Raw genomic sequence first — 115,343 nt, 5'->3', positions numbered from 1 at the left:
ATGTCCAGCTGCTTTACAAGGACACCGGCCTGCCGAGAAAAACCGTCACGGTGGATGATTACAAGATGAATCTCAAAGAAGGACTGTTCGTCACGATGCTCAACAACCGGCTCAATGAGCTGACCAATTCGCCTACGCCGCCGTTCACTTATGGCTTTTCTTACCATGGAGGGACTTTCGCGAGGACAAAAGAAGCCTTCCAGTCGATGGCCATGATGCAGGAAGACCAGCAGCTCTCGGCTTTGAATGTGCTGGTGACCGAAAATGCGCGTGCGAAAAAATTCGGATTTACGCAAGGTGAGCTCGACAGGGCAAAATCAGAATTTTTAGCGCGCTATGAATCCGCATTCAACGACCGCGATAAATCGGAATCACAGAATTTCATCGGGGAGTACCAGGCCTATTATCTCGAAGGCAGTCCGGCGCCGGGCATTGAATGGGAATACAATGCCGTACAGAAAATCCTCCCGCAGATCAGCCTTTCCGATGTGAGTACGTTCCTCAATGACTACATCAGGGACGACAATAGGGTAGTGGTCATCACCGGTCCCGAAAAGGAAGGGCTCAAAAAAGCTACGGAAAAAGAGGTGCTCGCTGCACTCAACGTGAATGAAAGTGACCTCAAGCCTTACGAGGATACGGCCATTGCGGAGGGCTTGTTGCGGCATCCTGTAAAAGCGGGCAGCGTTGTAAAAAAAGAATCCGATCCGAAGATTGGATCGACGACCCTGTATCTTTCAAACGGGGCCAAAGTCATATACAAGAAAACGGATTTCAAGAATGATGAGATTGTCATGGAAGGCATCAGCTGGGGCGGTTCAAACCTCTATTCGGATGACGACTACAAAAAGACACAATTCGCTGACGGCGCTTTGATGGAAGCCGGTTTTTCCGGACTGAAACTCAACGACATCAACAAATTCATGTCCGGGAAGATTGCCAATGTATATCCTTACGTCAGCAATATCACAGAAAACATCAGCGGTAACGCCACGCCGAAGGATTTCGAATACATGTTTGAAATGATCCATGCGTATTTTACCGACCTCAATATGGATAAGGACGCCTTCGAAGGATACAAACAAAAGCAATCGGCGTTTTTTAAAAACCTCACCTCACAGCCATCGGTGTATTTCCAGAAAGAACTGTATTCGTTCCTGATGAAGGACAACCCGAGGTTTGCCGGAATATTTCCTGATGACAACGCCTGGAAGATGACCGATTACGAACTGGCGTATAAGAAATTCAGGGAGCGTTTTGCCGATGCCGGTGACTTCGAATTTTATTTCGTGGGCAATATAGACGATCAGGCAATAGCCGATTATTCAGCGAAGTACCTTGCGTCGTTGCCGTCGACAGGGCGGAAGGATCAGGTCGTGGATCCGGGTTACAGGCTCGTGAAGGGTGACCTGAAAAAGGTCATTAACAAAGGGGCTGACCCGAAAAGTACCGTAACGATTATGTATTACGGAGATGCCGCTTATTCTCCCAAAGAAGCGCTGGCGCTCGAGGCACTGGGCGAGGTGCTCACCATCAAATTGATTGAGCAACTCAGGGAAAATGAAAGCGGTGTGTACGGAATCAGCGCGCGTGGATACATGAACAAAATGCCCCACGGCAGTTTCGGCTTCAACATCGGATTCCCCTGCGGACCTGAAAATACCGATAAGCTGGTTGCTTCCGCACTGAAGGAACTCCAGAAAATCATTGACAATGGGCCTGAAGCAAAAGATCTTGAAAAGTACAAGGAGGCCGAATTGCTCGATTACAAGAAGAACATCAGGGAAAACAGCTATTGGCTTGAAAATTTCACCGATGCTTACGTAAATTCCTCAAATCCCGCCGATGTGCTCGGTAAAGAAGATAAGATTAAGGCGATTACGGGCAAAGACCTTCAGGATGTGGCCAGGAAATATCTCACCAAGGATAAAGTAATCGGGATTTTGATGCCGGAGAAAAGTTAGGTTTCCGTATGAGGGAACCAGACCATATGTCAACGTCCTGTTGACAATAATGTAAAAAGCCTGATGCTGTTGCGTCAGGCTTTTTTATTTGGATTTTGAAATAACCCTGGCGGCGAATTACTTGAAACAAACCGGGATAATTTCTCCCGGGGCCAGGCAATACTGCACCACAAGTTCCGCGGGCAGTTTTTTCGTGTAATCTTCTTCAATCACCTGAAAACCGATGCTGCGCAGTTTGTCGAAATAATCCCGGCCATACACGCGGACGTGGTCGTATTGGCCGAAAATTTTTGCGCGCTCCTTCGGGTCGGTAATCGTGTCGTCTGTAAAAGTATGCTCGCGTGATAAATCCTGCGGGATCTGGAAAATCCCCATGCCGCCAGGCTTCAGCACCCGGTACAATTCCTGCATCGCTTTGGTGTCATCGGGGATGTGCTCCAGGACATGGTTGCAAAGGATCACATCATATTGGTTGTCCGCGAACGGCAGATTACAGATGTCGGCCTTTACATCAGCCAGCGGGGAATATAAATCTGTCGTGGTGTAATCGAGGTTTTTCCGGTTTCGGAATAATGTATAGAAAGCCTGTTCGGGTGCAAAATGCAGCACTTTTTTCGGCGCCGTGAAAAAATCGGTTTCATTGTTGAGGTACAGCCACAGCAGGCGATGTCTCTCGAGCGAAAGCGTACTTGGTGATAGTACGTTGTTGCGCTGCGTACCGTAGCCGTATGGCAGAAACATGGAAAAGCTTTTCCCATCAATCGGGTCGGTGAATTTTTTGCCTTTCAGCAGCCAGGCCAATACGGGGCGTGCCAGATAACTCAGCCGGATCAGTAAAGGCCGCGGGACCGTATTGAGCAGCAGCTTAAAGATTTTTTTCATCAGATGGCCAATGGCATTTTGCGAAACTCATTTTCTTCATCAGAGGCAATCCCCAGCGCTTTGTAAATGTAAGCGAATGTCGAAAGCAACTCGGGTTTTCCGTCAACCAGTGCCACATTGTGCTCGAAATGCGCGCTCGGTTTCTTATCCGCGGTTACAATTGTCCATCCGTCCTTGAGCGTCTTGATATTGCGCGTTCCCATATTGATCATCGGCTCAATAGCGATGGTCATGCCTTCGACGAAAAGCTTGCCACGGCCGCGTTTGCCATAATTCGGCACTTCGGGATCTTCGTGCATTTTTTCGCCCAATCCGTGCCCGACAAGTTCGCGCACCACGCCGTAGCCGTGCGATTCGGTATATTTCTGGATGGCGCTGCCAATGTCTTCAACGCGGTTTCCGGCGCGGAATTCCCTGATCCCAATGTACAGCGATGCCTTGGTCACTTCGAGCAGTTTTTGGGTTTTCGGGTCGATGTCACCGATGGCGAAGGTATAGGCATGATCGCCATAGAATTTGTTTTTCAGCACCCCGCAATCCACCGATACGATATCGCCTTCCTCAATAGGGCGGTTCGTAGGGAGTCCGTGGACAACCTGTTCGTTAACGCTCGTAAGCAGTGTCGAAGGGCAGCCGTAAAGACCCAGGAAACCAGGTACGGCCTGGTGGTCACGGATGAATTGTTCCGCCATTTTATCCAGTTCGAGCGTGGTGATGCCCGGCCTGATTTCGGTAGCTATCATTCCCAGTGTTTTGGAAACGAGCAGTGCACTTTCGCGCATCAGCTCAATTTCTTCCGGTGTCTTAGGTATAATCATGATGGTATTTTCAGGTGGCAAAAGTACGCTTTTAGTTGGAAAGTAGCAAAGTGCCTCAACGCCAAACTTTTTACTCCAAAACCGGAATTTGGACCTCCTAACGTTTCAGTGAAAAGTGACCCAGAAATTCCTTTGCCTGTCCGCCGACAGTGTAGTTGATGCGGAACCAATAGTCGTCAGCCGGCACAGGCCTGCCGTTGTAGGTGCCGTCCCATCCGGTTTCATTCGCCGTGAGTTCAGTGATCAGCTTCCCGAAACGGTCATAGACAAACACATTGGACTGGTCCAGTGCCAGCCGTCCGCCAATGTTCCAGTAGTCATTGTACCCATCGCCGTTCGGTGTGAAAAAACGAGGGTAATCGGCGACGACGACCATAGTGCTGAGCTCCCCACAGCCATATTGATTGCGGACGCGCAGATTGTAAATGCCTTCTTTGACGTCCGTAAAAACATTGCTCTGCTGCCAGGGCGTATTGTCAAGGCTGTATTCAAAATCATCAGACGGTGGCGTAACTACTGCCGTAATCGTATTGTCAGTATCAAAAGCCACGAGCTCGGCTGGATTGCCCTTGAGCGAAAATGGCACGAGTGAATTCCTGACGGTAAAGTTAGCTACCGTCTGGCAAAGCGTCGGATAGGCCAGATCGGTGATCCTGACAGAATAATCGCCTTCATGCTCTGTCGTGAAAACGGGGCCATTGGCACCGATGATCTCATTGCCTGCTTGGGCATCAAAACCGTTAAACCATATGAAATCGTAATTGCCCTGCGATAAACCAGAGTCGATGAGCGCGGGATTCACGACATTACCATCGATGTCGATACAGACGTAGTAAAATTGCCTTACCTTGTGGAATGGGCTGTGACGAACATATATTTCCTGCTCCAGTATACGGTAACAGTAAATTCCAGTCTCGCTGTCATTATTCAAAGTACTGTTGATGCGTACGTAAATCACCTGATGTGCTTTTTCTGTATTTTTAAAAGCCTGCGGATTTGGAATGTTGTAATCATTATTAGCTTCGGCATCATCCAAATTGATGTAATACCTGAAGCTGATGCCGGAAGGCGTATTGCCGGCCATTTGCTCCTCATGTTGTGTTAGGTCGAAGACGGTATAGCCACTATCGTCGCAATATTGGATTGCCTCAGGGTTTACTGCACTGCCGGGGAGCTGCCTTACTTCCAGGGTCAGCGATGTGGTTACAGGGCAGGAGCTATTCTGCGGGTCGACAACGCGAACCAGAATAGTACGGCTGCCTGAGGTGTAAGCATTGGGATTGGGAATACCAATCCCGTTATCCATATCGTTTTGTGACTCATAAAATGTAACCGAATAGGCGGAATTAGAATTTGTAATCTGCGAATTCCTGGCGGTCAGGTTAAACACCGCATCGGGATTTCCACAGCCTCTAATCGGGTCAGGAGGCGTAATGACGGGACTTGTAATTGCGATGGCTTCATCGGTGTAAACTTCCAGATTATCAATTACGACAGCGGGGTCTGTGCTGTCATAGGCACTCATTTCCACCCTGTAGGTTCCGCTTTGGGATATGTTCAGTATGTTGGAATTCGATGGGGACGCCGTTACTGTACTGACAACAACATTGTCTTTGTACCACTTATAATTAAACCGCAGGTCTGCCGCGTTACCAGGAAAATCATCGGACTCGACAGTTGCAACCAAATTCCTGGTGTCGGGTGTGCAAAAACTGATTTGCTCAATATCGTTTCCCATATCATCCTGTATATCCACCGCCGACAAAAATCCGCAGTCCGAGCTTCCTGTCCCGCCGGTTTGCGTAATCGTAATCTCGCCCGGTACATTTGAATAATTATCAACCAGCAATACGTACAACTGTCCGGCCACGGCGTTGGGGAGCGTAACCTGTTCGATGGCCGCCGCTGACCAGCTGCAATCGATTTCCCTCAATTGGTTCAATTGGCCGCAAATACTGTTCAGGTTAGGAAACGGACCCCAAAGCACGAAATCGACATCCGTTCCATTGCCGTTATTGCTGACCTGGCTGATTTTCAGCTGGATGCTTCCGGACGTTTTGATTTTCATAAAAAACCAGGTGGGTCCCTGCAGCGGCTCGCCGATGCAGCTCGTATCGAAATTTTCGGCGCTGGTGTTGTTTACCGAATTGGTAAACGGTATGCTCGTGGCGCAGGATTGGTATTGCTGGAAATTGGCTTGCAGTTCCGCACAGGACGAAGCGCCGCCCTGAGCAAAAATCCATACCGAACATAATAAAAAGGCAGGCATTATCGCCCGGAGTAATATTTTCATTATTGCAAATAATATTTAAACAGCAAATCCGGCAGTTTTCCTACATTACAAAAGCGAATGTCTTGTCATCGCTTCGGGTTTCCCGATGCCCATGAGCTCAAGTATGGTGGGTGCAATATCGCCCAGAATGCCGCTGTTGATGTGTTTCAGTTCCGGATCCACAAGGATGATCGGCACGGGATTGGTCGTGTGCGCTGTATTCGGACTCCCATCAGGATTGATCATCGTTTCGCAATTGCCGTGATCGGCGATGACAATGGTGGTGTAATTGTTTTTCAAGGCAGCCGTTACGACTTTTTCCACACATTGATCCACCACTTCGCACGCCCTGATTGCGGCTTCCATCACGCCAGTATGCCCTACCATGTCGCCATTGGCAAAGTTCAGGCACACAAAGTCAACTTCGCCTTTATCGAGTTCAGGCACCAGGGCATCTGCGAGCTCAAAAGCGCTCATCTCAGGCTGCAGGTCATAGGTCGCGACTTTAGGGGAGTTCCTTAAAATTCTGGTTTCGCCTTCAAATGGCGCCTCCTGGCCGCCGGAGAAGAAAAACGTCACGTGCGGATATTTTTCGGTTTCGGCTATCCTGATTTGCTTTTTGTTGTTTTTTTCCAAAACTTCCCCAAGGGTTTCGGTAATATTGTCCTTGTCGAAAATCCTGTAAATGTTATGAAACGTATCATCATAATTGGTCATCGTCACATAATACAGGTTCATCTTGTGCATGTTTTCCTCAGGATGGTCCTTTTGTGAAAGTACTTCCGTGAGTTGCCTTCCGCGGTCGGTCCTGAAGTTGAAGAAAATCACCACATCACCTTCCTTGATTGTGACGAGCGGCTCATCATGGTCATTGGTCATGACAATCGGCGGAAGGAATTCATCTGTGATGTTTTTCGCATAATTTTCAGCGATGCTTTTCACGGCATCCTGCGAATGCGTGCCTTCGGCATGGACCAATAAATCATACGCCTGTTTCACCCGTTCCCAGCGCTTGTCACGATCCATGGCATAGTAGCGCCCAATCACGGAGGCCAGCTTTACCGATGTGCCTTTTACATGGTTCACAATGTCGCCGATAAAACCCGTGCCCGATTTTGGGTCCACGTCGCGCCCATCGGTAAACGCATGAATAAAAACCTTCTCCAGTCCGTAATCATGCGCCGCGTCAATCAGCCCTTTCAAATGGTTGATGTGTGAATGGACGCCGCCGTCGGAAACCAGTCCCAGCAAATGCACATCCTTATCATATTCCTTTGCATAATGGAACGCGTCGGCGACAGCCTTTTCCTTGTTGAACGTCTTATTTTCGACGGCAAGGTTAATTTTCACAAGATCCTGGTAGATGATTCTTCCGGCACCCAGGTTCATGTGTCCGACTTCCGAATTTCCCATTTGCCCGTCAGGGAGCCCTACGTTGAGTCCGTCCGTCCGCAATTCGGCCGTCGGGTAAGTTGCAAGCAGGTTTTTTATGAAGGGAATTTTTGCGTTATCGGGGGCGGAAACTTTAGGGTCCGGGGATTTTCCCCAGCCGTCCAGGATCATCAGAATGACTTTCTTGTTCATCGAAAAGGATTTTTGCAAAGATAATTGAATTCCAAGCCCTGCAGGTTAATAAAAACCAAAAACCGGCATGCTTTATCTTAAAACCACTTCCTCGCGCTGTTGTAATCGATGTAGTAGCGGAAGCTCACCGAAAAGATGTTGTTGAGGCTGTTGTCAAACAGGTTTTTGAGGTTTTCGCCGATTCCCCGCCGGATGTCGTTGCGGTAATCCAGGGCGTTGTTCCGGTATAGGATAGAAATCTGGCTGGCCGGCGCAAACCACCAGGCATACGAAAGGTCAAAATTCCATACATTAAAATTCTCATCGAGCACCGAAACCAGTGTCGCAGGCGACAGGTGCCCATCATTCTGCAATACAAAAAAATCATGGTTGTCTGAAAAGGACCAGTAATATCTTGCCGTCAGGTTAATGGTCATTTTATTGTTCAGCGCTAATTTCCCTGACAACTCATTGGTGATTGTTTTGATGTTCCTTTCCGCATAATAAATGTTCGTGGGGTCGTGTCCTACGTAGCCGCGGTCGTTCATCGATCGGACGTAATTAAACCCGTAAATCAGCAGAATCTTGTCGTTGATGCGGTATCTCGGGCTGAAAAAGAAACCATAGTCGCGGCGGCCTTTCTCATCATACCACTTTACAGACGGATTGAAATCAATGGCAAGGGTATTGTTATAATTTGAAGAAAATACGAAAAGCGTCGTGATGCTGCGCGGGATATAGGAATACCTTCCCGAAATGCGAGGCTGATAAAAATCAAAGCTTTCCAAAGGATTTGCCTGGAAAAGCAGACGGTAATAATCATTGCGGCGCGTGTTGCCTTCCGCTGAAAAATTGATGAAATTATCCTGCAACTTTCCGGTCGTGTTTTCAAGTTCGAGACTCGATTTCACGTCAGTCCGGAAAGTATTGAAAACCTTGGTAGGATTGAGGATGCGGTAACTGAAGTCGGCATATATATTGTGGTAATCGCTTTGGAACGCGATGCCGAGGTCGTTGATGTCATAATCTGCCGAAAGGTATTTCCCGAAAATCGTATAACGGTATTTGCCGCTGGTCTTTTCAAAATTCAGCGAGGTCTTGAAGCCGTCAGTTTGGCTCGCTGAGTAAATCGTGCTGTATTTGAAATCGCCTGACAAGTTGTACGAATTCTCTTTTGTGTTAAGATCGAAAAGCAGGCCGGCAACATTGGCATCGCGGTAGTGCCCTTCCCTCAGCGTGTTCGTATTGACAAGCGTCACCGAAGAGTTTTGGTTGAACCGCTGGTCAAGCACCAGCACATTGTAGTTTGTAAGCGGCTCGACCACACCCTCGCGTTTTTCACCCGTAGCCGTGTTTTGTACCGTGGCGTAGGTGCGCTCGGTTACCGCGTTCAGTACGCCAATCCCAAGCCCTTTTTTTGTCCGCCCCGACACTTTTACAGCATTCAGCAAATTGACCGTTGCCGGCGCATTGGCAATCGTTTCATTGACGGGATCAAAGTCTTCGGGCTGAAACCGGGGTGCGCCGCCGATGCGTCTCGAATATAAAAGCGCTCCCTTATTGAAGAGGTCGGTGCCTTCGGTAAAAAATGGGCGGTTTTCGGAAAATTGCTGCTCAAACGGACTCAGGTTCAGTATGACATTGTCGAAGCGCGTCTGACCGAAATCGGGTATCAGGATCGCATCCAGCGTGAATGAATCGTTGATGCCATATTTGATGTCCATTCCGGCTTTGAATTTATTGGCCGATCCGGATTCGTTGTTTTCATAATAATAAGAAGAGTAAGGGATGAAGAACAGCCTCGTGGAGGTCTTGACGTTTTCAATGCCCTCCAGGACGCCGTTCTGGTTGCGCGTCGAGCGGATCTCAGAATCAATCGGGCTCCACGTATAATGCTGCCGGTCGCGGCGGATGCTGCGGTAAAAATTCAATCCCCACGTCTGGACCTTCTCCTTCGAAAATCGAAGCGCCGCATAAGGTATTTTCATTTCCACAGTCCAACCAAAATCGGTGATCAGTACCTTGCTGTCCCAAATGCCGTCCCACGAAAAATCCTGGTTGAAATTGTCCGGCGACACGGCGCCGTCTTCTGTAGCCAGCCGGTCGAGCTGCACGCCCGAAGCGGTCACAAAAAACTGGAAATCCTGCTGGCCGTCATTGAACCCGTTGATGAAAACCCCAAAAATATCTGCTGTCCCCACGTTGTCACGCTGCGTAATCTCTTTCCGGATCTTTGAAGGGTCGTCGTCATGCATCGTCGCGGCGATGTAAACGGCGTCATTGTCGTAAAGTATACGGACTTCAGTATTCTTTGCGCTGTCAATCGGCTTGCCATTATCAGGCTGGAACATCACGAAATCACCGGCCAATGGGGCGGTCGTCCAGGCGGCCTCCGTAAATTTGCCGTCTACGGTTATTTTCTCGGACGTGTTCCTGGCTACGAGGATTTTTTTCTGAGCAAAAACATTTACGCCTGTGAGTAGCAACAGCGACAGGAATACTTGGTGAATTTTGCTCATAGGGGTTGATTGTGAGGCAAAAGTAAAAATTTAAAGTAAATTTCCTCGCATCCATACAATAATAAAAAGGCAGCAGCGTTTTGTAATTCCTACCCGATATTTCGCAAAAGTTAAAATTTGCCCATTATTTTGGCAGTCAGCCTTCGGTGCGTTACTTTTGCGGTCCCAAAGACGAAGTATTAACTTAAACATTTTCAATGGTATACAGAATATCGGCAGTCATTATTTTCGTTCTGACCAGCTTTTCCCCAATCGAAAAAACAGCAGTTAAAAAAGTTTCAGCAATCGCCACCGTCCCAGCCGCAACGGCATTTGAGACTGAAGCGTCAACGGTGTACAACAGCCTGAATGCAAACCATTTCGCGCTTCCTGATATCACAAGCTTCGCCCAGGGGCTTCAGGCCTTTTATGAATTAAAAGCATCAGGCGCATTGAAGAAAGATATCCTCACGCTGATTGATTTCAGCAAATCATCCAATACCAAACGTCTTTGGGTCATCGACATGGCAACCAATACCGTGCTGTACCAATCGTTGGTGGCGCATGGCAGGAACTCAGGCGACGAATTTGCAAACAGCTTTTCCAATGCGTCGGAATCGTATAAAAGCAGCCTCGGACTTTACGTTACCGGCGAGATTTACAACGGCAAGCACGGTGCCTCGCTCAAGCTGGATGGCATGGAAAAAGGCGTCAACAGCGCCGCACGTGCGCGGGGCGTCGTGATGCATGCAGCCGATTATGTATCGGAATCGTTCATCAGGAACAACCACCGCCTCGGGAGAAGCCAGGGTTGTCCGGCGCTGCCCGCTGAGCTCACACACGATATTATTGAGACGATTAAGAACAAGTCGTGCCTCTACATTTACCATCCGTCGCATACTGCAGCCACTACGGCAAAGGTGATGGCATCATAAAATGGCTTTAAACATCATATAATGCGGCCCGACGTTCCCGATCTCAAACGCCGGGCCGTTCTTTTGATAGCCTGCTTTTTCGTAAAATCCCACTGCAGTGGTGCGTGCGTTAAACCAGACGACGGTGCCGCCTTCGGTTTTGACAAACGCTTCCGCACCCGATAACAGTGCCGCGCCAAAACCCTTCATTTGATGTGTCGTCCGCACAGCCATGCCGCGAAGCTGGAACGCTTTCCCCGTCCCAAAAACAGGGTTCCCATGGTCAAGCACGGTCACGATTCCCGCCAGCATGCCGTTGTCGAACAACCCAAGGTGTACCGTTGTGGGCAATTCGTCTCCGTCGAAACGGCAGCTTTCAGGCGGTTGGCCCTTTCGCAGCACTTCCTGCCGCACTATATAGGTTTCTTCAGCGGTAATCTGCCTGATCGTATTCATTTATGGTTAAGGTAACATTTTAAGGATAAATCGTTTATCACGGGATTGCTGATTTTCCGAATTTTTTTTCATAAAAAAACTTGCAACTGAAAAAACTAATTACTTATATTTGCACCGTTATTGCGGAAGTAGCTCAGTTGGTAGAGCTCCAGCCTTCCAAGCTGGTTGTCGCGAGTTCGAGCCTCGTCTTCCGCTCCAAAAGCCTTAAACTTTTTAGTTTGGGGCTTTTTTTATTTTTAACGGGTTTATTTTGGCGTTGCCTGCGGCCCGCGTTTTCCGCTGCAATCTTTTCAGGATTTCCTGCACTGCGTTCCGGTGATCCTTAAAAGGATTTCCGCTCCAACCGCTAACGCAGTACCGCATCCGATGGTTAGCGCACAAATCCTAAATCGCAACCCGTTTCGAGTTCCACAGCGTCCAGTCCCTGGCGGAAAAGCCGCGCCGATAATTCACCTTTCAACGTAATCCGCTCCCCTTTGACCTCAATCCAGCTGCCTTCACGCAGGCCCAAAACCGGTACCGCGTTAAAAGCATGAAATTCCTTAATCCTTGTTTCACGCGTTTCGCCCATATGTTTTGACTGTCCGTCTGCATCGATATAATGCGGATTCAGGTTGAACGGGATCATTCCCAATGTCCTGAAGCTTGGCGGGTAAACGATCGGCATATCGTTCGTGGTCTGCATAGTCAGGCCGGTGATGTTGCTCCCCGCGCTGCTCCCCAGGTATGGCGTGCCGTTTGTCAGCGCCTCGGCAAGTGGCTCCATCACACCGTATCGGTACAGTTCCGAAACCAGCAGGAACGTGTTGCCGCCTCCAGTAAATACGGCCTCTGCGTTTTTGATGGATTCTGCGGGATTTTCAAATGTATGCAGTCCAACGACTTCCTTCCCGATGCGGGCAAACGTCTGCGCCACTTTTTCAGTGTACTCGTCATGGGTGATGCCGCCCGGTCGCGCATACGGTATGAAAACGATCATTTGGCAGTGGGCAAAATGCGTCTCCAGTTCAGGCATAATATACTCAAGGTAGCCACTGCCGTGCAGGGTGGATGTGCTTGCAATAATCAGGTTTTTCATAGTCTTGGTTTTGGTAAAGATAAAAAGCTTTGTAATAAAAAGAAAGATTTCCGTAAGTCGGTTTGACTGCTAATTAACAGAATTTTACGAATCCGTTGGCAATTAATTGGGAAGGGATTGAAATATTTTTACCCCGAAATTTTCCAGCTGCCGCCCGTTATCATGCAAAAATCTCTTTTTATTTTTTCTGCTTTTTCATGATTGCGCTCGCACACGCGCAGCAGAATCCGGTTAAGAATATTAAGGGCAGGGTGGCGATCGATTTTTCGGATCCGGCCCATATCAACGTAATCAATGTCAGGACGGAAAGGTTTGCCGTTACGGACGGCGACGGGTATTTTACGATCCAGGCAGCAGAAAATGATACGCTGATGTTTTCGGCAATAAACATCAAACCATTCCGGATGGCGATAGCCTGTGAGGATATGGAGAACGAAACAATGTACGTGAAGCTGCAGTCAGTAGTCACCCAACTCAACGAGGTCGTCATTATGAATTATCCAGGGATCAATGCGGTATCACTTGGAATCATTCCGGCCGGACAAAAGAAATACACACCGGCCGAACGCCGCCTGAAAACTGCAACGGGCGCCGATGCGCAAATCGGTCTGGACACGAAGTTTTCAATCGATCCGCTGCTCAACGCGATTTCCGGACGCACTGCGGTGCTCAGAAAAGCTTTGGAAACCGAGAAAAAAGAAAATTGGCTGCAACGCATACAGTATCTGTATGATGACAATTTTTTATTGCAAAAACTGAAAATCCCATTCGATTATATTAAGGGATTCCAATATTTCCTCGTCGAAAATCAGCGTTTTCTGAATACATTAGCATCGAAGAATACATCAATGTCTGATTTTATCGTGGGTGAGCTTGCGACAGAATTTATCAAAAACATTGCCAATGAAAAAAAATAATACTTTTTTGCTCCTGTGTTTTCTAATTTCCGGCTTGCTTTCTGCCCAGGAAGAAAAGTTGATTTCAGGCGCCATCATTGTGAAAGACGGCAGTCCGAGGGAAATCCATATCCTCAACCTTGTCAACGAGAAAGAGTCGGTCACGGGCGACGACGGTACATTTTCGATTTTGGCAAAAACCGACGACGTTTTGCTCATTTCCGGAAATCATGTCGACCTGCAGCGGAAGGTTATTGAAAAGCAGGACTACGATTCAGGTAAAATTACCATTCAGACTACAGCGAAGGCGACGCAGCTCGATGAGGTGGAAATCATCAGGTTCGACGCAGTGAGCCTGGGGATCCTGTCCAAGAAACCCAAACAATATACGCCTGCCGAGCGCAAGATTTATACGGCAAACAGCACGGCAATCGACGCGCTGATCAATCTGATTTCAGGCCGCACAAAGCAACTCAGGGCAAATGCCAGGATCGAACAGAAGGAAATGCTGCTTGAAAAACTCGACGGGCTGTTCCCTGACTCCTTTTATGAGGAGAATCTTGGAATTTCTAAAGACAGGATCAAGGGATTTCACTATTATATAGTGGAAAACAAGAAATTCGTTGACACATTGAGGCTTAAGGACAAATTGCTGGCGACTTTCATGATGGTCGGATTGGCCAGGGAATACAACGGGCTCCCGAATGACAAAAAATAAGCTACTGTTATACGGCTGCCTTCTTTTGCTGCAGTTGGCTTTTTCGCAGCAGCGTGTGCTTGAAGGCAGGATTTTCGTGGCTGATGGCGTGCCGTCCGGCGTGCATATCGTCAATGTCGCCAATGAGCAGGAAGTGGTCAGCGACAGTGATGGCCATTTTTCAATCGCTGCCGATATCGACGACGTACTGGTGCTGAGTGCGGAACAGCTCGAATTCCAGCGAACAATCGTCGACAAGGACCAGTATTATAAAGGCAGGATCGATATTACGATGATCTCCAAAGTCACACAGCTCGAGGAGGTGGAAGTTGTAAACCACAATAACATTAATGCAGTCAGCCTAAGGATTCTTAATAGGCCCGCAAAAACCTACACCCCTGCGGAACGGCGACTTCGGACGGCAGGAGTTTTCAAACCGATCCAGCTGCTGGGGATCATCGCCGGCGGTATGGAGCTTGACCCGATCATCAATGCCATCAACGGTAAAGCGAAGCGTCTTAAAAAGGAAGTACTGCTCGAGAAAAAGGAAATGCTGCTGTCAAAAGTCAATGCGCGCTACACCGACGATTATTTCAAAACCGAATTGAAAATCGCTTCAGAATACGTAACGGGCTTTAAATACTACCTCGTTGAGGATGCTGACTTTGCGGAAACTTTTGAGAACGGGAACCCCGAGCGCATCGGAATTGAGATGGCCCGGAAAGCGACTGACTTTAACGCGGCGGTCAGCAAAGAAAAGAAATAGTATCTTTGGGACATGAAGAAGGCCGCCACGTATCTGCTTATTTTCGTTGTCCTGTCGGGATTTTCCGCACATAAATTCTACGTTTCAATCTACCAGGTTCATGTAGCTGCAGAGAAGAAACGAATTGAGATCACTGCACGCATTTTTATGGATGACCTGAACAATGCCGTGGGAAAACACTTCAATAAGAAAACCCATATCGGAGAGAAAAACGAAGTGCCCGATGATGTTGAACTGCTCAGGAAATACCTTGCCGAAAAGTTCGTTGTCAGGGTCAACGGCCAGAAGAAAGCCCTGACGTACCTGAGCAAAGAGCTGGAGGCGAATGTCGTGATTTGCTATTTCAGGATTGCGGACGTAACAAAAGCCAATCAAATCGACATATACAACGCCGCGCTGATGGAGCTCAACGATACCCAGCAAAACATCATCCAATACAGTAATGGAGATGAAAAGCAAAGCCTGCTGCTGACGGCGGGTAATGCCTCAGGCGTTTTTAAATAAAATACAGATTCAAATGAAGAATACCGGATTTACGCTCTCCCTGCTTTTTTTTATTGGCCATGCGCTCTATTCGCAGGACAAGCCCAAAAACGCTGTGGGCCACGAAGATGGAAGCAAGTTCCGTCAAATGTACGATGTGCTGGCGACACCTAATGCCTACCGCACGGCATCCGGGGCACCCGGACCTGAATATTATCAGCAACAGGCGGATTACAGGATCAGCGTCGAACTTGACGATAAAAAGCAACAACTGTTCGGAACAGAAACCATCACCTATACCAATAACGCTAGGGAAGCGCTGGATTACCTGTGGGTGCAGCTGGATCAGAACCAGCACGCGAAAACGTCGCAGTCCCCATTGGCTGAAAGCCAGAATCCTGACAACGCCATCAGCGTAAATGGGTTTTCGAAAAAATACCTTCAGGAATCATTCGATGGCGGATTTAAAATCGATTATGTACATGATGTGTCCGGAAAATCCCTTCCTTACACCATCAACGCGACAATGATGCGAGTTGATTTGCCCAAACCGCTGAAACATGGAGAAAAGTTTTCGTTTTCGGTGAAGTGGTGGTATAATATCAATAATTATATGGTCGTTGGTGGCCGATCAGGCTATGAGCATTTTGCCAAAGACGGAAATAATCTTTATGTATTGGCGCAATTCTACCCGCGCATGGCCGTATACAATGACGTGGAAGGCTGGCAGAATATGCAGTTCTGGGGTGGAGGCGAATTTGCGTTGCCCTTTGGCAACTTCGAAGTAGACATCACCGTGCCCGCCGACCACATTATGGAAGCTACGGGTGTACTTCAGAACAGGGCCGAAGTCTTTACCGCCGAACAGCTCAAGCGTTACCAATTGGCCGAAAAATCGTTTGACAAACCGGTAGTGGTCGTCACCCAGGCCGAAGCCACGGCGAAAGAGCCCAACTTTGCCACCGCCAAAAAAACATGGAAATTCAAAGCAGAGAATGTCCGTGATTTTGGGATTGCCACGTCGAGGAAACTGATTTACGATGCTATGGCGGTGAAAATCGGGGAGAAAACCGTGATGGCCATTTCGGTGTATCCCAAAGAGGGCAATCCGTTGTGGGAACAATACTCGACGCGGGCCGTGGCACACACCCTAAAAAGTTACTCGAAATACACGTTTGACTATCCTTATCCGAAAGCCGTTTCGGTAAATGCGCAGGATCAGGGCATGGAATACCCGATGATTTGCTGGAATTTTGGGCGCCCCGAAGAAGACGGCACCTATTCTGACGGCGTGAAGTATGGGATGCTGGGCGTCGTGATCCATGAGGTCGGGCACAACTTCTTCCCGATGATTGTCAATTCCGATGAGCGGCAGTGGACCTGGATGGACGAGGGCCTGAACACTTTTATGGAATACCTCGCGGAGCAATCGTTCGACCCGAATTTTCCGTCACGACGCGGACCCGCCAGGTTGATTGTGCCCTACATGAGCGGTGACCAGTCCGGGCTGGTGCCGATTATGACCAATTCGGAAAGCATCAGGCAATTCGGAAACAATGCATACGGAAAGCCTGCAGCGGGCCTGAATATACTTCGCGAAACAATCATGGGCCACGAACTTTTCGATTTTGCCTTTCGCACGTATGCAAACCGATGGAAATTCAAGCACCCGACGCCGGAGGATTTTTTCCGGACGATGGAAGACGCTTCCGCCGTCGACCTGGACTGGTTTTTCAGGGGATGGTTTTACACCACGGACTATAATGACATCGGTATAAAAGAGGTAAAACGGTATTTCGTGACCGAACAAATGCCAAAGGGTTTCCAGGAAGCCAAACCGGAGTTCAGTGCCCGCAAGCCAAAATCCGCTCCGGGTCCGAAAGTCTACATGGTTGCTGAGGGCAGCGAGGATTTCAGGCCCGAGCTCAACAAGGCGTTCGACTACAGGGACGCGAAAACATTGACAGCGTTTATCGACGCCAATTTTTCTGCTGAGGAAAAGGCAAAGCTCGCCGATCCAAAATATTTCTATCATGTCACCTTCGAGAAACCGGGCGGACTGGTCATGCCGATTATCGTTGAGATGACTTTTGACGACGGCACTACAGAGATACAGACCTTTCCTGCGCAGATCTGGAGGATGAACGATAAGGAAGTTTCCAGAATGTTCGCTACAGGAAAACCCGTAAGAAAATTTACCATCGATCCAAAGCTTGAAACCGCAGATACCGACCTGTCAAACAACACCTGGCCCAAGGAAACCGTCAAATCCAAGTTTGATTAAACAGTTAGCCGTTTCGGCGAGACCGGAAGTTTTGCAATTCGGCAAGCGTATTGCCTATCTTCCGAATTCTTTAACTTAATGACATCATATTCTTTTGTATTTTTGCAGTATAATTTTTTAACTGAAAGGCTATGTTTGGAATAGGCGGCGGCGAAATGTTCTTCATTATCTTTATTGCACTGATGTTATTCGGTACCGATAAACTCCCGGAAATCGCGCGCGGTCTGGGCAAAGGTATAGCGCAGGTAAAAAACGCGACCAACGATATCAAGAATGAGATCAGGAAAGGCGCGGAAGATCATGGGTTCGACCATAAAAGCATCACCAAAGAAGTGAATGATGTAAAGCAGGGATTCAACAAGATGGTCGAAGGGCACACCCCGGAATCGCCGCTGAATATGAACGATGTGACTTCGGACATCACCGCTGAAATCAACAAAGCCAAGGAAGCGATTGACGATATCGCGGGATCCGGTTCGATCAAAAGATCATAGGCATGCTCGACGAAATCCTGTCGCTGGACCGCCGGCTCTTCATTTACCTCAATGGATTTGGCTCCGAAAAATGGGACGGTTTTTTCTTATTCCTGACCGATCAGTTAAACTGGACGCCTTTCTTCCTGTTCCTCTTTTATCTTATTTTTAAAAAAGTCGGCGCGAAAAACACGTTAATTATCATGGGCTTTGTCGCCTTGCTGATCCTTATCACTGACCAGACGACCAATTTCTTCAAATACGAGTTTCGCCGCCTGCGACCCAGCAGTGACCCGCAACTCAATACACTCATCTATTACGTCAAGGGAAAAACCAGCAAGACCTTCAGTTTTTTCTCGGGCCACGCCGCCAATTCAATGGCAGCAGCGGTGTTTATCTATACCATCCTGAAAAAGCATTACCGTATGATGGGGCTGATTTTCTTATGGCCGCTGGTTTTTGCTTATACCCGCATTTACCTGGGGTTGCACTATCCACTCGATATTTTATGCGGATACCTTTGCGGCCTTATCACCAGCACGCTCGTACTGAGGCTGTATTTTTGGGCAAAGGGGAAGTATTTTTCGTTGGATTAAGAGTGAAGTCAGTTTGTAATGGAAGGTCGTCCATCATTAATGGCAAACTTACAATACCCGACTTACCGTAAGGCCGTCTCTTATCGGGAGTAACACCGTCTCCACGCGCGGATCGTCCCGCAGCAATGCATTGTATTCCAGCAGGACTTTAGTGCTGAGGTCGTTCGGCTGCAGCTCCTGGACCACCTTGCCGCTCCACAGCACATTATCGGAAAGGATGAGGCCGCCCTGGTTCATTTTCGGCAGGATCATATGATAATAATTGAGGTAGTTTTCTTTATCGGCATCGATGAAAACGAGGTCGAATGTTGCGTCGATTTCAGGAATGATATCCAAGGCTGCCCCCAGATGCTGCACTATCCGGTTTCCCCATGCCGAAGCATCAAAATACCTGCGCTGAAAATCCACCAGTTCTTCCTTGATGTCAATCGTATGCACGACCCCGTCCTGCTGCAATCCCTCGCAAAGGCACAGCGTAGCGTATCCGGTATAGGTGCCGACTTCGAGTATCGATTTTGGCCGGGCCAGCTTCGAAAGCATACTGAGCACACGTCCCTGGAAATGCCCGCTGAGCATCCGGGGCAGCAAGACTTTCTGATAGGTTTCCTTATGAAGCCTTGCCAGCAGTTCAGGCTCTTTCTCTGAATGCTGTTCAATGTAATCTTCAAGGTCGTCGGATAGGAAATGCATGTTGTTTTTTTGCAAAAATAGGAAAAGTTTAAAGACCGCCTGACCGAAAAGGGGGCAGAGTTTCCGGCTGCCGGATTCCAAACTAAACCCTTATCTTTGCACTATGGAAACCGAAAAAAAAGACATTCGTGCGTTAACCAAAGCCCAGCTTCGCGACTTTTTTACTGCCCATGGTGATCAGGCTTTTCGCGGCAACCAGGTATACGAATGGCTTTGGAGTAAAGGCGCGCACAGTTTTGACGACATGACCAATGTCGCAAAGGCGACGCGTGAAATGCTCGACAAGCACTTTGTGATCAACCACATCATGGTCGATCAGATGCAGCGCAGCGAAGATGGTACGGTAAAGAATGCAGTGCGGCTGCACGACGGTCTTGTGGTGGAATCAGTGCTGATCCCTACCGAGACCAGGACGACGGCCTGTGTGTCGAGCCAGGTGGGATGCAGTCTTGACTGCAATTTCTGCGCAACGGCCAGGCTGAAAAGGATGCGGAATTTAGGGCCTGACGAAATTTATGACCAGGTCGTCGCCATCGACAGGGAGAGCAGGCTGTACCATAACCATCCGTTGTCGAATATTGTCTTCATGGGCATGGGAGAGCCGCTGATGAATTACAACAACGTGATGACAGCCATTGAAAAAATCACATCGCCGGAAGGATTAGGCATGTCTCCCAAACGCATCACGGTCTCCACCTCAGGTGTTTCAAAAATGATCCGAAAGCTTGCTGACGATGGCGTGAAATTCAAGCTGGCGGTGTCACTTCATTCTGCGATTGAGGAGACCCGAAACCGAATTATGCCATTTACAAAAAATTTCCCGCTGACCGAACTGCGCGAATCTTTGGAATACTGGTATCTGAAAACAAAAAGCCGGGTGACCTACGAATACGTGGTCTGGGAAGGCATCAACGACGACAGGAAATCCATTGACGCGCTGGTAAGGTTCTGCAGGCACGTGCCGTGCAAAGTCAACCTGATCGAATACAACCCAATCGATGACGGCGAATTCCAACAGGCTTCCGAAGCAAGTATCAATGCGTATATCCATGCGCTTGAATCCGCGGACATTGTTGTGAAAGTGCGGCGCAGCCGTGGTAAGGATATTGATGCTGCGTGTGGACAACTGGCCAATAAATCTTAGGGCGTCCTGGTTTTTTGGCTCAATCGTTGTCGGTAGTCATCAATCTTCCGGGTAAGCGCTTTTATGCCTTTGCTCGAACCCCCATGTTACGAAATGCCGATTTTTGGATTGCATACGTGCGTTAGGGATGGCAGCGGCATCCTTTTGCGGTGCGCAGCAAAGCAAAAGATACAGCGTACAGCCCGACGGCGGCAACGGAAGCGCGGTTTAAGAAAAATCACGCCTGCCGCCGGAACGCCCAATTAATTTTTATCTTTGACACTGTGAAAACCACCGAGCAAATAAAGCAGCCGATCAAGGCTGAAATGGAACTTTTCGAAAGGAAATTCCACGATGCCATGGCCTCAAAGGTCGCGCTGCTGAACCGCATCACGTACTACATCGTGAACCGAAAGGGCAAGCAGATGCGCCCGATGTTTGTGTTTCTTACCGCCAAGATGGTTTCCGGAGGGGTAGTCAATGAGCGGACGTACCGCGGCGCCTCAGTGATTGAACTCATCCATACCGCGACGCTGGTGCATGATGATGTGGTGGACGACAGCAACCGCCGGCGCGGATTTTTCTCGATTAATGCGCTTTGGAAAAACAAGATTGCCGTGCTGGTGGGCGATTACCTGCTGTCGAAGGGCCTGTTATTGTCAATCGATAACGGCGATTTTGACCTGCTGCGGATTATTTCGGTCGCTGTGCGTGAGATGAGCGAAGGCGAGCTGCTGCAGATCGAAAAGGCGCGGCGGCTTGACATCACCGAGGACGTGTATTATGAGATCATCCGCCAGAAAACCGCAACGCTGATTGCAGCCTGCTGTGCGTTGGGCGCGCAGTCGGTCATCGATGATGCCGAAAGGGTGGAGGACATGCGTTATTTTGGCGAGCTCATCGGGATGGCATTCCAGATCAAAGACGACTTGTTTGATTACACTGAGGAAGCGATTGGCAAACCGACGGGCATCGACATTAAGGAACAGAAAATGACCCTGCCGCTGATCCATGTCCTCAACCATTGTTCGGCAAAAGAGAAGTCGTGGTTAATTAATTCCATAAAGAACCACAATAAGGATAAGCAACGGGTGAAGGAAGTCATTGCGTTTGTCAAAGCAAAAAACGGCCTGGCTTACGCTGAATCGAAGATGGAAGAATTCCGTTTGCACGCCCTGCAACTGATTTCAAAATACCCGCAATCGCCTTATAAGGACGCATTGGAATTGATGGTGAATTACGTGATTGAGCGGAAAAAATAGCCAGCAGCCCGATATTTTCAAGATGGCAAAACCGTTTTTCGGAATCCATTCGACCTTACATTTTATTTTTTTAAAGTTTTTTTTTGGTGTGAAAGCCTTTGTTTATTGGGTTTTGGGGATGTGCTTTGCAAATCATCAGATTTTTTTGCTGACCTGATGCAACCCTTTTCCAACCCTTCCCGTCTATGCCAATAGAAATCTGATTATACGAACCTGACCGTTAATGAAAGTCATCAGTCTACATCAAGAAGAACAGGATACAATCCGCCTGGCAGTCGAGAATAACCGGCACGCACAACAGCAGATTTACAACAAACATGCTTCAAAGATGTTGAGCGTATGCCGACAGTACATTAAGGACCTGCACCAGGCGGAAGACGTGATGATTACGGCGTTTATGAAAGTCTTTGCCAATCTGGATAAGTTTGAGCACAAAGGGAGTTTTGAAGGTTGGATACGCCGGATTATGGTCAATGAAAGCATTTCATTCCTCAGGGCGCAGAAGAAAGTCAGTTTTCTCGAGGACACGTATTACAAGGAAGATGCCTTCAATAACATAGAAAGTCATTTTAACGTAGAAGACATACAGGCGTTGATTGACGGCCTTCCCGACGGTTACCGCATGATCTTCAACCTTTATGCGATTGAAGGATACAAACACCAGGAGATTGCGCAGGCGCTCGGAATTACAGAGGGCACGTCTAAATCCCAGTTGTCGCACGCCCGCAGGATGTTGCAGCAGCAGATTAACAAACTAAAGAATTATCAAAATGGCACAGCATAAATTAGAGGACGATTTCAGGCAAAAGCTGAATCAAAGGGAGATTACCCCCTCGGCAAACGCATGGGACAGGCTGGATGCCATGCTCACCGTTGCAGAAAAACCAAAGCGCAATTACGGCTGGCTTTATATCGCCGCATCGGTATTGGGTTTTTTGTTCATTGGGATTGCATTCTTTTCCCAGACAGAAGAAATGACCGATGTGAGTAAGGACGATCCGGTTACGATACAGCAAAACGACGTTGTAAACGATACGCTCAAAAATACACACACGGACAACATCGGTAACAAACAAATCATCACCGAAACCGTTGCGGAAACGGCAAACCGCGATCATGCTCCAGGAAAAGACCAGCCGCCAGGAATCAATCATCAAAAAAACCAATCATCAATCAAAAATCCAATAACAAACGAAGCGCTTCCCGTTATTGAAAATCAAACCCAACTTGCCGAAAGGCAAAATCACCCTCAGCCGGCCATCAATCAAACGCCGTCCGAAACCAAAAAGGGGATTGAAGTCAATGTTGACGAACTATTGGCATCAGTAACCAAAGCCCGGAAACCTTCGGCAGCAGATCCGGCGGTGACCGTCAATGCGAACAGCCTGCTTTCACAGGTCGATGGCGAAATCACGCTGACGTTCCGTGAGCGCGTCATCAGGTCTGCCAACAAGAATTACCAAAACGTAAAAGTCGCTTTGGCAAACCGGAACAAGGAATAATCATCAATTTAATTTAAAACCATCAATCATGAGAAATCTTACCATTTACTTAGCGGGATTCCTGTGCCTGTTCTTCAGCAGGATGAGCGCCCAGCAAACCTTTGAGGACAAGGCAAAAAGCATCGCTGCCAAAATCGAAAACATTACAAAAGAAGAAAAAATGATGCTTCGGGACGAAGTCGAACTCGTCAACCAGGATTTGGAAAAAGGCACCATTACGGCTGCGCAGGCCGATGAACGGAAACTCAAGCTCGCAGAAGTGCGCGCCAGGAATATCGAAACGCGCGTCGCTGCCGCAGAATCCGAACTTAAAGCCCTGGTGCAGGATAAGGTCGACGGAAAAATTGCCGAACGCGACACCGCAAACAACGGCTATCGGGTAGATTTATATTTTCCCGGATTCAAGATCAGGGACAGCCGCAAGCCGTATGTTCCGGGTGAGCTGCGGACAACCTCACAGTTTGTATTCGCCTTTGGGGTGAACAATCTGGCTACAGACGGTGCGATTGCAGGATCGGATTACCGCTATTGGGGTTCGCATTTTTACGAATGGGGGCTGTCATGGAATACGCGTATCGCCAAAAACAGCAACCTGCTGCACGCCAAGTACGGATTGTCATTAATGTACAACAACCTGCGACCAACGGACAACAGAATGTTTGTCGACAACGGCTCGCAAACCGACCTGGAAACCAATCCGGTGAAAATGGAGGATTCCCGTTTCAGGAACGTCAACCTGGTGGTGCCGTTGCACCTTGAGTTTGATTTTACGCGCCCGACTGTCAAAGACGGCAAGACACTGTACAAAACCCATGAAAGTTTCCGGCTTGGGCTTGGTGGATACGCCGGGGTAAACCTGAAATCGAAGCAAATTATCAAATATGATATCGCCGGATACGATTCGAAAGAAGTGACCAAAGGCAGCTTCAACGTCAACGATTTTATCTATGGATTGAGCGCCTATGTTGGTTACGGAGAGGTCAGCCTGTATGCAAAATACGACCTGAACCCGTTGTTCAAGGACAATGCCGTGAAACAGAACAATGTGTCCTTAGGGGTGCGTTTCGACCTGAATTAATTTTGTTTAAGTGAGTTAGATAGTAGAAGGCGCTTCGAGAGGGGCGCTTTTTATTTTGCGCTTTATCCTGCTGAATGCTGCGTCTTCTGCCACTGGGCTGGGTGTCAGAATGATGTCGATTCCATCAGGACTGCGGGTACGATCCTGGTTTATGAGCTAAAAACTTTAAAGTTTGAACCTTAAACTTTGTAACTTTGGTGCCTGATGATTTCCAAAAATACCATAGAGACCGTTTTTGAAACCGCCCGTGTTGAGGAGGTCATTGGCGATTTTGTCCAGCTGAAACGAGCAGGTAGCAATTTCAAGGGGCTAAGTCCTTTTTCAGACGAGCGTTCGCCGTCCTTTATGGTTTCGCCGGTCAAGCAGATCTGGAAGGATTTTAGTTCGGGTAAAGGCGGAAATGTCGTGGCATTTCTCATGGAGCACGAACATTTTACCTATCCTGAAGCCATTCGCTACCTGGCTAAAAAATACAATATCGAAATTGAGGAAACTGAACAAAGCCAGGAAGACAAGGCCATCGCAGACGTACGTGAAAGCATGTTCCTAGTCTCAGAATTTGCAAAGAACTATTTCCACGATGTGCTCCTGAATACCGAAGAAGGCAAAGCTATCGGATATTCTTATTTTAAGGAACGAGGCTTTTCGGCAGAGACCATTAAGAAATTCAGTCTCGGCTTTTCGCCGGAATCCTGGGATGCCTTTACGAAAGAAGCGCTGGGAAAAGGCTACAAACTGGAATTCCTTGAAAGCACCGGGTTTACCATTGTCAAGGACGACAAGCAGTTCGATCGTTTCCGCGGCCGTGTGATGTTTCCGATTCAAAGCATGTCGGGGCGCACCGTGGGTTTCGGCGGAAGGATTTTAACCAACGATAAGAAAGCCGCCAAATACGTCAACTCGCCGGAAAGCGATATTTACCATAAGAGCAAGGTTTTGTACGGCATCAACCACGCCAAGCAGGCGATTGCCAAACAGAACAACTGTTATCTTGTCGAGGGATACACCGATGTGATCCAGTTTCACCAGGCAGGGATAGAAAATGTCGTGGCCTCTTCAGGGACGGCGCTCACCCCGGACCAGATCCGGCTGATTAACCGGCTTACCAAAAACATCACAGTGCTCTTCGATGGTGATGCGGCAGGGCTGCGGGCTTCCGTGCGCGGCATCGACCTGATACTCGAGGAAGGCATGAACGTAAAGGTATGCACCTTCCCGGAAGGCGAAGATCCGGACAGTTTCGCGCGTAAGACGCCATATGAGAAACTCGTGGCGTACCTTGAGGAAAACTCTCGCGATTTCATTCAGTTCAAGGCGTCACTGCTGATGGATGAGGCGAAAAACGACCCAATCAGGAAAGCCGACCTGATCCGCGACATGGTTACAAGCATTTCAAAAATACCGGACCGCATCCGCCGCGAGATTTATATACAGGAATGTTCACGCATCATGGATATCTCTGAACAGGTGTTGGTGAGTACGCTGGCGCAGATGGTCCAGAAAGACATGGGTGATCTGGCCAAAAAGCAAAAGCAGGAACAACAGGCATTTGAAGTAATCCGGGAGGAACAGCCGCAGGAAATTGCAAAAGTGGATATCCTGTATGGCCTTGAGCGTAAAATTATTGAGATCCTTTTGCTGTATGGCAATACCGAAGATGAGTTTGAAGACGTGTTGCTCAGGACCAACGAAGAAGGAGAGGTGGAATATGCTACTGAGAAGCAGACTTATAAAGTACACCGGCGGATTTTCTTAAGCCTGCAGGAAGACGAGGTGGAATTGGCCAACGAATTGTTCAGGGGCATTTACAACGATCTTATTGCTTATTTTCAACAACACGAAACGTTTAATACCGAACATTACCTGATGCAGCTTCCGGCTGAATTTGCTCAGGAAGTTACCGATATCCTGATGGAAGATGAGAAAATAACCTTACACAATTGGGAAGCGCAGAATATCATCGTCAAGCAAAAAAATCACTCCATCGCCCAGTACGTTTCTGAAACAATCCTGACGATGCGGTGGTATCTCGTCGACAGGATTATCGAAGAGCTCAAAGCCACGATTTCACAGGAACCCGACGCCGACAATACCGAAGTGCTGTCTACCGCCATGGACTACTACAAACTCGTGAACTTTTTTTCAACGAAGCTGGGCCGCGTGATGTCGCGCTATCATTAAACGATTTCGAGTTTTTTCGCTTTGTTGACCAAATCCACAAGATTCGTCACATTCAGTTTATTGAGCAGCCTGAGTTTGTAGGTACTGATTGTTTTTTCGTTCAGATCGAGCAGTTTTGCAATCTCATTGTTTTTCTTTCCGTCGCTTAGATACCGCAGTACTTCCACTTCACGCGATGACAATTTGCGGTACAGTCTTTCACTTTTGTTCTGTTTGGATATCGCAAGCAATTTCTTTCGGACATCGTCGCTGAAAATTATTTCCCCCTGGTTTACTTTGAGAATGGCGTGTTCGAGCACTTCAAGTTCGCTGGTCTTGTGTACGTAAGCCGAAACGCCGGCCTTTATCGCATTAGGCGTATAGGTTTGCTCCGAAAGGTTGCTGTAAATGAGGATCTTGACGGCCTGGTGCTCGCGCTTGAGCGATTTGATGAAATTCATGCTGGTCAGTCCATTAAGTTCCAGGTCGAGTACCAGGATATCCGGCTTGTCATTCCCGAGGACATTTCCCAATTCGTTGAAGTTGTTATAATGGCCTACAATATTGATTTTGTCGTGGCCTTTAAAAAAGGATTCTATGCCAAAATGGACTACAGGCTGATTATCAGCGATACCAACTTTTATCATAATCGTAGTGTTTATATATTCTTTTCCAGATGTTTTTATTTTAAGACTCAGCGGTCTTTCAATTCTTTTGGAACCACACACACGGGTATCGGTTCCATTTTATGCCTATTGTTGCGGTGCAGCCTTTGGTAAATGCCGAAAACTTCCTGCTCACGCCCTGAAAAATCCGATGCGCTTTTACCATGTTCTGCTGCTTCCATGGCCCACTCCAATTCGTCGTACGATGCACCTATCTGTTGCTCATCCGTTCGGTCGTCGCCGAATAAGCCATCGGTAGGGGCGGCGGTCAGTATCGATTCGGGCACCTGTAAAAAACGGCCCAGTTCATAGACTTCTGATTTGACCAGGTCGGCTATCGGACTCAAATCAACGCCGCCATCGCCATACTTGGTGAAAAACCCGACCCCGAAATCCTCAACTTTATTTCCCGTTCCGGCCACCAAAAGCCCATAAATGCCTGCGTAATAATACAACGTCGTCATCCTGAAGCGCGCCCGCGTGTTGGCCAGTGACAAATTCAGGCTGGCTTCGTTACTGTCTGACGTAACCTTCGTTTTAAACATTTCAAAAACTTCGGTCAGGTCTGCCACCGTGCTTTCCACGTTAGGGAAGCGCCGCTTCAATTGCGATATATGCTCCCTGGCACGACTTACATGGCTTTCCGCCTGATGTATCGGCATTTCGACACACAATACGCGTTTGCCCGTCTGCGCGCAAAGCGTTGAGGTTACGGCTGAGTCGATCCCTCCTGAAATCCCCACAACAAACCCGCCCACTTTTGCGTTATCGGCGTAAGCCGTAAGCCAATCAACAATAAATTCGTTCACTTTGCCGGCCGCGGCCGCTGTCATTTTTTGCATAGTATTTGGATAATTTTAAAAAACTGAAATGTATATTTGCACCTCGGATCACTTATCCTTACACCACACAATGGCAGGATAAAATTCGCCTAAAATTAACAAAACAATTTATTCTTTAAGTCAGAAAAGTTGTAATATTTGAAGCTTGATGCCGCTGTTTGCTGAGGCTGCGGCTGCCAGAATCCATCACCTTATGAAAACAATTTCCAGGTTACTTATAGTGTGTTTAGCGGTGTCTCTGTACTCGTGCGAAAAAAAATCAGAGGTCGAGAAAAAGGTGGCCGAAATTCAATTGCAGCCCCTGAAGGTTGAACGCTTTGACAAAGCTTTTTTCGAAACCAAACCTGCTGACCTTCCCAGGCTGAAACGGCAATTCCCCTCTTTTTTTCCGCCGAATGTCAGCGATGCGCAATACATCGAAAAGATGACGCATCCGCAATGGCGTGAACTTTATAATGAAGTGGAAAAAAAATACGGCGATTTCAGCGCGCAGACCCATGAGATAGAAGAAGTTTTAAAACACATCAAATTTTATTATCCGAAAACCAGGACGCCGAAAGTGACTACGATGATTTACGAGGTCGATTACAATACCAAGGTCATTTATGCGGACAGTATTGTGCTGATTTCGCTTGAAATGTACCTGGGCAGGGACCACAGATTCTATGAGGGCATTGACAAATACATCCGGCAGAACTTTGAGCCCAAACAGATGATGCCGGACCTGGTGTCGGCATTCGCCAAAACCAAGGTGCCGCCTCCGACAGAGAAGACGCTGCTGGCCCATATGATATACGGCGGGAAGGAATTGTATATGAAAGACCTTTTAATTCCCGATTACACCGACGCCGATAAAATGGGGTATACCGAAGAACAGCTTAAATGGTCGCAGGCGAACGAAGCCATGATCTGGAGCTACTTTATTGAAGAAAGCTACCTCTACAGTACGGATATCAAACTCCTGAGCCGTTTCATCAACCTGGCGCCGTTCTCGAAATTTTACCTTGAAATCGACAATGAGAGTCCAGGACGGATCGGCAACTGGATCGGCTGGCAGATCGTGCGTTCCTTTATGAAGAACAATCCTGATGTGACGCTGCAGAAAATGCTGATGATGGATGCCACAGAAATATTCAACAAATCAAAATACAAACCTTCCCAAAATGAGTAACATTACCTCTGAAATAAAATTCCTTGTCGAGCTCGACGAAAACCGCGTGCCCGAGAAACTAAGCTGGACCGCGCAGGATGGCGGTGTAGAATCCGAAGAAGCCAAAGCCATGATGCTTTCCATCTGGGACAGCAATGCTCAGGAAACCCTGCGTATCGATTTATGGACCAAGGACATGCCCGTCGATGAGATGAAAGTCTTTTTCCACCAGACGCTCGTGGCTATGGCCGATACGTTCCAGCGCGCTACCGCAGATGATAAGATGACCGATACGATGAAGGATTTCTGTGATTATTTTGCAGAGAAGCTGAATTTGAAGAAATGATCTGTAAGAGTCAGTGATGAAAAGAATTTACATGCTGGTAGTCTTCGGCCTTACAGCATTAGCAATGGGTTGTAGTAGCGATGCTGATCACGGAGGTGTTAGCTGTAATTCCGATATCCCGTTTTTACAGGCGGGAAATGTGGCGCTTTATAAATACATTTTCCAAGGCCGGCAGCGCGGGGACGTGCGTATAACATACGGGCCATGTGACGGACAGGGCTTTTTGGTAAAAACTGAAGAATATTTTGAGGATTTAGGCGGTTTTATGGAGTCTACCGGTTATTATTTTCATCAGGAAGGAGATTTCCTTCTTTCTGATGCCAACGATGGCCTGGCAGGCACGTTTTGGCGTGAATATAAGAAAAATGCAGTGGCTGGCGACCACTGGGAGGAAGATTTGGGCGGCGTGTCCAAAATATATGAAGTGCTTGACGTGAATTCCAGCCTGACTGTGCCTGCAGGAACATTTTTATGTACCGTAATCAAATCCTACAATGGCAATTCACCTGAAAATTATGCCATCATTCATTGGAATGACGAAGTGGGCATAGTAAGGTCGTATACCAATTACATAGATTTGAACCTTGATCTGAAATCATTCAATTGATTTGCTTAAACATCTCGCGGTTGATTCCATCAATGTACTCTAGCAGTTCTTCCCTTCCCCTTCCTTCAGAGGATGAGGTGATAAAGTATGGCGGCATTTCTTCCCAGTTGTTTGCCAACAGTTTTTTCCGGTAATCAGCCACGGCCATGTCTGCCTTGACTTTTCCTATTTTATCGGCTTTGGTAAACACAAGGCACATCGGGATCTCGATTTCACCTATATAAGTAATGAATTCCAGGTCGATTTTCTGTGCCTCATGACGGATGTCAATCAATATGAAAGCACATACGAGCTGTTCGCGCTTTTCAAAATAATCGGTGATGAATTTCTGGAAAATTTCCTTTGTCTTTTTGGAAACACGGGCGTAGCCGTAACCCGGCAAGTCGACAAGAAACCAGTTTTTGTTCACCAGGAAATGGTTGATGAGCTGCGTTTTTCCCGGCCTTCCAGACGTTTTTGCCAGGTTTTTGTTGTTGGTAAGCATATTGATCAACGACGACTTTCCCACATTCGAACGCCCAATAAAGGCATATTCGGGTAACATGTCCTTCGGGCATTTCGCGACATCTGAATTGCTGATGACAAATTCTGCAGTGTTGATTTTCATAGGCTTCGTATTAAAAACAAACCGCCATCTTTCGGACCGCGGTTGTGTATTTGATGTTAAAAATGGTGGACTTTCAGCCAGTCGTGCATCAGTCGGTTAAATTCATCGGGATGTTCCATCATCGCGGCATGCCCGCATCGGTCAATCCAGTATAATGCCGAATTCGGGAGCAGCCTGTTGAATTCTTCGGCCACATCCGGCGGCGTCACTTTGTCGTCCTTTCCCCAGATTATGCAAGTAGGGACATGCATTTTAGGCAAATCCTTGGCCATATTGTGTCGTATGGCACTTTTGGCAATCGTGAGCGTCTTAATCAGCTTGATGCGGTCGTTGGCCATCGTATAAACCTCCTCGATAATCTCAGGAGTGGCTATTTTCGGATCATAAAAAACTTCTTCTGCCTTTTTCTTGATGTAATCACGGTCGCCGCGCCTCGGGTAGCTGTCGCCCATAGCACTTTCATACAACCCTGAACTGCCGGTGATGACCAGCGCTGTCATTTTTTCGGGATACATTTTGGTGTGGTACAGCGCAATGTGTCCACCCAGGGAATTACCCAAAAGAATGACGCGGTCAAAGCCTTTGTGCGTGATGAAATCCTTCACATATTTTGCAAACGCCTTCACATTGGTCTTTAGGATACTTTGGGTGTAAATCGGGAGCTCAGGGATGACTACTTTGTAGCCATGTTGCGGGAAGTATTGCGCCACACCATCGAAATTGCTGAGTCCGCCCATTAGGCCATGGAGGATAATGATTGGCGTGCCTTCGCCGGCTTCGTAATACTTGTATCTTCCTTCTTGCTTAAGGTCAGTGCTCATTATGGTCGGGCTTTTGGCGTTCACGCAAATATAAGATTTTATGGGTAAAAATCAGGTCGCAACCGGTTTATTTGCTTGGCGCCTGTTTTTCATTTAACCGATTAAATTTCAGCAGCTTCCGGAAAGGCAGAAAGATTTTCTGACAAATAAGATCACGTTTTTCGCGTCAAAATCGGGTTTTCGTAACCGCAGTCTACGGTTTGCTGTGTTATAAAATGCCGCTTGTCCGCCGGAACACAAAAATTGCCATTTCGCGCTGTAAGCGATTTTCGTTGATAAATAGGGAAACTTATCAACAAAGTGGGAGGTTTAGGTAAAAAGTGGGAAATAATTATTTATTTTTGCTTTGAATCAACTTAAAGTGTAACTCGTTGAATACCATTATCGGAACATACGAATGTAAAGCGGACGGAAAAGGAAGGCTGTTGTTGCCTGCTCCTTTGAAGAAACAGCTTTCAGCTTCATTACAGGACGGCTTTGTCCTGAAGCGTTCCGTGTTCGACAAGTGCCTTGAGTTGTGGCCCATGGCTGAATGGAACCTGATGATGGCTAAAATCAACAAGCTCAACCGTTTCAACAAGAAGAACAACGACTTTATCCGCAAGTTTATGGCGGGTGTCAAGGTGGTTGAGATTGATGAAGTCGGACGGCTTTTGGTGGCCAAAGACCTGGCTGCTTACAGCAGTATCGTAAAAGACGTGGTGTTTTCCTCTAAAGTGAACATCGTAGAGATCTGGGATAAGAATTTGTACGAGCAATCAATTGCCGGAGGAGACGACGATTTTGCTGATCTGGCAGAAGAAGTAATGGGCGATGTAAATGACGATGACCATGGAATATCATAACCCTGTGTTGCTGGCCGAGACCGTCGACGGGCTCAACATCCATCCGGATGGAATTTATGTTGACGTGACGTTCGGTGGTGGCGGGCATTCCGCTGAAATACTGCGCAGGCTGGGCCCGAACGGGAAGCTCTTTGCTTTCGACCAGGACGAGGATGCTTTGGGCAACGCCCTGGAAGACGACCGTTTTACGCTGATCAACGAGAATTTTAAATTCCTTAAGCGATACCTGAGGTTTTACAATGTGACCAAAGTCGATGGGATTCTGGCTGATTTGGGCGTTTCCTCGCACCAGTTTGACGTGGCTGAACGCGGTTTTTCAACCCGTTTCGATGCCGAACTCGATATGAGGATGAGCCGGAAAAATGACCTGAATGCCTTTCGTGTCGTCAATGAATATGATGAAGCCAATCTCAGGCGGGTCTTCCTCGATTATGGCGAGTTGAAAAATGCACCTGCCATAGCAAGGGTAATTATCGAAGCGCGTGAAAAAGCACCGATCAAGAATACCGAGCAGTTGAAGCTGGTCTTAAGCCGGTTCCTTCCGCAACATAAAAGCCATAAAATCCTGGCGCAAATGTACCAGGCGGTACGCATTGAGGTGAACCGCGAGATGGAGGTCCTGAAGGAATTCCTGGAACAATCCCTCGAGATTTTAAAGCCGCAGGGAAGGCTAAGCGTGATTTCTTACCATTCGCTTGAAGACCGTTTGGTGAAAAGATTCATGAAAAACGGCATGTTTGAAGGTGAGCCGGAACGCGACATGTTCGGGAATTTTTCGGTACCGTTTAAACTCATTGGTAAACTTGTGGTGCCAACCGAGGCCGAAATCAGGATAAACAACCGCGCGCGCAGTGCGAAATTAAGGATTGCTGAAAAACGCTGACCATGAAAAAAGGGATTTACAGCATATTGAAAGCCAGGTTCCTGGTGAATGAAGATGCCAATAAAAACTGGCGCTTCATCGTGTTTATCATCCTGATTGTGCTGGCGATGATCGCCAATACCAATCGCTATGAGCAGAAGGTTTTCAAAATCACGGAACTGACCAATGAAGTGAAAGAACTTCGCTCTGAATTCGTCGACCGCCGGTCAGAACTGATGAAGCTCCGCATGGAATCCACCGTTTCGGAAAAAATGGCCGCAAAAGCGATTTTTCCGTCGTCGGTGCCGCCCGTAAAAATAAAAGTGAAACAGGAAAAAGAAAAAGGTTTTTGGGATAAATTATGGCAATAGAAGAGAAACATATTTCTTACCGCATCTATCTCGTTGGGTTTGCCCTGTTCGTGATGGCATGCGCTATTGTCGTGAAACTGACCAACATCCAGTGGGTTGAAGGCGACCATTATAAGAAACTGGCCAAGGAGCGGACAGTCAAGAATTTTGTGATTCCCGCAAACAAAGGCAATCTGTATTCTGCTGACGGCAGCCTGTTGGCCACCTCCATCCCCAACTACAAGATACGCTTTGATGCCGTAGCGCCGAAGACCGAGGATTTCAGGAAGAATGTCGTTGCGCTGGCTGACTCGCTGCATGTGCTGCTGGGCAAACCCGCAAGCTTCTACCTTTCTGCGCTGAAGCGCGCGCGGGCCAATAAGGACCGTTACTTTCTGGTAGCCAGAAATTTAAGTTATACCCAATACGTTGCAATCAAAGGGTTTCCGCTGTTTAATCTCGGCGCTTATAAAGGCGGCATCATCATCGAGCAGCAAACCGTGCGTGAGCATCCGATCGGCTTGATTGCCGAGCGTACCATTGGTTACGAAAGGATCAGGCCTGACGGCTCGCCCGACGGCAAAGGGATTGAATGGGCTTACCGCCAGTACCTGAATGGGAAAGATGGGAAAATCCTAAAGCAGAAAATCGCAAAAGGGCAGTGGAAGCCACTACGAGACAATAACGAGGTTGAACCCCGGGATGGCTACGATGTGATTTCGACTATTGACGTATACATCCAGGATATTGCGCACCACGCGTTGCTCAAGCAGCTCCAGGATTACGACGCAGACCACGGCTGTGTCGTCGTGATGGAAACCAGGACCGGAGAGATCCGCGCGATTGCGAATCTGGGTAAAGGCAACGATGGCACCTATTATGAAACGCAGAATTATGCTGTCGCAGAGTCCCACGAACCCGGTTCCACATTCAAATTACTGGACCTGATTGCATTGATTGACGACAAAAAGATCGATACGAGCGCTGTTTTTGACAAACACGACGGCCTGATCCAATATTGGGGACATGATGTCGAGGATTCGCATCGTACGTCAGGTAAAGTCTCACTTGCCAGAGGCTTCGAAGTGTCATCTAACACTGTAATGGTGCAGGCGGTCTATAACAATTACAAAAACAATCCGCAGGAGTTTGTAGACAGGATCAACAGCTATGGGTTGAACAAGCCTTTGGGCCTGCCTTTCCAGGGTGAAGGGCGTCCTTACATTCCACAGCCTCAGGAAAAACGGTGGTCAAAATTGTCGCTGCCGTGGATGGCTTTCGGATATGGTGTGTCGGTAACGCCATTGCAAACATTGTCACTCTACAACGCCGTCGCAAACAATGGGGAAATGATCAAGCCGATTTTCGTAAAGGAAATCCGGGAGTGGAACAGAACCATAAAAAAATACGACAAAGTGGTCATCAACCCTAAAATCTGTTCCGATGAAACGCTTTCAAAAGTCCGCGAAGTCCTGAAAAATGTCGTGAAACGCGGAACGGGTAAAAACCTGTACTCAAAAGATTTTTCGATGGCGGGAAAAACCGGTACTGCGCAGGTAGATTATGCCAGGAATGGCGGCGCAGACAAATATTATGCATCATCATTTGTAGGGTATTTCCCTGCCGATGCGCCGAAATATTCCTGTATTGTCGTCGTGCATAAGCCAAGTACAGTGAACAATAATTATTACGGTGCTGATGTTGCCGGCCCTGTTTTCAAGAGGATCGCACAGAAAATTTTTACCGATTCGCCATCGATGAATGAAATCAGGACGTTGAAGAAAAAAATCGCCGTCCAGGAGAAAAGCTATAACAATTACGATGCCAAAGCCCAGAATAACCCCGATAAAATGCCGAATGTAAAAGGAATGGCCGGAATGGACGCCGTGGCATTATTGGAAAATATGGGCTTTAAGGTCAAAGCCATCGGTGTTGGAAAAGTGAAAAAACAATCGCTGCCTGCAGGAGAGCAAAAGGCAAAGTCAAAAACCGTCATACTGGAATTATCGTGAGCACCCTGAAAGACATATTGTACCGTGTTTCCATCGATGCTGTCAAAGGCAGCACCGACGTAGAAATCAATGCAATCGATTTTGATTCGAGGAAAATCGTTGAAAACGATGTTTTTGTGGCCATCCGTGGTTCGGTTTCCGACGGGCATGATTTCATCGAAACGGCCGTGACCCAGGGTGCGGTTGCAGTCGTCTGCGACACTTTTCCCGAAAATATTGCTGCGGGCGTAACGTACATAAAGGTAAAAGATACCAATGCCGCGCTCGCATTCATCGCCGACAATTACTATGACAACCCTTCCCGCAACCTCAAACTGGTTGGTATCACCGGTACAAACGGCAAAACCACCGTAGCTTCCTTACTTTACCAGCTGTTTAAGAAAGCGGGTTATAAGGTCGGACTGATTTCAACTGTCCGGATATTGGTTGACGAAGTGGAATACAAAGCAACGCACACCACACCGGACCCGTTGACGATTAACCGCTACCTCAAGGCGATGAACGAAGTGGGTGTAGAATACTGCTTCATGGAAGTCAGTTCGCACGGCATCCACCAGAAACGCACCGAAGGACTGCATTTTGCGGGAGGCGTATTTACCAATTTGTCACACGACCACTTGGATTATCACGCCACCTTTGCCGAATACCGGGACGTAAAAAAGTCATTTTTCGACCATCTGGACAAATCGGCTTTCGCTTTGTCGAATGTGGACGACCGGAACGGACTGGTGATGCTCCAGAATTCATCGGCAAAGAAGGTGACCTACGCATTGAAATCCTATGCCGATTACAAAGCGCTGATCCTTGAAAACCAACTGTCGGGACTGCTGCTCAAAATCAATGACAATGAGGTTTGGGTGCGGTTGATAGGGACATTTAACGCGTATAATTTATTGGCCATCTATGGAACTGCGGTGGAGCTCGGACTGGAAAGCCTCGAAGTATTAAGGTTGCTTTCCGAACTTGAAAGCGTGTCGGGTAGGTTCCAGTTTATCGTGTCGAACCAAAAAATCACTGCAGTTGTTGACTATGCCCACACGCCCGATGCACTCGAAAACGTGCTCAGGACTATCGCCGACATCCGTACCAAGAACGAGCAGTTGATTACTGTGGTAGGCTGTGGCGGCGACCGCGATAAGACAAAGCGTCCTTTAATGGCAGGCATCGCCGCCTCGTTAAGCGACAAGGTAATCCTGACTTCGGACAATCCCAGGAGTGAAGACCCCGACGCCATCATCGCAGAAATGGAAAAAGGCATCGAGCCGCAATTTTATAAAAAGACGATTTCCATCACCGACAGGAAACAGGCAATCAAAACAGCCTGCCAGCTTGCCCAGGCAAACGACATCATACTCATCGCCGGGAAAGGGCATGAAACGTATCAGGAAATCCGCGGCGTACGCTACGATTTTGACGATATGAAGACGGTTAAGGAATTTTTGGAACAACTCAACAAGTAGCCATATGCTGTACTATTTATTTGATTATCTGCACAAAGAATTGAACGTTCCCGGCACGGGAGTGTTTCAATACATCACTTTCAGGTCGGCATTGGCAATCATCCTGTCGCTGTCGCTTTCGACGATTTTTGGTAAGAAAATCATCAACTTCCTCAGGAACCAGCAGGTTGGCGAAACGGTGAGGGAACTCGGGTTGCAGGGACAAAATGAAAAGGCCGGCACACCTACTATGGGTGGATTGATCATTATCATGGCGACATTGATTCCGGTGTTCCTGTTCACCAAACTCGATAACATTTACATCATCCTTTTGATTGTGACCACCTTATGGATGGGCGTCATCGGGTTTGTAGACGATTACATCAAGATATTCAAAAAGGACAAGCAGGGACTCAAAGGGAAATTTAAGGTAATCGGACAGGTAGGATTGGGTATTATCGTGGGTTCGGTGCTGTATTTCAGTCCCGCAGTTACGATAAGGAATGACAAAAACCTCGAAACCTTTACATACAAGCAATCGCAGGACGTCGTGTCATCGCTGCCGATTGAAGAGAAATCCACTGCGACAACCATCCCGTTCTTCAAGAACAATGAATTTGACTATGCCGAGATCCTTGCGTGGACAGGAGAGGGTTACAAAGAATGGGCCTGGCTGATCTTTATACCGATTGTCATTTTCATCATCACAGCGGTATCAAACGGCGCCAACCTTACTGACGGCATCGACGGACTGGCAGCGGGGACTTCCGCCATATCGGTGATAGCACTCGGGATTTTCACATTCGTGTCGGGAAACATCATTTTTTCAGGCTACCTCAATATCATGTACATCCCGAACTCCGGAGAAATGACCGTGTTCATCGCGTCTTTCGTTGGTGCGCTTGTCGGGTTTCTTTGGTACAATTCTTATCCGGCGACGGTCTTTATGGGTGATACCGGAAGCCTGACCATCGGCGGGATTATCGCGGTTTTGGCGATTTCGGTAAGAAAAGAGTTGCTCGTGCCTTTGCTCTGCGGAATTTTCCTGGTTGAGAATTTTTCGGTAGTGCTCCAGGTCAGTTATTTCAAGTATACGCGCAAACGCTTCGGCGAAGGCCGCAGGATTTTCCTGATGTCGCCGCTGCACCACCATTACCAGAAAAAAGGCTACCATGAAAGCAAGATTGTCACACGCTTCTGGATCGTCGGCATTTTGCTCGCTATTTTATCAATCGTCACGTTAAAACTGCGATAGATGAAAAGACTGGTAATCCTGGGTGGAGGCGAAAGCGGTGTAGGTACTGCCATTTTGGGCAGAAAAAAAGGATACGATGTTTTTGTATCCGATTTTGGAAAGATTAAGGAAAATTATAAGGAAGTTCTTACGATTAATGAGATTGCATGGGAAGATGAAAAGCACACCGAGGCACTCGTCCTCAATGCCGATGTGGTGATGAAAAGCCCCGGCATCCCTGAAAAGGCACCTATAGTGAAGAAGCTCGTCGAGAAAGGTGTTCCGGTCATTTCCGAAATTGAGTTTGCGGCCCCCTTTACTGATGCCACGATCATAGGGATCACGGGCAGTAACGGCAAAACGACCACGACGATGCTCACCCATCATCTGCTCAAGTCGGGCGGACTGAATGTCGGACTCGGAGGCAATATCGGGAAAAGCTTTGCATGGCAGGTGGCCGAGAACCAGTTTGATGTGTATGTGCTTGAACTGAGCAGTTTCCAATTGGACGGCATCATCAGTTTCAGCCCCCACATTGCCGTGATTACAAACATCAGTCCGGACCATCTCGATCGGTACAATTACAATTATGACGATTACATCAGTTCCAAATTCAGGATCACGATGAACCAACAGGAAAGCGATTTCCTGATTTACGACGACGACGACGAGGCCATCTCCGGATGGTTTTCAAAAAATACAATCAAAGCAGTGAAAATACCTTTTTCAATTTCAAAGCCAATAACAAACGGAGCATCCCTAAACGACAAGACAATGAAAATCAACATCAAGAAAGAAGAATTTACAATGGACACGAACTACCTCGCACTCGAAGGCAAACACAACCTTAAAAATGCGATGGCAGCGGCCTCAGTGGCCCAACTGATGAAAATCCGCAAGGAAACCATCAGGGAAAGCCTGTCCAATTTCCAGGGTGTCGAACACCGCCTTGAAAAGGTGCTTAAGATCCAGAATGTTCAATACATCAACGATTCAAAAGCCACAAACGTAAATGCGACATTTTTTGCGCTCGACAGCATGACCATGCCTACGGTGTGGATTGTCGGAGGTGTTGACAAAGGGAACGATTATGCCGAATTGATGCCGCTCGTGCGTGAAAAAGTCAAAGCGATTGTCTGCCTTGGCGTCGATAATAAGAAAATCATCGATGCTTTCGGAAATGTTGTCGACATGATGGTTGAAGTCGATTCGATGGTGGATGCCGTGCGTACCTCACAGCGCCTCGCTGAAAAAGGCGACGCCGTATTGCTGTCACCGGCCTGCGCCAGTTTTGACCTCTTCGACAATTATGAAGACCGTGGAAGACAGTTCAAACAAGCCGTGCAGAATTTGTAACTGCGACCGGCTTTCGGCCATGAGCCGTTAGCTTGTATGCGAGACATAATAACTGAAGTAATCATAGCTCGACGCGAAACGCTGACAGCGCAAATGCAATGAAATGTTCAAACTAATCAACAGCTTAAAAGGAGACAAAGGCATCTGGTCATTCGTGGCCCTGCTCGCGTTATTTTCTTTTATGCCGGTGTTTAGTGCGAGCAGCAACCTGGCCTACATGAACCACGGGTCAGGCAACACTTTGGGTTATTTGCTGAAACATGCCATACACATCCTTTTCGGGTTCTTTATCCTGTACAATGTCCAGAAGGTGCCATATCATTATTTCAGGGGTATTTCCCGGATTTTGCTTCCGTTGGTCTGGGCGTTGCTCGCCTATACCTTATTCTTTGGTGTCGAGCAGGGCAGTGCCACACGCTGGATACAGGTGCCGTTTGTCGGGATTTCATTCCAGACCTCGGCACTGGCTTTTATTGTCCTGATGATTTTCGTCGCCCGGTATTTGTCCAAAATGCAGAATGAGGAAATCACCTTCAAATCGTCATTAATCGATTTGTGGCTGCCCGTCGGGTTTACGCTGGCATTGATCCTGCCGAATAACTTTTCCACAGCAGCGCTGATTTTTTCAATGGTGCTGATGCTCACGTTCATTGGAAATTATCCGATGAAATACATCGTGTCGGTCGTTGGAATCGGCGTGGCCATGTTTGCGTTGTTCATCATCGTCGCCAAAGTAGCCGAAAAAACCAATCCGGACAATACGCCCAAAATCTTTGCCAGGGTGAAAACCTGGGAAAACCGTGTGGGTACTTTCTTTAAGGAAAAGGACAAATCGCAATACGAAGTCTCTGACGACGATTACCAGATCGAAAAAGCCAAAACCGCCATCGCTACGGGTGGTTTCTATGGGCTGGGCCCGGGGAAGAGTGTGCAGAAGAATTTCCTTCCGCAGTCCTCTTCGGATTTTATCTTCGCGATTATCGTCGAAGAATACGGACTTATAGGAGGTCTGGGCGTGCTCGCATTATATCTTCTGCTGTTTTTCCGGTTTATCGTTGCCGCGCACAAAGCCAATACGCCCTTCGGGAAATTCCTCGTCGTAGGGCTCGGGTTCCCGATTATTTTCCAGGCATTGATCAACATGGGTGTTGCAGTGCAATTGCTTCCCGTAACCGGGCAGACTTTACCGTTGGTAAGTAGCGGCGGAAGTTCAATCTGGATGACCTGTATCGCTATCGGCATCATCATCAGCGTCACCAAGAAAGAAGAAGAGATCGCTGAGGAACAGCAGGAAAAGGAACGCCGCAACATCGCGTTGCAAAAACTCATCGACAGGCAATTGCAGGAAGACGATGAAGAGGAGGACAATCTTCCTGAAAATCACGCGGCATTTGACGAGAACGATTATTCCATCACCGATTCGGCCCTCCCGATGAAACCCGTGATGCAAAAATAACATGAGACAACTCAAATTCATATTAAGCGGCGGCGGCACTGGCGGACACATTTATCCGGCCATCGCCATTGCCAATGAATTGAGGCAGCGTTTCCCCGATTGTGAAATCCTGTTTGTAGGTGCGAAGGACAAAATGGAAATGCAGAAGGTCCCGCAGGCGGGTTATCCGATCAAAGGACTTTGGATCGCAGGGATCCAGCGCAGGCTGACGCTCGACAATTCCCTTTTTCCGTTAAAATTAATTGACAGCCTTTTAAAATCACGGACAATAATTAAGGATTTCAAACCGGACGTCGTCATAGGAACAGGCGGTTTTGCAAGCGGTCCATTGTTGAGGGTTGCGGGAATCGCTAAAATCCCTACCGTCATTCAGGAACAGAATTCGTTTCCGGGAATTACCAACAGGTGGCTGAGCGCCAAAGCCAATAAGATTTGTGTGGCCTATGAAAATCTGGAACGCTTCTTTCCCAAAGACAAAATCATATTTACCGGAAATCCGGTACGTCAGGACCTTTTAGGCATTGACGGATTGCGTGAGGAAGCCATCCGGCATTTCAACCTGTCGCCGGATAAGAAAACGATCCTCGTTCTTGGCGGCAGCCTTGGGTCGGCACGAATCAATCAATTAATCGCAAAGGAACTGCTCAATTTTGCATCGCAAAACGTTCAGGTAATCTGGCAATGCGGTAAGTTTTACTATGAGCAGTACAGGCATTTCGGCGAAAAGGACGATGTGCAGGTAATGGCGTTCATCGACCGGATGGATCTGGTTTATGCTGCCGCAGATGTCGTGATTTCGCGTTCAGGCGCGTCATCGGTTTCAGAGTTGTGCATTGTCGGCAAGCCGGTGATTTTCATCCCGTCGCCCAATGTCGCAGAAGACCATCAGACGAAAAACGCCAGGTCCATCGTTGATCAGGAGGCTGCGCTGATGATTCGTGAAGCCGAACTTGATACGCAGTTCACCAACCTGTTTAACAGCCTTTTGTCGGACGAAAACAAGCAGTCAGTATTGTCGGAAAAAATTAAAAAACTGGCTAAAGTAAATGCCACAAAAGATATAGTAAACGAAATTATTAAGCTAATCCCGGCCTCTGCCATGCAGTCGCTCAGCAACAATCCCTCATGAACCTGAACCAGATACATAACGTGTATTTTATAGGCATCGGCGGTATCGGCATGAGCGCGTTGGCGCGCTATTTCCAGACCTTGGGGAAAAACGTGCAGGGCTACGATAAGACACCGTCTACGTTAACCGGCGAGTTGATCGAGAGCGGCATCAGCATCCATTTTGATGATGACATCAGCCGCATTCCGGAAGATTTTAATGCCGAAAATACGCTTGTGGTGATTACACCTGCAGTTCCGGCGTCACATTCTGAATGGAACTACTTCCTTGAAAAAGGCTATCATGTAAAAAAGCGTGCCGAAGTTTTAGGCATCATCACCAAAGACACCTTTTGTTTTGCCGTTGCCGGGACCCATGGTAAGACCACGACATCGAGTATCCTGGGGCATATACTGTACGAAAGCGGTGCTGACGTGACCTCGTTCCTCGGCGGTATCGTCGAGAATTACAATTCCAATCTGATCGGCAATGGCAAAACCGTTACCGTCGTAGAAGCAGACGAGTTTGACCGGTCGTTCCTTCACCTGCATCCTGATCTGGCCTGCATCACTTCGATGGATGCGGACCATCTCGACATTTACGGGGACAGTTCAGCCATTGAAGCGTCGTTTACGGAATTTTCGGAAAAAATAAGTGGAAGAGAAAACCTGTTTATTGCTAAAGGCCTGCCTCTTAACGGAATGTCTGTGGCCATCGACTCCGAATCCGATTACAAGGCCTACAACATCCGGATAGAAAACAGCAGCTACATTTTTGACGTGCAGACGCCCTCGGAAACCATAGAAAATATAGCGTTCGGCTTGCCCGGACGGCACAACCTGATGAATGCGGTAATGGCTTTGGCAATGGCCAGGAAATTCGGTACCCCAACCGTGTCCATTGTCAAAGCATTATCCTCATTCCGTGGCGTCAAAAGGCGGTTTTCATACCAGATTAAAACGGATCGGCTCGTGTACATTGATGATTATGCGCACCATCCTACTGAAATCGACGCCGTGTTCCAGGCGGTTTCGGAACTGTACCCGGGCAAAAAAGTCCTTGCCGTATTTCAGCCGCACCTGTTCAGCCGGACAAAAGATTTCATCGACGGATTTGCCGAAAGCCTTTCCAGATTCGGGCAGGTCATCCTGTTGGACATTTATCCGGCACGGGAACTTCCGATGGAAGGCGTGAATTCCGGTTGGCTGTTGTCAAGAATGAGCAATCCCGAAAGTAAATTGGTATCAAAGGACGAGCTCATCCCAGAGATCCTGGCGTCCGGCGCGGAGGTCATCGTGACCATAGGCGCGGGCGACATCGGTGAAATGGTCGAATCCATAAAAATGGCATTGCATGAAAAAGCTTAACTGGAAAAACATCTGGATTAACGTGCGACTGGCGCTGATTTGCGTGGGGCTGGCGGCATTGTATTCATTTACACTCAAAAGGAATGAGGGACGCAGGTTAAAGACGTCTGTCGTTGAGTTTGCAGCGGCTGACAATCTTTTCATTACCCGCGAGATGGTTAATAAATTGTTAATAGAAAATAAAACGTCCGCGCAAACCATACGTAAAGAAAATCTAGATTTGGGTAAGCTGGAAAATGCCATAAATGCCAATGAAATGATTGAAAAGTCGGAGGTTTTTGTGAGCATTGACGGTGTCCTGAAGGCTGTTGTGGAACAAAAGACCCCTATTGCAAGGGTGGTCGGCGAAACGGATTCTTTTTATCTTGACAATCAAGGAAATAAGATGCCGCTGTCTACGATCCATGCTGCGAGGGTTCCGCTTGTTTCGGGTGTGGTAAACGAAAGCAACAGCAAAGACCTGTGCAAAGTTTTTCGACTGATCCATAACGATGATTTTTTGAAAAAGAACATCATCGGGATTGAGGTTTTGCCTAATGGCGGCCTGCTGATGTCGAACAGGAATTTCGATTACCGCATTGATTTCGGGAAGCCCGTCAATGCGCAACGGAAATTCAGCAATTACAAGGCTTTCTTTCAAAAAGCGATAAAGGACAGTTTACTAAATAAATACAGGTTCATCAACCTTAAGTTTACGCAACAGGTAGTGTGCACTAAATAACAGATTATGGAAAAAGAGAATATCGCCGTTGGTTTAGATATCGGGACAACCAAGATTGTCGCGATGATTGGCAGGAAAAACGAGTACGGAAAACTCGAAATCCTCGGTGTCGGAAAATCCAAAAGCCTTGGAGTGGCGCGTGGCGTGGTAAACAACATCACCCAGACCATCCAGTCGATCCAGCTTGCCGTGGCTGAAGCCGAAAACAATTCGGGTTACAGCATCAGGGACGTGGTCGTCGGGATTGCCGGACAACACATCCGGAGCATCCAGCACAGCGATTACATCTCGAGGAGCAATCCGGAAGAAGTAATCGGTGACAAGGACATCGACCTGTTAATCAATCAGGTGCACAAACTGGCGATGCTGCCGGGCGAGGAGATCATCCACGTCCTGCCGCAGGAATTCAAGATTGACGGGCAATCGGAAATCAAGGAGCCCATCGGAATGTATGGCGGAAGGCTGGAATCGAGCTTCCACGTTGTTGTAGGCCAGGCCTCTTCGATCCGTAATGTGGGCCGTTGCATCCAGAGTTCCGGAATCGAATTGTCCGGCCTGACACTGGAGCCCTTGGCATCCGCAGACGCCGTGCTCTCGCAGGAGGAGAAAGAAGCTGGGGTGGCCCTGATCGATATCGGAGGTGGAACGACTGATTTAGCAATTTTTAAGGATGGAATCATCCGTCATACTGCGGTCATCCCTTTTGGCGGCAACGTGATTACCGATGACATCAAAGAAGGCTGTTCTATTATCGAAAAGCAGGCCGAGTTGCTCAAGGTGAAGTTCGGGTCAGCATGGCCCGGTGAAAATAAAGACAATGAAATCGTTTCTATTCCCGGCTTACGCGGCAGGGAGCCGAAGGAGATTTCACTGAAAAACCTTTCAAAAATCATCCACGCGCGCGTCGTTGAGATTATTGAGCAGGTATTCTCTGAGATCAAGGCCTACGGACATGAAGACCCACGCAAGAAACTCATCGCGGGAATCGTCCTGACCGGTGGCGGCGCACAGCTGCAGCACATCAAGCAGCTCGTAGAATACATCACAGGGATGGACACGCGTATCGGTTACCCGAACGAGCATCTTGCGGGCAATTCTGATGAGGAAATCTCCAGTCCGTTATACGCCACGGCGGTCGGGTTGGTCATGAACAGCATCCAGAACAACACGCGAAGTGCGGTGCCCGTGGAGAAAGTGGTTGAGGAAGTAAAGCCGATACAGCGGCATATCGAGCCCGAGCCTGTAAAAACGATGCCTGAACCAGAAGAAGTTAAAGAAGTGGTGTTTGCTGATGTGGCCCCTAAAACGGCCAGGGTGCAGGAGTCTACCGAGAACAAAATCAGGAAATCTTTTTTTGATAAGTATGTTGATAAAATCAGGGATTTCTTAGACAACGCTGAATAAATTCAGTGTAATTTGAAATTCGCAAACGGCGGGAGAGAAGCAAAAAAGAAAGACCAGAGAATATAAAAACCAAAAGAATATGACAAGCAACTCAGATTTTGGAAGTATTTCATTTGATTTGCCTAAGAATCAATCAAATGTAATTAAAGTGATCGGCGTGGGCGGAGGTGGAAGCAATGCCATCAACCACATGTTCAGGCAGGGAATAAAAGGTGTAGACTTTATCGTCTGCAACACCGATTCCCAGGCATTACAGAACAGTCCCGTGCCAAACAAAATCCAATTGGGGGTAAACCTCACCGAAGGCCTCGGCGCCGGTGCAAATCCTGAAGTAGGACAGCAATCGGCCATTGAGAGCATTTCCGATATTGAGAAAATGCTTGACGTAAACACCAAAATGGTATTCATTACCGCCGGTATGGGCGGAGGAACCGGAACCGGTGCGGCACCTGTGATTGCGCAACTGGCCCGCGAGCGCGACATCCTCACCGTGGGAATCGTAACCATCCCTTTCCAGTTTGAAGGCAAAGTGCGTCAGGACCAGGCCCTGAACGGGGTGGAAAGACTGCGCAAGCAAGTCGATTCGCTGATTGTCATCAACAATAATAAATTGCGTGAAGTGTACGGAAATCTCGGCTTCAAAGCGGGTTTCTCCAAAGCTGACGAGGTACTGGCCACCGCATCGCGCGGCATCGCGGAAGTCATCACGCACCACTACACACAAAACATCGATTTAAAAGATGCCAAAACCGTGCTGTCAAACAGCGGTACGGCGATTATGGGATCGGCATTGGCTAACGGAGAGAACCGTGCCAAAGACGCCATCGTATCGGCGCTCGACTCCCCGCTTTTAAATGACAATAAGATTACAGGCGCCAAAAACGTATTGTTGCTTATCGTTTCCGGCACCAACGAGATCACGATTGATGAAATCGGTGAGATCAACGACCACATCCAGCACGAGGCCGGATTCAATGCCAACATCATCATGGGTGTCGGTGAGGACGAAAGCCTTGAGGATTCGATTGCGGTGACCATTATCGCAACGGGTTTTAATGTGGAACAGCAAAACGAAATCGTCAATACGGAACCTAAGAAAATCATCCATGCACTCGAAGAAGAGCAGCGGATTACGCACAACCTGACCCCGAAAGTGGTGTCTTCTTTCGAATTTACCGAAGTATCCGCTCCGGCAAACGAGGAAAGGATTGTGCATGACCTGATGGAAGAGGTCGTGGAAGAGCCCGTAATCGAAGAGCCTGTTTTTGAAGTGACGCTTGTCCCTACTACCGAATTCATCAAGAATCTTGACGTGACGTTTGAAATCGTGTCCCCGCCAGCTGCGGTAACCGAGCCTGATTTCTTCTTTACGACCCCTGAGGTCCGCGAAATGACCGTACAGGAGCCAAAGCACGTGGCAAAGGAAGAAGAGCAGATCACTTTCTCATTCGATTTGCCCATTTCGAAACCTGAGCCCGTAGTAGAAAAAGCAGATTCCCGCATTTTTTTCGAGCTGACCGAGGAAACCAAAGACATCAAGGTGAACCAACCTGTGCAGGTGGTGCCTATGACCGAGTTGAATGAAACCGGCGTCGTGCGCTATTCCTTGGAAGAGTACATGGAGATCGAGAATTCGCTGCTCGAATCGAAACCGGTTGCCAAAGTGGCTGAAGAGCCGTCAGAACTGCAATTCACAAAAAAGACGATTGAGCCGTCAGCGGAGTTCCTGCATTTCGAAAACATTTCGCCAACCGAAATGTCTCTCGAGGAAGCCAATAAATTGCGTGCTGACGAAAGAAGGCGCAAACTGAAGGAGTTCAATTATAAGTTCCACACCAATTCTTCGCGTATGGAAGAAATGGAAAGGGAACCGGCATACAAAAGACTCGGCATCGACATCTCGGGTACGCCTGAGACAAACCATAAATCCCGCACTTCGCTGGGAACTGACAGCAATGACGATATACAGTTGCGGTCAAACAACTCGTTCCTTCACGACAACGTGGATTAACTAACTCAAACCAATCTTAAACCCGGAAGTCTCAGATTTTCGGGTTTTTTTATGCAAAACCATTACGGCACGCCTTTGCCATTACAGTAATTTTGTCTAAGTTTGCACAGCAAGATTTGGGGCCATATTCCCGGCTGTACATTGCAATCTTTTTTGTTGGGTCGTACCGATTGACCGGGCGTCATTTTTAAAACAAAAAAGGATTTCCATTGCCATCCGGAGGCCGGACCCCACTAAAAATGACTTTATGAGCTTATCAACAAAAATCATGGACGAGATCAAGACCGCCATGAAAGCCAAAGATACCGTCGCGCTCGAGTCGCTGCGTTCCATCAAATCGGAATTGCTGCTCGCCCAGACCGCTTCAGGTTCCAAAGAAGATATTTCTGAGGAGGAAGAGATAAAGCTGCTGCAGCGCCTTGTGAAAACCCGCAAGGAGAGCGCACGCATCTTCACGGAACAAAACCGTCCTGATCTTGCCGAGCCGGAACTCGCGCAGGTTGCCGTGATTGAGAAGTTCCTTCCGGCGCAGTTGAGCGAAGCTGAAGTGGAAGCGGTCATCTCGAAAATTATAGCCGATACCGGTGCCTCGGGAATCGCGTCGATGGGCAAGGTCATGGGACTGGCTACCGCGCAACTTGGCGGCACAGCAGAAGGTAAGACGATTTCTTCAATCGTTAAGAGACTGCTGGCGTAATAATCGGCGACCTGTAACAGGTTGTCAATCATTAGAAGTTCCAGAGTCCAAAATAGGCTGCGTAGTTCAATGGATAGAATGTCAGATTCCGGTTCTGATGATGGAGGTTCGAGTCCTCTCGCGGTCACTACGGGGTTTTTCCCCACATGACAGAAAGCCCAATCATTTGATTCGGGCTTTTTGCTGTTTTAGGCGATAATGATTTATATTTACAGGGAATCCTTTTAATTATCCCGTATGCAATTCGGAAAGGTAGACCATCCAGAAAACATAGATTTTACGCTTCCCGCCGATGCGACGCAAACGGCAGCAATCCTCAAAAAGCACCAGGACGAGACGCCTTTAGAAGTATACATCGGCTGTGCCAAATGGAACCGGACCGACCTTAAAGGGTTTTACCCACGCGGTACTAAAGATGAACTGGCGTATTATGCAACCCAGTTCAATTCGATCGAACTCAATGCCACTTTCTACCGCATGCCCGATTGGCAACAGGTCGACACCTGGAAGAACAAAACACCTGAAGGCTTTAAATTTTTTCCGAAAATTACCGATGTGATTACGCATTACAGGCGACTGATTGATGTGAAGGCACTCGTTGACGCGTTTGCCAACTCAGTGAGCCACTTTGATGACAAGCTGGGCATGGCATTCCTGCAGTTGCCCGATAACTTCAAGCCAAAGGACATTGACCGGCTGCAGAAAGTGCTGGCTGATTTCCCGAAAGGCGTGCCGCTGGGCGTCGAGGTACGCAATGCCGAATGGTTTAAAGATCCCGTCATTAATGCCTACACCGGGCTGCTCGAACAGCATGATATGGCGAACATTATTGTCGACACTGCGGGACGCCGTGATATGCTTCACATGAGGCTGACGAGTCCGGTGGCTTTTATACGGTATGTCGGGGCAAACCATCCGTCCGATATCGGCAGGCTTGATGAATGGGTGCAACGTATCGTTTCGTGGAAACAGCTCGGACTCAAAAAACTTTATTTCTTCGTGCACCAGAACATTGAACTGGAATCGCCTTTACTCGCCGAACATTTCATCCGGGAAATCAACAAGGCGTTGGATTTATCACTGCATCTGCCGGTGAGGCAGCCCGCACAAAAATCGATGTTTGACTGATGGAGGCGATCTATCTCGTTATTACGATCCTTTTCCTGGTCATCGGCTACGGCTTTTTCCATGGCGTGCTCGAGCCCGCCTTCGTGTTTTTCCTGAACCGGCCTGTATACGTCCATCTGTATCTCAAACCGCTGAAACTGGCGCAAACAGAGCGCTTGATCTTGCATCAGCACAGCCCGTTTTTTAAGAGGCTTCCGCCAAAGCGCCAGGCGTATTTCGAGCACCGCCTCAGGACATTCCTGAACACAGTAGCATTTGAGGGCCGGGAAATCGAAATCAGCGAGGAGATGAAAATCAGGATTGCTTCGGTCTATGTGATGATGACTTTTGGGATGCGAAACTACCTTACCGGCTCATTCGAAAGGATTGTCCTTTATCCCGACTCGTACCAGTCGACCATCACGGGGTACCTCCACGACGGTGAATTCAACCCATCGCACAAGGTTATCGTTTTTTCGTGGGCGGCCTTCGAGCGCGGCTGCTGCGTCGACAATGACAACCTGAACCTGGCGATACACGAATTTGCACATGCCATTTACCTGCATTCACTTCGGAAGCCCAATGAGGCTGAGGCCATGTTTGCGAGCCGTTACCAAAGCATCCGCAACATGATCCGCGATGAAAAACAGCGTCAGGCACTATTCGACAACGGCTATTTCAGGGATTACGGTTACACGAATGAATACGAATTCATTGCCGTGATGCTCGAGCATTTTTTCGAGACGCCTTCCGACTTCAGGAGGCAGTATCCACGCCTTTACAAACAGGTTTCTGAAATGATGAATTACCGCGCCGCTTAATCAAGCAGCCTGCGAAGGTCCGCGATGGTCTGCGTTGGGTTTTCGGACCGGAAGACGAAATTTCCGGCTACCAGTACATCTGCGCCCGCGTCCACGAGTTGTTTCGCGTTTTTATCGGTAACGCCGCCGTCGATTTCAATCAGCGTGGCAGCCCCTTTGCGTGTAATCATTTCCTTGAGCTTGCTGATTTTGGCGTACGTGTTTTCGATAAACGACTGCCCGCCAAAACCCGGATTCACGCTCATCAGGCACACCAGGTCTATATCGTTGATGGTATCTTCGAGCAAATCGATATTTGTATGTGGGTTGACGGCTACGCCGGCTTTCATGCCTTCGGCCCTGATGGCCTGGAGCGTGCGGTGCAGGTGCGTGCAGGCTTCGTAATGTACGGTCAGGTTGTGTGCCCCGAGATCAGCGAAAGTCTTAACGTAACGGTCGGGATCCACAATCATCAGGTGCACGTCGATGGTCTTTCTGGCGTGTTTCACAATGGCATCGAGCACAGGCATCCCAAAGGAAATGTTGGGGACGAAAACACCATCCATTATATCAATATGAAACCAGTCGGCGGTACTGGAATTGATCATTTCGATGTCGCGCTGTAAGTTGGCAAAATCTGCAGCGAGTATCGAAGGGGCGATAAGCGTTTTAGTCATGTTGTCGTTGTGTTGTTGTTTGCTGCAAAAGTAAAATTTTATGTTCGAAAACTTTAAATTTTAGGATTTAAAGTTGATTCAGGCCGGATTTGCGTGAGGGATGGAAGCGTAAAGCCCACAGCGAGGAACGAGCGAGGACTTGCAGCGGACAGCCCGACCCGCAGGGGCACGCACAAAATAAAAAACTCCGGTAATCAGCCGGAGTTTCAATCATCAATCAAAAAACGAACAGTTAATCAGACTGTTGTTGCGGTAAATATTGTTGTTGTGTTTTGAGGGTCGCAAAATACGAATTAAATCTTAAACACAAAAAATAACGTTAAAAAAATCTAAAATTAACCCAGGTACGTTTTCAGGATTTTACTCCTCGACGTGTGCTTAAGCCTGCGGATTGCCTTTTCTTTTATCTGGCGTACGCGCTCGCGGGTCAGGTCAAAAGTCTCGCCGATTTCCTCGAGTGTCATCGGGTGCTGGTCGCCCAGTCCGAAATACAAACGGACTACATCCGCTTCCCTCGGCGTCAAAGTTTCCAGTGAACGCTCAATTTCAGTTCGCAAGGATTCGTGAATCAATTCGCGGTCCGGATTTGGCGATTCACCTGAACGCAATACGTCGTAAAGGTTCGAATCCTCACCTTCCACCAGCGGCGCATCCATTGATAAGTGACGGCCTGAATTCTTCATGCTCTCTTTTACGTCATTTACGGTCATGTCCAGCTCTTTTGCAATTTCTTCTGCCGACGGCGGACGCTCGTTAGACTGTTCCAGCAGCGCATACATCTTATTGATCTTGTTGATCGAGCCGATTTTGTTGAGCGGCAGACGAACGATACGTGATTGTTCAGCCAGGGCTTGTAAAATGGATTGGCGGATCCACCATACAGCGTATGAGATGAATTTAAAACCACGGGTCTCATCAAATCGTTGTGCCGCCTTGATCAGCCCCAGGTTGCCTTCATTAATCAAATCGGGGAGGGTTAAACCCTGGTTTTGGTATTGTTTGGCCACCGATACCACGAAACGAAGGTTGGCTTTCGTAAGCTTCTCCAACGCCCTTTGGTCTCCGGCCTTGATCTTCTGTGCTAATTCTACCTCTTCGTCAGCGGTAATAAGGTCCACTTTTCCAATTTCCTGTAAATACTTGTCGAGCGATGCAGTTTCCCTGTTGGTGACCTGCTTGGTAATTTTGAGCTGTCTCATTTAGAATCCTCCTTTTTATTAAGTGTACTGTTTGTTATACGGATTATCATCGTCAAAAGTTACAAAACGGCTAAATTTAATTTTTATGTACCCGCAGCACGCAATTTAACAGCAGTTTAGTATAATGTATCCAACTCATGCCCGAGACGCTCGGCGTAGTAGTCGATTTTCTTGTAGGCCCTGTTGAAAAAGATTTTCCTGTCGCGTGTACCCGAAAGGTTCAGCGATTTCGAGTTCTTGATTTGGTGGCGGAAATACGCGCCGGCATTCCGGCAGGTCTGCTGATCTTCGGTGATGAAATAGCCGAGCATCGTGTAAGGGACAAACAGCGACAGTTTTTCGGTGTCCGACACAAGTACATTGTTGTTTAAGATCAGCAACTCATTGTAGTACACATGGAAACCGGGATCGTTTTCAGCGGATTTTTGCTCGACGCCGGCCATCAACCCACGCATTTCCTCGTATAATGCCAACGCATTTTTCATTGACAGCAGCCCCGATTCCGAGAAATACAGGATCTGCTGCAGCGTGCTGTTGATTGTCGTATCGTTCCAGATCTCGCTCACCGCAACAGTATCATACACGGCCTTCATGCGCGAACTGTAGGACAGCAGCGGAGCCGGTACGACAAATTTCTCAAACGGTTCCTGCTGCTCTTTGCCGATGAGCAGGTTCATCCACACATACAACTTGAACCTGGACAGCAGCGTCCCCCCGATGGTATAAAACAGCGGTATGTCTTTGGCGGAATAATACAGCGTGGCTCCGGGCTTGTCAAGATATTGGTTCAGGTAGCCTGTTGATTGTTCAAAGTACAACTCCATGTCGCTGAATGTGGTAATCTCTTTCGTCTTTTCAACCAACACCTTGTTGTCTCCTTCAAATACATGGTCCATCGAAATGCGGAAGTGGCGGCACAACGTCACCGCCTCATCCACCGAAAATTTACTTTTGCCCGAAACCCGTCGGTGCGCTGCATCATAACTGATGTTGAGCACCGTGGCCACGACATCGTTGATTGAATCCGACTTCCCCATTTGCTTTCGGATGGCTTTCAATAATTTTTCCTGTTGCTCCATAATTTGCGATAATCACAAATGTAACTCATTTTATTATTTAAATCCACAAATTAGTTTGCGTTAATCACATTAGGTTTGTGCTATGATAAGCAATCAAACCGATTATGAAAACAACTTCGTTCCATCGCCATCGATCGCGCCGCCAAAGGCTTTACCGTATCCTCCGGCGCACCCTTTGTATCGCACTGCTCGGCAGCATCATGTCCTGCAGCATCCAGAACCAGACCGACAAAAGTGATTTTAAAGCCATGCCCGAGGATTTTTCGGCGCGCTTCTACGACAAGCCGGACACGCTCAAATATCATCAGGACAACCGGATTCACACGCGCAGTTTTGTCAAGGACTTTGCCGGTAACGAAAACATCGATTTTTCAAAGCCGATCCGAATTACAATCCACAACACGGCATTGTTCCTTGACTTTGACGACACTTACGGAAAGAAGCATGTCCTTCAATTCTGCGGCCAGCGGCGGCGCAACCGTTTCGTTTTTTACACCAGCACGCTTTACCTCCCCAACGACCGTGAGATCCTCGTCGAGAAACACCAGGTTGGCGAAGGCATGTTCCTGCTACTCGGCGGCGGAAGCAGCTCAAAATCAAATTACCAATTTAAAATCTTACAGGATGAATAAAGTATTGCTGCTGTGCCTCGTGGCTGTCAGGATGACTGCACAGGACACCATTGTGTTCCCCAAAATCGATTTATACAAAAGAAACATCGTCGAGGTGAGCTACGTTAAGCCGTTAGGCTCGTTATCGGACAAGTATGAGGGCGCTGTGAGCACCGGTTTCTACATGCGTACCAAGCTAGCGAGGCGGCAGTTCATCGATTTCGGGGCTGAACTCAGCGGCATCATCAAAGGCCGCGCTGTCGATTATGAGGTGAATGGCGAAAAGATCCGTGTAGCCGGCAGCAGGTCGTCGTTCCTGCTCGGATTGCGGTACACGCGGCTCTGGTACCTGTCTCCGAACCGGCATTTCCAGATTGAAACCAACTCCGGCCTGGGATGGAAGTACCTGCATTACAGCAAGCCCGGAGACGACCGCTATAAGGACATGGATTTTCAGCCGACGCTCAATACCCTGGCCGTAACGCACGGCCTCAAGATTATGTTTCACGGCTTTGGAGTGCATTGCCACTACCATTATGCACCCTATGGACTGTTTGATGCCGGCGCAGAGCGGCATTTCGGCGCCTCGTCCATTAATTTCGGGCTGTCCGGCAGCTGGAATTTTTAACCGGCTTCCCTTGTATGTGCACAGGCTGATCCCGTTGCAGTTCGTATCGCCTCCATTACATTAAAAAACCCCGATCCGGCAAGGCTTCGGGGTTTTTTGGCTGATATAATCCGGCGGTTATTCCACCCAGATCTTAATCGAGGCGGCAGCAGTGCCCGGATTGCTGACCACCAGGAACGTACCTGCAGTCGCGAGGTTTGACGCCAGCCTGGATCGCGTTTGACTGTCGACAGGTATTTTTAACCAATAGCGCAAATTCGCAATCCACTCGATCAACATCCCACCAAAATACTTTATTATCTTTACAATCATGGTAGTAAATCGTCGCCATCAAACGAATCAGCTACACTATTAATCGGTATGAAAACCCTACTGTCCTTTCTCTTTTGCCTCCTACTGTATTTCATGCCCGCGCAGGCCTTCCCGCAATCTGAGTACAGTACACAGCGGCCCGCAGCCAATGATTCGCTGTACATCCGGGCCATTGCGGAGTATACCGTAGCGCTCAGCAAGGAACCACAACGGTCGATAGGTGACAATGTGCAACCCAAAACACTGTACCTCGCGCGCTGCACGTACCTGTTCGATCTGCCGGAAGTAATCAATGGCTACAGGGTTATGGTGCTTTGGCCGTCACAGCATGCCAGGCATCTTAAGGAAAATAATGGCCGGCTAGTCATCCTGGACCTATTGCCGCTGGCATTTGAAAACGGGCAGTTCAGCATCGACATCAAGCAGGCGCAGGCCAATACCTTAACGGCCCTTGACCATCTCGACTGGAACGACGGCGGCCTGGGCGTCACGTCCTTTTTCGATTTTAAAAACGGCAAGATGGTGTTCGACCACGCAAAGGTCACCGGCGCATTCCATAAGAAATAAGCCGAACTGCCGTTATACGTTCCGTATATCCCATACCCTTTGACAAACCCAATATTATGGCCTATAAAAACATCATATTCGATTTTGGCGGTGTCCTTGTAGACTGGAACCCGAGGTACCTTTATCAAGACCATTTCAAGGACCCCGAACAGATGGAGTGGTTCCTTAAGAACATCTGTACTGACGAATGGAACATCGAGCAGGACCGCGGACGCACCCTGTCAGAAGCGACTGCGATGCTGCAACGGCAATTCCCTGAACATCATGATGCTATCGGGCTGTATTATGGGAAATGGGAAACCATGCTGCGCGGCGAGATTCCCGGAACGGTCGCGCTGCTGCACCGGCTCAAGGAAAAGGGGTTCCCTTTGTACGGCCTGACAAACTGGTCCGCCGAGACAATCGGGATCGCCTACCGCCGGTTTGCCTTTTTCGGGCTGTTTGACGGCATCGTCGTCTCAGGTACCGAAAAGCTCATCAAGCCTGACCCGGCGATCTACCGCCTGCTGTTCGAAAGGTATAAACTCAAGGCTGAAGAATGCATTTTTATCGACGACAATATCCACAATGTCAACGCTGCGCGCGGGCTCGGTATCCATGCGATCCATTTTAAGGATCCGGTACAGCTCGAAAATGAGCTCGCCGCGGTTGTCAGTTTGTAGGTCTGCCACAACCGTCATCCGCAATAAAGCAAAGTTCTCCTTGCGGATTTGTCGTGTATTGCCTGATGCGCTTTCGGGAAAGTTTGGATGCCCGATCAATGTAATTGCTTTTGGTCAGCGCAGTAGGGCAGGAACGATGTCACTTCCGGCGGCAATTTTTTTTCCGTAAATCCGTTACCAGACAACCAAACCCATCATATGAAAATCATTACTTCCGTCTTATTGCTCTGCGGATTTTGCGCGCTGGGGCAGCCCACCCCGGGCGATCACGATTTTTACAAGGCGCTCCAGGCCAGCGCAGGCTACAGTTATGTGGGGGCGCAGGACGGCAACCAGGCGTATCATTTTGCCGAGATCGGAGTCAACCGAGCGCGCTACGGCGGCAGGCATGGCGGCGGATTCGAATATGGTATCAGTACCGATGTCGGCCTTAATACCCACAAGCTGGTCGTGGGGCCCAAAGTTGAAGGCATCATGTATTTCCAGCTGCTGGCCGTAGGCGCCGCTTTGGGCGCTTACACCGATTTTGATGCGTTCTCGCCAAGGCTCGTGCCCATTTTCGGCTTGGGGGGACCGAAGTTTCGCCTCACATTCAACCCACACATCAAGTTGCGCAACAAGGATGTGCTGCCGGTTCCGGGTCTTGTGAACCTTACGGTAAACTTCACGCTCGACCGCAAGCCGATGGATAAATAGGTGAGGCATGGGTTTTTCCATTTGTTGCTGCACCGTTACTGCTACAAACCAAAAAACCCGGCTCATCACTGAACCGGGTTTCTTATGAATTAATAATCGTATGGGATTACTCCTGCGGGGTCTGCTGGTTGTCAGCATTGTCGCGGTTGTCATCCCTTCTTTCAGGACGTGGGCCACGGTCGCGGTTCCTGTCATCACGACGGTCGTCCCTTCTCGGGCCGCGGTCGTCACGACGCTCCGGGCGTGGGCCACGGTCTTCGCGAGGGGCATTTTCATCCCTTGGTGGCCTTGGCATCAGGGCTTTCCTTGATACCTTCTCTTTACGCGTCTTAGGATCGATACCGATGTATTTCACCATAAAGACATCGCCCATATTGACTACGTCAGATACGTTTTCAGTACGTGCCCAATCCAGTTCGGATACGTGCAGCAGGACTTCATTGCCCGGCGCCTGGGTATATTCCACCACGGCCCCGAAATCGAGCATCTTGATCACTTTCACCTCGTAGGCCTCACCGACAGTCGGCTTGAACGTCAACGAGTCGATCTTGGCCAATACCGCTGCGATACCTTCCGGACTTGTTCCAAGGATTTCTACAACGCCCTGCTCGTCTACTTCGTTGATCACGATAGTGGTGCCTGTGGCTTTCTGCAGTTCCTGGATCACTTTTCCGCCCGGTCCGATCAGCGCACCGATGTATTGTCCCGGGATGGTCGTCATGATGATCTTCGGAGCAAAACGTTTCACTTCCGGCCTTGGCGTGTCCATCACTTCGGTCAGTTTGCCAAGGATGTGCAAACGGCCATCACGGGCCTGGTTTAGGGCCTGTTCCATGATTTCATAGCGCAGTCCGTCAATCTTGATGTCCATCTGGCAGGCGGTAATACCGTCAGCCGTTCCGGTTACTTTAAAGTCCATGTCACCCAGGTGGTCTTCGTCCCCAAGGATGTCAGACAATACCGCGAAACGCTCGCCGTCGGTAATCAGTCCCATGGCAATACCGGATACCGGTTTGATCATTTGTACACCAGCGTCCATCAGCGCCAAAGTTCCAGCACAAACGGTCGCCATGGACGATGACCCGTTGGATTCCAAAACTTCCGAAACAACGCGGATGGTATATGGGTTTTCAGCAGGGATCATGTTTTTGAGCGCACGCTGCGCCAGGTTTCCGTGTCCTACCTCACGGCGTGAAGTTCCGCGCAGCGGCTTCGCTTCACCGGTAGAGAACGGTGGGAAGTTGTAGTGCAGGTAGAATTTCTCTTCTCCTTGCTCAGAAGGTGAATCAATTTGGTTGGCTTCCCTGGAAGTTCCCAAAGTGACCGTGGCCAGCGCCTGGGTTTCACCCCTGGTAAAGAGTGCAGAGCCGTGTACCCTTGGAAGGTAATCCACTTCGCACCAGATTGGGCGGATTTCTGTAGTTTTCCTTCCGTCAAGGCGCAGTCCTAAATCAAGGATTACGTTACGGACGGCTTCTTTATTGGTTTTGTAAAAATACTTGCTGATCAGATCGCCGTTTTCCAGCTGCTCTTCTTCGGTAAACAGGGTTTTCACCTCTTCCTTGATCTCTGCAAATTTTTCTGAACGCTCGTGCTTGGCTGATCCGACTTTCGCTACTTCGTAGATTTTGTCGTAAGCTGCAGCTTTTACCTTGGCATAGATCGCCTCATCTTCGCGCTCTTCGTCGTAGCTACGGATGTCTTTCTTTCCGAAAGCGGCCTGAAGGCGTTCCTGTGCAGCGATCTGGATCTTGATGGCTTCGTGTGCGAATTTGATCGCATCGATCATTTCCTGCTCTGAAATTTCCTTCATTTCACCTTCCACCATCGCGATAGAATCCTTGGAAGCCCCGATCATCATGTCGATGTCAGACTCTTCGAGTTGCGCACGGCTTGGGTTGATCACGAATTCGCCATTGATTCTTCCCACCCTTACTTCCGAAATCAGTGTTTCGAAAGGAATGTCTGAAAGCGCCAATGCCGCTGAAGCCGCCAGTCCTGCCAATGAGTCGGGCATCACTTCTTCGTCATGTGACATCAATTGGATCATTACCTGCGTTTCAGCATGGTAATCATCCGGGAACAGCGGACGCAATACGCGGTCTACCAACCTCATGGTAAGTACTTCGGCATCGCTTGGCCTGGCTTCCCTTTTGAAAAATCCACCCGGGAAACGTCCCGCAGCAGCGAATTTCTCACGGTAATCCACCGTTAATGGTAAAAAGTCCACGCCCGGACTTGCTTTGCGGGCAGACACTACTGTTCCTAACAGCATGGTGTCTCCCATTCGTACGACTACGGAGCCGTCGGCTTGTTTCGCCAGTTTTCCAGTCTCGATCGAGATGGTCCTGCCATCCCCTAAATCGATAACCTCTTTAGTTACGTTTGGAATCATAAAATTTTAATTCACTTAATTAAACAATGGGTTGCAGTTGTGTTGTTGTGTGTAGTTGTTTAAGAACCCAATGAAAAACCAAACTTTTTTTATCTATCCGGGCCCGCGGCCAGGATATGCTGTATAAGGCGGATGCCTTTTTGTGAAAAAAAAAGAGGCGCGTGGGCACCTCTTCTTTATCGGATTATTTCCTGATATTCAATTCTTTGATGATCTCACGATACCTGTTGATGTCTTTTTTCTTCAGGTAATCCAGCAGGCTCCTTCTTTTACCTACCAGTAACACCAGTGAACGCTCGGTGTTGAAATCGTGGCGATTTTTTTTCAGGTGCTCTGTCAGGTGTGAAATCCTGTGTGTAAACAGGGCAATCTGTCCTTCAGCGCTTCCTGTGTTTGTTGCTGAACCTCCGTGCTTAGCGAAGATTTCTTCTTTAACTTCCTTAGTTAAGTACATGCCAATATTATTTAAATGATTATTATGTATGTATCCATCTTTTGGATACGGGTGCAAAAGTAGTGTTTATTTTTTGAAATCCAAGGGAAAGTTTCAAAAGTTCCCGGTCGCGCGGGTTGCAGGTTCTGGTTAAAGAGATACAAATTGCGCTCTTTGAGCAATTCCTTCAGCATCAGGCAAAGTGCTAAGGTGTTCAGTTACTGACGAAATTATTTTTCAAGTAATTTAGCCACTTCCTGATTTACATATTCGAGGAAACGCTCGTCCGCCTCGGTAAATGCGTCGAGATCTTCGGAGTCAATATCGATCTGCCCTACATTTTCACCATTGACGAATAAAGGGATGACAATTTCCGATTTCACCGTAAAGGAGCAGGCAATGTAGTTGTCCTGCGCGGTGACATCAGGTACTACAAAATTCTGGTTGGACACGGCAACCTGTCCGCAGATGCCTTTGCCGAATGGGATAATCGTATGGTCAGTGGGTTCGCCTGCATAAGGGCCCAGCTTGAGCTCTTCCTTGTCGCCATTGCGGAAATAAAAACCAACCCAGTCGTAATAGTCGACATTGTCGCGCAATAAGTGGCAAACCTGCATCAGTTTGTCTTCGAACAATACATTGGCATGGTGTAAAATATCGGCCACTTTTGGTTTTAACTCCTCGAAGGTCATCTTTTAGTTTTTTACAAAAGTAGTTCATCGCCCCAACTTAATTTTTATAAATTTGTTAAAAATTTTTATGAAATCTTACCTGCAGCAGTATAAGCCGTTTCTGATTTTCCTCGGGAAATTCCTATGCAGTTATTTCCTGATGCTGTTTCTTTATCAACTGTATCTCAACAGTTTCAACGCCGCGATATTCGAGCCCGACGGGGCGACCAGACTCGTGTCGGAAAACACTGTATGGTTTTTGAAGGCCACAGGGCACAACGCTGAAATTTTCCCACATCCGAGGGAGTCTTCCTATAAGCTCTTCCTTGACGGGCACCCCATTGCGCGTATCGTCGAAGGCTGTAATGCGGTAAGCGTGATGATCTTATTTGCAGCTTTTATTGTGGCTTTCAGCGCGAAATTTTTACGCACCTTTATTTACATCCTTGCCGGCATCCTGCTGATCCATGTGCTTAACGTCATCCGCGTTGGGCTGATCTCGGTGGCGATGCAAAAGTACCCTGCATACAAAGGACTGCTGCACGATGTGATTTTTCCACTGTTTATTTATGGTGTGGTGTTCGGACTTTGGGTGCTCTGGATCAACAAATATTCGACTTATGCTAAAAAAAATCCTCGCACATAAGCTGCGTGCCCTGGCGTTCATCGGCCTGGTGTGCCTGATGGCCATGGTCCGGATTTTCGAATCCTCCCTGTTTTACGACCCGTTTCTGGGTTACTTTAAAAGTGAGTTTACGGGTAGGCCGCTGCCGGAATTTGATACGATCAGGCTCACATTCAGCCTGTTTTTCCGATATGTTCTCAATACCGTGATTTCGCTGGGACTGATTTACGTTGCTTTCCGCCAAAAAAGGATGGTGGCATTTTCTGCCTTGCTGTATATCATTTTCTTCCTCCTGCTGATGGTGGCGTTTTTCGTTATCCTGTATGCTTTTGGCAACAACGCCACACTCGAATTATTTTATGTCAGGCGGTTCCTGATCCAGCCTATTTTCGTGATCTTATTTCTCGCAGCATTTTATTACCAGGAACATGCAGCCAAAAAATAACATGAATTTGGGTTTGTTTGCAACGTTTTTAAATATTTTTGCAAAATGAAATTCCAAAAGTCGACATGTCTGATTCTTGCCATGCTGGTGCTGTTTTCGAACGCCGGGCTGGCTTTCAGTCTGCACTTTTGTGAAGGGAAAGTGGCTGCGGTGTCTTCCGTGTTCCACTCCGGGCCGGTTTGTGAAATGGAAAAACAACCCATAAAAAAGACCTGCTGCGCAAAAAAGAAGGCTGAAAAGCACAGGAAATGCTGCTCAGACAAGAAAGTGTCGCTGACGTCAAAATCAGACAATGGCATCTTTAAAAATGTAGCGTTCCAGTTTGAGGCGACTTTCCCGAAACATGAACCCCTTAATCCAACGCAGGAAAAAGCGACCGTTCTCCGCGGTCCTGAAAAAACCATCCGTTACTACTGCGATGCGCATTCGCCGCCGCTGTACCTACTGTATTCCCACTGCATACTTTACGCCTGATTGTAACGTTCGATTCATCGTTTGCGATAGTCATTTACGAACATTAAAATCAATTTATGCAAAAAATATTCAGACTGCTTTTGCTGCTGATTCCCGTTTTTACAATGGCCCAGGAAGCTGATACGCTTCAGGAAGTAAAAATTGAGGTCAGGGACAGGGGCTTAAAAAAATCACAGCGCACGACCGCCAATGTGGTGACGCTTACCGGCAGGGAACTCCTCAAGGCAGCCTGCTGCAACCTTGCAGAGAGTTTCGAGACCAACCCGTCAATTGACGTGAATTTCCCCGATGCACTCACCGGAACCAAACAAATCCGGATGCTCGGACTCACAAGTCCTTACTTAATGATTACCGAAGAGAATATCCCATCGGTACGAGGTGCTTCCCAGGCCTACGGGTTGTCGTTTACGCCAGGCACCTGGGTGGAAAGCATCCAGATCACGAAAGGCGCCGGCTCGGTGGTAAACGGCTACGAGAGTATTTCGGGACAAATCAATACCGAACTGATCAAGCCGCTCGGCGACATCCCGTTTTTTCTGAACGTGTACGGGTCAACCGACAGCCGTTTTGAAGCGAACGTGCATGCCAACAGGAAAATTTCTGACAAGTGGTCGACCAGCCTTTTTGTACATGGGAATACCCGCTTGTCAAAAAACGACATGAATGACGACGGGTTCCTCGACAACCCGATCGGGCAACAGGTTAATGTGCTGAACCGCTGGCAATACAATGACGCGGAAAAGGGCTTGGTCAGTTTTATCAATTTCAGGTTTATGGATGACGCCAAGCAAACCGGCGAAACCGGTTTTGATAAAAGTCGGGACCGCGGTACAACGCGATCCTGGGGTTCCGAGATCAATACGCGCAGGGTCGATTTGTCGGCAAAAGTCGGTTACGTTTTTCCGGACATGCCGTTTCAAAGCATCGGGTTCCAGAATGCGTTCAACACGCACGACCAGCAATCCTACTTCGGGCTGAACCGGTATGATATCCGCCAAGACAGTTATTATTCGAACCTGATCTTCAATTCAATCATCGGAAACACGATGCATAAGTTTGCAGCAGGCCTTAATTTTACCTATGACCGCTACCGCGAATATGTATTGGTTCCCGACATCGACAGCAATTTTAACAGGATTGATAATTCGGTCGGCAGTTTCTTTGAGTACACTTATGACAATACCGACGATTTCAGCATCGTTGCCGGAGCGCGACTGGACAAGCACAACCGTCTCGGTGCCTTTTTTACGCCGCGGATCCACCTGCGTTACAACCCTTGGGAAAAGGGTGTTTTGAGAGTTTCTGCCGGAAGGGGCAAGCGCGCGGCGAATATCTTTGCTGAAAACCAGCAACTTTTTGCCAGCTCAAGGTCGTTTGACATTTTGGATGCCAACGGCAGGATTTATGGGTTGGATCCTGAAATCGCATGGAACTACGGCCTGAGTTTTTCGCAGCAGTTTTTTCTTTTCGGGCATGCTGCCGATGCAGGGTTTGATCTTTTCCGTACGGACTTCAGCAACCAGGCCATCGTCGATTTGTATGGCAGTCCGCAGCGCGTTACTTTTTACGGCGGAACATCCACGGCAAACAGTTTGCAGGTGGAATTCAATTTTGGACTGGCCGAAAACCTGCATTTCAGGACCGCATATAAATTGTATGACATTAAAGCGGACTATCTCTCAGGAGCCGCCGAGCGTCCGTTGCAGGCGAGGCACCGTTTCTTCGGCAATGCGGCCTACGAAACCGGGAAATCAGCGCGGGGCGCGCAATGGAAATTCGATTACACCTACAATTGGATGGGCAAACAGCGCCTTCCTTTTACCGGCACCAATCCCGCTGCAGAACAATTGCCAGATTTTTCGCATGCCTTTTCGCTGATGAATGCGCAGGTGACAAAAGTGTTTTCTCCCGTGTTCGAAGTCTATGCCGGCGCGGAAAACCTGGGAAATTACCGTCAGCAGAAAGCCATTCTGGGAAGTGCGCAGCCGTTTGGCCCGAATTTTGACACCTCCATAGTTTATGCTCCGGTATTCGGCAGGATGCTGTATGCGGGGCTTCGTTTTAAAATCAAATCTTAAATATTACCATTATGAAAAATATCCTTATCGTTTTATCATTCGTGATCGGGCTTGCTGCCAATGCACAGGAAAAGAAAAACAAGAACGCCAAATACAATGTAGAAGTTAACGGGAATTGCGATCAATGCAAAAAACGGATTGAGAAGGCAGCATTCAGCGTACCCGGGGTAAAATCAGCCGCGTGGAACGTAGAAAGTCACCAACTCAGTGTCATCCTGAATGAAGAAAAGGCTTCGATTGCTGATGTGGAGAAAGCGGTGGCTAAGATCGGGCACGATACAGAGACGCAAAAGGCAAGCGACGAAGTGTACGAGAAGCTGCATTCGTGCTGTAAATATGACCGGAAATAACAAATTGCCGTTACCGTTAATAAAACCAAAAAAAGAAACATAAGATTGTGTGTCCGTTAAATAATACGTATTTTCACGCACGCAATTTTTACCTTAAAGACAACCAGCATGACCGATTTTCATTGGAAGAACTTACTGAATCCCGAGTATTATATCAATCTTGAAATCGGGGGCGTGCACGTAGGCTTATGGGTAGTTTTGTTTATCATTTTTGCGGAGACTGGGCTTTTTGCCGGGTTTTTCCTGCCGGGTGACAGTTTGCTTTTCCTGGCCGGGATTTATGCCACGGGTTATTATCAGGATGGGGTATACGTACCCGGACTCGTAGACCAGATGTTCCATCTCGACAGCGCTTTCCTGAACGTTATGGCGCTTTCGACTTTCGTCGCGATTGCAGGGATCTTAGGCAATATCGTCGGATATTGGTTCGGCTCAAAAAGCGGTACCTACCTTTACAACAGGCAGGACAGTTTCTGGTTTAAAAAGAAATACCTGATCCAGTCGAGGGATTTCTTTGAAAAGCACGGAGGCCGCGCCATCATCTTTTCGCGTTTCCTGCCGATTTTCAGGACATTCGCCCCGATTGTTGCCGGGATTGTCGCAATGGACAAAAAGAAATTCATGTTTTACAATGTTGTCAGTTCCTTCCTTTGGTCATTTACGCTGATATTTGCGGGAAATTACCTGTACAAATACCTAAAGGAAAGCTACCAGATCGATCTTAAGGACCACATTGAACTCATCATCATCGGACTGGTCGGTATAACGATTATCCCGGTGATCTACAAATTCGGGAAAAAGACAGTGACCCATTCAGAAGAATAGAGAAAGCCGGCGTTATGCCGGCTTTTTTAATTGACTGTTATCGTCCTGACTTCTGAAATCAGTTTTCCTTCGGGCGTCATGCCTTCGATCAGCAGCTTGACATTTCGTTTTCCTGTCGCGGGTAGCTGCAAAGTAAAGCCCCCGTTATCGTCGGTAATGATATTCGGTATCCAGTGCACTATGCCGAAATTCTCGAATCCTGCGTTCGATTTGTCTGAATAATCGGCATTGGTGAAAGGCCGTATCATCTGGTATCCGTCAATCTTAAAGTCGACAATGTTCGTCTTGGGTTCTTTGCCCGGATATTGGCCAACTTTCTTCCTGTAGATTTTTATTACGCCGATATTGTTGTTTACCGAAGAGACAATCGCTGTCGAACTGATGTAGATTTCGTCAATATCATCCATACGCATGCCGTCGAGTTCGCCAAAATCCATCATACGGAAATTGTCTAGATACACGACGGGTTCATTGCGTTGTCCGTTTATTGTGGTGCGCGACCGACCGTAAATAGCGACATTGTTCAGGTTCCTGACTACATCGAATCCGTGGTTTCGTATAAAATTCAGCACATCGAGTCCATTGTTTTCGGCAGTGATTTTGTAGCCCTTGAGCAAGGCGTTGCCATATCCCATCTGCCGTGTGAGCTTGTATTTGTTATCCACTTTCACTTCGTCAAGGCGGATGACATCCTTTTCATTGAAGTCGGGAAAAATCAGGTCGATTGAATCAAGTTTTGGCACGCATGCCGCTCCCGGACGGTAAGGGAACTTAAAACTGCGGCTGGCGTTGATGACTTTCACGGCCATCTTTGCAGGCAAAGGGTTGCTCAACTCCGGCGGTTTTACGAATGAGACGCTGCCTTGCGCCCCATCGGGAGCTACCAGATTTTTAAAGTAAAATTCGTTGTTGCTGTCAATTGTCGCCATCTCGCGGATCCCGGAAAACAGCGAGAACAACTTCATCATGTATTTATCGATGTTCCCTTGTTTGTGATTCAGGGTGCCTTTGACTGTCAGGCCATAGTCAAACTCGTACGTGCGTGCCGGCGGCCCTGCAGCTATCGCGCTCCAGCTGTATTTGAGTTTCCTTTGGTTTAAAAGCAGCAGGTCAAGCTCATAAAGGCGGGTTTTTGAAGGCTGGTCGAGATAATAGTGCGCGTTTGTTATCTTTTGCGCGAGGTAGGGGTTGATTAACAACGACGCGTACAAATCAGAATGCCCTTTATCTGCGAGCGTATTTTCGGGCAGGACCGAGATGCTCAGGTTGGCATGCGGGTATGGCGAACTGCCCGTAAATTGGTTCAGTTTGCCTGAAGGCGTAAGGTTTGCTGCGGGTGTATCGGCAGGTTTTTTGAACACCAGCCTTTGTGCAAGCATGTTTTTATCGGCGTCAAAGACAGTCACCGTATTTACGCCATCCGAGAGGTTGTCATTCATGAAGATGAGTTTTTGCTCTAACAGGCCGTTATTGAAATCGATGTCGAAAACCACGGCTTTTTCATCTTGGTTTACGCTCAGGAACAGCTTTTTTCCCGGAAGTGAATTGACGTAACCCGGATTGGCGCCGATCGTCACGTAGGTTTTATCGGGCGCCGCATAACTGTTCACATCCAACGTAATGCCTTGTTGCTGGGCAGGCGGAAGCGTGGCACTGACCTGTTGGCCGTTGAGGGTAAAAAATGCTTTGGTGATTGCGGATTCCGGAGTGAAATCAAATTTTCCGTAACCGAATTTATTCAGTGAAATCTTCATGATCTCTTTGCCATTTCCATCGGCGAGATAACCGTCTGTAAGGACAAGGGGCGCGCCGGTACAGTCCGTAACGCTGATTCCTACCACATTCCTGACGCCGAGGATAAGATTTCCACCACCCTGGGGATTGAATTCGATATTGACCTTAGAATAGTCGGGCTTGTCAGAAGGCAGCAGCGGCTTTTCGGTATTGACTACAGTGACCTTATATACCGACGATTCGTCTTCACTGAAATTATTCATCCAGTTCGTAAAAAACTGCAGGAAGTAAGTGCCTGAAGCATATTTTTTGCCCAGGGATATGTTGCCCGAAAAAGCGCCTCCGCTCGCAAAAACAAGCTGCTCATCGACTTTGTTTCCCTGTGAGTCGGTGAGGACGGCAAAGACATTGGTAGTCAGTAAAAAAGGCGTTGCGGTTTTCCGGTTCATGACATAGCCCTTAAACCAGATTTGCTCGTCGGAAAGAAAGACGTCTTTGTCGAGCTGGACGTGGATGGCTTCTCGGTAAAGTCTGAAATATTCTGTGAAACGCGATGAGATTTCTTTCTTTATGGAATCATTTTGGGAAAACGAGAGGAAAGAAGTAAGGCTGATTAATAGTAAGGCTGATTGGCGGATAATTGTCCTCATATGACTTTTTTTAAGTTTATGGAGATAAATTTAAAAGATAAATTGAAATATCCTTCAGATTTGCGAAAAAAAAAGGGCGTCCCAAATCGGGGCGCCCTTATGTATTTAAAATGCGATGATATTACATCATGCCCGGCATTCCGCCGCCCATTGGCATTCCGGCGCCGGCATTTTCTTCTTTGATGTCGACCAATGCACATTCGGTAGTCAGGATCATTCCTGCAACAGAAGCGGCATTTTCGAGCGCGACACGGGTCACTTTCTTAGGGTCGATGATACCGGCTTTGAGCATGTCTACATACTCATCGGTTTTGGCATTGTAGCCGAAATCTCCGGAACCATCCGCGACTTTCGCCACAACAACCGATCCTTCAAGACCTGCATTTTCCACGATAGTCCTCAAAGGCGCTTCCACGGCACGGGACACGATCTGGATTCCGGTCGCTTCATCGGCATTGTCCGCTTTAACATCCTTAAGTACCGCCTTCGCCCTGAGCAACGCCACGCCACCACCGGCAACAATGCCTTCCTCTACGGCGGCACGGGTCGCGTGCAACGCATCGTCAACACGGTCTTTTTTCTCTTTCATTTCCACTTCCGAAGCCGCACCAACGTAAAGAACAGCCACGCCGCCTGCGAGTTTGGCCAGACGTTCCTGCAACTTCTCGCGGTCATAGTCGGATGTGGTGGTTTCCATCTGGATCTTGATTTGGTTTACACGGTTCTTAATGAGCTCCGCATCACCGGCACCGCTTACGATAGTGGTATTGTCCTTGTCAATGCTGACCCTTTTTGCTGTTCCAAGCATATCCAGCGTAGCATTTTCAAGCGTGTAACCTTTCTCTTCAGAAATAACCGTGCCGCCTGTCAGGATCGCGATGTCGTCAAGCATGGCTTTTCTCCTGTCCCCGAATCCCGGTGCCTTTACCGCTGCAATTTTCAGTGCGCCACGGAGTTTGTTCACCACAAGCGTAGATAAGGCTTCCCCGTCAACATCTTCGGCAATGATCAATAAAGGCTTTCCTGATTGTGCCACAGGTTCTAATACCGGCAGCAACTCCTTCAGTGAAGATACTTTTTTATCGTAAAGGAGGATGTATGGGTTTTCCAGTTCGGCTTCCATTTTCTCAGGATTCGTTACAAAGTATGGAGAAAGGTAGCCGCGGTCAAATTGCATGCCTTCCACAACGTCTACATACGTATCGGTTCCTTTGGCCTCTTCGACGGTAATGACGCCTTCTTTTCCTACTTTGGCGAAAGCCGTAGCAATGAGCTCACCGATGATCTCGTCATTATTGGCAGAAATTGACGCGATCTGCTTGATTTTTTCAGAGTCGCTGCCAACCACTTTTGCTTGTTTGGCCAGGTCGCCTACAATCGATTCCACCGCTTTGTCAATGCCTCGTTTCAGATCCATCGGATTGGCACCGGCGGCTACGTTTTTCAAGCCTTCCTTTACAATGGCCTGCGCCAGAACGGTCGCGGTCGTGGTGCCGTCTCCAGCCAGGTCATTGGTTTTTGAAGCCACTTCCTTTACCATTTGTGCGCCCATGTTTTCCAACGGGTCTTTCAATTCAATTTCTTTGGCTACGGTCACACCGTCTTTGGTTACGTTTGGTGCGCCGAATGATTTCCCGATAATGACATTACGTCCTTTAGGGCCCAGTGTCACTTTTACTGCATTAGCCAATGCGTCAACGCCGCGCTTGAGTCCGTCGCGCGCTTCAATGTCGAATTTAATATCTTTTGCCATATTTAATGTTGTTTAGTTTGTTTTAGATGATTGCCAGGATGTCGTCTTCGCGCATGATCAGGTAGTCTTTTCCTTCGAATTTGAGTTCGGTGCCGGCGTATTTCCCGTACAATACCGTGTCGCCAACCTTAACGGTCATAGCGTGTTCCAAAGTACCGTTACCTACGGCGACTACCGTTCCTTTTTGCGGTTTTTCCTTCGCCGTATCCGGAATAAAAATCCCTGAAGCCGTTTGCGTTTCAGCGGCTACAGGCTCGATCAGTACACGATCGGAAAGTGGTTTAATGTTTAAAGCCATAATATTTAAATTTGGTTATTATAATTTGATTGTCCGGGTTTTTGTCATAAACCATGCCAGCGGCAGGCATTCTGACAAAATTTCAGCTAAAAAAAATGCCGGCATGTCGCCGGCATTTCTGTATCATTGTAAAGGTATTTATTTTTTCTCTGTTGCCGGTGCTTCAGCAGGTGCGGCTGCAGGCGTCGCAGCGTCTGTCGGTTTTGCAGGCGTTGCGGCAGGAGCGGCAGGTTTTGCGGCTTCAACAGGTGCGATCGGTGGTGCTGCTACGGTATCATCACTGAATTTCATTCCTGAAAGAAGAATCAGCATTACTAAAATCCCGGCCAGCGTCCAGGTACTTTTATCAAGGAAATCGGTTGTTTTCTGTACACCGCCCAATTGCTGTGATCCACCTAATGATGACGACAGGCCGCCTCCTTTGGGGTTTTGTACCATAATCACGATGATCAATAGGAAACACACTATGGCGATCAGCGCTAAAAAAACTATAATCATATTTTCTGAATTTAATTGTTATTCTGTTGTAAAATCCTGATGTCCGAAATTCGGTCTGCAAATAAACTACTTTTTTCCGGATATTTCAAAATTAAAATTTCATACGCCTGAATCGCCTTATTATATTTCTTCTGCTCAAGATACACCTTGGCAAGGGTCTCGGTCATCAGCGAACCCGTATCTTCAGTGCCACGTGCGGTGGCCAATGTTATAGGCTCGCTGTTACGCACAGGGGCAATTTTCGGATTGGCCTCAATAAACCGGTCGATCAGGGCGAGTTTTTTCTTTTTTTCCTCGTTGTCGTCCTGGGTTATGTGCGGAGTTTCCCGCTCAATCGGCTTGACTGAAGCCAGTTGCAGCCATTCGCTGAAGGAATGTTTTTCGCCGGAAAAGTCCAGTGGCCTGCCGATTTGCAGCTTCTCCTCGACAGTCGGACTGGTTTGGGAGGTTTCGGGTGACGCTTCCTTAATGGAATGTAAGATTGAACGCTCCAACGGATCAATTGCGGCTTCCAATTCCGTTTCCCAGCGCACCCACTCGCTTTCATTGACCGTGATCTCACGGATCATCGCTTCTTTCTCGGCAAAAAACTGCTGCTGCAATGTCTTGAAATCGCCTGAGGTGATAAAGTCGAACAGCACACTGCGGTCAGTCGTGTAGGCTGCCGTTACCTTTAACTGCTGGTTGTACCTGAAGCTGTCCTGGTTGTAAAGTCCCTTGAGGTGTAATGCCCGGGCGCTCTGTAAATATGGAAATTCATGGATGATGCGTTCCAACGCGAACGTATGCCGGTCGTTAACGGCATCGGGTTTGTTCAATATATAGGTGTAGTCGGAAACGTTCATGCTGTGTCAGTTTACCATTTTGCCAATGACGCATTGAAGACGTCCTGGGTGATACGCTCATAGATCGCGTTGACTGCTTCGGTGAGCTGGGCGCCCACCAGTTGCTCTGATCCACCGTAGTCGAAGAAAAACGAAAAAGGTTTTTCAAAGCTTTCATCTTCCTTGTTTTTATTGGTAAACCGCACGTTGACGGTGATGGTGAGCCTGTTTTGCGCCGCACGCTGATCAGCAGTGGCCTGCATCGGCGACACGCGGAAGTCAGTGATTTCGCCTTCATACACGAGGTCGGCACCGGAATTGGTAAGGCTCAGGTTCGTCTGGTTCTGGATTAATTCCTGCAATTGTTGCGTAAAGGTGCGCTCGATACCCGGCTGCACCAGGTCGGCGTTATTCTGGAAGTAATTCACCTGAAAGGTCTTGGCGTCAATCGGCTTGGCGCCGGTAAAGTTGTAGGCACCGCAGCTGCCCGCCATCAAAGCGGTCAACACCAGCACCGTTAGTAGAAGTATTTTTTTCATATGGAAGCAAAGGCCAAAGATATTGAATTTCAGCGGCAATCCTATAAATCAAACTGCTTGATTTTGCGGTAGAGTGTCCTTTCGGAAATGCCCAGCTCATCCGCAGCAGCCTTTCTTTTTCCCTTATTTTTTTCCAACGACTTCTTGATCATCTCAATTTCTTTTTGCTCGAGGCGCAGCGTCTCTTCCTCTTCGACTGTTTCGGCAAACAGGTAATTGTCCTCGCGCTCATTTTTGAAATGTTCCTGCTGCGGCTTGGTAATTACCGGCAGCATGGAAAGGCTGTGTTCCTGCGGCTCATCAAAATCAAAATTGTTTTCACTATTGTCATTGCCGTAAATTTTACGGATCAGGTTCGGATTGGTTTCCTGTACTTTAGAAGTGCCGTTTTTCATCAACTCCATTGTGAGCTTCTTGAGGTCATTCAGGTCGCTTTTCATGTCAAAAAGCACCTTGTACAATATTTCCCTTTCGGTACTGAAATCACTTTCCGGTTTTCCGGCCTTGATGACCGATGGTAGGTTACTGCCTTCCGACGGGAGATACGACTGCAGGATGGATGCTGAAATATCGCGGTTGGTTTCGAGCACCGACACCTGTTCGGCAACGTTGCGCAACTGGCGAATGTTGCCGCTCCAGCGGAATTTCTGCAGCAGGTCGACCGCCCGTTCGTCGAGTTTTAACGGAGGCATCTTATATTTGTGCGCAAAATCCGAGGCGAATTTCCTGAACAGCAAATGGATGTCATCCTTGCGTTCGCGCAGTGCCGGAAGCATGATGTCTACGGTACTCAGCCTGTAATACAGGTCCTCGCGGAATTTTCCCTTTTCGATCGCGTCGAACAAATTCACGTTGGTCGCCGCCACGATGCGCACATTGGTTTTCTGTACCTGTGACGATCCTACCTTGATAAACTCACCATTTTCAAGTACGCGCAGCAAACGGACCTGTGTAGTCAACGGGAGCTCTCCTACTTCATCAAGGAAAATGGTTCCTCCGTTTGCCACTTCAAAATATCCTTCACGGGTTCCTGTTGCTCCGGTAAACGCCCCTTTCTCATGTCCGAACAGTTCGCTGTCAATCGTTCCTTCAGGTATGGCGCCGCAGTTCACCGCGATATATTTACCGTGCTTGCGGTGTGAGAGCGAGTGGATGATTTTCGGGATGCTTTCTTTCCCAACGCCACTTTCACCGATTACGAGAACGGTGATATCAGTAGGCGCCACCTGAATCGCTTTTTCAATTGCGCGGTTCAGTTTTGGGTCGTTACCGATGATTTCAAACTTTTGTTTTATGGCTTGTACGGATTCCATACTATTGGTTTTAATGGTTGCAATTTAGCCGGATTGGATAAAATTTTTCTTACAGTTAAATAGCAAAAGCTTATATTTCTTCCCTTTGGTTCATGTCGCTGTAGCCAATAGCCGTGCCGATCAGCGTGCCGCTCGTACAATCGGTGATGACCACATTTACGAAGTCGCCCATTTTGTAATGCGCCTTTGGAAATACGACCATGATGCTTTGCGAATTTCGTCCTGACCAGTCATTGGGTGATTTTTTGGATTCTTTTTCAATCAGTACTTCGACTGTTTGTCCTAAAAATTCATTGGTACGGAAGGCGCTGTGTTCGCGTTGCAGCGCAACAATCTCCTGGAGGCGGCGCAGTTTCACTTCCTCGGGCACATCGTCTTCCATCTTTCGGCCGGCCAAAGTTCCGGGCCTTTCGGAATAGGCGTACATATAACCGAAACCATATTTCACAGCTTCCATAAGATCTAATGTATCCTGGTGGTCCTGTTCGGTTTCAGTCGGAAAACCTGCAATCATATCCTGGGTAATGCTGCAATCGGGGATAATCCTTTTGATATTGTCAATCAGCGTCAGGTACTCGGCACGCGTGTGCAATCGATTCATTTCCTTCAGGATCCTGTCGCTGCCCGATTGTACCGGCAGGTGGATGTGCTTGCAGATGTTCGGGTATTTTGCGATCACGTGCAAAACGGCCTCATGCATGTCCTGTGGGTTGGAGGTGGAAAAGCGGATGCGCAGTTTCGGGAACGCGACAGCCACCATCTCGAGCAATTGGTCAAAACCTACGGCAGTGGCCTTCTGCATGTCAGAAGCCTTTTCAAAATCCTTTTTCAGTCCGCCGCCATACCATAAGTAGCTGTCGACATTCTGGCCTAATAGTGTGATTTCCTTGTAGCCTTTCTGCCAAAGGTCGGCAATTTCAGACATGATGCTCTGTGGTTCGCGGCTGCGTTCGCGGCCCCTTGTGAAAGGTACTACGCAGAACGTACACATGTTATCGCAGCCTCGTGTGATCGATACGAAAGCGGTGACTCCGTTGCTCATCAGCCTCACCGGTGAGATGTCACCATACGTTTCTTCTTTGGAAAGAATGACGTTTATGGCGTCGTTTCCCGCCTCGACTTCCTTTAATAAATTCGGTAAATCTTTATAAGCATCGGGCCCGACGACGAGGTCGACAATTTTTTCTTCTTCAAGGAACTGGCTTTTGAGCCTTTCGGCCATGCAGCCCAACACGCCGACTTTCATCTTCGGGTTTTGGCGGCGCTTTACGGCATTGTATTTTTCGAGACGTTTGCGTACGGTTTGCTCCGCCTTGTCGCGGATGGAGCAGGTATTGACGAGCACCAGGTCGGCTTCTTCAAGGATCTGCGTGGTATTGAAACCATTTTCCAGAAGGATTGAGGCAACGACTTCGCTGTCCGAAAAATTCATCGCACAGCCGTAGCTTTCGATAAAAAGCTTTTTGGTATTCCCCGACTTTTGTTCCAATACGAGGCTTTCGCCCTGTTTGCTTTCTTCAATAATCTTTTCCATATTCAGTGACACGTTCCTTTTTTGAGGGGCTCAAAGATAGTGGAAATCGATTGAATATGACAACTTGGCAGGCGGAGTTTAACAAATTCTTTATTTTGCAGTAACTCTTCGCGCGGAAGGATTAGCGACTTGGCACCATGACAGCCTGTAACCCAAAAAATAAAGCTAAAAGCAATACTACAAAGATTAAGAAGTACATACTGTTCCTAAAGTTGTGCGTTTTGTTAATCTTGTCGTCCTGCCGCTGGCAGATCATTTCGTAGGTAGCGCAGATTAAAACCAATGACATTACGAAAATGTTCCGGAAAAAATTCGTCAATAGGGATTTTAACTTTCATAATCTGCAACAGCAGATGGGCGAATATGGCCGTCCACATCCCAATTCTGCTGATCTTTCGTAGTGGCTGCTGGGTTTTGGTGATTTCCATAAAATTGTTTTAAGCGTTTTTGGAATTCAAATCTATGCAAATTATCGATAGCTTAAGTGCGGGAAATTACGTGATTATCATAAAAACATACCGTCTAAACCGCATTGCTTTTCTCCCGACTTTTAAGATGATAATATATATAGGTATGACGAGGAATTTCCTACTTACTCTTGTTATTTAAAAAAAACCTATACTTTTGCGAACAACAAAAAGTGGATTATGGCAAAGAATTTAGTGATCGTGGAGTCGCCTGCTAAGGCAAAAACAATAGAGAAATTCCTTGGTGCCGACTTCCAGGTGGAGTCGAGTTACGGCCATATTGCCGATCTTCCTTCCAAAGAAATCGGGGTTGATGTAGAGAACGGCTTCAAGCCTAGGTATGAGGTCTCGCCCGATAAGAAAGCTTTGGTAAGCAAACTCAAAACCCTGTCAAAGAATGCTGAAATGGTCTGGCTCGCTTCCGATGAGGACCGTGAAGGGGAAGCCATTTCGTGGCACCTTGCAGAAGAACTGAAACTCGACAGCAAGAAGACAAAAAGGATCGTTTTTCATGAAATTACCAAGTCGGCCATCCTGAAAGCCATCGACAATCCACGTGAAATAGACTATAATCTTGTCAATGCACAACAGGCACGCCGTGTGTTGGACCGTCTTGTAGGATATGAATTGTCACCGGTGTTGTGGCGTAAAGTCAAAGGCGGATTATCAGCCGGCCGCGTGCAATCTGTAGCGGTTCGTTTGATTGTCGAAAGGGAGCGCGAGATCCAGGACTTTAAATCAGTAGCCACGTATTCTGTCACGGCAGAATTCATCAACGAAGCCGGAAAATCGTTTAAGGCAAAGCTTCCGAAAAACTTTGGTACTAAAAAAGAAGCTGAGGATTTCCTCAATAAGAACGCAGGATCATTATATAAGGTTTCGGACCTGGAAACCAAGCCCACAAGGAAATCGCCCGCGGCACCATTCACCACATCGACTTTGCAGCAGGAAGCTGCCAGGAAATTATACCTTCCGGTAGGCATCACGATGCAGTTGGCGCAAAGGCTGTATGAAGCCGGATTGATCACTTATATGAGGACCGACAGCGTGAACCTTTCGCAGGAAGCCATGGGTGCCGCCAAGGCAGAAATTATCGCTTCGTACGGAGAGCAATTTTCAAAGCCGCGTACGTTTGCAAACAAGAGCAAAGGCGCGCAGGAAGCGCACGAAGCCATTCGCCCGACGGACATGTCAAGGCATACCGTCAATATCGACCGCGATCAGGCAAGGCTTTACGAGCTGATCTGGAAACGGACGCTCGCCTCGCAAATGAGCGACGCGGAACTGGAACGTACCAATGTCAAGATTGAAGCCAACAACCACGGCGAATTGTTTACGGCTACGGGTGAAGTCCTGTTATTCGAAGGCTTTCTCAAGGTGTATCTCGAAGGCCATGATGACGATGAGGAGGAACAGGAGGGAATGCTGCCCGCACTGAAAGTCGGTGAGCGGTTGCAAAACTCCTACATCACTGCAACCGAAAGATATTCAAGACCGGCCGCACGGTATACGGAAGCTTCGCTGGTTAAGAAATTAGAGGAACTTGGTATCGGAAGGCCGTCGACGTACGCCCCGACGATTTCGACGATCATCAATAGGAATTATGTCGAGAAAGGAAACCTTGAAGGGCAGGAACGCGCCTATACACAGCTGACCCTGGCTTCCGGGACAATTTCGGAAAAACAGCTCAGGGAAAATACCGGTTCTGATAAGGGCAAGCTCGTCCCGACTGACATTGGGATGATTGTGACCGACTTTCTGGTCAAGAATTTTGAGAATATTTTAGATTATAATTTTACCGCCAAAGTTGAGCAGGATTTTGACGAAATCGCCGAAGGAAATGTCAATTGGGCGAAAATGATGCAGGAGTTCTACAGCCATTTTCATCCGAATGTGAAGGAAGTCGAAGCCAATGCGGAACGCGAAAGCGGCGAGCGCATCCTGGGCACAGACCCTAAAACGGGCAGGCAGGTGAGCGTGCGGCTTGGGAAATTCGGACCGATGGCGCAAATCGGCGAGCCTGAAGACGATGATAAGTTGTTTGCCAGCCTGCGGGCAGACCAGAACATCGGCAGCATCAGCCTGGAAGAAGCGTTAAACTTGTTTTTGCTTCCAAAGCAACTCGGTACCTATCAGGGAGAGGAAGTGGAAGTGAACAATGGTCGTTTCGGGCCGTACGTGCGATTTGGGAAGGTGTTTATTTCGTTGCCCAAAGGGGAAGATCCGCTCGATGTAACCATGGAGCGCGCACAGGAAATCATCGATGAGAAATCAAAAGCCGATGCACCGATAGCACATTATAAAAATGAACCCGTACAGAAAGGGGTGGGACGTTTCGGACCGTTTATCAAATGGAGCGGGCTGTTCATCAACGTGAGTAAAAAATACAATTTTGACCACCTTTCGCAATCGGATATCGAAACCTTGATTGAGGAAAAACTACAGAAAGACATCGACAAGGTGCTTCAAACCTGGCCAGAAGAGGGAATCGTGATTGAAAAGGCACGCTGGGGACGCTCGGTCATTACCAAAGGAAAAATAAAGATCGAACTGAGCAAGGATGTAGATGCTTCAAAACTGACATTGGTCCAGGTTCAGGAAATGATTGAAAAGAAAACACCTAAAAAGGCAGCGAAAAAAACTGCGACGAAAACCGCAGCGAAAAAACCGGCGGCTAAGAAGGCAGTAGCTAAAAAGAAATAATATATATGGAACTGGATTTTCTGACACCCGTGGATCGTGACGTCATTGATTTCGCCGCTCAATTGTCGTCGCAGCACCTCGGAAGCAAAGTGGCGATGCACACGGAAACTGATTTTCCGGACCTTGATAAAATCAGGGTGGCGATTGTCGGGGTATTGGAAAACCGTGGACAGGCAGCCAGCTTTAATGAGGTAAACCTGATCGGTATCCGTAAGGAATTTTACGGGCTTTTCCCGGGGAACTGGGAAGGATCGATTGCCGATCTGGGGATATACTTCCCGGAAATGCACTCACTGACACGTACTATGCTGTACAGGCAGTCGTCGCTAATCTGGTGAAAAGAAATATTATACCTATAATTATAGGTGGTACGCAGGACCTGACTTATCCGTTGTACAGGGCGTACGATCAGCTGGAGCAGATGGTAAACCTGGTGTCCATCGACAGCCGGTTTGATTTCGGGAAACATGATAGTCCTGTAAGCGCGGATTCCTATCTGACCAAAATATTGATGGAAGAGCCGACGAACCTGTTCAATTTCAGCAACGTCGGGTATCAGACCTACTACAATTCGCAGGAGGAAATCGATTTGATTGAAAAGCTGTTCTTTGAGGCGTATCGGCTCGGCGAAGTGTCGGCCAATATCGCTATAGCCGAACCGGTTTTCCGCGACGCTGATGTCGTAAGCCTAGATTTAACATCCGTAAAGTCTTGTGATTCAGGTAATTTTGTTACTTTTACGCCTAATGGATTCAATGGCAAGGAAGTGTGTTCGCTGGCGCGTTACGCCGGCATCAGCGACAAGGTATCGTCTTTCGGGATTTTTAACCACAATAATTCCATGCAGGAATCTGTTTTGGTAGCCCAGATCATATGGTATTTTATTGAAGGATTTCACTACCGTTCAAACGAATATCCGTTTGGCAGCAAAGACAATTATCTTAAGTATACCGTTCCTACAGAAGATGAGTTCCTGGTATTTTACAAAAGCAATAAAACGGACCGTTGGTGGATTGAAATCCCGTTTGTTTCGACCGGAAATAATAAATTAAAAAGAAACACGTTATTACCGTGTTCCTATAAAGATTACGAAGAAGCGTGCCATCAGGAGCTGCCCGCGAGGTGGTGGAAAGCACAGCGAAAAAATATACTGTAAATCAGATGACTCGCTGTAAAAATGGCGATATTCACCTCTAATTTCACAGATTTTTAAGTTTTTGTTAGCAAAAAAATTGTTTTTTAAAAAAATAATAGATAGGTTTACGCCCTTAAAATTATGAATACATTTTAACCCAAATTTATATGAAGAAGTTCATTGCATTTGCAGCATTATCATCATTACTGTTCAGCTGTGGTTCAAGCGATAAAGGAGAACTTGTTGGAGTGAAAGGAAAGAAATGGCATCCGGAAAAACCTTACGGAATGTCATTGGTTCCGGGAGGCGCTTTTATCATGGGTAAATCAGATGATGATTTGGCTAATATAGGTGATGCTCCGACGAAAACAGTTACAGTACGTTCATTCTACATGGATGAGACGGAAATTACCAATAGCGAGTACCGTCAGTTTGTGGAGTGGGTAAAAGACTCTACAATCAGGGTTCGTCTGGCTATTTTAGCTGATGAAGTGGGTGGTGGAGCGCCTGCTGCCGGTGGCACGGGTGGTAAAAAGAGCGGCAAAGCGGGTGGAAGCATTAATGACTATGCGTTTAACGATGCTGATCCGGCAAAAATGACTCCTTATGACAAGTATATGTATGAAAACTACTACAGTGTAAGCGATGGTGAGGACATGTATGCAGGAAGGAGACTGAACAGGAAAATCAAGCTTCAGACCAACACCGCTAAGTATCCTGATGAGTATTATACTGAAGTAATGGACTCAATGTACATTCCTGTAGCTGAGTCTTATAACGGTTTGAGGACTATTGACGTGTCTAAATTAAAATTCCGCTATTCCTGGATGGATATCCAGGCGGCTGCCAAAGCTAAAAAAGGAAAGAGAAGTAAATTTATCAAAACAGAGCAGGAGCCTATTTATCCTGATACTACAGCGTGGATTAAGGATTTTGCCTATTCGTATAATGAGCCTATGCACAACGATTATTTCTGGCACCAGGCTTACAGTGAATACCCTGTAGTGGGAGTGAGCTGGAAGCAGGCAAAAGCATTCTGTGCATGGAGGACATTGAACAAGAACACTTATATTAAATCCAAAAAGAAACACCATGACCTCGTGAATTCATTCCGTCTTCCTACGGAGGCTGAATGGGAGTATGCTGCACGTGGCGGTCTCGAGTCTGCGACTTATCCATGGGGAGGTCCTTACGCTAAAAGTGACAGGGGATGTTTCCTGGCTAACTTTAAGCCTAACAGAGGTGACTATGCTGCAGATGGTGCATTGTATACCGTAGAAGCGAAATCCTACGATCCGAATGGTTACAATCTTTACAATATGGCCGGTAACGTGTCTGAATGGACGGATTCCTCTTATGATCCGGGAGCTTACGAATATGTGTCTACGATGAACCCGAATGTTCCTGACACTAAAAACCAACGCAAAGTAGTGCGTGGCGGTTCGTGGAAAGATGTTTCTTACTACCTCCAGGTAAGTACGCGTGATTTTGAATATGCTGATACTGCAAGAAGCTACATCGGATTCAGGACTGTACAGGATTACATGGGCCTACAGGTGACAGGTAACGCCCCAAAAAATTAAATTAACCAACTTTATAAACTATTCTAATTAACAAAAAAATTTATTTATTATGGCAATTTTAAGCAAAAAAGCAATGAACTTCGCTTATGGTATGGGAGCGGCGGTAGTAATCGTAGGAGCATTATTCAAAATCATCCACTTTGAACTTGGTCCTTTGACAGGTAACGTGATGCTTACTATTGGTCTTGTAACAGAAGCTCTCATCTTCGCATTATCTGCTTTCGAACCGGTAGATAATGAACTGGATTGGTCATTGGTATATCCTGAATTGGCTGGAGGTCAGGCTAAAGACAAAAAGAAAGAGGAGCCTAAAGATGCTCAGGGAATGTTGTCTCAAAAATTGGACGCTATGCTTAAGGAAGCGAAAGTTGACGGAGCATTAATGGCTAGTCTAGGAAACAGCATCAAGAACTTTGAATCTGCTGCTAAAGGTATTGCACCTGCTGCTGACAGCATTGCCGCAACAAAAAAATATAGCGAGGAGCTTTCTATGGCTGCTGCCCAAATGGAATCATTGAACAGCCTTTATAAAGTGCAGTTGGAGAGTGCTTCAAGAAACGCAGAAGCCAACAAAGAGATTGCTGATAATGCAAGCAAACTGAAAGAACAAATGCAGTCAATGACAGCCAACATTGCGTCTTTGAACAATGTATATGGTGGTATGCTTTCTGCAATGAGCAACAAAGGATAATTAGTTTAAACTAAAAACATTTATTAACGCATAGACTAATTATACAAAAATGGCAGGAGGAAAATTAACCCCTAGACAGAAGATGATTAACCTGATGTATCTGGTTTTCATCGCGATGTTAGCACTGAATATGTCCAAAGAAGTATTGTCTGCTTTTGGATTGATGAACGAAAAATTTGAAGCAGCAAATACTGCATCGAAAGCTACTAACGAACAGATGCTGTCAGCATTGGATCAGAAATCCGCTGACGCAAAAGGTGTTGGAGAGTTTGCGGTGGCCGCTGGGATAGCGCATAAAGTGCAATCCGCCTCTAAGAAATTTTATGATTTTATTGAGACCTGTAAAGCCGAAACTAAAAAAGGCGTAGAGGTTGAAGAAAATGGTAAATTGCCTTACGAACAAATGGACAAAGGTCAAAACCTTGACGAAAGTTGGTTTATAGGTGACAGTTACACTAAAAGGGGTAACGAGGTGATTGCGGCAATCACTACTTACAAAGATGAGATGAAAGCTGCTCTTAGTGATAAGAAGTATTCTGCAATCTTAGCGCAGGTGAATAAGGCTTTTGATATTTCCGATGTTACGAACAAGGAAGGTATAAAAGATAAGTTTTTGAATTATCATTTCAAAGGTTTCCCTGCGATTGCATCTCTTTCTAAATTGTCGGCTTGGCAGAGTGACGTAAAGAAAGCCGAATCAGACGTGTACAGTGCTGCTTTAGGTAAAGCTGCTGTGGAGATTGCGTCTTACAGTCATTATCAGGCTATTGTGGTGTTGGAGAAAAACGCATATTTCCAAGGCGAGAATGTTAAAGGTAAAGTGGTTTTGGGTCGTTATGATGAAACTACAGTGCCTACTTCATTTCAGGGACCAGGAAAATTAGAGAATGGACAAGCTGTTATTTCCTTGACTGCTGGTAACGTTGGAGAACAGAAGATTAACGGTCAGTTTACATTCGTTGAAGGGGGCAAAACGATTCCGTTGAAATTTGAAGGCAACTACGTGGTAGTGCCTCGTCCTAACGAAGCGACTATTTCTGCTGATAAAATGAACGTAGTTTATCGAGGTGTCAAGAACCCAATGACAATTTCTTTTGCAGGTGTGGCCCAAAGCGACGTTAAAGCTTCTGCCCCAGGTCTTAGAGATTTAGGAAAAGGTAAGTATATGATGGAGCCCGGTTCTGGTACAGAAGTTAGAATCAATGTAAATGCTAAGTTGCCCGACGGAAAGACGGTAACTGATGCGAGAGTTTTCAGGATTAAAAACATCCCTGCTCCCCAAGGAGCCATTGGAAAGACGATGGGTATCGTGAAAGGTGCGAAAGGAAGGCTAGAGGCTTCTACTATCACCGCAGAATTGCCTGATTTTGACTTCGAAGTTAAGATTAATGTTGTTCAGTTTAGTATGAAAGTACCTGGTCAGCCTACAGTGGTGGTCAATGGTAACAAACTGAACTCTCAGGCTAAAGCTGCGTTAGCGAGGACGTCGCGTGGTGATCAGGTGACATTCTCTGAAATTAAGACAAAATTGGAGGGTTCAGATATAATCCTGAAACAAACGGCTCCAGTTATTTACGAAATACAATAATAAATTTAGTTCGGCGTTTTTTAGCCAGACAACTTGAATACTGAAACTATGAATTGCAAAAATCTTTTATCAATAGCTATTTTGCTCGCAGGAGGTCTTACTTCTTTCGCCCAATCGAATCTGTTGAATGCAAAGACACCGGATGAAATTGGTAAAAAGACTGAAGCCCAATTGAACTCTGATAACGACAAGCCGCTTCCGTACGGATACGTTCATGACAGGGACGTTATGATGGGTAAGACGGTGATGGAAATTATCGATCTTGATGAAAGAATCAATTTCCCAATGTACTTCCCGATCGATACCAACAATATCGGTAAAGACAGGAGGTCGTTATTTGATGTCATCATCAAGGGGATTAAGTCAGGGAAGATTACTGAGGTGTATGCAGACCCTTACTTCAATACGAAGCGTCCGTTAGGGGATTTGGAAAATACCTTTAAATTCCGTGACACGACCAATGCCGGTAGGGATGAAATCAACAACGATCCTGAAGCTTACAAGGGAAGGCATGTTGAGGCTCAGCCTGAAAAAAGGAACAAGAAAGGAAAGATTATCTCTCCTGCCGTACCTGCACAGGATCTGCCTGCTGCAAAAGTATTGTCTGCTGAATTCATTGATGAAAGGTTCTTGACTTCCCAGGATATCTCTGCTTACAAGATCAAAGGTTACTGGTATTTTGACAAGAGACAAGGTGAGATGAAGTACAGATTGCTTGGAATCTGCCCTGTCGCTCCTGAAGCCAAGGAAGTTGGAAAGGAAGATCCGGATGTAATCGAATTGTTCTGGGTGTATTTCCCTGCGGCAAGAGACGTATTGCATGCGTCGAACGCTTTCAATGATAAGAATTCTGCCATGCCAATTACGTTTGATCACTTGTTGAACTCAAGGCGTTTCAATTCCGTTATTTACGAAGAAGAGAATGTATACGGTGACAGGTTGATTCAGGATTATATGAAAGACAATGCGCAATTGCAGTTGTTGGAGTCGGAAAGACTTAAAGAGAAAATCCGCAATTTCGAACAGGATATGTGGAATTATTAATTCGGTTTATTTTAAACATACAAGAAACTCTTATCTTCGGATAGGAGTTTTTTATTTTTCATTATGGTTGATTATCTAATAGTAGGCGCTGGACTTGCCGGAATAGCCTTCGCTGAAACAGCGCTTCAGAACGGAAGGTCTGTCGTGGTTTTCAATGACCAGTCGCAAAATTCCTCGAAAGTGGCTGGCGGACTCTACAATCCGGTCATTTTAAAGCGTTACAGTAAGCTGCAGGACGCGATGGAGCAGGTGATGTATCTCCAACATTTTTACGGCTGCATTGAGAACCAACTGGGGCTCGGGGGTAAAATCGTTTTTAATCTACCCATGCTTAGAAAGTTCTTTTCGATAGAGGAACAAAACAATTGGTTTGCAGCCTCCGATAAGCCCGGGCTTACGCCATTTCTTTCAACGAGCCTATTTACCAATGCCTTCAACGGTATCACATCCCCGTTCAATTACGGTCAGGTCCTGCACACAGGCTATGTTGATACGCAACTACTAACCAATGCGTATGCAGGTTATCTTGCGGGCCTTAACGCGATGCGGCATGAGACTTTTTCATACGATGGGATGGTTATCAATGAAGACCATGTTATATATCAGGATATAGAAGCAAAGTATGTCGTTTTTGCGGAAGGCTTCGGTATTGGCGTAAACCCGTATTTTAACTACCTCCCTTTGAACGGCACGAAGGGTGAGCTGCTGATCATTAAAGCGCCGGGACTGGACCTTGATGTCATCCTCAATACCAATGTGTTCATCCTGCCTCTAGGCAATCAGCTATTCAAGGTTGGAGCGACTTACAATTGGGATGACAAGACTGCTGTCCCTACTGAGTCCGGACGCGCAGAACTCATCCAGGGTATCGGTGAAATCCTGGACTGCGACTTCGAAGTTGTCGATCACCTTGCGGGCATCCGTCCTACCGTCAGGGACAGGAAGCCGCTGCTGGGAAAGCACCCCACACACCCGAGATTGCATGTCCTGAATGGCCTCGGGACACGCGGTGTCATGCTAGGCCCTTATGTGGCCCTAAAATTATTTGACTATATTGAGCGGGGAGATCCTTTGGATCCCGCAATCGACATCCGACGCTTTTCACCCGTTTAGTCCTGATCGCTCTGTTCTGAAACGAACAGGTTGATGTAAATATTCCGAGACCACCTAAGTACTAATGGCATCAGCAGCGTCAGGCTTACGATGATGCTGATGAACGTTGTGGTTACGTCCGTTTTAAATCCAAAAAAACACACCGCAAAAACGCCCATACCAATCAGCACATTGAGCCCGTAACTCACATACATCGCGCCGTAAAAAAACGATGGCTCTATCATGTACCTCAAACCACAATGGCTGCATTTGTCTTTCATTTTCAGCACTTCGCTTAGATGAAACGGGTTTGGGTTTACATACATGCTGTCCTGATGGCATCTGGGGCAACTTCCTGTTAAAATGCTATTTAGTCTGGATCCTTTTTTTAACATTTGCAAAAAATTTAATTGACTGGCTTCGTTCGGATTTTCTGATGGCGAAGTTACAAATACATTCACAGATACTATCGCGAAATGCTGAATATACACAACCTTTCTGTCTCATTCGGAGGCACCTATTTGTTTGAAGAAGTCACTTTCAGGCTGGGGGCGGGAGACCGCGTCGGTCTAGTTGGTAAAAATGGTGCCGGAAAGTCTACCATGCTCAAAATCCTGGCACGCGATTTCGCACCTGATTCCGGAAGCATTGCCACTGAAAAGGAAGTTAAAATCGGTTTCCTGAGACAGGACATCGATTTCGAGCAGGGCAGGACGGTATTGGAGGAAGCCTATCAGGCTTTCGCCGAAATCAAGGAGGTTGAAAAAAAGCTTGAATCAATTAACCACCAGCTTGTCACCCGCACCGATTATGAAAGCGAAGGCTATTCCCAGATTATAGAGGATTTATCTGATTTAACCCACCGTTTCGAGCTGCTCGGCGGATACAATTATGTGGGTGACACCGAAAAAATCCTGCTTGGACTTGGTTTCAAACGCGAAGAATTTAACAATCCCACTGAAACCTTTTCCGGCGGCTGGCGCATGCGCATTGAGTTGGCCAAACTGCTGCTGCAATCAAATGACATCCTGTTGCTCGATGAGCCTACAAACCACCTTGACATCGAAAGCATCATCTGGCTTGAGAATTTCCTGCGCAGTTTCCCCGGAGTTGTTGTGATCGTGTCGCACGATAAGATGTTTTTGGATAATGTGACCAACAGGACCATTGAGATTTCGCTCGGAAAGGCGTACGATTTTAACAAGCCTTACACCCAATACCTCGAATTGCGCCATGAGATACGCGAGAAGCAACTGGCGACGCAGAAAAACCAACAAAAAAAGATTGAGGAAACCCAAAAACTGATTGAGCGCTTCCGCTACAGTGCGACCAAATCTTCGATGGCGCAATCGCTGATCAAAAAGCTTGATAAGGTCGAAAGGATTGAAGTGGACGAAGACGACAATTCGGTGATGAATATCTCATTTCCGCTTTCAAAAGTACCGGGGAAAGTGGTTGTCGAGGCTGAACACGTCACCAAAAGCTATGGCGATAAAACCATCCTGAAAGACATCTCGCTGCTTGTGGAACGCGGCAGTAAGATCGCTTTCGTTGGGCAGAACGGCCAGGGAAAATCCACGTTTATCAAGGCCATAGTGAATGAGTTCCCTTTCGAGGGCTCGATTAAGCTGGGACACAACGTGCAGGTGGGGTATTTTGCCCAGAATCAGGCTGAATACCTTGACGGCGAAATCACGCTGCTGCAGACGATGGAGAACGCCGCTACCGATTCAAACCGGTCCAAGGTACGCGACATGCTTGGCGCATTCCTTTTCCGCGGTGACGATGTCGAAAAGAAAGTGAAAGTGCTATCGGGCGGTGAGCGCAACCGCCTGGCGTTGTGTAAACTGCTGCTGCAGCCAATCAATGTGCTCGTGATGGATGAGCCCACAAATCACCTTGACATCAAATCCAAGAATGTACTCAAGGCAGCACTTCAGAAGTTTGAAGGGACATTGCTGCTGGTATCCCACGATCGTGATTTCCTTCAGGGCATGTCCAATATCGTGTATGAATTCAAGGACCAAAAAATCCGCGAGTACCTCGGCGACATCAATTTCTTCCTCGAACAGCGCAATATGCAGAACATGCGCGAAGTGGAGAAGAAAGATACGGTGAAAAAAGAGTTACCAAAGGAAATGGCCAAAGTCTCTTACGAAGACCAAAAGAAAAATAAGACGCTGCAAAACCGCCTCAGCAAGATTGAAAGCCACATCAAGGATCTGGAAAATGACATCCAGCGCGATGACAGGGCATTGGCGTCTAATTATGACAAACATGTTGAAGATGCCAATTTCTTTATCGCCTACAATAAAAAGAAGTCTGACCTCGAGAAATTGCTCGACGAATGGGCGCAGGTGCAGGAAGAGATTGACAATGCCTGATGTGATCTGTTTTTACCCTGTCCGAACCGTTACTTCCGCAGCTGCTTTTTTCTTTAACTGATGAGCCCGATCCTCCTGGAATGTTCGATCGCTTCTGCACTGTCGCTGAAATAACACACCGCCACGTTCAGGCTTTCGAGGTTTTTCATCACATCAGTCGCCTTCTGCTTTTTGTGGCTGCCTGTCTGACGGATGTATACCGCCTGAACATTTACAGGGAATATTTTGCAGATTTGCTCATACAAATGGGGATCATCCTGCGAATCGTCACCTAAGAGCGTGTAGCGCAGGTTCGGATAGAATTCGAGTATGTGCTTGATTTTTTCGAACTTGTGGTTGTGGTCCCCGCGGCCCGTGATAAAGAAATCCATCAGGCTTGTCTTGATATCTTTCAATAGCAGCACCGCCCGCGGGAGCTGGTGAAGCTCGGTAAACTGTACAATAAAACGATACAGGTTCCATTCACTGCTCGACACATAAAAAAAAGCGTTCTGTTCCCCTTTATTATTCCTGCCCGAAGAGCTCAGGGCCTGGTAATGTGCCACGACATTGTCAAATATTTTGCGGTCGTTGACGCCGCGGAACAGCAGGATATAGAGTTTCCTGAACATATTACGCGTATGCGAAATCAGGAAGGTGTCATCAATGTCAGAAATAAAACCCAGGTTTCCGTCGTACGGCCTGATGAAACTGCCCTTAGTACGAAGCGCTTCGCCATTGTGGTTTATAGTCACAAAATAATCCATCCATCCATAGCCAAATTCCTTTGTGAGCGGGATACAGAACTTGAAATAACCGTCGTCGAGGGTTTTGGTATGAATCTTAGCGCCGTTGAGCTCGAGATAGACGTCGGCATTTCGCTGTGTCTTGATACGAAACATCCGGATGACCGAGCGGGCGTTCTGAAATTTCCTTTTTTGGAAATCATAATCCTCCTTCGTTGTCGGTTTAAAGACATGTCCCATCACAATCAATTCCTGCTCGTTGGCGTAACCCCGGTATAATTTAAGGACAGGCTTCATTTTTAGCGTTTATTATCAGTTAAATTACTTAATTTTAAAGAAAAAAAGAAACCAAACCGTGAAAAAGAATATCATTTTTGTTGTAAACCCCATTGCAGGCGGTATCGATAAGTCAGAATTGACTTCGGCTGTGCACGATTTTGCCCAAGCCGAAAATTTCAATACGATTACCTACGAGACTACAGGTGACGATGCTGATTTGACAGAAATACAGCGTCTGTACCAGGAACACCAGCCAGAGCGCATCCTGGTAGCCGGCGGCGACGGTACGATAAAGATGGTTGCCGAAGCGGTGGAACACCACGATGTCATACTGGGCATCATCCCTGCAGGTTCGGCAAACGGCCTTTCGACCGACCTGAACCTTCCCGCTGCGATGGCCGACAACCTCGAGATTGCGTTTCACGGCGGCCATATCGACATGGATATGATTTCTATTAACGGGATCCGGAGCCTGCATTTGAGCGACCTCGGGCTCAATGCGCAGCTGGTTAAAAATTACGAGCAGGGCAGTACCCGCGGTATGTTAGGCTATGCCCTGCAGGCGATACAGACACTGAGCGAACAGGAACCACCGTTTGAAGCGAAAATTGTTGCCAATGGCGAAACCATCGAAACCACCGCGCGGATGATTGTGATTGCCAATACCCAGAAGTATGGTACCGGCGTGACGATTAACCCTTCAGGGCTCATGGATGACGGGAAGTTTGAAATCGTGATCCTGAAAAACCTGGACCTGATTGTATTCGGGAAAATCATCACGGGAAACATGCCTTTGGACACGGGCGATGTAGAGATTATTTCCACGAGCGAGGCGGTGATAGAGACCGGCACGAAAGTCAGTTTCCAGATTGACGGGGAATTTTGCGGCATGATGGATAAACTTGACATACACATCTTGCCGGGACAGATGAAAGTAGCGGTTCCTGCTCCGGTTCAGGAGGGTTAAAGCTCCTTAAACGGATGGCGCTGCTGCCATTCAGAGGCGGGCTCGAGCCGCTTAAAAATCCAATCCATGTTGTTGTTGATAAGGCGGTTGCTGTGCTGCATGAAACCGCGCATTGCTATCGGTTCTGCGCCAACGGAACTCTTTATTTCCAATGCCGTCCGACCGAAAATAATCTCGCTGAATCCTTTGTTGACAGAATAGGCAATCATGTCGTAGAGCATATTCAGGTAGAGCATTTTCTCGCGTTGTATCGAGTCGTCGTAACCGAGGAAATAGGTGTCCATGGACTGGCCGTTCTTAATCAGCGTGCTAAATCCTATGAGCCGTTCTTCGAAAAAATATCCGTAGAAAAGAAACCTGTCGCGCAGTTTTTCCTTGAATACCCGGAAGTGGTTTTTGCTTAGGAAAAATGTGTTGAACGGCGCGTTTTTGGCCACATAAAAATACAGTTCGTATATCGTTTCCTCGTGCAGGATAATGTCATCCAATGACATTTTTCGTTTGTTGATGCCTTCGGATTTTTTGCGTGCGCGTTTGTATTGGTCGCGGTATTTTTTGGAAAGCGAATCGATATAGTCCTGTTCCGAAACCCAATTGTCGCGTATCTTGAAAACCATATTAGGCTGGGTGGAAAACTCGAGATAATCCGCGAACCCGGCTTTCCGGAAATCATCCGTTTCTTTTTGATCAAAATCCTTAAAAGTGACCAGGTGGATTTTTTTTCCTTTTTTGGCAAAATCAGTAACAATCGCCTTCACAGCTGATTTCAAAGTCTTCAACGCGAGGACCGGATCAGTATGTTCGTCGAGCGCAAAGGCATTTTGTCCTGTGAGCATATTATTTCCAAGAAATAGGACACGGGACGAAAAATTCCTGAAAACCAGCTTCCTTGCCGAAGCACGCAGGCAACGGTCACGTTCCCCAAATGATTCGAGCCGGTTTACGTCAAGAAATTGCGCGAGGGCGATGCCGACCAACCGGTCTGAATGGGATAACCCAATAAAAAGGCATTGCATGTTTTGTGGTGCCGAAAGCTGCAATACGCTAAGGTAATCGCGGGAAAGAAAAAGGTTTTCTTTTGCAAGTGCATCCCAACGCAGGGGCAGCTGGCTTACCTCAGTAAAGATTTCAAAAGTCAGTGCCATATGGCGCTACGGATTTTTTTGTAAAAGTAGCGAATAAAATCGTGAGCGTATAAAAAAACCGTCGGTGTCCGACGGTTGTATGGTATATTGCAGAGGGAAAAAGCCTTCCTGAACTCATGGCAGCAACTGAGACGAAAAATGGAAACCGTCTTTTGTCCATCCGCAGACGATCCCACCCATAATGGTGCAGGTGACCACCCAGTAAAATCCGGTGATCAGGATGTATTTCCAGCTTCTTTTCTCGAATAGTGAGTTGATAGCGACTACCGGTAAAATCAAAAGCAAGCCCATCATAAAGCCATGAAGCGCGCCGTGTTTGAACGACCGGAAAGTGGTGCCATAGTCAGTCATGAACGCGTTGTAAGACGGTTTCACGTGGCCTAGTTCCATCGGGCCGCCGACCATGCCCAATGCGCCGGCCTGGTGTATTGTGACGCCGGAGAGGATGAACGCGATGAAAACGCTGTAGATGTAAACGAGCGTAAAGATCAGTGCCATGTTCGGTTTTTTACCGTCTTCCATTGTTACACCTGACTCCCGCAGCCAGATGTTGCCGAAAACCTTTGGGTTGTACCAGATAAAACCTACCAGGAGCGAAGTGAGGGCCGCTGCAAAGATGGCCGGAAAGTTAATGAAGTCCATAATGATTTTTGTTTTTGGTTAATATTCAAAGTTAATGGTTTGCGCCGAAGATAGCGTATTGTATTGTCTTACATTTTTCAAAGTTAATATTATCGAATTGTTACAAAATTATTAATTCTATCCTAAAAACAAACATTGATTTTTGTTACATATTACACATTTTACGGCTTTAATGTTTAAATTACAGAAATAAACTATTTTGTTTTATTTTTAAGTTTTACCGCTTCAAAATCGTGTTTCACCGCATTTTTTGCTATTTCACCTCTTTTTTTTTGAAAAAAAATGTGCAATTAACTTTTTTTTATACTTTTAACCGCTTTTATAAAATCAACTATTTATGTTAAAAAACTACATCTCATCGGAAGCCGGCGTCGTCGCCGGAACTTATCGGTCGGTACTAAACAAGATTGCTGCAACGCTGTCTTTGGTGCTGTTTTGTGTCTTGGGTGCGAGTGCTCAGGTTGATGTGACTGCGAGCGGAGGAACATCCAGCGCAAATTACACAACACTGAAAGGTGCCTTCGATGCAATCAATGCGGGAACCCACACGGGAACCATTACAATTGGTATCTCTGGCAACACGACAGAAACCGCAACCGCAGTATTGAATGCGAGCGGGTCGGGTGCGGCCAGTTATGCCTCTATTGCGATTTCGCCAACCGGCGGCGCTGCCCGGACCATTTCAGGAGCCATAGCGGGCGGTAGCCCTATGATCGACCTGAGTGGTGCCGACAACGTTACTTTTGATGGTCTGAATAGTGGAGGCAATGCGCTGACGCTATCCAATACCACGGCGTCGGCGACATCGGGAACATCGACCATCCGTTTTATCGGTGGTGCGACCAACAACACCATCACGAAGTGTTCGGTGTTGGGTTCTTTCAGCGCGGCGGTAGGGACCAACGGCGGTAACATCTTTTTCAGCACCGATGCGGTGACTGCCAATGGTAATGACAACAACACGGTTTCATTTTGTGATATCGGTCCTGCAGGTACCAACCTGCCGAGCAAGGGTATATACATTAACGGATCGACTACTACCACAGCCCTCAACAACAGTGGCAATACTTTTAATGGCAATAACATCTTCGATTATTTTGGTGCGGCGGTTTCCAGTGCAGGTATTTATATAGCAGGTGGGGCAACCGATACCAATATCACCAACAACAAATTCTATCAGACAGCCGCACGTACACAGACTACAGGTGCGCAACACTCGGCTGTCTGGATTGCAAATACAAGTGGGAATAATTATCAGGTCACCGGCAACATCATTGGTTTTGCCAATGCGGGTGGAACCGGGACTTATTCTTTTGTCGGCGTTTCCTCTTCGTCAATTTTTGTTCCAATCCATTGTTTGGCCGGAACAACAACGGCATCTTCGGTGTCGTCAAACACCATCAGCAACATTTCGGTTTCTGGTGCCATCAGCGGTACAACATCCACTGGCCCATTCCGTGCAATTTATGTTACGGGATTGACCAATGTAAACTCCAATTCAATCGGTAGCCAAAGCGCTACCGGAGCCATTTCGGTGACGTCATCTTCAGCCAGTACCTCTAACACGTATGGCATCTACAATAACTCATCGAGTGCTACCACCATTTCCAATAACCAGATTGGTGGGATTAATGTGGCCAACAGTACGTCGGGTACTGTTACTTTTACAGGTATATTTATCAATACTTCATCGTCAGTTACCGCTACGTGTAGTAACAACAGCATCGGTGGCAGTGTAGCCAATTCGATTGCCGTATCGGGTACGAGTACAGCTTGTCAGGTTGTCGGGATTAATATTGGTTTGCCGATTACGACCCTGACTTCAAATACAATCCGTAACCTGACCAACAATGCGGGTACAGGTACGACGACTACATCTTCGGTGATTGGGGTGCTGTTTAACGCAAGTACTGTAAGTACCATCGGTTCCAACACGATCTTTAACCTGTCATCAACTTTAGCAGGCGCTGCAACCGTGAATGGAATATATTCCGGTACGCCGGCAAGCGGCACGGTCTTCGAGAAGAATTTAATCTACGGTCTGGACGCTGCCAACGCGGCGGCTTCTGTAAATGGAATCTACGTTGGAGGTGGAACGGCGACGTATCGCAACAACATGATCCGTTTGGGTGTTTCCGGTAGCTCCGCCACTGTTGGTATGGCTATTAACGGAGTCAACGAACAAGCAGGTACAGATAACTTTTACCATAATAGTATATTCATAGGGGGTGCGCCAACCGGAGGTGCCTCCAATTCATTTGCTTTCCAAAGTATTGTAACTGCCAATACACGCGCTTACCAAAATAACATTTTTGTCAACAAGCGTTCCAACAGCGGTTCAACCGGTAAGCACTACGCCATTCGCGTAGGCGGCACAGCGGCGAACCCCGCAGGTTTGACTTCAAACGGTAATATTTTGTTTGCTAATGGGACGAATGGATTTACCGGATTGTTCAATGCGGTGGACCAGTCTACGATCGCCAACTGGAGAACGGCAACCGGACAGGATGCCAATTCGTATGCTGAAGACACACCATTCAAAGATGCATTGAGTTCGCCACCGAATCTGCATTTGGATTCGAGTACAGCGACATTTACGGAAGGTTTGGGTGTGACCCTGGCCTCTGTAACAGATGATTTTGATGGAGAAGCCCGTTCCGGATTGACGCCCGTCGATATCGGTGCGGATGCTTCAAATGCCACCGGACCAGCGGTCGTGAAGATCAACTCTGTGGCTGCTTCACCAACCGGTAACCAATGTACGGCAGCCTCAAGGACCATCACTGCCAACATCACGGCTGGTGCCGGTGCAATCACATCGGTCACTTTAAATTATTCGTTTAACGGTACAGCACAAACACCGATCACCATGACCGGAGGTACACTGACTGCCGGTACGACGTCGAATTTCACAGCTACGATTCCTGCTGCTACGCCGGCGAATGCCTCAGTGGTATGGTCCGTGACCGCAGTGGACGCCGTAGTCACCAGGACTGTAGTCGGTACCGGCTATGCTGATGCACCACTTTTAGGCGCTACAGCCTCCGCTTCTGCAAGCGTGACTACCCTTTGTAATGGTACGCCTACAATACTGTCTGCGGCTATTAGCAAACCAGGAACGGCTACCTTAGGAGCAGGAGCCACGACAGCGAGTTCATACGACGGTATTTTCTACCACCTTTTTGGAGGAAATAAATCTCAGTTTTTGGTGAGGGCGTCCGAACTTTCAGCGTTGGGTCTGAGTGCGGGTAACATCACTTCGATAGGCATCACGATGAATACAGTGACCGCACAGGCCTATTCGAATTTTGCCATTAATATCGCTCCGACTGCCCAAACCGCCATGACAACGACGTTAGTCAGCGCGGGATTGACACAGGTATATTCGGCCTCTTCATATACCCCTACGACTGGAGATAATACTTTTACATTTTCTACACCATTCGTCTGGGATGGAACTTCCAATATTGTTGTTCAATTTTGCTGGAGTAACAACAATACTGGCGGTACAAGCAACTTCGCAAAAGTGGATGCAACCCCTTTCGTTTCCTGCGGTTATTACCGTGTTGACAGCACCGTAGCCTCTACTCTTTGTGGCGTCACTGCAGCGTCAGGTACCACTTCCAACAGACCGAAAATGATTTTCGGAGGTAACGTATCGCCGACAATCTCATCATATTCATGGTCGGACGGGTCTACAGTGGTTGGAACAACAAACAATTTGTCTGTTTCCCCATCGGCTACAACAACATACACAGCCACCCTTAGCTTATCCGGCTGTCCGGTAACTACAAATAGCGTTACTGTGACTGTTAATCCGGCGCCGACCGCGCCAACTGCCACAAATTCTTCACAGTGTGGTTTGGATATTCCTACGGCATCGGTTGCAGATCCTAACGGATTCACAACGCCGATCATCAAATGGTATGCGACCAACGTGGCTACCACGCCGTTACAGGCCACTACTTCAAACACATATGGTACCGCCATTTCAGCGACGACCACATTCTATGTTTCTGTTGTAAACCCTACTACAGGTTGTGAAAGTACAAGGACTCCGGTTACCGTAACCGTATCCACTCCGGATCCTATCACCGTGACTCCCGGAGCAACGGCTACCATCTGCGCGGGACAAACTATTTCACTAGGCGCATCGAGCATCAACGCCGGATACGTCTACACCTGGACAGCAAGCCCTGCTACAGGAAGTGGAGTGAGTGGAACGCTTACCGGCGCGTCACAGTCCGTTACGCCAACCTTGCCAGGAACGTATGTGTATTCTGTTTTAGGAGATGATGGTATCTGTGCCACTACAAAAACTGTAACAGTTACAGTAGGTCCGCTGCCTGCAATTACTACCGCGGTGGCGGCAAGTCCGACTATTTGCGAAGGCAGTTCAACTGCATTGACCGCAACAAGCATTGGAATTGGCGCTGGCGTTGGGACGATTGGCACGCAAACTACCACGATTGGTGGGGATAATGGTAACCCTTACCGTTCAGGAAACGGTACCGGCAACCAAATCAAGACGCAACTGTTATACAGGGCTTCCGAGCTTACCGCTGCAGGTTACGTTGCAGGAAATATTACCAGTCTAGGTTTTACTGTAACGGGCGCTGATACCGGGGTGGTGTCTAACTTGACTATCAAAATGGCGGCAACAAGTGCTACAGCGCTGACCACTACCTACGAAACGCCGACCTTTACAACGGTATTCACACAGGCGTCATTCACACCGGCCCTCGGAGTCAATACACACACTTTCTCGACTCCGTTTGTTTGGGATGGGACCTCTAACATTATTGTGGAGACATGCCAGACAAATAACATCACAGGTACAACCACAGTAGCCTGTTCAACGCCGGCTTTTGCTGGTAATACACATTCTGCTTCAAGTACCACAGCTTGCAGTGCCACAACGGGTACTGCTGTAGCCAACAGGCCGATTGTCACTTTGGGCGGACAGAAAACAACAGATATCACTGCGTCTTATACATGGAGCTGGAATCCAGGGAACCTGTCAGGTGCATCGGTATCGGTATCGCCGCTAACAACCACAGCTTACACCGTTAGGGCGACGAATAATACTACTGGTTGCTTTGCCGAGCAGGTTGTAAACGTAACAGTCAATCCTAAGCCATTGGTGCTTACGGCGACCAATTCAAGCCAATGCGGGTTTCAGATGCCAACTGCTTCAGTTGCTGATCCAAATGGATTTACTACACCTACCATCAAGTGGTACGCGGATAATGTAACCGCTACAGCGTTGCAATCCAGTACATCAAATACCTACAATACTGCTATATCAGCGACAACTACTTTATATGTTTCGGTAACCAATCCGACTACGGGCTGCGAGAGCAACCGTACACCGGTTACTGTAACTGTGAGCAATCCTGATCCTATCACAGTAACTCCTGGCGCGACAGCGAATGCCTGCGCAGGAACAGCTGTCTCATTGGGTGCAAGCAGTGTAAATACTTCTTATGTTTATTCATGGAGTGCAAGCCCACAAACCGGAAGCGGTATTACAGGTACGGTTAATGGCGCATCTCAGACAGTGACGCCAACCATTGCCGGAACTTACGTCTACACCGTAATTGGTACAGATGGCGTATGTACGGCGACGAGTACAGTAACAGTAACCGTTGGCGCATTGCCTCTTATTTCTTCCGTTACAGGACCTTCAGCTGCGGCTTGCCCAGGTACGGCTTCCGTTTTGACAGCGAAAAGCGTTCCTGCTACTGCTGGAACTGCAGCAATCGGCACACAATCTACCACTGAGTTTGGTGGAGGTGTTTACAGGAACGGTTTTGGCACAGGCGATTTCAAACACCAACTGATCTACACAGCTGCTGAATTAAATGCAGCAGGTTTGGTCGGTGGAAACATTACGTCTATTAGCTTTAATGTAACCTCTGCCGGTTCAGGAAGCGCAAACAATTACACCATCAGAATGGCCAATGTGGCTTCAACACCCCCATTGACAACGTCATTCCTTTCTCCTGCAGGATTTACGACCTGCTACACAGCGTCTACCTATACTGCAGTTGCAGGTGTCAATACCCACACATTCACCACACCATTCAACTGGGATGGGACGTCAAATGTTTTGGTTGATATTTGTTACAACATTTCAACTACGGGAAGTTCTTCTACACTGGCGGCTACGACACCTTCAGTCGTGAGCAACAACAACTTACTTGGATCTGCGGGTGCTTGTGCTGCAACCACCGGCGCAACCACTTACGCAAACAGGCCTTTGGCAACCTTTGCAGGGCAGGTAGGATCTGACGTAACGTCGTCGTATACATGGACCTGGAATCCGGGCAACTTGTCAGGAAGCTCCGTTTCCGTATCTCCAACAACAACTACTTTGTATACCGTAAGGGCAACAAATACTACTACAGGATGTTTCAGTGAGCAGACCATCACCGTAAATGTGAATCCTGCTCCGGCTGCTCCGGTTGTAGTTTCAAATACCTCACAATGCGGAACTCAGGTTCCGGGTGCATCGGTATCAGATCCAAACGGATTTACGACTCCGGTAATCAGATGGTACAACGTGGCTACAGGTGGTACGCCTTTGCAGGCTACTACCAGCTTGAGCTATGATTCTGCCATTTCAGTAACTACTACATTCTATGTTGCGGTGGTAAACCCGACTACGGGATGTGAAGGGGCCAGGACGCCGTTGACAATTACCGTCGCCACGCCTGATGCCTTGAGTGTTACCGCGCCATCAAGCGTATGCGCGGGCGGCAGCTTCAATATTTCGAGCAGTTACACACCAAGTTTCAACAACTTTACACAATTTACATTGTCTGCAGCTCCTGCGACAGGAAGCGGCGTGACAGGAAATGTGGCGTTGACTGCAAATGCTTCGGGAAGCGATGCGTACCTGGTTACGCCAACGGCGGCCGGAACTTATGTATACACCATCAGTGCGTACGACCCGGTTCAGGGCTGTACATCCGTACAGACTAAAACCATCACGGTAAATGCTTTACCTGTATTGACTGTCTCGGCTACGCCGGCAACAATCTGCGCAGGAAGTGCAACGACACTTTTGGCTACCACGCCGACAATCACCGCAGGTCTTGCTTCATCAATAGGAACAGATGTGACCACGACTTCGACGAACGCCATCACACCGTTTACTTCGAATTATGAAGGACAACATGTACAATATATCGTAAGGGCCAGTGAGTTGACCGCCAGCGGACTGAAAGCGGGTAATCTTACTTCTCTGGCATTTAATGTTACGGCTTCGGGTGTGGGTACTTTTGCACAAAGTGGCTACACTGTAAAGATTGCGAATACCGCAGACACTGCCTTTTCAGGAAATTTTGCCACGCCATCTGGAAGTTTCACGACGGTGTATGGCCCGATTTCTAAACCTGCTCCGGCGGTAGGAATCCACACATTGACTTTTACCACACCATTTAACTGGGATGGATCGTCAAATATCGTGGTGGATATCTGCCATGATAACGATTCAGTGGCAGACACCTGCGCGTCTTGCTTCAGCGGAAATTCAACCGTTGCCTATTCGACAACCGCGTACAATTCAGTGTATGGAAAATATGCCGACAATAATTCTTTGTGCGGTACGAATAACGGAACCGCGATAACTACATTTACCAACAGGCCGAATATGGTTTTCGGTGGTCAGGTACTCGGACAAGGCGCCGGATCACTGACGTACTCATGGTCTGATGGCGTTTCTGAAGTAAGTACTTCAAACACCTTCAGTGCATCGCCAACGACAACGACAGTGTACACGGTGACCGCTACAGATCCGGTTACGAGCTGTGCCAAATCGCAGAACGTAACGGTTAACGTAAACCCTGCTCCAAATGCGCCGACTGTTGTAAATGGTGGGAATTGCGGGCCAGGTGTGGTTACCACTGCAACGGTATCCAACACCAACGGATTTGCAACCCCAACCTATAAGTGGTATAGTGCTTCAACAGGAGGCACTGCATTGCAATCGTCTACTGCGACAAACTACACGACTTCGATCAGTGCAACGACTACTCTGTATGTAAGCGTTGTCAACCCTGCGACAGGTTGTGAAAGTCCACGTTCAGCTATTGTATTGACTATCGATACAACGCCGTCAGCCACAATCAACTATGACAACAGCCCTTATTGTAATACGCTAACCAGTGCACCGGTAACAAGAACCGGAACGGCAGGCGGAACTTACACTGCAGATGTGGCGTTGAGCCTTAACCCGACAACAGGTGAGGTGAACCCATCATTGAGTACACCGGGTCTTTATCAGGTGACTTACACAATGGATGGCGGAAGTTGCGGTATGAAAACAGCAACGACTTTTATCACTATCGGTCAAAATCCAAGCTCTGGATTCACCTATGGTTCTTCTGTTTACTGCTCAAGTTCATTGACTGCTACGCCTGTTATTACAGGTACTGCAGGAACATTCACGGCAGTGCCTGCAGGACTTTCAATCAACCCTTCAACCGGGGTGATTGACCTCGCGGCCAGTTTGGAAGGAACTTACAATGTGACCAATACTGTCACCGGCGCAGGATGTACTACAAGTACTACTACCGTTGCTGTGACCGTAAACAAAGCGGTTGCTATCACGGCACAGCCTCAGGGTGTTTCTATCCTGCCTGCTGATAATACCTCATTCTCAGTGACTGCAACAGGTACCGGAATTTCTTCTTATGTATGGGAAGTGAACAACGGTTCAGGTTGGTCTACAGTTACTGATGGCGGTGTTTACTCTGGTGCGACGACAAGCACTTTGGCTTTGACCAATGTTACTTCCGGGATGAACCAGTACCAGTATCGTGTAACGGTTTCAGGAACGGCACCATGTGCTCCTGTAACCAGCGATCCTGCAATCCTGACGGTTACTACAATTTCGATTAGTGCACAACCTCAGTCGCAGACCATCTGCAGCAACACGGGCGTCACGTTCTCTGTGAGCACCGCGGGAGGTACGCCTTCGTCATATCAGTGGCAATATAGGGTGAACAGCGCTGGAACTTTTGCCGATATTCCATCTGCAACAGCGTCATCTTACAGCATCCCATCAGGATTGACTTCTGCTAACACAGGAAACCAATACCAGGTGGTGATCAATGGAGGCAGCCTTGTTTCTAACGTGGCTACACTAACGGTTAACGATGTAGTGGCGATTAATTCTAATCCTTCGACTCAAACGGTATGTTCAAGTGCGTCTTCAGTAACATTTACTGTTGGTGCAACCGGTACAGGTCTTACTTACCAATGGGAAGTGAGTACTGACAACGGTGCCAACTGGACTCCGGTATCCGCTGCGACAAGTGCATCTTATACAATCAATACCCCTGCAGTTTCCCTTACCGGAAGTCAATACCGTGCGGTGGTTTCTGGATTAGCTCCTTGCAGCGCCCAGACATCTGCTCCTGCGACATTAACTGTGATCCAGTCGGTGGCAATTACAGCCCAGCCTTCAAACCAGGCGATCTGTGCTTCTGCTACAGCTAACTTCAGTGTTACGGCTACAGGTGCAGGCCTCGCTTACCAATGGATTGCAAACAACGGTTCAGATATTGTACTTACTGATGGTACCCTTTCAGGAGCTACCATTTCGGGAGCAACTACGAACGCGTTGTCTATCACATCTCCTGCATCACTTTCCGGCTACACTTTCCGTGTACAGGTAAGCGGTACAGCGCCATGTACACCGCTGACTTCGAATACTGTCAGCCTGTATGTCGTAAGCGGTGGAACAATCGCGGTAGGTCCATCAGGAACTTACAATAACCTTACTTCTGCCATTGCAGCTTTGGTTACTTGTGGAATTACGCAGCCTACTTTCCTCGAGCTGAATAGCGGTTACGATGCTTCTACAGAAACCTATCCGATCAATCTGCCTGCGATTACAGGTGCAAGTGCTACGAATACTATCACAATCCGTGAGGCCAATGGCGTTACCGGAAAAGTAATCAGCTCTGCAAACCCTGTAGCCACGTTCTCCCTTAACGGAGGAAATTACTGGACTATCGATGGTCGCTCAGGAGGTAACGGAACAACGAAAGACCTTCAAATCAGCAACACCAACACAACCGGTGCTGCGATCCAGTTCATTAACGATGCTTCTAACAACATCGTACGTTATGCTGATGTCCGTGGTGTGAACACTTCGACTACTTCAGGAGTGGTGTTGTTCTCTACGACGACTGCGACTACAGGTAACGACAATAATACGATTGCGAACTGTGACATCAGGGACGGCGCAACTACTCCGGCAATTGGAATTTATTCTGCGGGTACTGCGGCCAAGACCAATGACAATAACACGATTTCGAACAACAACATCTTTAACTTCTTCAGCGCTGCTTCAGCGACGAGAGGTATTTCTGTTGCGTCGAACAGTGAGGCCTGGACGATTTCGGGCAATAAATTGTACCAAACTGCCACCAGGCTGTATACTACGGCAAACACGCACCACGGTATTAACGTCGCCGCAGGTGCCGGGTACACAATTACTGGAAACACGATCGGTTTTGCAAATGCAGCCGGAACAGGTACCATGAGCCTTGTCGGTAACTCAGTGGCACTTACAGGGACTTTCCCAAGTGCGTACACTACGACAGGAACTCCTAACGCGACGCGTTTCATCGGTATCAACGCGGCTTTTACTGCTGCAGGGACGGTTTCTTCAATCCAGAACAATACGGTTGGAGGAATTGCCTTGTACACTTCGAGTGGTGCAACCACTACGAACGGTATCCTATGCGGAATCAACGTAACCAGCGGTAATGCCAATATTGGTACAGTTACAGGTAACACGATCGGAGCCACAACAGGTACCGGATCGCTTTACGCTGCGACCACGACTACCCAGGGTGCTGTGGTGGGTATCTATGCTACTTCAGCCAATACGGTTTCCATCCAGAACAATACGATCGGAGCTATCGATGCCTCAGGTACTACGGCATCCCTTACAGGATCGATTACCGGTATCGACGTTGCGGGTGCGGGAGTAATTACCGTCAGCAACAACATTGTGGGTAACGCTACGGCAAACAACCTGCGTGCGGGTGCATTCTTTAACGGAACAAACCTGACGAATGCAGGCGCGTTGACATTCACCACATCAGGTGCGTCACTTATTGATGCGATCAGGTCTTCGGCTACCGGTTCAAGCACAACCATCAGCACCAACACGGTGCGGAATGTTACTGCTTACGGTACCGGTGGTTCTGCCATCAATGGTATCAACAACAGCGGCGCTACCACTTTGCTTACTGCAGCTTCAAACACCATTTCTGACATCTCCAATGCCGGTACTGGAGCATTTACGGGTATGACTGTAGGTTCTCCTGCAACCGCTAATGTGACTTCCAATACTGTTAACACTCTAAGCAGGACTGGAGCAGGTACATTCTACGGTATCCAATATGGTACTCCAACGACGATTACCATCGACGGCAATACCGTATCTAACCTGTCGAACAATGCTGCAGGCAGCACTTCAGGTTTTTACGGATTGTATTCAGTAGGAACGCCACAAAATGAGACGATTACTAATAATAACGTTTTCAATTTAAGCACTACAGCTACCGGAGCCCAAACTATGGTAGGTTGGTATCAGCTTACCTCTAACACAGGTACTAAGGTTTGTACAGGAAACAACTTCTACAACTTCACCGCTCCGGCGAGCAGTACCGTGATCATGTATGGTATCCGTAACGGTTATGGCGCTAATGTGACTGTTAGCCGAAATACTATTTATGGATTCTCAGGAGGTATTACCCAATTTGGTATCTTCTCTAACCCGGGAGTTGCCGGCACGGCTAATATTTTCAGGAATAAGATTTATGATCTTTCCACTGGAAACACAGGTGCTGCACAAATCATCGGATTGGCTATGGCCTCGACCACGGCGTCAGCAAATACCAATGCGTACAACAACCTTATCGGTGATCTGAGGACACCTGCTGCGTCAAATGCTGACGCCATCAGGGGTATCTCTGTAAGCGCTACGGCTGCTACTGCCAACTTCAACGTGTATAACAATACCGTATACCTGAATGCTTCTTCTACAGGAGCTGCTTTCGGAACATCAGGTATCTACCACGCTGCAAGTTCGACTGCTACTACGGCGAAACTTGATTTACAGAATAACATTGTAATCAATACGTCTACGCCTGGTACTACCGGGGTTGTCACTGCTTTGAGAAGAAGTGCTGTGGCTACACTGGGTAACTTTGCTACAACTTCTAACCGCAACATGTATTTTGCCGGTACGCCTGCTGCAAACAGGACCATCCTCTTTGATGGAACGAACGCTTACCAGGATTACAGCACTTACTATGCTGCGGTAGGAACAACACGTGAGGCCAATTCATTCGTGGATGCCGCTTTCTCTGCTGCAACATTCTTCACCAGCACGACAGGAAACTCGTCAACCTATTTGAAACCGAACGATGCGATCAACACCCTGGCTGAAAGCGGTGGTGCAAATCTATCTGCTTTCTTTACTGTAGATTACAATGGAGTTACAAGAGGAACACAGTATGATATGGGAGCTTGGGAATTTGCTGGATCGTCTCCGGCGCCGGCTGTGACTCTCAATTCAGTTTCGCCTGCACTCACTACACAGTGTTCTGCTACGCCAAGAACGGTTTCTGTAGATGTAACGACGCCTTCAGGAACAATAACAGCTGTTACGATCACTTACAACAACGGTAGCGCTACAGGCCCTGTTGCGATGACAAATACATCAGGCAGTATATGGTCTTACACCATTCCTGCGGCTTCACCAGCGAACAGTATTGTGATCTGGAGTGTTACCGCAACAAATTCATCGGCACTGAGTACGACATTTAGCGGAACTTCTTACCAGGATGCTCCAAACACGGGAATCACTTCGGTGGCTTCAGCAACGGCTACAACAATCTGTGCCGGAAGCCCGACGACGCTGGATGGTGCTTTATCAGGCGGTTCGCCAACGTATACTGCGCCTCCTGCCGTTACTAACCCTACAACTGATGAGGATATGGGTAACGTAACGATTACGCAGGGTGCGACAACCATTCTGAACAATACTTCTGCGAGAAATTCTCTCGTAGGCACAATTGGAACGGCTACAGGAACAGCTGGAAGTTATGCTAATTATACTGCTTTTGGACCGTACACTCTGAATGGAGGTTTGACTTACAATTTCTCTATGACGAGCGTGCAGGATACCTCTCCATTTGCGCATTCGATGGCAATTTATATCGACTACAACAGGAACGGTTCATTCGCGGATGCCGGGGAGGCCGTCTATACCTCCGCTGCCACTACAACAGGTGCACATACGGAAACAGGATCATTTGTTGTTCCTGCAGGTGTAAACCCAGGTACTGCCAGAATGAGGATCATTGTTACCGAAGGTGCCAGCGGCATCACCGGCCCTACAATGACTGTAGGCTGGGGTGAGTACGAAGAATATGCAGTAAACCTGGTGCCGAGCGCGACCTATTCCTGGTCTGACGGTACAACGGTAGTCGGTACGACAAAATCGCTGACTGTTAACCCTACGGTTACTACTACATATACACTTACGACAAGCATTAACGGTTGTCCTGTGGTGTCTAACGGAGTGACAGTAACTGTCAATCCAACATCGGTTGCAGGAACTATCAGCGGAGCCACTTCAGTTTGTTCCGGAACGAATAGCACTACACTGACATTGAATGGTAACACCGGAACTATCCAGTGGCAATCGTCTACAGACAACACTGTTTTCGCTAACATTTCAGGAGCTACCGGTTCGACATACACTGCTCAGAATATTGCCGCTACAACTTACTACAGGGCGGTTGTCACCAGCGGACTTTGCAGCGCGGCAACGTCGGCAAGTGCAGCGGTAACGGTTATACCGCAGGTTAACGGCGGTACTCTATCAAACCAAACGGCTTGTTACAACTCCACTCCTGACGACATCGTGCTTTCAGGAAGTGTTGGAAGTGTGGTGAAATGGCAGAAATCATCTGACCTGGCTTTCACCAGCCCTCAGGATATTGCCAACACGACCACTACATTGACGGGAGCTCAGGTGGGCAACATCACCGCTACCACTTACGTGAGGGCGGTTGTCCAAAGCGGAAGCTGTGGCACGACCAACTCTGCCGTGGCTACGATCACTCCGGGTAACCAGACCACATGGACTGTAGCCGGCGGATGGAGCAACGGTGCGCCAACCTCTACAAGTGCTGCTACCATCAACGGTAACTTCACTGCGGTGGCTGACCTTAACGCCTGTTCGTTGACGATCCAGAGCGGAACGGTTTCGTTCCCTGGTGGATTCGATGCTTACGTAAGCGGAAAAGTCAGCGTCAATGGAGGTACCATTACCTTCGAGGATGGATCTGACCTTGTTCAGACACGCAATGATGCCAACACAGGTAACATCAAGTATAAGAGGACAGCGAACCTGATCCGTCAGGATTATGTTTACTGGTCTTCACCGGTATCGGGACAACTGTTACAGCCGTTCTCACCGAACACGCTAAACACGCGTTTCTATACTCTTGATGAGTCTTCAAACGGCTTCTCACAGATCGCCTCACCGTCAACGACTTCGTTCGATGCGGCTAAAGGTTATATGATCCGTGCTGCCAACAACCACCCTGCGGTGCTTACCCCATGGACAGGAACCTTCACAGGAACCCCACGCAACGGAGAGTACACCATCCCTGTAACAGTGAACGGACAGGGCTACAACATGATCGGTAACCCTTACCCATCTACCGTTGATGCCGACCTGTTCCTTGCTGAGCCAGGAAACGCAGGTACGCTTTACTTCTGGACGCACATCAGCCAGGCTGCTGCCTCAGGAGCGAACTATGCGAGCTACAACACCTTCGGGGGAACCGCTGCGCAATCAGGAGGTTCTGCACCAACAGGTGCCATCCGCGGAGGCCAGGGCTTCATCCTGCTGAAATCATCAGCAAGTACGGCCAGGTTCACCAACGCGATGAGGACGGCTGAAGGCGGTGCCTTCTACCGAAATGCACAGACGGCTGAGAAACACCGTATGTGGTTCAACTTGAACACACCTGGACATGCGATGAACCAAATCCTTGTAGGTTACGCTGAAGGCGCTACCATGGGTGAGGATATCGCAATGGACGGTAAGTCTATCGAAGGCGGTTCATCGATCTCTACCTTGATCGGCAGTGACAATTATGTTATCCAGGCACGTTCGCTTCCATTCGTGGATACTGACGTGGTACCGATGGGCTTCACAGCCGCTACGGCCGGAACCTACATCATTGAGCTGGATCACGTAGACGGATTGTTCTCGGGCGACCAGAACATCTACCTGAAGGACAACCTTCTTGGGGTGACACACAACATCAAGCAGGGGGCTTACAGCTTCGCTTCTGCCGAAGGCACATTTGCCAACAGGTTTGAGGTGGTGTACCAGTCTTCACCGCTTGGGGTTGACACGCCAACATTCGATGCGAACAGCGTGGTGGTTTACAAAAACCAGGGCATGCTTCACATCAATTCAGGTAAGATCGTGATGTCAGGGGTGAAAATCTTCGACGTCCGCGGCAGGCTGATCTATGAGCGCGGTGCCATCAATGCCTCTGAGACCGTATTGAACGACCTTAGGGCAGAAGAGCAGGTACTGCTTGTTCAGATCACTTCTGTAGACAATGAGGTAGTTACCAAAAAGGTGGCTTACTAAGTTTCACTGAATATTAAATAAAAGAAACCTCCTGAGCAATCAGGAGGTTTTTTGTTTACGCACATTGCGTAATGATGACGATTTCCCGTTTTCGGAAGTCGTGTTTAAATACTAATAAATGCAACCTTTTGAACAAAACGATGAGCGGCCGCTAAGTTGCGTGTTATTAATTTATTCAAAATGTTGACCCGGATGACATCGTATTCGCCGCACAAAAAAAGCAATACACCGCTGTCGGTTTTACCGGCTGAAATATCTACCGCAGGAAATTTCGCGTTTACCTTTATTTTTTTTTCGTGCGATACAGCTGTTTTACATTTGTCTTGTTAATAAATAAAGACCATGCTTAAAGAGTTCATTTTTAAAGAAACCAATATCCTGAAACTTGTTGCCGTTTTCGGATTTGGACAAAGGAAGAGAAAACCGTCTTTTCAAAAATAGCTGTGAGATTTTAGACTTTTTTATATTTGGAAAGGAAACATTCAACGCCAAAAACGATGACTCCAGTCCAACGAAAACATCCTTCCCCGGATGTTTTTTGTTTTTATGACAATTATGGGCGTTTTTGTTATAAATTCCCAAAGCGTAACTTTTAAGAACTTATGTTCGTATTATTGTATAATAGCAGTGTTTATTTTGCGTTATCGTTAACAGCAGCCTGCAGTATTTGCGTTATTATAAATTTGCCCCTTAATCTTTAAAAGCAACGCCAATGTTTAAAGAATTTATCTTCAAGGAAACGAACGTCGGGAAGTTCCTGATGTTTCTCGGACTTATCAAGACAGGTATTTAATTTCGGTGAATACCTGTTTTTTATTTGTCTCCGCGCAAGTGGAAGCGACTTGCTGCCCCTGTATCATCCCAGTTCAACGAGGGGAAATACATTTCACTACTGAAAAAAATCAGTTTGTTAAAGCGTGACTTTCGTAATTGCGCAGGACTCATTAGTCCAGGCGTTTACCCGCTCAGCCGTTGTTAAATCTCATACAATTTCGGCATTTGACATACCATATCCGTTTTCTGTCCGTTTGGTTTTCATAAGCAACCTAAAAAAATATTTATGAAAAAAGTAATGTATTCTATGGTCACTGCCGCGATGATGATGGGGACCATCTCCTGCAGTTCCGATGACGACAACAACACGACGTCAACTTCAGAAATCGCCAACACTGTCACTTCAGGCGCATGGCGTGTAACGTACTTTATGGACGGAGACGTAGATGAAACAAGTCATTTTGAAAATTATAATTTTACGTTTGGTCCGAACAATGTCCTGACAGCTTCAAATGGTGCAAATACGTACACCGGCATCTGGAATGTAAGCACCGAGGATGCGACGGATGACAATCCCCACCTCGAGGATATCGACTTTGATATCATTTTCAACGCCCCGGATAATTTCACTGATCTTACCGAGGACTGGGAAATCCTTGAGCGCACTTCAACAAAACTCCGCATGAAACACGTAAGCGGGGGCAACGGGGGTGTGGATTACCTCACATTTGAAAAGAATTCTTAAAATAAAAGCCGGTGTAATAACCGGCTTTTATATTGAAGTCCCGAATCCAGGGCCTTCTTAAATCAGCACTAATTTATATTTCGTCCGTTGTATTCGTATCAGGCGCGTCATCTGCTGAGATCGAGTTCGCCTGATCCTCGTCAAGATCGATATTGTCTCTTAGGATGTAGTCATCCTGACTGAAAGCATCGGAGTTGCGGCTGTTGTGATGGTGCGCGCGGAATTTATCCGATCGCTGTTCCTCGTTGTCGTACTCAAGGTAATCCGCATTGCTGGTGTGCGGTTTCTCCTCTGTATAACTTACGCCGGGTTGCTCCATGGCAAGATATTTGTCGGGCGAAGTGTACTTAAAATCATCACCCTCTTCATTTTCCTTTTGATGCGGCTGTAGGGTTTCCTTACCCCGCTTTCTATCATCGTGCTTGTTGGTTTCCATTTTAAAACAGTATTAAGTTGTTAATGTTGTTGCTGGCCAACAGCGTCTTGTTGGTAATCAGCAGGTTCCGGATGTATACCTTGGCTTTCGCGAGCCGTATTTGTTGCTGCAACGGTGCTGCCTGCGCATCGTCCGTGGCATATTTCAGTACGGGATATTTTTTCTTCATCGTTTCGGGTTTAAATATTGATTTTCCCTTCAATGCCTCCGTCATCCGAGTTGGCGTCTTTCAATCCGGCGGCGGCTGTAGCCCATTTTAAAAGCGCAATGAGTTTGCCGTCTTTAGTGTCCCAATAATAAGCGTCCGAAGGCGCTACTTTGATCACGGTGACTTTCGGATCATCCTTTCCTTCTTCAAACCACGCTTTGGCGATAGGAGTCCAAACCTCGTCGATGTGAGCGCGGTCGCGGTAAATCGTCGCTGTCCCGAAAACCGACAGGTACTCATTGTCTGATGATTTCGCAAAAAACAGCTGTACGCGGTCGTCCTCGAGTATTTCAAAATTTTTGTTGCTCTCCGAAGAGCTCATGAACCAAAGGTTTCCGCTGTCATCTACCTCGAGGACGCTCATTGGTCTTGAATTAATAGGCAACTGCGTGAGTTCGGTACAGAAATGGCAGATTTTAATATCCTCTGCAAGTTGTTTCAGTTTTTTGATGGCTTCCTGGTCGTTCAGGTCTTTGTAATTTCCCATGGTGTATTATTTTAGGTTGATAATATGTTGTCAGATTTTATTCAGTATGGATTTCAGATCAATCGCGTCGTCGAAGAAATGCGCCCACAAATCGCCCTTCTGCTGCAGCCGTTCGGGTATGGTTTTGATGTTAAAAGCCTTCAGGTCCAGTGCGTCGTTGACTTCCTCCCAATCGAGCGGCGTACTTACACCGGCACCTTCTCTCGGACGCAGTGAGTAAATGCTTGCCATCGTTTTTCCGCGTCCGTTTTGAAGAAAATCCAGATATACCTTTCCCTGGCGCTTAGCGGGCAGGCGCTCGAGACTGGTAATTTCCGGCAGATCACGGTGGACCATCTGGCTTACCAGATGCGAGAACTGCCTGGTCTGCTCGTAGGTGTATTTCGGAAGGACCGGAATGAATACGTGCAGCCCGTTGCCGCCTGATGTTTTTATGTACGCCGGTACTTTCAATAAATCCAGCGTTTCTTTCACCTTGTGCGCCGTCCTGATGATGCTTTTCATGGGTGCGCCTTTAGGATCGAGATCGAAAATGATGTAATCCGGATTGTTCAAAGAGCCTACACGGCTGCTCCACGGGTTGAGTTCGATGCAGCCCCAATTGGCCATAAAAAGCAACGTTTCTTCGTCATTGCAAATCAGCCACTCTACGCTCTCCTCAGCACTGTCCGATTTTATTTTTCGGGTTTTAACCCATTTCGGGACTTTTCCGGCTACGTCTTTTTGAAAAAAACCTTCACTCTTAATGCCGTCCGGGGTACGGCGCAGTGATTGCGGCCGGTCTTTCAGATAAGGCAGGATATATTCGGATACCGACCTATAATAGTCGATCACATCGCCTTTGGTGATTTTTTCCTTAGGCCAGAAAATCTTATCGAGATTGCTGAATTCTACGCGGCTTTTGCCTGATGCTGCCGAAGACTTCGCGGTGACCGGCGACCCTTTCTGCGTGGCTTTTTCGGTGACAACTAATGGCTGCTCCATCTTAATCTCTTTCGGATCCTTATCAGCGCGCAGGCCCAGGAAAACCGGATGCCGCATGTTGCCCGTATCGGTAAATTCGGAGAATTTGAGTTGGGCGATCAGTTTCGGACTTACCCAATGCGCATTTTTTTCTTTAGGAACGGTCGAGAATGGCGCGCTTTTACGGCTTATGCGATCTAGCTTTCTCCGAAGGTCTTCAAGAATTGGTTCGGTAAAACCGCTGCCCACTTTTCCGGCATATACCAAATCATTGCCGTCGTAATACCCGCAAAGAAGCGCCCCGATGCCCTTCCTGCCGCCCTGCGGATCGGTGAACCCACCGATGACCATTTCCTGCTGTTTGTTGGTCTTGACCTTAAGCCAGTCACGGGAGCGTTTATCGGTCTGGTAGGTCGAATCCGACTTTTTGGCGATAATCCCTTCGCCGCCTTCGTTCGCCGCCTTTTCAAAGGCCTTCGTTCCCAAGGTCGTGGTGTGCTCAGAATAAATGATATTTTTTGCTTTGGGCAATATCGCCTTCAGGATTTTCTTGCGTAATAAAAGTCCGAGATTTCGCAAATCATATCCCTGGAAATAAAGCACGTCAAACGCATAGAACTTCAGCGTTCCTTTCTCCGGATAATCGCCATATTGCTGCAACCACTGGAAGTTGCTCTTTCCCTTGGTATCCTCGACGACGATTTCACCGTCCAATATCATATCCTGCGGTGTGCCGTCAAGCGTCCTGGCAATTTCCGGGTATTTTGAGTTAAATTTCAATCCGTTTCTCGATACCAGCGTGGCCTTTTTGTTGTGAATCTGCACGAGCGCGCGGTAGCCGTCATATTTGTGCTCGAAAATCCAGTCTTCGTTGTCAAATGCCGCGTCGGTTAGCGTGGCAAGTTGGGGCCGCCATTCGTCAGGGAAGCTCTTGATCTTTACCGCTTCGGCGAGGTCATCCGCTGAAAATGCGCCGTCCGCTTGCGCCGAGTGGTCCATTTTTTCTTCTTCCTTACGCTCTGATTTCTTAACAGGGACAATTTTTTTTGTGGCCGATTTTTGAGTGCGCTCCCAAACATGATGACCTTTCGCTATGGCGTCAAAATCCCTTTTTGTGAGAATGGACAGTTCATTGAAGGGCTTGCCATCTGCAAAACGATCATTGCCTTTCATCAGCAGCCATTGCTTTCCGTCAGCGCCGATGGAGAAGAGGTGGTAAGACCCTTTGAGCTTGCTGCCGTTAAGAACCACTTTAACGGATTTTTGCTTTAACTGTTTTTTCATCGTCAGGTTGTCCTTCGAAATGTCATCGTTTCCTTCCGCATGGTAAGTTCCGATGTCCCAGACCATCACCGTCCCACCACCATATTCACCTTCGGGGATAGTGCCTTCAAAGTCGATATAATCCATTGGATGGTCCTCGACATGCATCGCAAGCCGTTTCACTTCATGGTCAGACGACGGACCTTTCGGGACCGCCCAGCTCACCAGTACACCATCAATCTCGAGCCTGAAATCATAATGCAGGTGTGAAGCGGCGTGTTTCTGCACGACAAACCGCAGGGCACCATCAGAATCTTTCTTGATTCCTTTCGGCTCTTTGGTTTTAGTGAAATCCCGTTTCTGGTTGTACTTTTCGAGTGCCATAACAATTAATTTTTCATCGCTTCAAGGCTCGCTTTGAGCTGTGACAGCAAATCGTCGGTCTCGGTTTTTTTCGCTTTGGTTTCAGCCGGCACTTTTTTTGCGGACTTTTTTCCTTTGGGGGCGGCGAGCTTTTTCTTGATCATCTTCAGCAGTTCGTCCTTATAAGTATCCTTATATTTCTCGGGCTCAAACTTATCGGTCATCTGGTCGATAATCGTCATCGCCATATCAAGCTCTTTTTTCTGGATGGTAATGTTTCCGGGAATTTTTGCTTCTGAAGGGTCGCGTAAATCCTGATCAAAACGTATTTGTATCAGCAAGATGGCATCGGCTTCAACTTTTAAGATACCGAGGTGTTCAGCACTTCGGATGATGAATTTGGCCAAACCCACTTTTCCGGATTTTTTCAGTGCGGCACGCAACAACGCATAGGTTTTGGTGGCTTGCTTTTCGGGTTCAATAATGTAAGGCTTTTCGAGGTATTGTGACGGGATTTCGTCCTCTAAAACGAATTCAAATATGTCAATGGTCTGGGTCTTTTCGGGCATCGCTTTTGCAAAATCGGCCTTTTCAATTACCACATAATCTCCATCATCACGTCGGTATCCTTTCTCAATCTGGTCCCATGGAACTTCCTGTCCGTCTTTTTTGCAGACACGCACATACTCAATGGCGCAATGGTCTTTTTTCCGGATCATATCCAGGTCGATACGGTGCGTCACCGAACCGCTGTATAACCGAACCGGAATATTGACCAGGCCGAAGCTGATGCCCCCTTTCCATAAAGCCTTCATAAGCATGAATTTTTAGCATGTCTTACAAAGTTTGGAATTCTGGCAATGGGAGTGCTTACGGAATTTTAAATATAGATTACAATATTATCCAAAAACACTAAAGTACATGTCATGCAGGGATATAGATGTCGAAGGTCGTGCCGTTACCCGGGCTTCCCGTTGCCGAGATGTATCCCTGGTGGTTGAGCACAATTTTTTTTACAATGGCCAATCCGATTCCGGTTCCTGAAAATTCATTCTTTGCATGAAGCCTTTGGAACACTTCAAAGATGCGCTCACCGTACTGCGGATCGAAGCCAATGCCGTTGTCAGACACCGTGATGTGACAGTACAGATCGTCCGGGCGGAGTGAACTGACTCCGGCCTGCGCGCCGGTCAGGATGCGGCTTTCGATTGTAATTTCCGGTGCGGTGTCCGGTTTGCTGAATTTCAATGCATTACCAAGGAGGTTTTGCATCAGCTGCACAAACTGGAACGGCACAATCGGGATGGTATCCAGATGTCCTGTACGGATTGTAGCCTTTTTTTCGTCGATAGTATCCTTAAATTCTTTTTCCACTTCGTCAACAATCTTCCGCAGATCGGTTTTTACGAATTTGAGGTCGGAACTGCTGGTCCTTGAATACGCAAGAAGATCGAGGATTAATGTCTGCATCCGGTTTGCAGCCTGTTGCATGCGCGCGAAGTAATCTTTTGCATTGTCAGACAGCGCATCGTACTCCTTTTCGATAAGGCGGCTCGCAAACGTCTGGATCTTGCGCAACGGTTCCTGCAGGTCATGGCTGGACACGTAGGCGAACGACTGCAATTCGGCATTCATTTTTTCCAAATCGTTGTTTTTGCGTTCCAGTTCGCGTGTGCGCTCCATTACCTTTTTTTCCAGCTCGTTGACAAATTCCTGCTGCTCATGAACGTCGGTGCTTGTGCCTACCCACATCTGTATTTCGCCGGATACGTCCCGTTGTGCCTTCGCACGGCAGAGGTGCCAGCGATAGACTCCATCGTTTCGCCTGAAGCGGTGCTGAAACACATAGTCCTTTCCGGTAGCCATCGATTCCTGCCAGCTTGCCATCGTGTAATCCCTTTCCTCCGGGTGGACAATATCGATCCACCCGACTTCCATCAGGGATTCCGGACGCAGTCCTGAATATTCCTGAACCGATTTATTAAAGTAGGTAATCTCGCCATATTGGTTCGTTGTCCAAATGTGCTGTGGCAACGAATCGGCCAGCAGCCTGAACTTTGTTTCGCTTTCCAGCAAATCCTGCTGCCAAAGCTTTTCTTCATTGATGTCACGCAACGTGCCTATCATTTTAACCGGCCTGCGATTTTCGTCAAAGAACACTTTGCCCTGCGTCCTGATCCATGTAATCTGCCCTGTGGGTTTGATCACGCGTGCCTCATACCTGTAGATACTGGTCTGCATTGCCTTCTCGAATGCCTTTTCGACAATAGGGGTCAGGTCATCAGGATGTATTTGTGCGCGCATATCGGCATGGCTTATTTTTTTGGATTTATCATACCCGAATATATCAGCCAACCGCTCAGAATAAATTATTTCACGGGTGGTCAGATCCAGTTCCCAGGTCGACATCTCAGCCGCTTCCGTTGCCAGCCGCAGCCTTTCCTCAGCATCTTCCACGCGTTTGCGGGCCTCTACGCGTTCGGTAACATCGTTGACCGTTACCATAATCCCCGACACACTGCCGTCGGACTCATACAATGGCGCATACTGGTAGTCCAGGTAAAATTTACGCAGCCCGTCATCACCATGCACAAAGGCTTCAGCCTCAATTTCCGTATGGGTTTTTCCTGTATGCAATACTTCTTCAAGCAAGGCAGGGTATTTCTGTTCTTTCAGTTCAGGAAACACCTCGAGGATGCTCTTGCCGATGACGTCTTCAGGATTTTTACGCCAGATATTTTTTATGAGGATGTCGTTCGCGATTTCAACGATAAATTTGGAACCCCTGAAGATTGTCATCGCAATGGGTGATTGCATGACTAAATTTCGGAACTGCCTTTCACTTTCCACCAGGGCGTGCTTCGCGCGTACGGCGGCGGTCACCTCGGTGGCCACAACCATTATGCCGGATACACTGTCATCTTCCTCCCGCAACGGATGGTATACGAGATTAAAATAGGCCAGTTCCTCTTTGCCGTATCGGTTCAGTATCACGGATAGTTCGGAAGCATGAAAAGCCACTCCGGTTTCCAGGACACCTTTTAGCAACGGCTCGACTACGGTTTTCACGGTAGGCAACGAATCGAATAGTGGCTTACCGACAAAATCTGCGGCCGACCTGTCGACGAGCTGGAGGTAATCATCATTCGCCATTTCCGGAATAAATTCGGGGCCGCGAAGAATTGTAATGCCTAACGGCGCCTGCTTGACCGTGTTTCGAAAGCGCTTGTCACTTTCTTCGAGCTGGCTTAAGGCTGTTGTCAGCGATTGCTCGGTTTTTTTAAGGTCGCCAATGACATTGACTTTTTCAGTGGTTTCCGTGCAGGTGACGAAAACACCGCCGACTTCACCCTGTTCGTCAATCACGGGACTGTAGCTGAATGTCCAGTACACGTCCTCGATATGTCCATTCCTGAAGATTGGGATCAGCTGGTCCTCCGCCCATGTCGATTCACCGCCTTGCCGCACCTGATCCAACAGCGGCTTAACGATAGGCCAGATTTCGGGCCACGCCGTTTCTCCTTTTTCTCCTAAAATATCCGGATGTTTGCCGTTCTGTCCCAGACTTGGGCGGTATGAATCATTATAAAAGCAAATCAGTTCCGGGCCCCAGAACAGGAACATCGGAAATTTCGATTTTAGCAATAAGCCCAAAGTGGTGCGAAGGCTTTGCGGCCAGTTTTCGATGGGCCCAACCGGGGTATCGTTCCAGTTTTTCTCGCGCGTAAGCCTGGCCATTTCGCCATGCCCTGAGAGGAAACTGTAGGCAGTTTTTGTAATATCTTTCATAGGCTCAGGCGTTCAGGACAAAGGGT

94 protein-coding genes, 2 tRNA genes and 1 pseudogene (2 of these 97 cut by a window edge) are annotated in these 115,343 nt (G+C 47.7%); 58 read left to right on the top strand and 39 right to left on the bottom strand.

Annotation, left to right across the window (positions count from 1 at the left end):
• On the top strand, positions 1-1,964 hold the 3' portion of the coding sequence (locus HYN48_RS01535; protein WP_245945971.1) for a M16 family metallopeptidase. The gene continues 847 nt to the left of window position 1, outside the view; 1,964 of the gene's 2,811 nt are visible here — the last part of the coding sequence; its start codon lies off the left edge, out of view; it ends in the stop codon at positions 1,962-1,964.
• 117 nt (positions 1,965-2,081) lie between these two features.
• Here HYN48_RS01535 and HYN48_RS01530 read toward each other — a convergent pair whose 3' ends face one another.
• The 5 genes from HYN48_RS01530 to HYN48_RS01510 form a co-directional block, all read right to left on the bottom strand.
• Entirely contained in the window at positions 2,082-2,846 is a 765-nt protein-coding gene (locus tag HYN48_RS01530; RefSeq protein ID WP_108369459.1) for a class I SAM-dependent methyltransferase, read from the bottom strand.
• Entirely contained in the window at positions 2,846-3,664 is an 819-nt protein-coding gene (gene map / locus HYN48_RS01525) for a type I methionyl aminopeptidase (RefSeq protein WP_108369458.1), read from the bottom strand. Before map ends, HYN48_RS01530 begins: the two co-directional genes overlap by 1 nt.
• Positions 3,665-3,761: 97 nt before the next feature.
• Positions 3,762-5,957, bottom strand: coding sequence for a T9SS type B sorting domain-containing protein (locus HYN48_RS01520; protein ID WP_108369457.1), 2,196 nt, complete (start codon positions 5,955-5,957; stop codon positions 3,762-3,764).
• Between the two features lie 45 nt (positions 5,958-6,002).
• Positions 6,003-7,520: a 2,3-bisphosphoglycerate-independent phosphoglycerate mutase gene (gene gpmI / locus HYN48_RS01515; protein ID WP_108369456.1), complete on the bottom strand. Its 1,518-nt coding sequence runs from the start codon at positions 7,518-7,520 to the stop codon at positions 6,003-6,005.
• A gap of 77 nt (positions 7,521-7,597) precedes the next feature.
• Positions 7,598-10,018 carry a DUF5916 domain-containing protein gene (locus tag HYN48_RS01510; RefSeq protein WP_108369455.1) on the bottom strand — a complete coding sequence of 807 codons (2,421 nt, stop codon included), beginning with the start codon at positions 10,016-10,018 and terminating at the stop codon, positions 7,598-7,600.
• Positions 10,019-10,215: 197 nt separating this feature from the next.
• Between HYN48_RS01510 and HYN48_RS01505 the strand changes: the two genes are divergently transcribed.
• Positions 10,216-10,932 carry a murein L,D-transpeptidase catalytic domain family protein gene (locus tag HYN48_RS01505; RefSeq protein WP_108369454.1) on the top strand — a complete coding sequence of 239 codons (717 nt, stop codon included), beginning with the start codon at positions 10,216-10,218 and terminating at the stop codon, positions 10,930-10,932.
• Here HYN48_RS01505 and HYN48_RS01500 read toward each other — a convergent pair.
• Complete coding sequence (locus HYN48_RS01500) at positions 10,927-11,367, bottom strand: GNAT family N-acetyltransferase (protein WP_108369453.1); 441 nt, start codon at positions 11,365-11,367, stop codon at positions 10,927-10,929. The two genes, HYN48_RS01505 and HYN48_RS01500, sit on opposite strands and share 6 nt — an antisense overlap.
• A gap of 122 nt (positions 11,368-11,489) precedes the next feature.
• Between HYN48_RS01500 and HYN48_RS01495 the strand changes: the two genes are divergently transcribed.
• Positions 11,490-11,565: transfer RNA gene (locus HYN48_RS01495), tRNA-Gly, on the top strand.
• Between the two features lie 172 nt (positions 11,566-11,737).
• Here HYN48_RS01495 and pepE read toward each other — a convergent pair.
• The gene (gene pepE / locus HYN48_RS01490) at positions 11,738-12,445 is read right to left on the bottom strand and encodes a dipeptidase PepE (protein WP_108369452.1); all 708 of its coding nucleotides are present in this window, start codon (positions 12,443-12,445) and stop codon (positions 11,738-11,740) included.
• Between the two features lie 197 nt (positions 12,446-12,642).
• On the opposite strand from pepE, the gene HYN48_RS01485 reads away from it, so the two are divergent.
• The 7 genes from HYN48_RS01485 to HYN48_RS01455 all read left to right on the top strand — a co-directional run bounded on the left by HYN48_RS01485 (position 12,643) and on the right by HYN48_RS01455 (position 18,640).
• Positions 12,643-13,362, top strand: a complete 720-nt coding sequence (locus tag HYN48_RS01485; RefSeq protein WP_108369451.1) for a hypothetical protein — start codon at positions 12,643-12,645, stop codon at positions 13,360-13,362.
• Positions 13,349-14,059 (top strand): hypothetical protein, encoded by a 711-nt coding sequence (locus HYN48_RS01480; protein ID WP_108369450.1) that lies wholly within the window; start codon positions 13,349-13,351, stop codon positions 14,057-14,059. Before HYN48_RS01485 ends, HYN48_RS01480 begins: the two co-directional genes overlap by 14 nt.
• Positions 14,046-14,804, top strand: coding sequence for a hypothetical protein (locus HYN48_RS01475; RefSeq protein ID WP_108369449.1), 759 nt, complete (start codon positions 14,046-14,048; stop codon positions 14,802-14,804). Before HYN48_RS01480 ends, HYN48_RS01475 begins: the two co-directional genes overlap by 14 nt.
• Before the next feature lie 12 nt (positions 14,805-14,816).
• Positions 14,817-15,308, top strand: a complete 492-nt coding sequence (locus HYN48_RS01470) for a DUF6702 family protein (protein WP_108369448.1) — start codon at positions 14,817-14,819, stop codon at positions 15,306-15,308.
• A 13-nt stretch (positions 15,309-15,321) separates the two neighbouring features.
• Complete coding sequence (locus tag HYN48_RS01465) at positions 15,322-17,571, top strand: M1 family metallopeptidase (protein WP_108369447.1); 2,250 nt, start codon at positions 15,322-15,324, stop codon at positions 17,569-17,571.
• A 131-nt stretch (positions 17,572-17,702) separates the two neighbouring features.
• On the top strand, positions 17,703-18,065 hold the full coding sequence (locus HYN48_RS01460) for a Sec-independent protein translocase subunit TatA/TatB (protein WP_108369446.1): 363 nt from the start codon (positions 17,703-17,705) through the stop codon (positions 18,063-18,065).
• 2 nt (positions 18,066-18,067) lie between these two features.
• Positions 18,068-18,640 (top strand): phosphatase PAP2 family protein, encoded by a 573-nt coding sequence (locus HYN48_RS01455; protein WP_108369445.1) that lies wholly within the window; start codon positions 18,068-18,070, stop codon positions 18,638-18,640.
• Between the two features lie 48 nt (positions 18,641-18,688).
• Here the strand turns inward: HYN48_RS01455 and HYN48_RS01450 are convergent, their stop codons facing one another.
• Positions 18,689-19,330 carry an O-methyltransferase gene (locus tag HYN48_RS01450; protein WP_108373260.1) on the bottom strand — a complete coding sequence of 214 codons (642 nt, stop codon included), beginning with the start codon at positions 19,328-19,330 and terminating at the stop codon, positions 18,689-18,691.
• Between the two features lie 103 nt (positions 19,331-19,433).
• Between HYN48_RS01450 and rlmN the strand changes: the two genes are divergently transcribed.
• The 6 genes from rlmN (at position 19,434) to dnaG (ending at position 26,476) form a co-directional block, all read left to right on the top strand.
• On the top strand, positions 19,434-20,474 hold the full coding sequence (rlmN, locus tag HYN48_RS01445; protein WP_108369444.1) for a dual-specificity RNA methyltransferase RlmN: 1,041 nt from the start codon (positions 19,434-19,436) through the stop codon (positions 20,472-20,474).
• Positions 20,475-20,737: 263 nt separating this feature from the next.
• Positions 20,738-21,715 (top strand): polyprenyl synthetase family protein, encoded by a 978-nt coding sequence (locus HYN48_RS01440; RefSeq protein WP_108373258.1) that lies wholly within the window; start codon positions 20,738-20,740, stop codon positions 21,713-21,715.
• Between the two features lie 223 nt (positions 21,716-21,938).
• Entirely contained in the window at positions 21,939-22,499 is a 561-nt protein-coding gene (locus HYN48_RS01435; protein ID WP_108369443.1) for an RNA polymerase sigma factor, read from the top strand.
• Positions 22,486-23,217 (top strand): hypothetical protein, encoded by a 732-nt coding sequence (locus tag HYN48_RS01430; protein WP_108369442.1) that lies wholly within the window; start codon positions 22,486-22,488, stop codon positions 23,215-23,217. Before HYN48_RS01435 ends, HYN48_RS01430 begins: the two co-directional genes overlap by 14 nt.
• A gap of 28 nt (positions 23,218-23,245) precedes the next feature.
• The gene (locus HYN48_RS01425; RefSeq protein ID WP_108369441.1) at positions 23,246-24,295 is read left to right on the top strand and encodes a hypothetical protein; all 1,050 of its coding nucleotides are present in this window, start codon (positions 23,246-23,248) and stop codon (positions 24,293-24,295) included.
• Positions 24,296-24,499: 204 nt separating this feature from the next.
• Positions 24,500-26,476, top strand: coding sequence for a DNA primase (dnaG, locus tag HYN48_RS01420; protein ID WP_108369440.1), 1,977 nt, complete (start codon positions 24,500-24,502; stop codon positions 26,474-26,476).
• On the opposite strand, the gene HYN48_RS01415 is transcribed toward dnaG, so the two are convergent.
• Both HYN48_RS01415 and nadE read right to left on the bottom strand, forming a co-directional pair.
• Positions 26,473-27,102 carry a response regulator transcription factor gene (locus tag HYN48_RS01415; RefSeq protein ID WP_108369439.1) on the bottom strand — a complete coding sequence of 210 codons (630 nt, stop codon included), beginning with the start codon at positions 27,100-27,102 and terminating at the stop codon, positions 26,473-26,475. The two genes, dnaG and HYN48_RS01415, sit on opposite strands and share 4 nt — an antisense overlap.
• Positions 27,103-27,149: 47 nt before the next feature.
• A complete protein-coding gene (gene nadE, locus HYN48_RS01410) occupies positions 27,150-27,962 on the bottom strand; it encodes an NAD(+) synthase (protein WP_108369438.1) in 813 nt (270 codons plus the stop codon).
• 193 nt (positions 27,963-28,155) lie between these two features.
• On the opposite strand from nadE, the gene gldB reads away from it, so the two are divergent.
• The 3 genes from gldB to HYN48_RS01395 are packed head-to-tail and all read left to right on the top strand — an operon-like array spanning position 28,156 to position 30,065.
• Complete coding sequence (gldB, locus tag HYN48_RS01405) at positions 28,156-29,133, top strand: gliding motility lipoprotein GldB (RefSeq protein WP_108373256.1); 978 nt, start codon at positions 28,156-28,158, stop codon at positions 29,131-29,133.
• Positions 29,126-29,458 carry a gliding motility protein GldC gene (gene gldC, locus HYN48_RS01400; RefSeq protein ID WP_181248501.1) on the top strand — a complete coding sequence of 111 codons (333 nt, stop codon included), beginning with the start codon at positions 29,126-29,128 and terminating at the stop codon, positions 29,456-29,458. The genes gldB and gldC overlap by 8 nt, the downstream gene beginning before the upstream one ends.
• Before the next feature lie 16 nt (positions 29,459-29,474).
• Positions 29,475-30,065: a hypothetical protein gene (locus HYN48_RS01395; protein WP_108369437.1), complete on the top strand. Its 591-nt coding sequence runs from the start codon at positions 29,475-29,477 to the stop codon at positions 30,063-30,065.
• Here the strand turns inward: HYN48_RS01395 and yihA are convergent.
• Positions 30,058-30,672 (bottom strand): ribosome biogenesis GTP-binding protein YihA/YsxC, encoded by a 615-nt coding sequence (gene yihA, locus HYN48_RS01390; protein ID WP_108369436.1) that lies wholly within the window; start codon positions 30,670-30,672, stop codon positions 30,058-30,060. The two genes, HYN48_RS01395 and yihA, sit on opposite strands and share 8 nt — an antisense overlap.
• 56 nt (positions 30,673-30,728) lie before the next feature.
• On the bottom strand, positions 30,729-31,493 hold the full coding sequence (locus HYN48_RS01385) for an alpha/beta fold hydrolase (protein ID WP_108369435.1): 765 nt from the start codon (positions 31,491-31,493) through the stop codon (positions 30,729-30,731).
• A gap of 371 nt (positions 31,494-31,864) precedes the next feature.
• Here HYN48_RS01385 and HYN48_RS01380 point away from each other — a divergent pair, with 371 nt between their 5' ends.
• From HYN48_RS01380 to HYN48_RS01300, 17 genes are all read left to right on the top strand, one after another.
• Positions 31,865-32,338, top strand: a complete 474-nt coding sequence (locus HYN48_RS01380; RefSeq protein ID WP_108369434.1) for a division/cell wall cluster transcriptional repressor MraZ — start codon at positions 31,865-31,867, stop codon at positions 32,336-32,338.
• Positions 32,313-33,221 carry a 16S rRNA (cytosine(1402)-N(4))-methyltransferase RsmH gene (gene rsmH / locus HYN48_RS01375; protein ID WP_181248500.1) on the top strand — a complete coding sequence of 303 codons (909 nt, stop codon included), beginning with the start codon at positions 32,313-32,315 and terminating at the stop codon, positions 33,219-33,221. The genes HYN48_RS01380 and rsmH overlap by 26 nt, the downstream gene beginning before the upstream one ends.
• Before the next feature lie 2 nt (positions 33,222-33,223).
• Positions 33,224-33,571: an FtsL-like putative cell division protein gene (locus tag HYN48_RS01370; protein WP_108369433.1), complete on the top strand. Its 348-nt coding sequence runs from the start codon at positions 33,224-33,226 to the stop codon at positions 33,569-33,571.
• Positions 33,562-35,562, top strand: coding sequence for a penicillin-binding protein (locus tag HYN48_RS01365; protein WP_108369432.1), 2,001 nt, complete (start codon positions 33,562-33,564; stop codon positions 35,560-35,562). Before HYN48_RS01370 ends, HYN48_RS01365 begins: the two co-directional genes overlap by 10 nt.
• Positions 35,559-37,022 carry a UDP-N-acetylmuramoyl-L-alanyl-D-glutamate--2,6-diaminopimelate ligase gene (locus HYN48_RS01360; RefSeq protein ID WP_108369431.1) on the top strand — a complete coding sequence of 488 codons (1,464 nt, stop codon included), beginning with the start codon at positions 35,559-35,561 and terminating at the stop codon, positions 37,020-37,022. The genes HYN48_RS01365 and HYN48_RS01360 overlap by 4 nt, the downstream gene beginning before the upstream one ends.
• A gap of 4 nt (positions 37,023-37,026) precedes the next feature.
• Positions 37,027-38,256: a phospho-N-acetylmuramoyl-pentapeptide-transferase gene (mraY, locus tag HYN48_RS01355; protein WP_108369430.1), complete on the top strand. Its 1,230-nt coding sequence runs from the start codon at positions 37,027-37,029 to the stop codon at positions 38,254-38,256.
• Positions 38,257-39,591, top strand: coding sequence for a UDP-N-acetylmuramoyl-L-alanine--D-glutamate ligase (murD, locus tag HYN48_RS01350; RefSeq protein ID WP_108369429.1), 1,335 nt, complete (start codon positions 38,257-38,259; stop codon positions 39,589-39,591). It abuts the gene before it with no gap.
• 103 nt (positions 39,592-39,694) lie between these two features.
• A complete protein-coding gene (locus tag HYN48_RS01345; protein ID WP_108369428.1) occupies positions 39,695-41,047 on the top strand; it encodes an FtsW/RodA/SpoVE family cell cycle protein in 1,353 nt (450 codons plus the stop codon).
• A gap of 1 nt (position 41,048) precedes the next feature.
• Positions 41,049-42,176: an undecaprenyldiphospho-muramoylpentapeptide beta-N-acetylglucosaminyltransferase gene (murG, locus tag HYN48_RS01340; RefSeq protein ID WP_108369427.1), complete on the top strand. Its 1,128-nt coding sequence runs from the start codon at positions 41,049-41,051 to the stop codon at positions 42,174-42,176.
• Positions 42,173-43,522: a UDP-N-acetylmuramate--L-alanine ligase gene (murC, locus tag HYN48_RS01335; RefSeq protein WP_108369426.1), complete on the top strand. Its 1,350-nt coding sequence runs from the start codon at positions 42,173-42,175 to the stop codon at positions 43,520-43,522. The genes murG and murC overlap by 4 nt, the downstream gene beginning before the upstream one ends.
• Positions 43,509-44,243: a cell division protein FtsQ/DivIB gene (locus HYN48_RS01330; protein ID WP_108369425.1), complete on the top strand. Its 735-nt coding sequence runs from the start codon at positions 43,509-43,511 to the stop codon at positions 44,241-44,243. The genes murC and HYN48_RS01330 overlap by 14 nt, the downstream gene beginning before the upstream one ends.
• 6 nt (positions 44,244-44,249) lie before the next feature.
• Positions 44,250-45,647 carry a cell division protein FtsA gene (ftsA, locus tag HYN48_RS01325; protein ID WP_108369424.1) on the top strand — a complete coding sequence of 466 codons (1,398 nt, stop codon included), beginning with the start codon at positions 44,250-44,252 and terminating at the stop codon, positions 45,645-45,647.
• 79 nt (positions 45,648-45,726) lie between these two features.
• Positions 45,727-47,658 (top strand): cell division protein FtsZ, encoded by a 1,932-nt coding sequence (gene ftsZ / locus HYN48_RS01320; protein ID WP_108369423.1) that lies wholly within the window; start codon positions 45,727-45,729, stop codon positions 47,656-47,658.
• 247 nt (positions 47,659-47,905) lie between these two features.
• Complete coding sequence (locus tag HYN48_RS01315) at positions 47,906-48,355, top strand: GatB/YqeY domain-containing protein (RefSeq protein ID WP_108369422.1); 450 nt, start codon at positions 47,906-47,908, stop codon at positions 48,353-48,355.
• A gap of 55 nt (positions 48,356-48,410) precedes the next feature.
• A tRNA-Arg gene (locus HYN48_RS01310) sits at positions 48,411-48,482 on the top strand.
• Positions 48,483-48,592: 110 nt separating this feature from the next.
• The gene (locus HYN48_RS01305; protein ID WP_108369421.1) at positions 48,593-49,483 is read left to right on the top strand and encodes a DUF72 domain-containing protein; all 891 of its coding nucleotides are present in this window, start codon (positions 48,593-48,595) and stop codon (positions 49,481-49,483) included.
• The gene (locus HYN48_RS01300; protein WP_108369420.1) at positions 49,483-50,283 is read left to right on the top strand and encodes a zinc-dependent peptidase; all 801 of its coding nucleotides are present in this window, start codon (positions 49,483-49,485) and stop codon (positions 50,281-50,283) included. Before HYN48_RS01305 ends, HYN48_RS01300 begins: the two co-directional genes overlap by 1 nt.
• On the opposite strand, the gene rpe is transcribed toward HYN48_RS01300, so the two are convergent.
• From rpe to HYN48_RS01285, 3 genes are all read right to left on the bottom strand, one after another.
• Positions 50,280-50,939, bottom strand: coding sequence for a ribulose-phosphate 3-epimerase (gene rpe, locus HYN48_RS01295; RefSeq protein WP_108369419.1), 660 nt, complete (start codon positions 50,937-50,939; stop codon positions 50,280-50,282). The two genes, HYN48_RS01300 and rpe, sit on opposite strands and share 4 nt — an antisense overlap.
• A 335-nt stretch (positions 50,940-51,274) precedes the next feature.
• The gene (locus HYN48_RS01290) at positions 51,275-52,138 is read right to left on the bottom strand and encodes a sigma-70 family RNA polymerase sigma factor (RefSeq protein ID WP_026707723.1); all 864 of its coding nucleotides are present in this window, start codon (positions 52,136-52,138) and stop codon (positions 51,275-51,277) included.
• Positions 52,139-52,254: 116 nt separating this feature from the next.
• Positions 52,255-53,217, bottom strand: coding sequence for a hypothetical protein (locus HYN48_RS01285; RefSeq protein WP_108369418.1), 963 nt, complete (start codon positions 53,215-53,217; stop codon positions 52,255-52,257).
• Positions 53,218-53,321: 104 nt separating this feature from the next.
• On the opposite strand from HYN48_RS01285, the gene HYN48_RS01280 reads away from it, so the two are divergent.
• Together HYN48_RS01280 and HYN48_RS01275 are read left to right on the top strand one after the other, a co-directional pair.
• On the top strand, positions 53,322-53,849 hold the full coding sequence (locus HYN48_RS01280; RefSeq protein WP_108369417.1) for a hypothetical protein: 528 nt from the start codon (positions 53,322-53,324) through the stop codon (positions 53,847-53,849).
• The gene (locus tag HYN48_RS01275) at positions 53,842-54,456 is read left to right on the top strand and encodes a hypothetical protein (RefSeq protein ID WP_108369416.1); all 615 of its coding nucleotides are present in this window, start codon (positions 53,842-53,844) and stop codon (positions 54,454-54,456) included. Before HYN48_RS01280 ends, HYN48_RS01275 begins: the two co-directional genes overlap by 8 nt.
• A 117-nt stretch (positions 54,457-54,573) precedes the next feature.
• Here the strand turns inward: HYN48_RS01275 and HYN48_RS01270 are convergent, their stop codons facing one another.
• Positions 54,574-54,768 carry a hypothetical protein gene (locus HYN48_RS01270; protein WP_108369415.1) on the bottom strand — a complete coding sequence of 65 codons (195 nt, stop codon included), beginning with the start codon at positions 54,766-54,768 and terminating at the stop codon, positions 54,574-54,576.
• A gap of 48 nt (positions 54,769-54,816) precedes the next feature.
• Between HYN48_RS01270 and HYN48_RS01265 the strand changes: the two genes are divergently transcribed.
• From HYN48_RS01265 to HYN48_RS01255, 3 genes are all read left to right on the top strand, one after another.
• Positions 54,817-55,335, top strand: a complete 519-nt coding sequence (locus tag HYN48_RS01265) for a hypothetical protein (protein WP_146171701.1) — start codon at positions 54,817-54,819, stop codon at positions 55,333-55,335.
• Between the two features lie 56 nt (positions 55,336-55,391).
• On the top strand, positions 55,392-55,997 hold the full coding sequence (locus tag HYN48_RS01260; protein ID WP_108369413.1) for an HAD family hydrolase: 606 nt from the start codon (positions 55,392-55,394) through the stop codon (positions 55,995-55,997).
• Positions 55,998-56,195: 198 nt separating this feature from the next.
• A complete protein-coding gene (locus tag HYN48_RS01255; protein WP_108369412.1) occupies positions 56,196-56,693 on the top strand; it encodes a hypothetical protein in 498 nt (165 codons plus the stop codon).
• Positions 56,694-56,799: 106 nt separating this feature from the next.
• Here the strand turns inward: HYN48_RS01255 and HYN48_RS01250 are convergent, their stop codons facing one another.
• The 3 genes from HYN48_RS01250 to HYN48_RS01240 form a co-directional block, all read right to left on the bottom strand.
• Positions 56,800-59,088: a polyribonucleotide nucleotidyltransferase gene (locus HYN48_RS01250; protein WP_108369411.1), complete on the bottom strand. Its 2,289-nt coding sequence runs from the start codon at positions 59,086-59,088 to the stop codon at positions 56,800-56,802.
• A gap of 184 nt (positions 59,089-59,272) precedes the next feature.
• Positions 59,273-59,542, bottom strand: a complete 270-nt coding sequence (rpsO, locus tag HYN48_RS01245) for a 30S ribosomal protein S15 (protein ID WP_108369410.1) — start codon at positions 59,540-59,542, stop codon at positions 59,273-59,275.
• A 209-nt stretch (positions 59,543-59,751) separates the two neighbouring features.
• Positions 59,752-60,213, bottom strand: a complete 462-nt coding sequence (locus tag HYN48_RS01240; RefSeq protein ID WP_108369409.1) for a GAF domain-containing protein — start codon at positions 60,211-60,213, stop codon at positions 59,752-59,754.
• 67 nt (positions 60,214-60,280) lie between these two features.
• Here HYN48_RS01240 and xrtF point away from each other — a divergent pair, with 67 nt between their 5' ends.
• The 6 genes from xrtF to HYN48_RS01210 all read left to right on the top strand — a co-directional run bounded on the left by xrtF (position 60,281) and on the right by HYN48_RS01210 (position 64,989).
• Positions 60,281-60,838 (top strand): exosortase family protein XrtF, encoded by a 558-nt coding sequence (xrtF, locus tag HYN48_RS01235; protein WP_108369408.1) that lies wholly within the window; start codon positions 60,281-60,283, stop codon positions 60,836-60,838.
• Positions 60,813-61,262: an exosortase F system-associated membrane protein gene (locus HYN48_RS01230; protein ID WP_108369407.1), complete on the top strand. Its 450-nt coding sequence runs from the start codon at positions 60,813-60,815 to the stop codon at positions 61,260-61,262. The genes xrtF and HYN48_RS01230 overlap by 26 nt, the downstream gene beginning before the upstream one ends.
• 45 nt (positions 61,263-61,307) lie before the next feature.
• Positions 61,308-61,736, top strand: a complete 429-nt coding sequence (locus HYN48_RS01225) for an HYC_CC_PP family protein (protein ID WP_108369406.1) — start codon at positions 61,308-61,310, stop codon at positions 61,734-61,736.
• A gap of 56 nt (positions 61,737-61,792) precedes the next feature.
• Positions 61,793-63,814 (top strand): TonB-dependent receptor plug domain-containing protein, encoded by a 2,022-nt coding sequence (locus HYN48_RS01220; RefSeq protein ID WP_108369405.1) that lies wholly within the window; start codon positions 61,793-61,795, stop codon positions 63,812-63,814.
• A gap of 11 nt (positions 63,815-63,825) precedes the next feature.
• Entirely contained in the window at positions 63,826-64,164 is a 339-nt protein-coding gene (locus HYN48_RS01215) for a heavy-metal-associated domain-containing protein (RefSeq protein ID WP_108369404.1), read from the top strand.
• 108 nt (positions 64,165-64,272) lie between these two features.
• Complete coding sequence (locus HYN48_RS01210; RefSeq protein WP_108369403.1) at positions 64,273-64,989, top strand: DedA family protein; 717 nt, start codon at positions 64,273-64,275, stop codon at positions 64,987-64,989.
• A 26-nt stretch (positions 64,990-65,015) separates the two neighbouring features.
• On the opposite strand, the gene HYN48_RS01205 is transcribed toward HYN48_RS01210, so the two are convergent.
• The 9 genes from HYN48_RS01205 to HYN48_RS01165 all read right to left on the bottom strand — a co-directional run bounded on the left by HYN48_RS01205 (position 65,016) and on the right by HYN48_RS01165 (position 74,560).
• Complete coding sequence (locus HYN48_RS01205; RefSeq protein WP_108369402.1) at positions 65,016-67,373, bottom strand: hypothetical protein; 2,358 nt, start codon at positions 67,371-67,373, stop codon at positions 65,016-65,018.
• A gap of 121 nt (positions 67,374-67,494) precedes the next feature.
• Positions 67,495-69,126: a chaperonin GroEL gene (gene groL / locus HYN48_RS01200; protein ID WP_108369401.1), complete on the bottom strand. Its 1,632-nt coding sequence runs from the start codon at positions 69,124-69,126 to the stop codon at positions 67,495-67,497.
• Positions 69,127-69,148: 22 nt separating this feature from the next.
• The gene (locus tag HYN48_RS01195; RefSeq protein WP_108369400.1) at positions 69,149-69,424 is read right to left on the bottom strand and encodes a co-chaperone GroES; all 276 of its coding nucleotides are present in this window, start codon (positions 69,422-69,424) and stop codon (positions 69,149-69,151) included.
• A gap of 138 nt (positions 69,425-69,562) precedes the next feature.
• Positions 69,563-69,922: a preprotein translocase subunit SecG gene (gene secG / locus HYN48_RS01190; protein ID WP_108369399.1), complete on the bottom strand. Its 360-nt coding sequence runs from the start codon at positions 69,920-69,922 to the stop codon at positions 69,563-69,565.
• Between the two features lie 11 nt (positions 69,923-69,933).
• Complete coding sequence (locus HYN48_RS01185; RefSeq protein ID WP_108369398.1) at positions 69,934-70,767, bottom strand: tetratricopeptide repeat protein; 834 nt, start codon at positions 70,765-70,767, stop codon at positions 69,934-69,936.
• Positions 70,768-70,778: 11 nt separating this feature from the next.
• Positions 70,779-71,285 (bottom strand): LptE family protein, encoded by a 507-nt coding sequence (locus HYN48_RS01180; RefSeq protein WP_108373249.1) that lies wholly within the window; start codon positions 71,283-71,285, stop codon positions 70,779-70,781.
• A 41-nt stretch (positions 71,286-71,326) separates the two neighbouring features.
• Positions 71,327-72,598: a sigma-54 interaction domain-containing protein gene (locus HYN48_RS01175; RefSeq protein ID WP_108369397.1), complete on the bottom strand. Its 1,272-nt coding sequence runs from the start codon at positions 72,596-72,598 to the stop codon at positions 71,327-71,329.
• A 70-nt stretch (positions 72,599-72,668) separates the two neighbouring features.
• On the bottom strand, positions 72,669-74,132 hold the full coding sequence (gene miaB / locus HYN48_RS01170) for a tRNA (N6-isopentenyl adenosine(37)-C2)-methylthiotransferase MiaB (protein ID WP_108369396.1): 1,464 nt from the start codon (positions 74,130-74,132) through the stop codon (positions 72,669-72,671).
• 224 nt (positions 74,133-74,356) lie between these two features.
• A complete protein-coding gene (locus tag HYN48_RS01165; RefSeq protein WP_108369395.1) occupies positions 74,357-74,560 on the bottom strand; it encodes a hypothetical protein in 204 nt (67 codons plus the stop codon).
• Positions 74,561-74,779: 219 nt separating this feature from the next.
• Between HYN48_RS01165 and topA the strand changes: the two genes are divergently transcribed.
• From topA to HYN48_RS01130, 7 genes and pseudogenes are all read left to right on the top strand, one after another.
• A complete protein-coding gene (gene topA / locus HYN48_RS01160) occupies positions 74,780-77,302 on the top strand; it encodes a type I DNA topoisomerase (protein WP_108369394.1) in 2,523 nt (840 codons plus the stop codon).
• Positions 77,303-77,307: 5 nt separating this feature from the next.
• A pseudogene (locus HYN48_RS01155) lies at positions 77,308-78,458 on the top strand (formimidoylglutamase).
• 146 nt (positions 78,459-78,604) lie between these two features.
• Positions 78,605-80,020, top strand: a complete 1,416-nt coding sequence (gene porK, locus HYN48_RS01150) for a T9SS ring complex lipoprotein PorK/GldK (protein ID WP_108369393.1) — start codon at positions 78,605-78,607, stop codon at positions 80,018-80,020.
• A gap of 49 nt (positions 80,021-80,069) precedes the next feature.
• Entirely contained in the window at positions 80,070-80,711 is a 642-nt protein-coding gene (gene porL / locus HYN48_RS01145) for a type IX secretion system motor protein PorL/GldL (protein WP_108369392.1), read from the top strand.
• 49 nt (positions 80,712-80,760) lie between these two features.
• Positions 80,761-82,299, top strand: a complete 1,539-nt coding sequence (gene porM, locus HYN48_RS01140; RefSeq protein ID WP_108369391.1) for a type IX secretion system motor protein PorM/GldM — start codon at positions 80,761-80,763, stop codon at positions 82,297-82,299.
• A gap of 48 nt (positions 82,300-82,347) precedes the next feature.
• A complete protein-coding gene (gene porN, locus HYN48_RS01135; protein ID WP_108369390.1) occupies positions 82,348-83,343 on the top strand; it encodes a type IX secretion system ring subunit PorN/GldN in 996 nt (331 codons plus the stop codon).
• Between the two features lie 63 nt (positions 83,344-83,406).
• Positions 83,407-84,456, top strand: coding sequence for an NAD(P)/FAD-dependent oxidoreductase (locus tag HYN48_RS01130; RefSeq protein WP_108369389.1), 1,050 nt, complete (start codon positions 83,407-83,409; stop codon positions 84,454-84,456).
• Here HYN48_RS01130 and HYN48_RS01125 read toward each other — a convergent pair.
• Complete coding sequence (locus HYN48_RS01125; protein ID WP_108369388.1) at positions 84,453-84,830, bottom strand: DUF983 domain-containing protein; 378 nt, start codon at positions 84,828-84,830, stop codon at positions 84,453-84,455. The two genes, HYN48_RS01130 and HYN48_RS01125, sit on opposite strands and share 4 nt — an antisense overlap.
• Before the next feature lie 81 nt (positions 84,831-84,911).
• On the opposite strand from HYN48_RS01125, the gene HYN48_RS01120 reads away from it, so the two are divergent.
• Positions 84,912-86,819 carry an ABC-F family ATP-binding cassette domain-containing protein gene (locus HYN48_RS01120; RefSeq protein ID WP_108369387.1) on the top strand — a complete coding sequence of 636 codons (1,908 nt, stop codon included), beginning with the start codon at positions 84,912-84,914 and terminating at the stop codon, positions 86,817-86,819.
• Between the two features lie 53 nt (positions 86,820-86,872).
• On the opposite strand, the gene HYN48_RS01115 is transcribed toward HYN48_RS01120, so the two are convergent.
• A complete protein-coding gene (locus tag HYN48_RS01115) occupies positions 86,873-87,841 on the bottom strand; it encodes an App1 family protein phosphatidate phosphatase (protein WP_108369386.1) in 969 nt (322 codons plus the stop codon).
• 58 nt (positions 87,842-87,899) lie between these two features.
• On the opposite strand from HYN48_RS01115, the gene HYN48_RS01110 reads away from it, so the two are divergent.
• Entirely contained in the window at positions 87,900-88,790 is an 891-nt protein-coding gene (locus HYN48_RS01110; protein WP_108369385.1) for a diacylglycerol/lipid kinase family protein, read from the top strand.
• On the opposite strand, the gene HYN48_RS01105 is transcribed toward HYN48_RS01110, so the two are convergent.
• On the bottom strand, positions 88,787-89,935 hold the full coding sequence (locus tag HYN48_RS01105; protein WP_108369384.1) for a GNAT family N-acetyltransferase: 1,149 nt from the start codon (positions 89,933-89,935) through the stop codon (positions 88,787-88,789). The genes HYN48_RS01110 and HYN48_RS01105 overlap by 4 nt on opposite strands.
• 114 nt (positions 89,936-90,049) lie before the next feature.
• Positions 90,050-90,577, bottom strand: coding sequence for a DUF1761 domain-containing protein (locus HYN48_RS01100; protein WP_108369383.1), 528 nt, complete (start codon positions 90,575-90,577; stop codon positions 90,050-90,052).
• Between the two features lie 337 nt (positions 90,578-90,914).
• On the opposite strand from HYN48_RS01100, the gene HYN48_RS01095 reads away from it, so the two are divergent.
• Both HYN48_RS01095 and HYN48_RS01090 read left to right on the top strand, forming a co-directional pair.
• Positions 90,915-106,289 (top strand): Ig-like domain-containing protein, encoded by a 15,375-nt coding sequence (locus tag HYN48_RS01095; RefSeq protein ID WP_108369382.1) that lies wholly within the window; start codon positions 90,915-90,917, stop codon positions 106,287-106,289.
• A gap of 1,060 nt (positions 106,290-107,349) precedes the next feature.
• Complete coding sequence (locus HYN48_RS01090) at positions 107,350-107,808, top strand: hypothetical protein (protein WP_108369381.1); 459 nt, start codon at positions 107,350-107,352, stop codon at positions 107,806-107,808.
• Between the two features lie 73 nt (positions 107,809-107,881).
• Here the strand turns inward: HYN48_RS01090 and HYN48_RS01085 are convergent, their stop codons facing one another.
• The 7 genes from HYN48_RS01085 to HYN48_RS01060 all read right to left on the bottom strand — a co-directional run.
• The gene (locus HYN48_RS01085; protein ID WP_108369380.1) at positions 107,882-108,244 is read right to left on the bottom strand and encodes a hypothetical protein; all 363 of its coding nucleotides are present in this window, start codon (positions 108,242-108,244) and stop codon (positions 107,882-107,884) included.
• Position 108,245: 1 nt separating this feature from the next.
• Complete coding sequence (locus HYN48_RS15245) at positions 108,246-108,413, bottom strand: hypothetical protein (RefSeq protein WP_181248499.1); 168 nt, start codon at positions 108,411-108,413, stop codon at positions 108,246-108,248.
• A 10-nt stretch (positions 108,414-108,423) separates the two neighbouring features.
• Positions 108,424-108,939 carry a pyridoxamine 5'-phosphate oxidase family protein gene (locus HYN48_RS01080; protein WP_108369379.1) on the bottom strand — a complete coding sequence of 172 codons (516 nt, stop codon included), beginning with the start codon at positions 108,937-108,939 and terminating at the stop codon, positions 108,424-108,426.
• Positions 108,940-108,969: 30 nt separating this feature from the next.
• Positions 108,970-111,549, bottom strand: coding sequence for a DNA ligase D (gene ligD, locus HYN48_RS01075; protein WP_108369378.1), 2,580 nt, complete (start codon positions 111,547-111,549; stop codon positions 108,970-108,972).
• Between the two features lie 5 nt (positions 111,550-111,554).
• On the bottom strand, positions 111,555-112,343 hold the full coding sequence (ku, locus tag HYN48_RS01070; protein ID WP_108373247.1) for a non-homologous end joining protein Ku: 789 nt from the start codon (positions 112,341-112,343) through the stop codon (positions 111,555-111,557).
• 109 nt (positions 112,344-112,452) lie between these two features.
• Positions 112,453-115,317 carry a PAS domain-containing protein gene (locus tag HYN48_RS01065; RefSeq protein ID WP_108369377.1) on the bottom strand — a complete coding sequence of 955 codons (2,865 nt, stop codon included), beginning with the start codon at positions 115,315-115,317 and terminating at the stop codon, positions 112,453-112,455.
• A gap of 4 nt (positions 115,318-115,321) precedes the next feature.
• Positions 115,322-115,343, bottom strand: the 3' portion of a protein-coding gene (locus HYN48_RS01060) for a response regulator (protein ID WP_108369376.1). Its footprint extends 413 nt past the window's final position; 22 of the gene's 435 nt are visible here — the last part of the coding sequence; its start codon lies beyond the right edge, outside the window; its stop codon occupies positions 115,322-115,324.

This window comes from Flavobacterium magnum, assembly GCF_003055625.1.
Classification (GTDB): Bacteria; Bacteroidota; Bacteroidia; order Flavobacteriales; family Flavobacteriaceae; genus Flavobacterium; species Flavobacterium magnum.
The sequence above is the reverse complement of the archived record's forward strand: the minus strand, read 5'-3'. Positions and strand labels throughout refer to the sequence as shown.

Excerpts from the sequence above, each read along its gene's own strand:
- HYN48_RS01530 (WP_108369459.1), bottom strand. The coding sequence starts at position 2,846 with ATGAAAAAAATCTTTAAGCTGCTGCTCAATACGGTCCCGCGGCCTTTA.
- map (WP_108369458.1), bottom strand. The coding sequence starts at position 3,664 with ATGATTATACCTAAGACACCGGAAGAAATTGAGCTGATGCGCGAAAGT.
- HYN48_RS01520 (WP_108369457.1), bottom strand. The coding sequence starts at position 5,957 with ATGAAAATATTACTCCGGGCGATAATGCCTGCCTTTTTATTATGTTCG.
- gpmI (WP_108369456.1), bottom strand. The coding sequence starts at position 7,520 with ATGAACAAGAAAGTCATTCTGATGATCCTGGACGGCTGGGGAAAATCC.
- HYN48_RS01510 (WP_108369455.1), bottom strand. The coding sequence starts at position 10,018 with ATGAGCAAAATTCACCAAGTATTCCTGTCGCTGTTGCTACTCACAGGC.
- HYN48_RS01505 (WP_108369454.1), top strand. The coding sequence starts at position 10,216 with ATGGTATACAGAATATCGGCAGTCATTATTTTCGTTCTGACCAGCTTT.
- HYN48_RS01500 (WP_108369453.1), bottom strand. The coding sequence starts at position 11,367 with ATGAATACGATCAGGCAGATTACCGCTGAAGAAACCTATATAGTGCGG.
- pepE (WP_108369452.1), bottom strand. The coding sequence starts at position 12,445 with ATGAAAAACCTGATTATTGCAAGCACATCCACCCTGCACGGCAGTGGC.
- HYN48_RS01485 (WP_108369451.1), top strand. The coding sequence starts at position 12,643 with ATGATTGCGCTCGCACACGCGCAGCAGAATCCGGTTAAGAATATTAAG.
- HYN48_RS01480 (WP_108369450.1), top strand. The coding sequence starts at position 13,349 with ATGAAAAAAAATAATACTTTTTTGCTCCTGTGTTTTCTAATTTCCGGC.
- HYN48_RS01475 (WP_108369449.1), top strand. The coding sequence starts at position 14,046 with ATGACAAAAAATAAGCTACTGTTATACGGCTGCCTTCTTTTGCTGCAG.
- HYN48_RS01470 (WP_108369448.1), top strand. The coding sequence starts at position 14,817 with ATGAAGAAGGCCGCCACGTATCTGCTTATTTTCGTTGTCCTGTCGGGA.
- HYN48_RS01465 (WP_108369447.1), top strand. The coding sequence starts at position 15,322 with ATGAAGAATACCGGATTTACGCTCTCCCTGCTTTTTTTTATTGGCCAT.
- HYN48_RS01460 (WP_108369446.1), top strand. The coding sequence starts at position 17,703 with ATGTTTGGAATAGGCGGCGGCGAAATGTTCTTCATTATCTTTATTGCA.
- HYN48_RS01455 (WP_108369445.1), top strand. The coding sequence starts at position 18,068 with ATGCTCGACGAAATCCTGTCGCTGGACCGCCGGCTCTTCATTTACCTC.
- HYN48_RS01450 (WP_108373260.1), bottom strand. The coding sequence starts at position 19,330 with ATGCATTTCCTATCCGACGACCTTGAAGATTACATTGAACAGCATTCA.
- rlmN (WP_108369444.1), top strand. The coding sequence starts at position 19,434 with ATGGAAACCGAAAAAAAAGACATTCGTGCGTTAACCAAAGCCCAGCTT.
- HYN48_RS01435 (WP_108369443.1), top strand. The coding sequence starts at position 21,939 with ATGAAAGTCATCAGTCTACATCAAGAAGAACAGGATACAATCCGCCTG.
- HYN48_RS01430 (WP_108369442.1), top strand. The coding sequence starts at position 22,486 with ATGGCACAGCATAAATTAGAGGACGATTTCAGGCAAAAGCTGAATCAA.
- HYN48_RS01425 (WP_108369441.1), top strand. The coding sequence starts at position 23,246 with ATGAGAAATCTTACCATTTACTTAGCGGGATTCCTGTGCCTGTTCTTC.
- dnaG (WP_108369440.1), top strand. The coding sequence starts at position 24,500 with ATGATTTCCAAAAATACCATAGAGACCGTTTTTGAAACCGCCCGTGTT.
- HYN48_RS01415 (WP_108369439.1), bottom strand. The coding sequence starts at position 27,102 with ATGATAAAAGTTGGTATCGCTGATAATCAGCCTGTAGTCCATTTTGGC.
- nadE (WP_108369438.1), bottom strand. The coding sequence starts at position 27,962 with ATGCAAAAAATGACAGCGGCCGCGGCCGGCAAAGTGAACGAATTTATT.
- gldB (WP_108373256.1), top strand. The coding sequence starts at position 28,156 with ATGAAAACAATTTCCAGGTTACTTATAGTGTGTTTAGCGGTGTCTCTG.
- gldC (WP_181248501.1), top strand. The coding sequence starts at position 29,126 with ATGAGTAACATTACCTCTGAAATAAAATTCCTTGTCGAGCTCGACGAA.
- HYN48_RS01395 (WP_108369437.1), top strand. The coding sequence starts at position 29,475 with ATGAAAAGAATTTACATGCTGGTAGTCTTCGGCCTTACAGCATTAGCA.
- yihA (WP_108369436.1), bottom strand. The coding sequence starts at position 30,672 with ATGAAAATCAACACTGCAGAATTTGTCATCAGCAATTCAGATGTCGCG.
- HYN48_RS01385 (WP_108369435.1), bottom strand. The coding sequence starts at position 31,493 with ATGAGCACTGACCTTAAGCAAGAAGGAAGATACAAGTATTACGAAGCC.
- rsmH (WP_181248500.1), top strand. The coding sequence starts at position 32,313 with ATGACGATGACCATGGAATATCATAACCCTGTGTTGCTGGCCGAGACC.
- HYN48_RS01370 (WP_108369433.1), top strand. The coding sequence starts at position 33,224 with ATGAAAAAAGGGATTTACAGCATATTGAAAGCCAGGTTCCTGGTGAAT.
- HYN48_RS01365 (WP_108369432.1), top strand. The coding sequence starts at position 33,562 with ATGGCAATAGAAGAGAAACATATTTCTTACCGCATCTATCTCGTTGGG.
- mraY (WP_108369430.1), top strand. The coding sequence starts at position 37,027 with ATGCTGTACTATTTATTTGATTATCTGCACAAAGAATTGAACGTTCCC.
- murD (WP_108369429.1), top strand. The coding sequence starts at position 38,257 with ATGAAAAGACTGGTAATCCTGGGTGGAGGCGAAAGCGGTGTAGGTACT.
- HYN48_RS01345 (WP_108369428.1), top strand. The coding sequence starts at position 39,695 with ATGTTCAAACTAATCAACAGCTTAAAAGGAGACAAAGGCATCTGGTCA.
- murG (WP_108369427.1), top strand. The coding sequence starts at position 41,049 with ATGAGACAACTCAAATTCATATTAAGCGGCGGCGGCACTGGCGGACAC.
- murC (WP_108369426.1), top strand. The coding sequence starts at position 42,173 with ATGAACCTGAACCAGATACATAACGTGTATTTTATAGGCATCGGCGGT.
- HYN48_RS01330 (WP_108369425.1), top strand. The coding sequence starts at position 43,509 with ATGAAAAAGCTTAACTGGAAAAACATCTGGATTAACGTGCGACTGGCG.
- ftsA (WP_108369424.1), top strand. The coding sequence starts at position 44,250 with ATGGAAAAAGAGAATATCGCCGTTGGTTTAGATATCGGGACAACCAAG.
- ftsZ (WP_108369423.1), top strand. The coding sequence starts at position 45,727 with ATGACAAGCAACTCAGATTTTGGAAGTATTTCATTTGATTTGCCTAAG.
- HYN48_RS01315 (WP_108369422.1), top strand. The coding sequence starts at position 47,906 with ATGAGCTTATCAACAAAAATCATGGACGAGATCAAGACCGCCATGAAA.
- HYN48_RS01305 (WP_108369421.1), top strand. The coding sequence starts at position 48,593 with ATGCAATTCGGAAAGGTAGACCATCCAGAAAACATAGATTTTACGCTT.
- HYN48_RS01300 (WP_108369420.1), top strand. The coding sequence starts at position 49,483 with ATGGAGGCGATCTATCTCGTTATTACGATCCTTTTCCTGGTCATCGGC.
- rpe (WP_108369419.1), bottom strand. The coding sequence starts at position 50,939 with ATGACTAAAACGCTTATCGCCCCTTCGATACTCGCTGCAGATTTTGCC.
- HYN48_RS01290 (WP_026707723.1), bottom strand. The coding sequence starts at position 52,138 with ATGAGACAGCTCAAAATTACCAAGCAGGTCACCAACAGGGAAACTGCA.
- HYN48_RS01285 (WP_108369418.1), bottom strand. The coding sequence starts at position 53,217 with ATGGAGCAACAGGAAAAATTATTGAAAGCCATCCGAAAGCAAATGGGG.
- HYN48_RS01280 (WP_108369417.1), top strand. The coding sequence starts at position 53,322 with ATGAAAACAACTTCGTTCCATCGCCATCGATCGCGCCGCCAAAGGCTT.
- HYN48_RS01275 (WP_108369416.1), top strand. The coding sequence starts at position 53,842 with ATGAATAAAGTATTGCTGCTGTGCCTCGTGGCTGTCAGGATGACTGCA.
- HYN48_RS01270 (WP_108369415.1), bottom strand. The coding sequence starts at position 54,768 with ATGATTGTAAAGATAATAAAGTATTTTGGTGGGATGTTGATCGAGTGG.
- HYN48_RS01265 (WP_146171701.1), top strand. The coding sequence starts at position 54,817 with ATGAAAACCCTACTGTCCTTTCTCTTTTGCCTCCTACTGTATTTCATG.
- HYN48_RS01260 (WP_108369413.1), top strand. The coding sequence starts at position 55,392 with ATGGCCTATAAAAACATCATATTCGATTTTGGCGGTGTCCTTGTAGAC.
- HYN48_RS01255 (WP_108369412.1), top strand. The coding sequence starts at position 56,196 with ATGAAAATCATTACTTCCGTCTTATTGCTCTGCGGATTTTGCGCGCTG.
- HYN48_RS01250 (WP_108369411.1), bottom strand. The coding sequence starts at position 59,088 with ATGATTCCAAACGTAACTAAAGAGGTTATCGATTTAGGGGATGGCAGG.
- rpsO (WP_108369410.1), bottom strand. The coding sequence starts at position 59,542 with ATGTACTTAACTAAGGAAGTTAAAGAAGAAATCTTCGCTAAGCACGGA.
- HYN48_RS01240 (WP_108369409.1), bottom strand. The coding sequence starts at position 60,213 with ATGACCTTCGAGGAGTTAAAACCAAAAGTGGCCGATATTTTACACCAT.
- xrtF (WP_108369408.1), top strand. The coding sequence starts at position 60,281 with ATGAAATCTTACCTGCAGCAGTATAAGCCGTTTCTGATTTTCCTCGGG.
- HYN48_RS01230 (WP_108369407.1), top strand. The coding sequence starts at position 60,813 with ATGCTAAAAAAAATCCTCGCACATAAGCTGCGTGCCCTGGCGTTCATC.
- HYN48_RS01225 (WP_108369406.1), top strand. The coding sequence starts at position 61,308 with ATGAAATTCCAAAAGTCGACATGTCTGATTCTTGCCATGCTGGTGCTG.
- HYN48_RS01220 (WP_108369405.1), top strand. The coding sequence starts at position 61,793 with ATGCAAAAAATATTCAGACTGCTTTTGCTGCTGATTCCCGTTTTTACA.
- HYN48_RS01215 (WP_108369404.1), top strand. The coding sequence starts at position 63,826 with ATGAAAAATATCCTTATCGTTTTATCATTCGTGATCGGGCTTGCTGCC.
- HYN48_RS01210 (WP_108369403.1), top strand. The coding sequence starts at position 64,273 with ATGACCGATTTTCATTGGAAGAACTTACTGAATCCCGAGTATTATATC.
- HYN48_RS01205 (WP_108369402.1), bottom strand. The coding sequence starts at position 67,373 with ATGAGGACAATTATCCGCCAATCAGCCTTACTATTAATCAGCCTTACT.
- groL (WP_108369401.1), bottom strand. The coding sequence starts at position 69,126 with ATGGCAAAAGATATTAAATTCGACATTGAAGCGCGCGACGGACTCAAG.
- HYN48_RS01195 (WP_108369400.1), bottom strand. The coding sequence starts at position 69,424 with ATGGCTTTAAACATTAAACCACTTTCCGATCGTGTACTGATCGAGCCT.
- secG (WP_108369399.1), bottom strand. The coding sequence starts at position 69,922 with ATGATTATAGTTTTTTTAGCGCTGATCGCCATAGTGTGTTTCCTATTG.
- HYN48_RS01185 (WP_108369398.1), bottom strand. The coding sequence starts at position 70,767 with ATGAACGTTTCCGACTACACCTATATATTGAACAAACCCGATGCCGTT.
- HYN48_RS01180 (WP_108373249.1), bottom strand. The coding sequence starts at position 71,285 with ATGAAAAAAATACTTCTACTAACGGTGCTGGTGTTGACCGCTTTGATG.
- HYN48_RS01175 (WP_108369397.1), bottom strand. The coding sequence starts at position 72,598 with ATGGAATCCGTACAAGCCATAAAACAAAAGTTTGAAATCATCGGTAAC.
- miaB (WP_108369396.1), bottom strand. The coding sequence starts at position 74,132 with ATGGAAAAGATTATTGAAGAAAGCAAACAGGGCGAAAGCCTCGTATTG.
- HYN48_RS01165 (WP_108369395.1), bottom strand. The coding sequence starts at position 74,560 with ATGGAAATCACCAAAACCCAGCAGCCACTACGAAAGATCAGCAGAATT.
- topA (WP_108369394.1), top strand. The coding sequence starts at position 74,780 with ATGGCAAAGAATTTAGTGATCGTGGAGTCGCCTGCTAAGGCAAAAACA.
- porK (WP_108369393.1), top strand. The coding sequence starts at position 78,605 with ATGAAGAAGTTCATTGCATTTGCAGCATTATCATCATTACTGTTCAGC.
- porL (WP_108369392.1), top strand. The coding sequence starts at position 80,070 with ATGGCAATTTTAAGCAAAAAAGCAATGAACTTCGCTTATGGTATGGGA.
- porM (WP_108369391.1), top strand. The coding sequence starts at position 80,761 with ATGGCAGGAGGAAAATTAACCCCTAGACAGAAGATGATTAACCTGATG.
- porN (WP_108369390.1), top strand. The coding sequence starts at position 82,348 with ATGAATTGCAAAAATCTTTTATCAATAGCTATTTTGCTCGCAGGAGGT.
- HYN48_RS01130 (WP_108369389.1), top strand. The coding sequence starts at position 83,407 with ATGGTTGATTATCTAATAGTAGGCGCTGGACTTGCCGGAATAGCCTTC.
- HYN48_RS01125 (WP_108369388.1), bottom strand. The coding sequence starts at position 84,830 with ATGTTAAAAAAAGGATCCAGACTAAATAGCATTTTAACAGGAAGTTGC.
- HYN48_RS01120 (WP_108369387.1), top strand. The coding sequence starts at position 84,912 with ATGCTGAATATACACAACCTTTCTGTCTCATTCGGAGGCACCTATTTG.
- HYN48_RS01115 (WP_108369386.1), bottom strand. The coding sequence starts at position 87,841 with ATGAAGCCTGTCCTTAAATTATACCGGGGTTACGCCAACGAGCAGGAA.
- HYN48_RS01105 (WP_108369384.1), bottom strand. The coding sequence starts at position 89,935 with ATGGCACTGACTTTTGAAATCTTTACTGAGGTAAGCCAGCTGCCCCTG.
- HYN48_RS01100 (WP_108369383.1), bottom strand. The coding sequence starts at position 90,577 with ATGGACTTCATTAACTTTCCGGCCATCTTTGCAGCGGCCCTCACTTCG.
- HYN48_RS01095 (WP_108369382.1), top strand. The coding sequence starts at position 90,915 with ATGTTAAAAAACTACATCTCATCGGAAGCCGGCGTCGTCGCCGGAACT.
- HYN48_RS01090 (WP_108369381.1), top strand. The coding sequence starts at position 107,350 with ATGAAAAAAGTAATGTATTCTATGGTCACTGCCGCGATGATGATGGGG.
- HYN48_RS01085 (WP_108369380.1), bottom strand. The coding sequence starts at position 108,244 with ATGGAAACCAACAAGCACGATGATAGAAAGCGGGGTAAGGAAACCCTA.
- HYN48_RS15245 (WP_181248499.1), bottom strand. The coding sequence starts at position 108,413 with ATGAAGAAAAAATATCCCGTACTGAAATATGCCACGGACGATGCGCAG.
- HYN48_RS01080 (WP_108369379.1), bottom strand. The coding sequence starts at position 108,939 with ATGGGAAATTACAAAGACCTGAACGACCAGGAAGCCATCAAAAAACTG.
- ligD (WP_108369378.1), bottom strand. The coding sequence starts at position 111,549 with ATGGCACTCGAAAAGTACAACCAGAAACGGGATTTCACTAAAACCAAA.
- ku (WP_108373247.1), bottom strand. The coding sequence starts at position 112,343 with ATGAAGGCTTTATGGAAAGGGGGCATCAGCTTCGGCCTGGTCAATATT.
- HYN48_RS01065 (WP_108369377.1), bottom strand. The coding sequence starts at position 115,317 with ATGAAAGATATTACAAAAACTGCCTACAGTTTCCTCTCAGGGCATGGC.